This window comes from Pedobacter psychrotolerans (genome assembly GCF_004340665.1).
Lineage (GTDB): Bacteria > Bacteroidota > Bacteroidia > Sphingobacteriales > Sphingobacteriaceae > Pedobacter > Pedobacter psychrotolerans.
On record NZ_SLWO01000002.1, the window covers coordinates 601254 to 716596 of the forward strand.

Annotated in this window: 95 protein-coding genes, 2 tRNA genes and 1 riboswitch (1 of these 98 only partly in view); of the genes, 52 read left to right on the forward strand and 45 right to left on the reverse strand. The window is 37.1% G+C overall.

Translation table 11 applies throughout. The annotated features are described in order from the left end of the window. Nucleotides 1–93: 93 nt before the first annotated feature. Nucleotides 94–747: a hypothetical protein gene (locus EV200_RS06210; protein ID WP_132530204.1), complete on the reverse strand. Its 654-nt coding sequence runs from the start codon at nt 745–747 to the stop codon at nt 94–96. A gap of 95 nt (nt 748–842) precedes the next feature. Between EV200_RS06210 and EV200_RS06215 the strand changes: the two genes are divergently transcribed. The 6 genes from EV200_RS06215 to EV200_RS06240 all read left to right on the forward strand — a co-directional run bounded on the left by EV200_RS06215 (nt 843) and on the right by EV200_RS06240 (nt 4818). Next, on the forward strand, nt 843–1439 hold the full coding sequence (locus tag EV200_RS06215; RefSeq protein WP_132530206.1) for a hypothetical protein: 597 nt from the start codon (nt 843–845) through the stop codon (nt 1437–1439). Nucleotides 1440–1485: 46 nt separating this feature from the next. After that, nucleotides 1486–2853 (forward strand): peptidylprolyl isomerase, encoded by a 1368-nt coding sequence (locus EV200_RS06220; protein ID WP_132530208.1) that lies wholly within the window; start codon nt 1486–1488, stop codon nt 2851–2853. Between the two features lie 5 nt (nt 2854–2858). Then, complete coding sequence (locus EV200_RS06225) at nt 2859–3821, forward strand: AAA family ATPase (protein WP_132530210.1); 963 nt, start codon at nt 2859–2861, stop codon at nt 3819–3821. A 117-nt stretch (nt 3822–3938) separates the two neighbouring features. Further along, nucleotides 3939–4211 carry a hypothetical protein gene (locus tag EV200_RS06230; RefSeq protein WP_132530212.1) on the forward strand — a complete coding sequence of 91 codons (273 nt, stop codon included), beginning with the start codon at nt 3939–3941 and terminating at the stop codon, nt 4209–4211. A 27-nt stretch (nt 4212–4238) separates the two neighbouring features. Then, nucleotides 4239–4478, forward strand: coding sequence for a hypothetical protein (locus EV200_RS06235; RefSeq protein WP_132530214.1), 240 nt, complete (start codon nt 4239–4241; stop codon nt 4476–4478). A 139-nt stretch (nt 4479–4617) separates the two neighbouring features. Next, a complete protein-coding gene (locus EV200_RS06240; protein ID WP_132530216.1) occupies nt 4618–4818 on the forward strand; it encodes a hypothetical protein in 201 nt (66 codons plus the stop codon). A 52-nt stretch (nt 4819–4870) separates the two neighbouring features. Here EV200_RS06240 and EV200_RS06245 read toward each other — a convergent pair whose 3' ends face one another. From EV200_RS06245 to msrA, 5 genes are all read right to left on the reverse strand, one after another. Further along, nucleotides 4871–5755: a glycerophosphodiester phosphodiesterase family protein gene (locus EV200_RS06245; protein ID WP_132530218.1), complete on the reverse strand. Its 885-nt coding sequence runs from the start codon at nt 5753–5755 to the stop codon at nt 4871–4873. A gap of 140 nt (nt 5756–5895) precedes the next feature. Continuing rightward, a complete protein-coding gene (locus EV200_RS06250) occupies nt 5896–6753 on the reverse strand; it encodes a DUF4440 domain-containing protein (protein ID WP_132530220.1) in 858 nt (285 codons plus the stop codon). A gap of 78 nt (nt 6754–6831) precedes the next feature. Continuing rightward, nucleotides 6832–7815 (reverse strand): M28 family peptidase, encoded by a 984-nt coding sequence (locus EV200_RS06255; protein WP_132530222.1) that lies wholly within the window; start codon nt 7813–7815, stop codon nt 6832–6834. 71 nt (nt 7816–7886) lie between these two features. Beyond that, complete coding sequence (cysS, locus tag EV200_RS06260; protein ID WP_132530224.1) at nt 7887–9347, reverse strand: cysteine--tRNA ligase; 1461 nt, start codon at nt 9345–9347, stop codon at nt 7887–7889. A gap of 159 nt (nt 9348–9506) precedes the next feature. Next, the gene (gene msrA, locus EV200_RS06265; RefSeq protein ID WP_132530226.1) at nt 9507–10106 is read right to left on the reverse strand and encodes a peptide-methionine (S)-S-oxide reductase MsrA; all 600 of its coding nucleotides are present in this window, start codon (nt 10104–10106) and stop codon (nt 9507–9509) included. A gap of 279 nt (nt 10107–10385) precedes the next feature. Here msrA and EV200_RS06270 point away from each other — a divergent pair, with 279 nt between their 5' ends. The 5 genes from EV200_RS06270 (at nt 10386) to EV200_RS06290 (ending at nt 15442) form a co-directional block, all read left to right on the forward strand. Beyond that, on the forward strand, nt 10386–11348 hold the full coding sequence (locus EV200_RS06270) for an isopenicillin N synthase family dioxygenase (RefSeq protein ID WP_132530228.1): 963 nt from the start codon (nt 10386–10388) through the stop codon (nt 11346–11348). A 146-nt stretch (nt 11349–11494) separates the two neighbouring features. After that, nucleotides 11495–12088 carry a Crp/Fnr family transcriptional regulator gene (locus EV200_RS06275; protein ID WP_132530230.1) on the forward strand — a complete coding sequence of 198 codons (594 nt, stop codon included), beginning with the start codon at nt 11495–11497 and terminating at the stop codon, nt 12086–12088. A 127-nt stretch (nt 12089–12215) separates the two neighbouring features. Further along, on the forward strand, nt 12216–13661 hold the full coding sequence (locus EV200_RS06280; RefSeq protein ID WP_132530232.1) for a hypothetical protein: 1446 nt from the start codon (nt 12216–12218) through the stop codon (nt 13659–13661). A gap of 18 nt (nt 13662–13679) precedes the next feature. Further along, nucleotides 13680–14159 carry a hypothetical protein gene (locus EV200_RS06285; RefSeq protein ID WP_132530234.1) on the forward strand — a complete coding sequence of 160 codons (480 nt, stop codon included), beginning with the start codon at nt 13680–13682 and terminating at the stop codon, nt 14157–14159. Between the two features lie 677 nt (nt 14160–14836). Then, nucleotides 14837–15442 (forward strand): tetratricopeptide repeat protein, encoded by a 606-nt coding sequence (locus EV200_RS06290; RefSeq protein ID WP_132530236.1) that lies wholly within the window; start codon nt 14837–14839, stop codon nt 15440–15442. A gap of 335 nt (nt 15443–15777) precedes the next feature. Here the strand turns inward: EV200_RS06290 and EV200_RS06295 are convergent, their stop codons facing one another. Further along, on the reverse strand, nt 15778–17595 hold the full coding sequence (locus EV200_RS06295) for a serine hydrolase domain-containing protein (protein WP_132530238.1): 1818 nt from the start codon (nt 17593–17595) through the stop codon (nt 15778–15780). Nucleotides 17596–18237: 642 nt separating this feature from the next. Between EV200_RS06295 and mutL the strand changes: the two genes are divergently transcribed. The 6 genes from mutL (at nt 18238) to EV200_RS06325 (ending at nt 26588) form a co-directional block, all read left to right on the forward strand. Then, a complete protein-coding gene (mutL, locus tag EV200_RS06300) occupies nt 18238–20079 on the forward strand; it encodes a DNA mismatch repair endonuclease MutL (RefSeq protein WP_132530240.1) in 1842 nt (613 codons plus the stop codon). A gap of 169 nt (nt 20080–20248) precedes the next feature. Next, nucleotides 20249–20989, forward strand: coding sequence for a rhomboid family intramembrane serine protease (locus tag EV200_RS06305; protein WP_132530242.1), 741 nt, complete (start codon nt 20249–20251; stop codon nt 20987–20989). Beyond that, nucleotides 20982–21836: a rhomboid family intramembrane serine protease gene (locus EV200_RS06310; protein WP_132530244.1), complete on the forward strand. Its 855-nt coding sequence runs from the start codon at nt 20982–20984 to the stop codon at nt 21834–21836. The genes EV200_RS06305 and EV200_RS06310 overlap by 8 nt, the downstream gene beginning before the upstream one ends. Next, nucleotides 21836–22957 (forward strand): endonuclease/exonuclease/phosphatase family protein, encoded by a 1122-nt coding sequence (locus tag EV200_RS06315; protein WP_132530246.1) that lies wholly within the window; start codon nt 21836–21838, stop codon nt 22955–22957. The genes EV200_RS06310 and EV200_RS06315 overlap by 1 nt, the downstream gene beginning before the upstream one ends. A gap of 93 nt (nt 22958–23050) precedes the next feature. Beyond that, nucleotides 23051–23683: an NAD(P)H-dependent oxidoreductase gene (locus tag EV200_RS06320; protein WP_132530248.1), complete on the forward strand. Its 633-nt coding sequence runs from the start codon at nt 23051–23053 to the stop codon at nt 23681–23683. Nucleotides 23684–23861: 178 nt separating this feature from the next. Further along, the gene (locus EV200_RS06325; RefSeq protein ID WP_229676785.1) at nt 23862–26588 is read left to right on the forward strand and encodes a carboxypeptidase regulatory-like domain-containing protein; all 2727 of its coding nucleotides are present in this window, start codon (nt 23862–23864) and stop codon (nt 26586–26588) included. A gap of 226 nt (nt 26589–26814) precedes the next feature. Here the strand turns inward: EV200_RS06325 and EV200_RS06330 are convergent, their stop codons facing one another. The 6 genes from EV200_RS06330 to EV200_RS06355 all read right to left on the reverse strand — a co-directional run bounded on the left by EV200_RS06330 (nt 26815) and on the right by EV200_RS06355 (nt 37449). Further along, entirely contained in the window at nt 26815–27774 is a 960-nt protein-coding gene (locus EV200_RS06330; protein WP_132530250.1) for a 2-hydroxyacid dehydrogenase, read from the reverse strand. 54 nt (nt 27775–27828) lie between these two features. Continuing rightward, nucleotides 27829–28632, reverse strand: a complete 804-nt coding sequence (locus tag EV200_RS06335; protein WP_132530252.1) for a DUF4249 domain-containing protein — start codon at nt 28630–28632, stop codon at nt 27829–27831. Between the two features lie 3 nt (nt 28633–28635). Next, nucleotides 28636–30963, reverse strand: coding sequence for a TonB-dependent receptor (locus tag EV200_RS06340; protein ID WP_132530254.1), 2328 nt, complete (start codon nt 30961–30963; stop codon nt 28636–28638). A 119-nt stretch (nt 30964–31082) separates the two neighbouring features. Beyond that, nucleotides 31083–31745: a GDSL-type esterase/lipase family protein gene (locus EV200_RS06345; RefSeq protein ID WP_132530256.1), complete on the reverse strand. Its 663-nt coding sequence runs from the start codon at nt 31743–31745 to the stop codon at nt 31083–31085. 1086 nt (nt 31746–32831) lie between these two features. Beyond that, complete coding sequence (locus EV200_RS06350) at nt 32832–34265, reverse strand: SusD/RagB family nutrient-binding outer membrane lipoprotein (RefSeq protein ID WP_132530258.1); 1434 nt, start codon at nt 34263–34265, stop codon at nt 32832–32834. A gap of 10 nt (nt 34266–34275) precedes the next feature. Next, nucleotides 34276–37449, reverse strand: coding sequence for a SusC/RagA family TonB-linked outer membrane protein (locus EV200_RS06355; RefSeq protein ID WP_132530260.1), 3174 nt, complete (start codon nt 37447–37449; stop codon nt 34276–34278). A gap of 350 nt (nt 37450–37799) precedes the next feature. Further along, nucleotides 37800–37905, reverse strand: a riboswitch (SAM riboswitch). A gap of 134 nt (nt 37906–38039) precedes the next feature. Between EV200_RS06355 and EV200_RS06360 the strand changes: the two genes are divergently transcribed. The 3 genes from EV200_RS06360 to EV200_RS06370 all read left to right on the forward strand — a co-directional run bounded on the left by EV200_RS06360 (nt 38040) and on the right by EV200_RS06370 (nt 42812). Beyond that, nucleotides 38040–39302 carry a peroxiredoxin family protein gene (locus tag EV200_RS06360; RefSeq protein ID WP_165877876.1) on the forward strand — a complete coding sequence of 421 codons (1263 nt, stop codon included), beginning with the start codon at nt 38040–38042 and terminating at the stop codon, nt 39300–39302. A gap of 396 nt (nt 39303–39698) precedes the next feature. After that, entirely contained in the window at nt 39699–42233 is a 2535-nt protein-coding gene (locus EV200_RS06365) for an alpha-L-arabinofuranosidase C-terminal domain-containing protein (RefSeq protein ID WP_229676786.1), read from the forward strand. A gap of 354 nt (nt 42234–42587) precedes the next feature. Continuing rightward, complete coding sequence (locus EV200_RS06370) at nt 42588–42812, forward strand: hypothetical protein (RefSeq protein ID WP_132530264.1); 225 nt, start codon at nt 42588–42590, stop codon at nt 42810–42812. A gap of 80 nt (nt 42813–42892) precedes the next feature. On the opposite strand, the gene EV200_RS06375 is transcribed toward EV200_RS06370, so the two are convergent. The 3 genes from EV200_RS06375 to EV200_RS06385 form a co-directional block, all read right to left on the reverse strand. Then, the gene (locus EV200_RS06375) at nt 42893–45346 is read right to left on the reverse strand and encodes an outer membrane beta-barrel family protein (RefSeq protein WP_132530266.1); all 2454 of its coding nucleotides are present in this window, start codon (nt 45344–45346) and stop codon (nt 42893–42895) included. Nucleotides 45347–45453: 107 nt separating this feature from the next. Further along, nucleotides 45454–47208, reverse strand: a complete 1755-nt coding sequence (locus tag EV200_RS06380; protein WP_132530268.1) for a PspC domain-containing protein — start codon at nt 47206–47208, stop codon at nt 45454–45456. Between the two features lie 13 nt (nt 47209–47221). After that, nucleotides 47222–47566, reverse strand: a complete 345-nt coding sequence (locus tag EV200_RS06385) for a PadR family transcriptional regulator (protein WP_029282550.1) — start codon at nt 47564–47566, stop codon at nt 47222–47224. A gap of 645 nt (nt 47567–48211) precedes the next feature. On the opposite strand from EV200_RS06385, the gene EV200_RS06390 reads away from it, so the two are divergent. The 4 genes from EV200_RS06390 (at nt 48212) to EV200_RS21725 (ending at nt 55201) form a co-directional block, all read left to right on the forward strand. Continuing rightward, a complete protein-coding gene (locus EV200_RS06390; protein WP_132530270.1) occupies nt 48212–49660 on the forward strand; it encodes an amino acid permease in 1449 nt (482 codons plus the stop codon). 346 nt (nt 49661–50006) lie between these two features. Further along, a complete protein-coding gene (locus EV200_RS06395) occupies nt 50007–53084 on the forward strand; it encodes a SusC/RagA family TonB-linked outer membrane protein (RefSeq protein ID WP_132530272.1) in 3078 nt (1025 codons plus the stop codon). Between the two features lie 11 nt (nt 53085–53095). Then, nucleotides 53096–54754, forward strand: a complete 1659-nt coding sequence (locus tag EV200_RS06400; RefSeq protein ID WP_132530274.1) for a RagB/SusD family nutrient uptake outer membrane protein — start codon at nt 53096–53098, stop codon at nt 54752–54754. A 282-nt stretch (nt 54755–55036) separates the two neighbouring features. Further along, on the forward strand, nt 55037–55201 hold the full coding sequence (locus EV200_RS21725) for a hypothetical protein (protein ID WP_165877877.1): 165 nt from the start codon (nt 55037–55039) through the stop codon (nt 55199–55201). Between the two features lie 190 nt (nt 55202–55391). On the opposite strand, the gene EV200_RS06405 is transcribed toward EV200_RS21725, so the two are convergent. Then, a complete protein-coding gene (locus EV200_RS06405; protein WP_165877878.1) occupies nt 55392–56018 on the reverse strand; it encodes a class I SAM-dependent methyltransferase in 627 nt (208 codons plus the stop codon). 47 nt (nt 56019–56065) lie between these two features. Next, nucleotides 56066–56977, reverse strand: coding sequence for a UbiA prenyltransferase family protein (locus tag EV200_RS06410; RefSeq protein WP_132530278.1), 912 nt, complete (start codon nt 56975–56977; stop codon nt 56066–56068). Between the two features lie 503 nt (nt 56978–57480). Between EV200_RS06410 and EV200_RS21730 the strand changes: the two genes are divergently transcribed. The 9 genes from EV200_RS21730 to EV200_RS06450 all read left to right on the forward strand — a co-directional run bounded on the left by EV200_RS21730 (nt 57481) and on the right by EV200_RS06450 (nt 65554). Beyond that, on the forward strand, nt 57481–57648 hold the full coding sequence (locus tag EV200_RS21730) for a hypothetical protein (protein WP_165877879.1): 168 nt from the start codon (nt 57481–57483) through the stop codon (nt 57646–57648). A gap of 79 nt (nt 57649–57727) precedes the next feature. After that, the gene (locus tag EV200_RS06415) at nt 57728–58825 is read left to right on the forward strand and encodes an AI-2E family transporter (RefSeq protein WP_132530280.1); all 1098 of its coding nucleotides are present in this window, start codon (nt 57728–57730) and stop codon (nt 58823–58825) included. Between the two features lie 23 nt (nt 58826–58848). After that, on the forward strand, nt 58849–59235 hold the full coding sequence (locus EV200_RS06420; protein WP_132530282.1) for a hypothetical protein: 387 nt from the start codon (nt 58849–58851) through the stop codon (nt 59233–59235). 925 nt (nt 59236–60160) lie between these two features. Continuing rightward, complete coding sequence (locus EV200_RS06425; RefSeq protein WP_132530284.1) at nt 60161–60880, forward strand: SDR family NAD(P)-dependent oxidoreductase; 720 nt, start codon at nt 60161–60163, stop codon at nt 60878–60880. A 9-nt stretch (nt 60881–60889) separates the two neighbouring features. Beyond that, nucleotides 60890–61504: a MarR family winged helix-turn-helix transcriptional regulator gene (locus EV200_RS06430; protein WP_132530286.1), complete on the forward strand. Its 615-nt coding sequence runs from the start codon at nt 60890–60892 to the stop codon at nt 61502–61504. Between the two features lie 78 nt (nt 61505–61582). Beyond that, nucleotides 61583–62419: a phytoene/squalene synthase family protein gene (locus tag EV200_RS06435; RefSeq protein WP_132530288.1), complete on the forward strand. Its 837-nt coding sequence runs from the start codon at nt 61583–61585 to the stop codon at nt 62417–62419. A 52-nt stretch (nt 62420–62471) separates the two neighbouring features. After that, nucleotides 62472–62759: a TIGR03643 family protein gene (locus EV200_RS06440; protein WP_229676787.1), complete on the forward strand. Its 288-nt coding sequence runs from the start codon at nt 62472–62474 to the stop codon at nt 62757–62759. 3 nt (nt 62760–62762) lie between these two features. Next, nucleotides 62763–63908 carry an FAD-binding domain-containing protein gene (locus tag EV200_RS06445; RefSeq protein ID WP_132530290.1) on the forward strand — a complete coding sequence of 382 codons (1146 nt, stop codon included), beginning with the start codon at nt 62763–62765 and terminating at the stop codon, nt 63906–63908. Between the two features lie 98 nt (nt 63909–64006). Further along, complete coding sequence (locus EV200_RS06450) at nt 64007–65554, forward strand: cryptochrome/photolyase family protein (protein WP_132530292.1); 1548 nt, start codon at nt 64007–64009, stop codon at nt 65552–65554. Nucleotides 65555–65650: 96 nt separating this feature from the next. Here EV200_RS06450 and EV200_RS06455 read toward each other — a convergent pair whose 3' ends face one another. Both EV200_RS06455 and EV200_RS06460 read right to left on the reverse strand, forming a co-directional pair. Next, nucleotides 65651–66898: an Ig-like domain-containing protein gene (locus EV200_RS06455; protein ID WP_132530294.1), complete on the reverse strand. Its 1248-nt coding sequence runs from the start codon at nt 66896–66898 to the stop codon at nt 65651–65653. Between the two features lie 183 nt (nt 66899–67081). Continuing rightward, nucleotides 67082–67825: an SDR family oxidoreductase gene (locus EV200_RS06460; RefSeq protein WP_132530296.1), complete on the reverse strand. Its 744-nt coding sequence runs from the start codon at nt 67823–67825 to the stop codon at nt 67082–67084. 102 nt (nt 67826–67927) lie between these two features. On the opposite strand from EV200_RS06460, the gene EV200_RS06465 reads away from it, so the two are divergent. Then, entirely contained in the window at nt 67928–68278 is a 351-nt protein-coding gene (locus tag EV200_RS06465) for a winged helix-turn-helix transcriptional regulator (protein ID WP_132530298.1), read from the forward strand. Nucleotides 68279–68384: 106 nt separating this feature from the next. Here EV200_RS06465 and EV200_RS06470 read toward each other — a convergent pair. Both EV200_RS06470 and EV200_RS06475 read right to left on the reverse strand, forming a co-directional pair. Then, nucleotides 68385–68458, reverse strand: a tRNA-Asn gene (locus EV200_RS06470). Between the two features lie 87 nt (nt 68459–68545). Beyond that, nucleotides 68546–68619: transfer RNA gene (locus tag EV200_RS06475), tRNA-Asn, on the reverse strand. A gap of 145 nt (nt 68620–68764) precedes the next feature. Between EV200_RS06475 and EV200_RS06480 the strand changes: the two genes are divergently transcribed. Continuing rightward, nucleotides 68765–69685, forward strand: coding sequence for a PfkB family carbohydrate kinase (locus EV200_RS06480; RefSeq protein WP_132530300.1), 921 nt, complete (start codon nt 68765–68767; stop codon nt 69683–69685). Between the two features lie 90 nt (nt 69686–69775). Here the strand turns inward: EV200_RS06480 and EV200_RS06485 are convergent, their stop codons facing one another. Genes EV200_RS06485 through EV200_RS06495 form a run of 3 tightly spaced genes read right to left on the reverse strand, consistent with a single transcriptional unit; the run spans nt 69776 to nt 71136 of the window. Next, on the reverse strand, nt 69776–70009 hold the full coding sequence (locus tag EV200_RS06485) for a cytochrome b5 domain-containing protein (protein ID WP_132530302.1): 234 nt from the start codon (nt 70007–70009) through the stop codon (nt 69776–69778). Then, on the reverse strand, nt 70009–70689 hold the full coding sequence (locus EV200_RS06490; RefSeq protein ID WP_132530304.1) for a lycopene cyclase domain-containing protein: 681 nt from the start codon (nt 70687–70689) through the stop codon (nt 70009–70011). Before EV200_RS06490 ends, EV200_RS06485 begins: the two co-directional genes overlap by 1 nt. Then, a complete protein-coding gene (locus EV200_RS06495; RefSeq protein WP_132530306.1) occupies nt 70690–71136 on the reverse strand; it encodes a hypothetical protein in 447 nt (148 codons plus the stop codon). A gap of 955 nt (nt 71137–72091) precedes the next feature. Between EV200_RS06495 and EV200_RS06500 the strand changes: the two genes are divergently transcribed. Together EV200_RS06500 and EV200_RS06505 are read left to right on the forward strand one after the other, a co-directional pair. Further along, nucleotides 72092–72394 (forward strand): GIY-YIG nuclease family protein, encoded by a 303-nt coding sequence (locus EV200_RS06500; protein WP_132530308.1) that lies wholly within the window; start codon nt 72092–72094, stop codon nt 72392–72394. Between the two features lie 564 nt (nt 72395–72958). Beyond that, nucleotides 72959–74440 (forward strand): phytoene desaturase family protein, encoded by a 1482-nt coding sequence (locus EV200_RS06505; protein WP_132530310.1) that lies wholly within the window; start codon nt 72959–72961, stop codon nt 74438–74440. A 397-nt stretch (nt 74441–74837) separates the two neighbouring features. Here the strand turns inward: EV200_RS06505 and EV200_RS06510 are convergent, their stop codons facing one another. From EV200_RS06510 to EV200_RS06520, 3 genes are all read right to left on the reverse strand, one after another. Further along, nucleotides 74838–75368 carry an RNA polymerase sigma factor gene (locus tag EV200_RS06510; RefSeq protein WP_132530312.1) on the reverse strand — a complete coding sequence of 177 codons (531 nt, stop codon included), beginning with the start codon at nt 75366–75368 and terminating at the stop codon, nt 74838–74840. Between the two features lie 126 nt (nt 75369–75494). After that, nucleotides 75495–76511, reverse strand: coding sequence for a UDP-N-acetylmuramate dehydrogenase (murB, locus tag EV200_RS06515; RefSeq protein WP_132530314.1), 1017 nt, complete (start codon nt 76509–76511; stop codon nt 75495–75497). 76 nt (nt 76512–76587) lie between these two features. After that, nucleotides 76588–77064, reverse strand: coding sequence for a sterol desaturase family protein (locus EV200_RS06520; protein ID WP_229676788.1), 477 nt, complete (start codon nt 77062–77064; stop codon nt 76588–76590). A gap of 129 nt (nt 77065–77193) precedes the next feature. Between EV200_RS06520 and EV200_RS06525 the strand changes: the two genes are divergently transcribed. The 5 genes from EV200_RS06525 (at nt 77194) to EV200_RS06545 (ending at nt 84702) form a co-directional block, all read left to right on the forward strand. Then, the gene (locus tag EV200_RS06525; protein ID WP_132530316.1) at nt 77194–77799 is read left to right on the forward strand and encodes a TetR/AcrR family transcriptional regulator; all 606 of its coding nucleotides are present in this window, start codon (nt 77194–77196) and stop codon (nt 77797–77799) included. 198 nt (nt 77800–77997) lie between these two features. Next, a complete protein-coding gene (locus tag EV200_RS06530) occupies nt 77998–79338 on the forward strand; it encodes a TolC family protein (RefSeq protein ID WP_132530318.1) in 1341 nt (446 codons plus the stop codon). Between the two features lie 2 nt (nt 79339–79340). After that, nucleotides 79341–80408: an efflux RND transporter periplasmic adaptor subunit gene (locus EV200_RS06535; protein WP_132530320.1), complete on the forward strand. Its 1068-nt coding sequence runs from the start codon at nt 79341–79343 to the stop codon at nt 80406–80408. Nucleotides 80409–80472: 64 nt separating this feature from the next. Next, on the forward strand, nt 80473–83667 hold the full coding sequence (locus EV200_RS06540; protein ID WP_132530322.1) for an efflux RND transporter permease subunit: 3195 nt from the start codon (nt 80473–80475) through the stop codon (nt 83665–83667). A gap of 138 nt (nt 83668–83805) precedes the next feature. After that, the gene (locus EV200_RS06545; protein ID WP_229676789.1) at nt 83806–84702 is read left to right on the forward strand and encodes a hypothetical protein; all 897 of its coding nucleotides are present in this window, start codon (nt 83806–83808) and stop codon (nt 84700–84702) included. Here the strand turns inward: EV200_RS06545 and EV200_RS06550 are convergent. The 8 genes from EV200_RS06550 to EV200_RS06585 all read right to left on the reverse strand — a co-directional run bounded on the left by EV200_RS06550 (nt 84692) and on the right by EV200_RS06585 (nt 94017). Continuing rightward, complete coding sequence (locus EV200_RS06550; RefSeq protein WP_132530324.1) at nt 84692–85891, reverse strand: MFS transporter; 1200 nt, start codon at nt 85889–85891, stop codon at nt 84692–84694. The genes EV200_RS06545 and EV200_RS06550 overlap by 11 nt on opposite strands. A gap of 144 nt (nt 85892–86035) precedes the next feature. Continuing rightward, entirely contained in the window at nt 86036–87556 is a 1521-nt protein-coding gene (locus EV200_RS06555) for a choice-of-anchor I family protein (RefSeq protein WP_132530326.1), read from the reverse strand. 667 nt (nt 87557–88223) lie between these two features. Continuing rightward, the gene (lpdA, locus tag EV200_RS06560; RefSeq protein WP_132530328.1) at nt 88224–89630 is read right to left on the reverse strand and encodes a dihydrolipoyl dehydrogenase; all 1407 of its coding nucleotides are present in this window, start codon (nt 89628–89630) and stop codon (nt 88224–88226) included. A gap of 321 nt (nt 89631–89951) precedes the next feature. After that, a complete protein-coding gene (locus tag EV200_RS06565; RefSeq protein WP_132530330.1) occupies nt 89952–90308 on the reverse strand; it encodes a bleomycin resistance protein in 357 nt (118 codons plus the stop codon). Nucleotides 90309–90371: 63 nt separating this feature from the next. Beyond that, on the reverse strand, nt 90372–90920 hold the full coding sequence (locus tag EV200_RS06570; protein WP_132530332.1) for a Crp/Fnr family transcriptional regulator: 549 nt from the start codon (nt 90918–90920) through the stop codon (nt 90372–90374). A 7-nt stretch (nt 90921–90927) separates the two neighbouring features. Beyond that, nucleotides 90928–91593 carry an HAD family hydrolase gene (locus EV200_RS06575; protein WP_132530334.1) on the reverse strand — a complete coding sequence of 222 codons (666 nt, stop codon included), beginning with the start codon at nt 91591–91593 and terminating at the stop codon, nt 90928–90930. A gap of 256 nt (nt 91594–91849) precedes the next feature. Continuing rightward, entirely contained in the window at nt 91850–93013 is a 1164-nt protein-coding gene (locus EV200_RS06580) for an esterase-like activity of phytase family protein (protein WP_165877881.1), read from the reverse strand. A 155-nt stretch (nt 93014–93168) separates the two neighbouring features. Continuing rightward, nucleotides 93169–94017, reverse strand: coding sequence for a DUF6515 family protein (locus EV200_RS06585; RefSeq protein ID WP_132530338.1), 849 nt, complete (start codon nt 94015–94017; stop codon nt 93169–93171). 191 nt (nt 94018–94208) lie between these two features. On the opposite strand from EV200_RS06585, the gene EV200_RS06590 reads away from it, so the two are divergent. From EV200_RS06590 to EV200_RS06615, 6 genes are all read left to right on the forward strand, one after another. After that, entirely contained in the window at nt 94209–96077 is a 1869-nt protein-coding gene (locus tag EV200_RS06590) for a CocE/NonD family hydrolase (protein ID WP_132530340.1), read from the forward strand. A 6-nt stretch (nt 96078–96083) separates the two neighbouring features. Continuing rightward, on the forward strand, nt 96084–97949 hold the full coding sequence (locus EV200_RS06595; RefSeq protein ID WP_132530342.1) for a CocE/NonD family hydrolase: 1866 nt from the start codon (nt 96084–96086) through the stop codon (nt 97947–97949). Nucleotides 97950–98339: 390 nt separating this feature from the next. Continuing rightward, nucleotides 98340–98699, forward strand: coding sequence for an endonuclease domain-containing protein (locus EV200_RS06600; RefSeq protein ID WP_132530344.1), 360 nt, complete (start codon nt 98340–98342; stop codon nt 98697–98699). 434 nt (nt 98700–99133) lie between these two features. Continuing rightward, on the forward strand, nt 99134–100786 hold the full coding sequence (locus tag EV200_RS06605) for a M1 family metallopeptidase (protein ID WP_132530345.1): 1653 nt from the start codon (nt 99134–99136) through the stop codon (nt 100784–100786). A 174-nt stretch (nt 100787–100960) separates the two neighbouring features. Then, on the forward strand, nt 100961–101692 hold the full coding sequence (locus EV200_RS06610) for a head GIN domain-containing protein (RefSeq protein ID WP_132530347.1): 732 nt from the start codon (nt 100961–100963) through the stop codon (nt 101690–101692). 119 nt (nt 101693–101811) lie between these two features. Continuing rightward, the gene (locus EV200_RS06615; protein ID WP_132530690.1) at nt 101812–102258 is read left to right on the forward strand and encodes a DUF1572 family protein; all 447 of its coding nucleotides are present in this window, start codon (nt 101812–101814) and stop codon (nt 102256–102258) included. 243 nt (nt 102259–102501) lie between these two features. Here the strand turns inward: EV200_RS06615 and EV200_RS06620 are convergent, their stop codons facing one another. Together EV200_RS06620 and EV200_RS06625 are read right to left on the reverse strand one after the other, a co-directional pair. Next, the gene (locus EV200_RS06620) at nt 102502–103173 is read right to left on the reverse strand and encodes a DUF1345 domain-containing protein (RefSeq protein ID WP_132530349.1); all 672 of its coding nucleotides are present in this window, start codon (nt 103171–103173) and stop codon (nt 102502–102504) included. Beyond that, nucleotides 103170–103958 carry an O-methyltransferase gene (locus tag EV200_RS06625; RefSeq protein ID WP_132530351.1) on the reverse strand — a complete coding sequence of 263 codons (789 nt, stop codon included), beginning with the start codon at nt 103956–103958 and terminating at the stop codon, nt 103170–103172. Before EV200_RS06625 ends, EV200_RS06620 begins: the two co-directional genes overlap by 4 nt. A 42-nt stretch (nt 103959–104000) precedes the next feature. Between EV200_RS06625 and EV200_RS06630 the strand changes: the two genes are divergently transcribed. Beyond that, nucleotides 104001–104876 (forward strand): transglutaminase-like domain-containing protein, encoded by an 876-nt coding sequence (locus EV200_RS06630; protein WP_132530353.1) that lies wholly within the window; start codon nt 104001–104003, stop codon nt 104874–104876. An 11-nt stretch (nt 104877–104887) separates the two neighbouring features. Next, nucleotides 104888–105991 (forward strand): glycoside hydrolase family 18 protein, encoded by a 1104-nt coding sequence (locus tag EV200_RS06635; protein ID WP_132530355.1) that lies wholly within the window; start codon nt 104888–104890, stop codon nt 105989–105991. A 5-nt stretch (nt 105992–105996) separates the two neighbouring features. Here EV200_RS06635 and EV200_RS06640 read toward each other — a convergent pair whose 3' ends face one another. The 4 genes from EV200_RS06640 to EV200_RS06655 all read right to left on the reverse strand — a co-directional run bounded on the left by EV200_RS06640 (nt 105997) and on the right by EV200_RS06655 (nt 110035). Continuing rightward, nucleotides 105997–106545: a hypothetical protein gene (locus tag EV200_RS06640; protein ID WP_132530357.1), complete on the reverse strand. Its 549-nt coding sequence runs from the start codon at nt 106543–106545 to the stop codon at nt 105997–105999. A gap of 93 nt (nt 106546–106638) precedes the next feature. After that, nucleotides 106639–107559 carry an alpha/beta hydrolase gene (locus tag EV200_RS06645; RefSeq protein WP_132530359.1) on the reverse strand — a complete coding sequence of 307 codons (921 nt, stop codon included), beginning with the start codon at nt 107557–107559 and terminating at the stop codon, nt 106639–106641. A 10-nt stretch (nt 107560–107569) separates the two neighbouring features. After that, a protein-coding gene (gene prfB / locus EV200_RS06650; RefSeq protein ID WP_197285544.1) for a peptide chain release factor 2 occupies nt 107570–108644 on the reverse strand; the annotation gives its coding sequence in 2 pieces (ribosomal slippage) (nt 107570–108583 and nt 108585–108644; 1074 coding nt in all). Nucleotides 108645–108730: 86 nt separating this feature from the next. Next, nucleotides 108731–110035 carry an amidohydrolase gene (locus tag EV200_RS06655; RefSeq protein WP_132530361.1) on the reverse strand — a complete coding sequence of 435 codons (1305 nt, stop codon included), beginning with the start codon at nt 110033–110035 and terminating at the stop codon, nt 108731–108733. A gap of 196 nt (nt 110036–110231) precedes the next feature. Here EV200_RS06655 and pgi point away from each other — a divergent pair, with 196 nt between their 5' ends. Then, nucleotides 110232–111878, forward strand: coding sequence for a glucose-6-phosphate isomerase (gene pgi, locus EV200_RS06660; protein WP_132530363.1), 1647 nt, complete (start codon nt 110232–110234; stop codon nt 111876–111878). Nucleotides 111879–112042: 164 nt separating this feature from the next. Then, nucleotides 112043–112576, forward strand: coding sequence for a DUF4251 domain-containing protein (locus EV200_RS06665; protein WP_132530365.1), 534 nt, complete (start codon nt 112043–112045; stop codon nt 112574–112576). A gap of 52 nt (nt 112577–112628) precedes the next feature. Here EV200_RS06665 and EV200_RS06670 read toward each other — a convergent pair whose 3' ends face one another. The 3 genes from EV200_RS06670 to dnaG form a co-directional block, all read right to left on the reverse strand. Beyond that, entirely contained in the window at nt 112629–113714 is a 1086-nt protein-coding gene (locus tag EV200_RS06670) for a glutaminyl-peptide cyclotransferase (RefSeq protein ID WP_132530367.1), read from the reverse strand. Then, nucleotides 113692–114057: a YraN family protein gene (locus EV200_RS06675; RefSeq protein WP_132530369.1), complete on the reverse strand. Its 366-nt coding sequence runs from the start codon at nt 114055–114057 to the stop codon at nt 113692–113694. Before EV200_RS06675 ends, EV200_RS06670 begins: the two co-directional genes overlap by 23 nt. Nucleotides 114058–114142: 85 nt before the next feature. Continuing rightward, nucleotides 114143–115343, reverse strand: the 3' portion of a protein-coding gene (gene dnaG, locus EV200_RS06680; RefSeq protein WP_132530371.1) for a DNA primase. It continues 791 nt past the right edge of the window; the window shows 1201 of its 1992 coding nt (coding positions 792–1992); its start codon lies beyond the right edge, outside the window; it ends in the stop codon at nt 114143–114145.

A 115343-nucleotide genomic window follows, 5' to 3' on the forward strand; every position in this document is an offset into this window, starting at 1 on the left:
TTAGGTTTTGAGAAAGTTGTGCAACTGATGTTACAAAATAATTTAATTAATTTGCTTGTACAATGTATTGATACTTGACCTAACAACTCGATACTATTTAATTTTCTGAAGGTTTCCCCAAAGCAGTTTTTTTGCACTTAAATCGCTATCTAAGAGGTGCAGATTAGGCGCAAAAATAATCCTGGTTGTTTCATGCGTGATAATTTCATTTTGCCATTCATAATTCAATTCCAAATCGGCAATTTCCACACCAAAGGAAAGCATGATTAAAGGTTTAAAAAACTGGTGAAAAGATGCAAAATTAGTGCCCGGATAAGTAGCATAATTGACTAATGCAAAATCAGCAGTTCCTAAATCAACAGCCTTAACAATTTTTCGGAGTAACTCTTTCCCTTGTTCAGTGCTTACATCGTTCGTATGATCATTCACTAAAATCAAAACAGATTTTTTATTTCCGCCCAAAAACTTAAATGATTTTTCTGTCTTAGAGTCTGTAATATTAGGCAGAATCTCGACGTTTTCTTGTATATTTTTTGGTATTTCAATATCCTTAGCTAAAGAAATCCCTGGGTTTATCGAGGGTGTAGCAATATTAGTCTCAGGTTTAATTGCAATAGAAATTTCTTCTAAAACAGGCTCTGCAGCAACATGATGCGATATTTCCACATTTTCATCTTTCACTAAAAATACTTCTTCAGTAAAAAATAATCGTAAAGCATTCGCATTGTTGGTAACCTGGTTTTCCATTCGTATTTTTGTAGGAGAATAATTTCTGTTAAAATTAGTTAAATATCTTATAATCGCCCTGCTTATTGTTACTTTTATCCCTTAAAATTTATAGAGTGCTCCGTGTAAACAAGGCTTATTGCTTATTCGTTTTCAGCTTTATTTCCAGCTATTCGTTTGCTCAGAACGTTGCTGTGATTAATGCTAAACCTGTAAGTGCTAAAGAGTTTCTTTGGGCCTATAAAAAGAGTCACAATGGAAGCATCAGTGCAGGTTATGAAGATTTAGCATCATATCTAAACTTATATATAAATTTTAAACTAAAGGTTTTAGATGCCCGTGAAATGGGATTAGATAAAAATCCGGTTTACCAGGAAGAAATCAAAACTTATGAAACAGCATTAGAGGCTCATAAAAAAAATAGTGGAGTTAATAAAAACTATGACTTATTGCTTAACGAATACCGTGAAGGCGTTTTAATGTTTAATGTTTCTGAACAGAAAATTTGGAGTAAAGTACAGGAAGATGAACAGGGAATTATAGATTTTTATCAGCAAAACAAAAAGGACTATAATGCACCTTTAAGTGAAATTAAAGGTCAGGTAATAGCAGATTACCAACAAAATTTAGAGGAAAACTGGCTCAAGGGCCTCAAACAAAAATATCAGATTAAGGTAAATGAAAACGAGTTAAAAAAACTTGCCAAACCATAAATACTGGTTAATAAATAGTATAATAATCGCAAATATAAATAATAGAATGAAAAAAGTTTTTTTAGTAGCAACCGCATTAATTTGCTTGTTTTTAAATAGTTATGCTCAACCTGGAAAACATAACATTGATAAAGTTGCTGCTGTTGTAGGAAATAACATTATACTGCTTTCTGATTTAAATCAACAATACACACAATATCTTTATCAGGGCAATCCTGCTAATGAAGATATTAAATGTAAGATTTTGCAAAATACTCTTACCCAAAAACTTTTAAAGCAACAGGCAGAAATCGATTCGGTAATGGTGGAAGACGGGCAGGTTGATGATGAAGTAAACAAACGTATGCGTTACAGCATGCAACGTGCAGGTGGACAAGAGCGTTTAGAGCAATTCTTAAATAAATCGGTGCTCCAGTACAAAGATGAGATCAGGCCATCTGTTAAAGATGAATTGATTGCACAAAAAATGCAGGCAAAAATTACTGAGAACATTAATGTTACGCCAATGGAAGTTGAAAAATATTTCAAAACCCTTGGAGATAGTATTCCTGAATTTAATACAGAAGTAGAAGTTGGAGAAATTATTTTAGATCCGAAGCTTACCAAAGCAGAGAAACAAAGGTTCCATGATAAAATTGAAGCGCTTCGTTTAAGGGTAAAAGGTGGTGATGATTTCGGCGTTCTAGCTAAAACTTATTCGGAAGATCCAGGTTCATCAGCAGATGGTGGTGATTTAGGTTTCTTTGACAGAAGTACTATGGCGAAAGAGTTTACAGCTTGGGCATTTAAACTTAAGGCTGGTGAAATGTCGCCTGTTTTTGAAACAGAATTCGGTTTTCACATTTTACAGGTAATTGAACGCCGTGGGGAGCAAGTACATGCACGTCACATATTAGTAAGGCCTGCAACTACACCTGAAAGTTTAACGCGTTTGAAATTACATGCAGATAGTATCTACAACAAAATCTTATCAAAAAAGATAAGTTTCGCAGCTGCTGCAAGTTTATATTCTGATAACAAGGAAACCAAATTTAATGGTGGTATGATGCTTAATGCAGAAAATGTACAGGCAAGAAGTACTTTCATTCCGATTGATAAATTAGATCCATCCGTATTTTTAGTGATTGATACCATGAAAATAGGTGCCATTTCAAAACCGAATCTTTATACCGCTGCTGATGGTAAACAAGCCTACCGTATCTTATACTTGAAGTCTAAAATCCCACCTCATAAAGCAAACCTTGCTCAGGATTTTCCGAAAATCAGAGATGCTGCTCAAAGTGATAAAATTAATCGTACTTTAAGCGAATGGTTTGAAAAACGTCGTGAAAGCACTTACATTAAAATTGACGATGAATTTAATACCTGCAATGAGTTAAAGATTTGGACTAAAACCTCCACAGCCGCAAAATAAAACGAATGCAGTACAAAAACGAAGTAGAAGCTGTTAACGCACTTCACCTGGCTTTTAACAACATTAAAGCTGAAATTGGTAAAGTTGTTGTTGGACAAGATGAAATCATCAAATCTGTTTTAATCGCCATTTTTAGCAACGGACATTGTTTGCTGGTTGGTGTACCCGGATTAGCTAAAACCTTACTCGTTCAAACAGTTGCTGCAGTTCTTGATCTCGATTTTAACCGGATTCAATTCACACCAGACTTAATGCCCAGTGATATTATTGGCGCAGAGATATTAGGAGAAGACAGGCATTTTAAATTTATTAAAGGGCCTGTTTTTTCCAATATTATTTTAGCTGATGAGATTAATAGAACACCCCCTAAAACACAGGCTGCTTTACTGGAAGCCATGCAGGAAAAATCAGTTACCGCTGCCGGACAAACGCATACCTTACCAAAGCCTTTCTTTGTTTTAGCTACACAAAACCCAATTGAACAGGAAGGCACTTATCCCCTGCCGGAAGCACAACTCGATCGTTTTATGTTCAATATTCAGTTGAATTACCCAGCATTTGCAGATGAACTGAACATTGTTCGTAACACCACCAGCAACAAAACCGTTCAGTTGCAAAAAATTATTCACGCGGATGACATTCAATATTTCCAGCAGCTGATCAGAGAAATTCCAGTAACCGATCATGTTTTGGAATACGCGGTAAAACTGGCTTCTAAAACACGTCCAAATAGTGAATTTGCAACGGATGCAGTAAATAAATACATCAGTTGGGGTGCAGGCCCCAGGGCTTCACAATTTCTTGTTTTGGGTGCAAAATGCCATGCTGCTGTAACTGGCAAATATGCACCAGATATTGAAGATGTTCAGGCTGTTGCAGAACCTATTCTTCGCCACAGAATTGTTCGCAATTACCGTGCGGAAGCAGAAGGCTTATCTATAGAAAAGATTATTAAGGATCTTTTGTAGCACCTTTGATTTAACACCATACTTTTTCAATTTCATTTTCTGGCTGGCACTTTTTTATCATTTGTTTATTTTGATATCTTTAAACATAAATTGTTTAAAACCCTAAAAACAAATCAGATGAAAACCAAAGCATTTATCTTTTTTATCCTGTTTCAATTGTTATTGGCAACTGCTTTTGCTCAGAAAAATGCGGGTTTAAATACTTTATTAAATAAAAATGCAGAATTCATACTCCCACAAACAACCGATAAAATTTCTGCAGCTTTACATGCAAAAACCATTATCACAGATAATGTGAATGATGGCGAGCGATATGCAGAATGGATTACTTCATCAGGTTTAGGAGTCTATACCAATCTCGGAGATGAGAAGACGGTTAATGATATCTAGTTCAGTATTCCTGATGATCGATATATCATGATTTCAGGTTTGCCATTTAATCTGGTGCTGAATAAAACGACAATTGATGAGGCTATGGCTAAATTTAAGAAGTATAATGTAAAAAAGTCAAAACTTAGTGATGGCAGCTTCTATTCAAATGGTACAAAACTGCTTTTTAAAAAGGGCTCTCACTATATAACCCTATCCTACAATGATCAGAATCTATTAAAATCTCTATCCATTATGCGCTTCATTCCTGATCCTGCTGCTGGATAATTAATTTTTTCATTTGAGATTAATAGCTGTTAATTATCTGCGCTACAAATCACATTGTAAATCTTTATTTTCTATTTTTGTTGTTATCTTTACACCCACACAATAACAAAGCATCAATTTAAAAATCAAAATATTCGATATGTCAGCTCACGATTCACACGCTCCGGTTCAGGATACAAAAGGAATTTGGACACTACCTTTAGCCGCATGGATTATTGTTTTAATTCTTCTTGTAGCATTCACCAGACCAATTTTCCATCATGCAGAAGAATCAACTTCACATGAGAAAACAGAGAAACCACATTCAAAAGCTGAAGAAGCAGAGACATCTCATCACTAAAATATTACTGGCATAAAAAAAGCGATGACATCATCGCTTTTTTTATGGATTTTTATTTCACCTGATTCATCAGATTTGGGAAGTCAGTAATCACGCCATCAACCCCCAGGCTCATAAAATACTTTAAATCTTTAACCGTATTCACCGTCCACGGAATGATTTTAATACCCATTTCGTGACAGCGATCTACCAGCCCTTTACCAACCAGCACCGAATATGGGCTATAAATGGTTGGATTAAAACCTAATTTTTCAATATAATCCTCAAAAGGTTCCTTCTCATCAATGAGCAAGGAAGTTTTCACTTTAGGATATTTTTCATGTAGATATTGTAATGTTCGCATATCAAAAGATTCGATAATTACCCGTTTGGCAATCTTTTTAGTATTTACTACATCCATAATTAATTCTACAAATTCAGCTGGTTCAGGATGGAATTCATTATCGCCATTTTTGATGGTTTTGGTTTCAATACTATAAACTGGTTTGGCTAAGCGATGTTCTTTAACATAGGCCTCTACAGCATCTATCGTTTTAGAGAGTAATGGTTTATAAGCCTTGAATTTCATTTGTCCTGGAAAACGGGCATGAATCTTACTTCCTACATCAAATTTTTTCACCTGCTCATAATCCATCTGATAAATATTGTAGTTTTTCTGATCCTTAAAGGAAATCGGTTTGCCGTTGGGCAATAATGAAATTTCATTGTTAAAATAGGGCTCCTGAGATAAAACAACTTGTTTATCTTTTGAAATCACAGCATCCATCTCTAATGTCGTTACACCTAAGTCCAGGGCTTTTAACATTCCTTCAATTGTATTTTCGGGCATAATGCCTCTCGCTCCTGCTTTGCCTTGAACATCAAACTTTCTTTTCTGTGCCGATGCTTGAAAGAATAATAAAATAATAGCAGATAGGATGAATAGTTTTTTATGCATAAATTTTGTTTTTAGGGTAAACGTAAAACCCAGTTTTAAGTTGTAATTAATTATTAGATAACAGTCTCAAAGCTTTGCCCGTTAGAAATAAAAAAAGCTTTCCTTTTACAGAAAGCTCGTTCAATTCACATTTTGGGCAACTATCTTTCAGCAGGAACAAATGCTTGTACAATCAGATTCCAACTGGCATCTGCAGCTTTTTCATACACAAAAACGTAATTAAAACTTTCGCGTAAATCTGCCTTATAATCTATGGTAGCCACGCCAAAGGTATAGGCTAAATCACTGCCTATGGCTTTATCTACCCCTATAGTTTTCAGGTTAATTTTACTAATCATTCCGTTGTAAAACGTAACAATTTTACCTTTCCCGGTGATAAGATCATTCCCTGGAAATAATAACCTTGCATCATCTGTTAAGAAGCCTCCAAAGGCCGCAACACCATGTGTTTTTAAAAAGGTATTTAAGGTTTTCTCTGTGGTGAGAATAATATCTTTTCCAGCTTTAATTTCCCTTTCATTTAAAAACTTTGGCGCAACATGGTCCTTCGGTTCAATAAATTTTGCTGCTGTTTGGCCCAATGGCTTGTTGCTTGAGGTTTCCAAATCTATGGCCAGCTTCCATTTGCCATTTTCTGATTTCCAGATGGATAAATATTGACCATATTTTTTCTCTGCACCATCAACTGTATAAGGACCCGTAGTAAAACCTAAATCGCCACTATGAGAAACCTGAGCTAAGTTAGGCTCCCAGGTAACTGATTTTTCGCTATTGGTTTGGGCATTATAATATGTTTTTACATTAACCGGGTTTGGACGAAACACCAAAGCACTTGCTAATGAATGTGCCAGATAGGCATCTTTATCACCATTTTTTGCAACCGATTTTGCGAAATCTTTTTCTGCATTAACCAGAGATTTTGTAGTTCCATCATTTTTTTGCGCGATTGCACTCAGCGCTAAAAGTGATGCGATTGCTGTTGAAAATATTTTTTTCATTATATGTTTAAGTATAGTTGTGCGAATATAAAATTTTATCAGTTTGCTGACTTCAAAAGTAATCAACAATTACACAATTTATTTTTCGCGAAAGATGGTTTCCAACACAGTTTGTCCGGTGGCTTTAAGCGTATTCCTATCAATATTGGCCAGGTTATCCAACTGCGTATGCCAGTTGATGTAGAAGCCACTGTTATCGTTATAATGGATAATATCTATTGAAGGTACACCAGCCTTATTCATCCAGAAATGATCATCAACCAGTTTCCCGCTAGGTAGATTAACAAAATATGAACCGAAGCCAATCTCATTGCCTATCGCCCATACATTATTAACTACATCTGGTGCAGACTGGCGCGAAATTTCATCCTGCGTAAATTGTGCATTACCGCCACCAACCATGTCCAGGTTAATGCCATATCTTGCCTTGTAACCTTTTGCTATTGCATTTTTCGACCAATACTGAGAGCCTAAACACCAGGTTACTTCGTCTGGAGTTTCGTCATTCGCTTTACCGTAATCTTCCAGATCCCAAAGAATAAAATCAACACCTACATTAGGTTGTGTTTTCTGGATTTGGCGAGCCATTTCTAAAATGACTGCCACGCCACTGGCTCCATCGTTCGCAGCATCAAAGGGCTTATTGTGGTTGGATGGATCGGTATCCTGATCAGAAAAAGGACGGGCATCCCAATGTGCGGTAACCAGTATTCTTTCTTTCTTCTCTGGATTGAAACTGGCCTCAATATTTTTCAACTGAAAAGTTTTGCCGTCGTATGTTTTTGTCTTCTCTCCTTTTACTTCAACCGATGCGCCGAAAGATTTCAACCTGGCAACCAAATAATCGGCACATTTTTGATGTGCCGGAGTACCCGGAATACGGGGACCAAAATCTACCTGCGCTTTTGTATACAGGTAAGCGCTATCTGCATTAAACTCCGGAGAAACCAATTTTACAGCTGCACTGTCTGTGGTTTCCTCGTTGTTACTTTTCGATTTATTTTTACATCCTTGCACTCCAAACAGTGCAATTAATGGTATGATTAGAAGTTTTTTATTCATTTGGTAAATTTTATAGCAGGCAATTTAATTAGGAAGACTCAATACTCCCGACTTAAGACTCCAAACTTAACCTATGCCTTACTCCAGGTTGTTCCTTCCTTACTATCTTTCAGTTGAATCCCCAGCTCCTGCAAACCAATTCTGATTTTATCGGAGGTAGCATAATCTTTATTGGCCTTTGCTTCCGTACGGAGATCAATCACCATATCCAATACGCCATTTAAATCATTACTTCCAGCATCTTCATCTTTTAAACCAAGAATATCAAAAACGAAATCGTTGATTAATTGCTTTAACTGTTCCAGCTGATCTGCAGAAATTTTGGCTTTTCCATCATATACTGTGTTGATAATCCTAACGGCTTCAAATAACTCGGCTATCAGAATCGGACTATTAAAATCATCGTTCATTGCGTTGATGCAATTCTCTTTGATCGTTTCGATACTAAAGTTACTTTCATCAGACACTGTTAATTTATCCAACAAACTAATCGCCGCCATTAGTCTTCTGAAGCCTTTTTCAGAAGCATCAAGTGCATCATTTGAAAAATCTAAAGTGCTGCGGTAATGTGCCTGCAACATGAAAAATTTAACCGTCATCGGGCTATAACCTTTTCTTAAAAGCTCGTGGTCTCCGGTAAAGAGTTCCAATGGAAGAAACCCATTTCCGGCAGATTTAGACATCCGCGTACCATTCACCGTAAGCATATTGGTATGCATCCAGTAACGGGCAGGTTGTTTATGACTGCAAGCTTCTGATTGCGCAATTTCATTGGTATGGTGCGTGGCTGCAAGGTCCATCCCACCACCGTGAATATCAAATTCATCGCCGAGATATTTGGCGCTCATGGCTGAACATTCAATGTGCCAGCCTGGAAAACCCAAACCCCATGGAGATTGCCATTGCATTAAGGTTTCTGGCTTTGCTTTAATCCATAAGGCAAAATCTAAACGGCCGCGTTTTTCATCCTGACCACCCAATTCACGGGTGTTATTCAGCATATCTTCCAGGTTCCGGTTGGTAAGAATGGTATAATTATATTCTTTACTGTATTTTTCAACATCAAAATAAACATTTCCGCCAATTTCATAACCATAACCATTGGCAATAATGACCTTAATCATCTCAATTTGCTCAATAATATGGCCGGTTGCTGTAGGTTCGATACTGGGCGGCAAGGTATTAAACATGCGCAGCACATCATGAAAACCTAAGGTGTATTTTTGTACAATTTCCATAGGCTCCAGTTGCTCTAGTTTCGCCCGTTTGGCAAATTTATCATCCCCTTCATCACGATCACCTTCCAGGTGACCTGCATCGGTAATGTTGCGCACATAACGAACCTTAAAACCCAAATATTTAAGGTACCTGAAAATTAAATCGAAAGATATAAAGGTGCGGCAATTGCCTAAATGCACATCGCTGTAAACTGTAGGACCACACACATACATTCCAACATGGTTTGCATTGAGTGGTTGAAAAAGTTCTTTCTTACGTGAAAGCGTATTATAAAGCTGTAAGCCAGTATTCATATTGCAAATGTAATATTTACCAGCGTAAAGTTTGAGGAATGGAAAATTGTTTAGTTAACTGAGTAGTTAATTGACAATTCTTAAATGAAAAGGATAGGTGAAAAGTTCCTAACCCTAATTCACATAATGCCAATCAGGGTTAGGAACTTTAGATAATCGTTATTTTTTCAGTTTCGATTTGAATATTTTTTCCAGTTTTTCAATCTTTGGTTGAATGACCAACCTGCAATAGGCCTCATTGCCATTTTTATTGAAATAATTCTGGTGGTAACTTTCAGCTACATAAAATGGTTTTGCTGCCTCTATAGCCGTAACTACTTTCTTACCGTAAGCGTTTGTTTTATTTAATTCTGCTTTATATTTTTCTGCCAAGGCTTTTTGTTGTGGCGTATGATAGAAAATCACTGATCGGTATTGGGTTCCGCTATCTGCACCCTGACGATTTAAAGTAGTTGGATCATGACTTTTCCAAAAAACCTCCAATAATTCATCATAAGAAATTTCCATCGGGTTATAAGTAATCTGCAAAACCTCCGCATGACCAGTATTACCAGTACAAACTTCTTCATATGTTGGATTAGCCAACTGACCGCCTTCATAGCCTGACTTTACAGCAGTAACACCTTTTAAGCGTTGAAATATAGCTTCTGTGCACCAGAAACAGCCCATTCCAAAAGTTGCCTTTTCTGTTTTTTTCCCTTGAGCATTGGCCTGGTTTAAGGCTAAGACAGATAATAGAATTAAAATTATTTTTTTCATGTGTTTTGTGTGTTTATGCCTAACATTTACTGTGTCATATTTATATTCAAAATCTTCTACATTCTAACATTAGGTTATCTATATTACGAAATAAAAACCATCCTGGTTTGAGTTGAAACAATAATGGATTTTGCATGACAAACCCAACATTTTGTAAATACTAGTGTTTATGTTAATAACTTAAAAAGTTGATAATTAATTTTTTAGTCTCATAATATTTACCTTGAGAACACTTATTAACAATTCTTTTTTAAATTCGTACACATTAAATTTAAAATCATGTCTACACCGTATATTCCCTGTTTGGATTTGGGTTCTTATATCAATGGAACTGAAGAAGAACGTAAAAAATTTTCTGATGAGTTGGGCAGGGCCTTCAACGATTCTGGTTTTGTAACCATTACCAACCATGGTTTGAGCCAGGAATTAATTGATAAGCTTTACGAAAACATCCGTGCTGCTTTTGCATTGCCTTTAGATATTAAAAAGAAATATGAAAAGCCAGAGCTTGCTGGTCAGCGAGGATATACAAGCGCAGGAAAGGAAACGGCAAAAGGTGCTAAAACTCCGGATTTAAAAGAGTTCTGGCAAATCGGACAGGAAGTTATTGATGGTGATCCGGTGAAGGATCAGTATCCCGACAATGAAGTTTTAGAAGAATTGCCGGAATTTAACCAGGTTACGGGTGATATTTATAAAAAACTGGAAGAAAATGGCACACATCTTTTACGTGCAATTGCCACTTACCTTGAATTGCCTGTAAATTATTTTGATCAACATGTTCATAATGGAAACTCCATTTTGAGAGGTATTCACTACTTTCCAATTGAAAATCCAGAAGTTATTCCGGATGATGCTGTTCGTGCAGGTGCACATGAAGACATTAATTTGATTACCTTATTAATCGGTGCAAGTGCTGATGGCTTGGAGGTTTTAACGCGCAGCAATGAGTGGTTGCCAATTAAAGCACACCATACTGATATCGTGGTAAATGTTGGCGACATGCTGCAACGTTTAACCAATAACAAATTGAAATCTACTACCCACAGAGTGGTCAATCCACCTCGTGAATTAATGAAAACATCCCGATTTTCGGTGCCGTTTTTCCTTCACCCTCGCAGTGATATGGATTTAACCAGCTTACCTTCTACTATTGATGCAGCACATCCAAAGGCTTACAGCGACATGACTGCTGGTGAGTATCTGGATGAAAGGCTAAGAGAAATTGGATTGAAGAAATAGTTGGGAGTTGGGAGTCCGGAGTCGGAAGTCCAAAATTAAATAGTATAAAAGCATTAGCCAAAAGCTGATGCTTTTTGTTGTTTTAATAAAGGTTATATTTGATTTCATCTCTATTATAAAATTACATTCCGGCTAAACCAATATTTATGTCTGAACCATCTTTTAAAGAAGATTATCGAAATTTGTTCAATCTTTTTAATGCCATCTATCCATTAAGTGAAGAAATAAAAGTAGCCATCGTAGATAACAGTGACTTAATACACGTTAAGAAGAAAGTAAAATTATTAAGCGTTGGCGAGCTTAGCAACACCCTCTATTTCATTGTAAAAGGTGCTGCCAGGATTTATTATCTTGATAGAGAAGGAAAAGAAACCAATACTTGGTTTTTATTTGAAAATGAGCTTCTCATTTCAATTTACAGTTTTTATACAGGTAAACCAAGTTTTGAATATCTGGAAACACTGGAAGACTGTAACCTCATTGCTGTTAAAAGAGAAAAGCTCGAAGAAATTTATTTAAAGCATATGGAATTCAACTTTTCTGGCAGGAAACTAACAGAATTCTATCACATGCGTAATGAGATCCAGGCCAATGAATTACGCATGCTCAATGCAAAGGAGCGCTATCAAAAGTTAATGGAACGAAATCCTCAGCTTTTCCAGCGTGTTTCATTAGGGCATATTGCTTCTTATTTAGGGATCTCCCAAGAAACCTTAAGCAGAATTAGAAAACTAAAATGATTTTTTGACTTTTATCAAAATTTAAACGACTGTATGGGCGTAGGTTTGTTTAACTAAATCAAAATCTATGCGACTAAAATCTAAATCCAAAAATCCCTGGATATTAAGTATTGTAATATTACTATTGATGATAGTAATCGGCTCTTGTAAGAAAGAAATTTCTAAGAACTTTGATATTTCTCCTCCAAAGACACTATCAAAAGATGCTCCAGATTTAGCCATTAGGCTTGCAGCAATAAAGGAAAAATTTTACACAGATAAATTAGATAAAAAATTAATCCCAAATATCGACCAAAAACTTAGTTGGACGCCAGACTGGGATCATCCGAAGGTGCAAACTGTAAATGATAGTGTATCTTATGTTTTTTACCGATTGATAGGGAAGGTTAAAATAAATGATAAAATACAAGAGGTTACGGAAAAAGGGGCAGCATCTTTTTTAATGGTGAAAGATGAAGGTGAGTTCTTTAAGGCTTTGTATTATTATCCCCAAATGCCTAATGAAAAATCTAAGGTTAAAACAAAAATTAACATGCAAAATTTTTCAGGCAAATTATTACTCAATAACCTACATAATGGAGAAAATTTTTTACTTGATTATGCAAAAGGAAAACTCAGTGCGTCCTATCAAAAAAAACAATTATTAACCTTAAATAAATTAGCAATTAACAATCCTGCAACAAAATCTTACTGGAGCCAGCAATGTAGAACCGAGTATAGGGCTTGCACCTTTGTATCAGACGGATATAGCTATTGTGGGGGTGGAATAGATGTTATATATAGTGAATATTGTAATTGGCCATCAAGCGCTTGTGGAGTTACTTATTCTCTAACAGATTCTGATGAGCGATTAATCTGCGAAGATATTTGGTTTCCAGATCCACCAGAGCCAGTTGATCCAGAGGGAGGTAATGACGGTAGCGATAATGGTACAAATACAATTCCATCAGACCCATATATACCTGGACAAGATCATGAGGCAATAGACCCAAAGAAGTATACTAAATGCTTCGATAATATCCCTGATGTTGGAGCTACCTATAAAGTTATTGTTCAAGTTTTAGAACCAGTTCCAGGAACTTCGCTTAATTACGGATTTGTAAATGGTGTTGGACATACCGCAATAACACTTATCAAACAAGGAAGCAATGGATTTAAGGTAACACAAACTGTAGGTTTTTATCCGACAACTAACCCATTTAGTAGTGCATCAAAAATAGTTAATAATTCTGATCAAACAGACTACACAATCAGAATGGTATTTGACATGGGAAGCAATGCAATGGATTTCAAGAAAATTTTAACAGGTGTAGAAAATCCTCCTTCGCATTATGATTTATTGGAAATGAATTGTACGGCTTTTGTTGTCGGCATATGCTCTTCTGGCGGAATATCTTTGCCTAATGCATCGACAACAGTCGGAGTTGCTGGTGCAGGTGGGGTTACAACAGCAATGACACCTGGAGGATTGGGATATAGCATGAGAAATGCCCATTCACAAGGAGATAACAGGGTTTCTTCTGGCCCAACCTCTGTAAGCAATAATCCTGCTAGTAATGGCCCTTGTAATTAATTGATTAAAATAAGCAAAATGGAATCACATAGTAAAATTGGAATAGAACAATTCAGCAAACCTCTATACATAATAAATGGAATTTGCTTGACAATGAGTATTTGGTTTACATATAAACACTATTTTTATAATGATGGTAAAGGAATTGATGATATATTCTACATGCTTTCAATTTTTACTTTACATAGCTTCTTTGGATTAATTGCTCTTACAAAAGTAGGCGATGGAAAAGTTTATAAAAACTGGTTAATTATAGTAAATGTTTTCATTTTATTATCTGTTATTTTTGTTGAAAAAGAACTTATAAAAGGTGGATTTTATATAGTAATAATTCCCTTTATAGCTTATTGTGTACCACAATTTTTAAAAAACAGGGAAACAATAGTTAACTTCATGAAAGTATCATTTATTTGTGCTTTTATAACTTCGATACTCCCTATTTTCTCATTTATTATGTCAATTATTTCTTTAATAATTAACATAATAAATCCTTCTTAGCAATAATCACTTAACACATAATAAATCAAACGGAAAAGCTGCAAATAGTAAGGGTCCTTGTAATTAAAAGGATATAAAATAGGAAAACGATAAAATTGCTATTACTTTTTATGATTTTTAGCAGCCTGTTTATGGGAATCAAAATAAAACAGTGGGGGTTCTATTTGGATTTGAGTTTTATGAATACCCTTTCAACATTATGGGAAGTGATTCAATAATAAATATCTTTATTTGGATGATCCTGATCTTTTCTCATTTATCAATATTCGCCTTGCCCTTTATAATCAATAAAAGTTATTTCAAAAGAACGCTGATCGTTACTCCGATAATATTTGTCTTTACTTTTTCAATTTTAAATATTGGTTTCCTAGCTCTTTTAATTCCATTTATTATCTTTTGGGGCATTTCTTTGAGCATAGTTAATGATACACATCTCAATTTCAGTTATAAAATCCCCGGTAAGCATAAGTTTGAAGGCATAACTTTATTTAAACAAGCGAAAAATAAAATGGAATTTTTGCTATGCGAAGACCGCGATACAGAGGAACTAGATACAACGATCTATAAGTTAAGTTTAACTTTCTAACACAAGTCTGCTTATAAAATATTGTAGTAAACTATTTTAAAGTAACATATTTAAAATCCTGATACTAAAATGATATATTGGCAAAAAAAAGATGAAAAAGCATTTACTCTACATTTTGTTATTATTGGCTACCTCTCCATTTTGTTTTGCACAAACTAAAAGCGTTAAAGATCTTTATTGGGATTATTCGCAAATACGAATGGAAGACACTCAAAAGTCGCAAGCAATTTCGTTGGCAGAAGAACTCATAAAAAAAGCTCCGGAGCTTAGTAAAACACAACTAGGTAATGTAACTTACCATTTAGGAAGGCTTTATGAAGAAACAGGTAATACTGAAAAAGCCATTCCCTATTACGAACAAGCAATAAAAATAACTCCTGCATATTTTGTTCCTTATAGGGCATTAGGGTTTATTTTATTATCCAAATGCAATGCTATTGGCGCAAAAATGAATGAAGCTGGAAAAGCTAAAGATCTAAAGCTACACAAGGAATTATATGCTAAATACAGGGAAACTGCGCTTCAGGCATTACCTTACCTGGAAAAATCGCAGGCCTGCGATCCTGATGAAGAAACGAAAACCATCATCAACAATCTATACCAAAGTCTGAAGGATACTGCTTCCATTGCTTCACTGGATGAGCGATTAAAAAAAATGGCGACCAATTGCATTAGCCTTTTAGAAGACGAATACTAAACAATATATCAAAAGAGGCTATATCATAAATTCGAAATGTTATCCTGAGGATTAATTAGTTCTAGTCCTGGCCGGACGGGCTTTCTTCTTTGGGCAACCAAAGAAGCAAAGTTGCCGGCTCGCAATTTTTCTATGGAAGTCAGTAGTTAGGCTGGGTCAGTGCCATCCCGAAAAATTGACCATGCCGGTCTAAGAGCAGAACGAAGAAACAGTGGTTTGGCTTTCCTAGGCGGTTATAGCGATTGCCATAACATTTGCTTAAACAAGCTAAACATGAAAAATCTTAATATCATTTAATAATTAGATACTGCCTCTTATAATTTGAAGTTACCTTTTTACTTTTTAGCGTCATCAATCGTCTTATTCACCACATCCTGGATTCTGCCTCTGATTTTAAGATTGGAAAGTCTGTCGCTCACTGTTGGATTTACGCGGTTTGACAAGAAAATATACACCAAACCGCGAGATGGATCTACCCACACACAAGTTCCAGTATAACCAGTATGTCCATAAGTTTGTGGCGAAGCCAGGTTGGAAGGGTAATGCTTTGTAGTATCCGGATCCCAGCGATCAAAACCTAAACCCCGACGACTCACATTTGATTGCTTTGCCGTAAACGTATCTACTGTTTGCGGTTTAAAATATTCCGTTCCACCATAAGTCCCGCGATTCAGCATCATCTGATAGAGGATCGCAAGATCATTCGCACTGGCAAATAACCCAGCATGACCTGAAACACCTCCAGCCAATGCTGCGCCCTGATCGTGAACATAACCCATCAAAAGCGTTTTTCTAAAATATGTATCCTGCTCCGTTGGAATGATCTGGTCTTTACTGAATCTATTTCTTGGCAAGAAACCTGCAGTCTGCATGCCTAGAGGCTTATAAAATTGCTCGTAAGCATACTGGTTTAATGGTTCTTCACTGATGTGCTCTACAATATCTTTCATCACATACATGCTGATATCACTGTATACATATTTGCCACGTGTTCTAATAGGCGAATTGAGCATTTTTGGCCACATAAAATCTTTAAAGAAACCTTTCTTAATGTAATATTGATCAGCCACTTTAGTAGGGTAAGCAGCAGAAGAATCTCTGCTGTAATCGCCGGTTTTTACATAATCATGAAAAGGAATATAAGGAATAAAACCCGCCTGATGCAACATGACTTCTCTTACCTGAATATTGTTCATTGGAGAAGTACGGGCTTTAGCAATATAGGTCCCAATAGTGGTGTCTAATTTCAGTTTTCCTTCTTCAACTAAACGCATTACAGCAGGTGTAGTGGCGGCTATTTTAGTCACTGATGCTAAATCAAAAATATCAGTTACCCGATCTGGCACAGTGGTATCGTAGGTATGCGTTCCGTATGCTTTATTAAAAATCACTTTACCATCTTTGGCTACTAAAACTACCAAACCCGGCGTAGCTTTCTGGCTGATTGCTTCTGCAGCAATGGCATCGATTTCGCTTAAACCATTTGAATTTAATCCGGCATCTTCGGGGACGGTATATTTTAGCCGGGTCTTAGTTGTTACAAATCCAGATCCAACAGTATACCGCGCTGAAAAAGTATTGGTGAGTTTATTCTCTGCTGCAATGCCACCGAAAATATATTGCGGAACTAAGGCTGCAGCATCTGCATTATTTTGTGCAGTAAAAACAATTGGCGATTGCAAGGAATCAAAGGCTTTTAAACCTGGTCCGTTGCCAAAAAAGGCTATAATTACTTTTTTTGTTTTGCTGATGCTATTGATAAAATTAGTATACCTGGCATTGGTCAGGTGCTGATCATCAATAGAAACCAATACCGTGTTATAGTATTTCAGGTCATCTTCAAGATCGTTCAGGTTAACACTATCCTGATAATTCGCTGCAGAGAAGGAAGTTACCTTATCATATTTATTTGCTAAACTATCAAAAACCACGCTGTAAGCAAAACCCAGACTTACAGAGGCAATGTTTTTATGATCCAGCGATTTTAATGGAATAACCGAATCCTGATTATTTAACACCACTATGGTTTTAGCGATACTATTGGCAACGGAGAGTTTTCTTTCGTTATTGGCATGATCTTGTGCGCAAGCCATTAAACAAAGAATATTAAAAAAACTTATCGCAGCCAGAACCACTAATCTATTTCGTTTCATGCGGCTAAAGATAGAAAATTGTAATGATTTGGCTTTTAAAAATCCACTTTGTAGCGGAATAAAATAAGAGCCCCCTATCCGCCTGTCGGCACCTTTCCCCTGAAAGGGAAAGGCCATGAAGAATGCATTTTCGCCGCAATAGCGTCGTCATCTCGACCGAAGCGGAGAGATCTTTGTATCTTGCTAATAAGATAAACTGAGTTTACGACACATTCTTCCTCTGGCTGATTTAGTGCGGCATTAAAAAAGCAAGGTCATTCAGTCATTATGATGTTTTAACCCCTATACGCCTATCGGCACCTTTCCTCTGGAAGGGAAAGGCTATGAAGAAAGCCCTTTCGCACCAATAGCGTAGTCATCTCTGAACGGAGAGATCTTTGTATCTTGCTAATAAGATAAACTGAAATTATACTAAAGTTCAGTTTAACTCCACTCCTTATTTTCAAGGAGGAGCAAGGGGATCGTTTTAATTTCATTTGCTCAGGTTAATAACGCTTTGAAAAGAGATTGCTAATTCACTACAATCATATTTTAATCTATTTGTAGCACCTTTATAACCGTCATTTGCATGTTGAGTTTTAAACAAATCCGTTTCATTAAGCTTATTTTCTATAATTTAGCCCATTCACATTGCCATATTACATGACTGATATTATTCACTTATTGCCTGATGCTGTTGCCAACCAGATTGCTGCCGGAGAAGTTGTTCAAAGGCCAGCTTCGGCGGTAAAAGAATTGCTTGAAAATGCTATTGATGCTGGTGCAGATAAAATACAACTGGTGATTAAGGATGCTGGTAAAGCACTAATACAAATCGTAGATAATGGCTGTGGAATGAGTGTTACAGATGCACGCATGTGCTTTGAACGCCACGCTACCTCGAAAGTAAAAAAGGCAGAAGATTTATTTGCCATTCGCACGATGGGTTTTCGTGGTGAAGCCATGGCTTCCATCGCCGCAATTGCACAGGTGGAAATGAAAACCCGCAGGCATGAAGATGAGATTGGCACTTGCATTTCTATTGAAGGTGCTCAGGTAATAGCCCAGGAACCGGTAGCTACAACTGCAGGAACTCAAATCTCCATCAAAAACCTGTTTTTCAATACGCCTGCCCGAAGAAATTTTTTAAAAAGCAATCCGGTGGAAATGCGTCACATCATTGATGAATTTCAACGTGTAGCATTGGCGCATCCTGGAGTGTTTTTCAGTTTACACCACGATGGAACAGAGATCTTCAACCTTCCAAAAGGAAACCTGAAACAACGGATTGTACATCTTTTTGGAAACAATTACAATGAGCGACTGGTTCCGGTTGAGGAAGAAACTACCATCATTAACTTAAAAGGATATATCGGCAAACCGGCCTTCGCGAAGAAAACCCGGGGAGAACAGTTTTTTTTTGTGAACAACCGTTTTATAAAAGATCCTTATCTGAATCATGCCGTAAGCTCTGCTTTTGAAGATCTTTTACCCGATGACAGTTATCCGCTTTATGTCTTATTTATTGAGATTGATCCGGCAAAAATTGATGTCAACGTTCACCCTACTAAAACAGAAATTAAATACCTGGATGAAAAATCCATTTACGCCATTTTAAAATCGGCGGTAAAGCGTTCCATTGGTCGGTATAATATTGCACCTACATTAGATTTTGATCAGGAAACGGGCTTTAGCAATATGATTACGCACAAGGCTGTGGAAGATATTGTTCCGCCAAGTATCAACTTTAATCCTGATTTTAATCCATTTGCCAGTGATAGCAGCTCCGTTTCAGGCTATGCATCTTCACCAAGAAATTACGATGCAAAACCCAGTGCTAAAAACTGGGGCTCATTATATGAGATTACAGATCAGCCGATTGTAGAACAAACATCCATTTACGCGGAAGATAGTAACGAAATTGAAACGCCAAAAAAGCAATACATGCAATTGCATAATCGCTATATTGTTTCGCAGATTAAATCGGGTTTAATGGTCATTGATCAGCAGATGGCACATGAGCGAATCCTTTACGAACGTTTTCTCATACATCTTGATGATCGCAAAGGCGCTTCGCAACAAAGTTTGTTCCCACAAACCATTACTTTAAACGCCAATGATTTCGAACTGGCTAAAAGTTTACTGGATGATATAAAAAGTTTAGGCTTCGATGTACGTGAATTCGGTAAAAATACGTTGGTGGTAGAGGGTGTTCCTGTTGACCTTGGAAGCAGCAATATTAATGAAACACAACTTTTTGAACAATTAATTGAAGGTTTTAAAAACACTCAGCAGGAATTAAAGTTAAGTAAGCGTGATCGCCTGGCGAGAAGTCTGGCCAAAAACAGTGCAATCAAAGCAGGTACAGCTTTAGAACAAGAGGAAATGAATACGCTGATTGATGAACTTTTTGCCTGCAAAACGCCTAACTTTAGCGTGAGTGGAAAACCCATTATTCAAACGATTACTTTAGCGGAATTGGATAAAAAATTTGAGAAGGGCTAAAACAAGCTAAAAGACTAGAGCTTAAAGCGGAAAGAGTAAAGTTGAAAGACTAAAGCTTAAATAGCAAGGTTAAAAAAATGCTTAATACTTTTAATCTTATATCTGCTTAAATGTAATATATGGTCAGTAATTAAAAACAAAGTGAAAATCAAAACATTATCATAGATAAATGAACAACATACATATTCCACCAGTAGTTAAAAACCTGCTGATTATCAATATATTATTCTTTCTGGCCACTTTATATTTCGATACCAAAGGTATCAGATTGGGCTTTAGTCTAGGAGCTTTCTACTTCGATTCACCATTAGCCAGACCATGGCAACCCATCACCTATATGTTTATGCATGGTGGATGGGCACATATTTTCTTTAATATGTTTGCGCTTTATTCCTTCGGTACACTATTGGAAACGCGTTGGGGAGCCAAGAAATTTTTAATTTTTTATTTAATTACGGGCCTTGGTGCATTGGCACTACAATTAGGCGTACAGGCATTTGAAACTTATCAGTTAACCGGAGCTGTTGTTAATCCAGGAGCAGTTTCAGTTGACTTTGCCACCAGTATGGTTGAGGCCAATATAAAAGGTTTAAATAATCAGCAATTATCAAAACTAATTGATATCTACACCACACCCATGGTTGGCGCATCAGGTGCTATCTTTGGACTTTTAGTTGCCTTTGGTATGCTTTATCCGAATGCAGAACTTATGATTATGTTCATTCCGGTGCCTGTAAAAGCGAAATACATTATCCCATTTTACATTTTAGTAGAATTGTTTTTAGGTGTAGGCCAGTTCGAAGGAGATTCTGTTGCGCATTATGCGCATTTGGGCGGGGCCTTAATCGGCTTTATTCTGGTGAAGATATGGAAAGATAAAAACACCAATTTTTACACTTATTATGAATAATACTTTTAAAGATTTAAAGTTTAAAATATTTCAGTCTGGCAACCCGCTGTTTCTCTATATTGGTTTAAATACCATTATATTTCTGGTTACGGCTATTCTTTCTGTATTTTTATTTCTGGCGAAAAGTGATTTAATGATCAATGAATGGATCAGGGATTACTTTGGTGTTCCGGCAGCAATTTCTGCGCTTCCTACTCGCTTTTATACGGTAATTACCTACATGTTTTTTCATGATGGCTTCCTGCACCTTTTATTTAATATGCTTGGGTTGTTCTGGTTTGGAAATATCTTTATGAATTTCTTAAAAAGCAGACAATTCCATTTTGTTTATCTGGCTGGCGGGATTATTGGAGCACTGATTTATATTGCCGGGTTAAATATTTTCCCAGCCTTCGCTGGCGGCATTATTGGTCAAACTGTTATTGGTTCTTCAGCAGCTGTAATGGCAATCATTGTGGCCACCGCTACACTTGTTCCTAACTACACTATTATGATGATGTTGATCGGTGAAGTAAAAATTAAATGGGTAGCCATTGTTTATTTCTTCATTTCATTCATCGGATTATCATCAGCAAATGCCGGCGGAAATTTAGCACACATCGGCGGTGCAATTTTAGGTTTTGCATTTATTAAAAGCTTACAAAGTGGCCGAGACTGGAGTAAATTATTTGAGCGTAAACCAAAATTACGCGTGGTTAAAAACGACAAACCTCCGGTTAAAAAACCTGCTTTTAAAGATGTATCGCAACAGGAAATTGATGCAATTTTAGATAAAATATCTTCGTCAGGATACGATAAATTAACCGCAACAGAGAGAGAAAAATTATTCAAAGCAAGCAAAGATTAATGTCGACTAAAAAGTATAATTTACTGGATAAACTATTATTTCCGATTGCAATTATTTTGGCTTTAGGATTGATATTGGGAACAGTTGCAGGTAATATGGATCCGCGTGAACATCCTATTATTGCTTTTTTCGGTTTAGCCTATCCTTATTTTTTATTTCTTCATATCATTTTTATTGCCTGGTGGTGCATCAGTAAAAAATGGATTTTTGCACTGGTGAGTGTGGTCGTAATCGCTTATGGCTATAAAACCTTAAGGGCAACCTTTTCCATTAGTGGTGATAAAGGCCCACTCGAAAAGGCCGATAATAGCATTAGAATGATGACCTATAATGTTCATAATTTTAAGCTTTACGGAGGCGAAAATGATGAATCGGTAAAAGAGAAAATACTCCAAGTGGTGAACGATCAAAGTCCGGATATTATCTGTTTCCAAGAGTTTTACACCCGTTACAAAGGCGATTTCGACACGATAGATACCCTCAAAAAAATTCTAAACACAAAACATTTCTTCTTTGTTCCAACCAATAAAAATGAATACGAAGCCATTGGTTTAGCCATTTTTTCAAAATTCCCGATTAAAGCTACGGGTAAAATTCCTTTTGTTGAGGGCTTCCCTGGAAACATGAGTATCTACACTGATTTAGATGTTAAAGGCCAGACCTTAAGGGTATATAATGTGCATTTTCAGTCCATCTCTTTCGAAAAACAGGATTATGAATACCTGGATAAAGTGAAGGAAATGAATACGGAGATTCAGCCATCAAAGCGTATTTTAAGAATGTTAAAAAGTGCCTTTCTTAAAAGAAGCAGTCAGGTAGACGTGATGAAAAAGGAAATGGATAATTGTAAAACACCTTATCTCATTGCAGGAGATTTTAATGATACGCCTGCATCATACGTAGTTACCCAGATTACGGAGAACTTAAATAATGCTTTTATAAAAAAAGGATTGGGCTTCGGTACTACTTATAATGGCAAATTTCCAAATTTTCAGATCGATTATATCGCGACATCAAAAGACCTTGAGGTGTTGAATTATCAAATTGAAAAAGCAAAATTATCAGATCATTTTCCAGTACGGAGCGACTTAAAGCTTATTCAAAAAGCCGAGAAAAAATAGTGTAGCTTTTTCCACGAGATTTATTTTCTTATCATACATCAATAAATCAAAGCTGGTTTAAGCAGATATTTGAATGTAAAATTTAATCATACCATGAGCTTAATCGATGCACTAAACTGGCGTTATGCCGTTAAAAAAATGAATGGTCAGCCTGTAGAACAAGATAAGGTAGATCAAATTATAAAAGCTGCGCAGTTGGCACCAACATCTTCCGGCTTACAACCATTCAAGGTTATTGTAATCACAAACCAGGAATTAAAAGAACAAATTTTACCAATAGCATATAACCAATCGCAAGTGGTAGATGCTTCTCACCTATTGGTTTTTGCCGCTCAGGATAATTACACCGAAGAAGGAATTGATGAAGTATTTGATAGAATGAATACTGAACGTGGTTTACCTTTAGATACAACCGATGCCTATAAAAATCAGTTAAAAGGTACTTTATTATCGAGATCTGCAGAAGAAAATTTTCACCATGCAGCAAAACAAGCTTACCTGGCTTTTGGTATAGCCATTGCAGAGGCCGCCTTATTAAAGGTAGATCATACTCCAATGGAAGGCTTTAATGCCCAACAACTTGATGAATTATTGGGCTTAGATCAAAAACATTTAAAAAGCGTAACTTTATTACCACTAGGTAACAGAGATGAAAATGGCGACTGGCTGGTTAATCTTAAAAAAGTTCGCACCCCTTTAAATGAGTTTGTGATAGAATATAAATAAGAAATTCATATCCCACAGTATTTCGAGCAAGCTGGTTTTGACCAGCTTGTTTTTTTATGCTTAAATTTTAGTGAATTTTCTGAATACATAATGTAAAAAAGTGTTAAAGATGCATACAATTTAGGTGTGCTATTTTTTATTGGATATATTTACAACCTAAGTATTTAATTTCCAATTCATGAAAATTTTTAGACTATCCTTTTTAATCCTCTCTGTTCTCCTTACCATAAATTTTTCTTCATCGGCACAAACTGATACTGTTAGCATTAATACCCTTATTGCCAAAACCAACAAAGCCTTTAATGATTATCCGGCAGAGAAAATTTATCTGCATTTCGATAAACCCTATTATGCCATTGCAGATACAGTTTGGTTTAAAGCTTACGTCACAGAGAACCAAAATCTGCTATCGGGAATTAGTAAGATTGTTTATGTTGATGTAATCAACCAGAAAGACTCTCTCATCCAAACAATAAAACTGCCTATTACTGGCGGTATTGCAAATGGAAATTTCCCGCTGGATCAGGTGAACTACAAACAAGGCAATTATCATGTAAGGGCTTACACCATGTGGATGCTCAACTTTGATAACCCAGCCTATTTTAATAAAACGTTCTACGTAGGTGAGGCTATTGATAAAGAAGTTAAAACCCATGTTACCTATAAAAATACATCAACCGATAAACAGGAAAAAATTGATGCCCGTGTACAGTTTAAAGATGCAAATAATAAGCCTTATGCCAACAGAAACGTCAGCTGGCAGGTAGTTACCAGTTATACAGTTATTGCTAAAGGCAGGGGTACAACTGATGCCAATGGTTATTTAACTATTGCGATGAGCGCCAATCAAAAGGCCGAATATCAATTGAAAAAAGGAGAATTAATCACCAGCATAAATACCACAGATAAAGATGTAGTCAGCAACAGCTTTACCCTCGCAAATGCCATCTTAAGCAAAGATTTTCAATTCTTTCCGGAAGGTGGAAATCTCATTGCCGGACTCGTAAACAAAATTGCTTTCAAAGCCATTAAAAGTGATGGGTTAGGCATTAATGCTAAAGGAACGGTTACCGATAGTGACGGCAAGCAAATCGCTACTTTTAATGCTCAGCATCTTGGAATGGGTAGTTTTGATTTTTTAGCTGAAAAAGGAAAAACCTATAAAGCCAATGTAACTTATGCTGATGGTACAACCGAGACTTATAATCTCCCTGCAGTTAATGAAAAGGGCATTAAAGTTACCGTTGATAATACCGATGCTGAAAACATTCAGGTCAAAATCATTTCTAACGATAGCTTTTTCGAAGAAAATAAAGGCAAAAAGCTCTATCTAGTGGCGCAAAGTAAAGGCGTAATTTGTTATGGTGCTCAAACCGCCTTATCAAATAAAGAATATAGTACCAGTATTTTAAAGTCTAAATTTCCATCTGGTATTGCACAGTTCACCTTATTTACTGAAGCGGGTAAGCCGCTGAGTGAGCGCTTAACTTTTGTTCAGCACAAAAATAATATGGCTGTGACTTTAACCACTGCCGCTCCAGCTTATGGCGTAAAGAAAAAGGTGAAGATTAATGTATCTGCAAAAAAAGACGGAGCACCTGTTGAAGGAAATTTCTCTGTAGCGGTAGTAGACGAAACAAAAGTACCTGCAAATGAGGATGCTTTAAGCACCATCTTAACCGGATTGTTACTGAGTAGTGATATTAAAGGTTATGTAGAAAAACCAAGTTATTATTTTAATACACCTGATGCTAAAAAGAATGCTGATCTGGATGTGCTCTTGCTTACTCAAGGTTACCGCAGTTTTAAATATACAGATGTACTGGCGGGCAACTTACCAAAAATTAGCTTTATTCCTGAACAAGGCATAGAAGTTTCCGGCATTTTGAGAATGAATAATGGTATTCCGGTAAGGAAAGGTCAGTTGTTGCTTACCATTCCTGATAAACGTTTTAACCTGGAAGGTGTAACAGATCCGGTTGGAAACTTCAGATTTAAGAATTTAGTATTGAATGATTCTTCTAAAGTAACCATCACAGCTAAATATAACCCGAATTACAAAGCTATGGCCATCAGCTTAAACGGATCTCCTGTACCAACCCTAACCCGGAATTTTAGCGCAGCAGAAGAAGTTTTAAACATTGACAGTGCCCTTACTACTTATTTAGATAATAGCAGAAAACAGTATTCTTATTTACACACCTTAAAAGACGTTACCATTAAGGCGGCTGTTACACCAAAAGTGAGCCATAAAGACTATCCTGCTTTAACCGGGCTTAGCCAAATGGCTGATCATGAAATAACAGGTGACCGTTTACAAGGTTGTGCTTTATTAATTAATTGTTTGCAGGGTATGCTTGCCGGTGTTACTTATCAGGACAATAACTTTTATGTAACCAGAGACTTTAATGCTGGTAAAAAAATTCCGATGGGGATTTTTATTAATGGAATGAGTGTTGATGTAAACCAGATTAACACTTTAAATCCAAATGAAATCGAATCTATTGAAGTGTTTTTAAGGGATGAATTGGGTTTAGTGAATCGTGCTAATAATGTAAATGGGGTGATTGTATTTAACCAGAAAAAAGCGCCAAAAGGAACAAAAATTTCAAAAGCACAATTGCTGGATCTGCTCCCTAAAAACTACGAAGTAACTTTTTCTCCTCAAGGCTATAACAAAGAGAAACAGTTTTATTCACCCAAATATGATGTTCCGGCAAACATGAACAAAAATGATTTAAGAACAACCATTTACTGGAACCCTAAAATCATTACAGATGCAACCGGAAATTCATCTTTTGAATTTTATAATGCAGATGGGAAGGGTCAGTATAAAGTGATTATTGAAGGAATTGATGCCAATGGAAATTTAGGCAGATCGGTGTTAAGATATACGGTTAAATAAAATTAATAGCTATATAATAGCAGGCTCGAGTGCTTATGCATTCGAGCCTTTTTTATTTATATATAAAGAAGTTTCTCGCCAATTTGTACGCAGATCTAAAACACCTGCTCTATAAAACTTAAATCCATTTACATCCGCGCCTTAAATCATTTTTAATCTGCGGGAAAACCACCCCGCCCTGCGGGCATCCCTCTGAAGGAAGTAAATAGCGATTGTTTAATATCCCTTACCAAATGGGATATGGCAATTTATCACCGTTCAATCCGGCCAGAATATTTTCGGCGATGAGCTTTGCCATTGCATCACGGGTTTCTTCAGTTGCTGATCCAATATGAGGCAAAACTGCAGCATTATCCATATTTAACAGCGGGTTATTTTTATCCATCGGTTCAGGATTGGTTACATCTAAACCTGCACCCCAGATTATTTTTTCTTCTAATGCCTGAATTAAGTCTTTTTCATTGTGAATGCCACCTCTGGCCGTATTGATAAATATTGAAGTCGGTTTCATTTTTTTGAAAACATCTATTGAAAATTTATCCTTGGTTTCATCCGTTAAGGCAGTATGGACACTGATGACATCACTCTGTTCGAGCAGCTCTTCAAAGGAAACATATTTTGCGTCGATCTCTTTTTCTGCATCTTCGTTTCGAGACCGATTGTGGTAAATGACAGGCATCTGAAAAGCGCCTGCACATTTTTTAGCCATCTCCAGTCCGATTTTTCCCAAACCAAAAACACCAAGAGTTTTACCATTTAACTCTATACCCAATTCTGGCGTAGGCTCGTAATTTTGCCAGTTACCATTTATGATTTTCTTATGCAGGTAAAATGCTTTTCTGGAAACGGCCAGCATTAATAAAAAAGCAGCAGAAGCCGTAGCGCCACTCAAAACACCAGGTGTATTTCCAACCGGAATATTTAATTTTTTTGCCTCATCTACATCCACCTGATCAAATCCTACGGAATGAAGCGCAATGACTTTTAAATGTTTAGCAGCATTCAAAAACTTAGCATCAATTTTATTGGGGCCAACACTCACCAATGCATCCTGACCTTTACAAGCCTCAATTAACTCCTCGGCAGTAATTTGTCTATCCTTATCCCACTGGGTAATTTCTATGTTTTTTTCTTTTAGCTGCGCTATACCAACCTGTGCAATGTTACCGCTTATAAATACTTTCATACACTCAAAACAATGAAATTTTAAAGGAGTTTTAATATTACAAAATCAGTATATTTATTTCACTGTTGTACTCAACCTTTGAAAAGTATTCGCGCTAAAATAGCCTAAAGCACCGTTAGAAATATTAGATGTAGGGTTGGAAGGCGTGGTACCTTGATTCGGGCCTCCACCAGACTGCTCGCTTAATGCATACCAATAATTAAAAATATTGGAGTCAATACCCTCCATTTCTATACTGATATTATCGCCACTTTTTAACCCCTCATCGTCATCATCATTTGCTTCATAATACAATTGAATCCGCAGGTTATTGCCATTGGTTAAGCGATCATTGTTCACATAAATCCGATCAGAAAAAAGGCCATTTACATAAAGGTTAAAACGATAAAAATTAGTTTCATTTGCAGGATCAACCAAAAAGGCAGCAGCTGTTTTACGCTCATTTCCGAAAAAGTTATTCGTAATCACACCAATGGAATCCAGCTTAACGAGGTCAGGCATTTTTGAACTGGCCTGGTAATTTTTACCTTCAACGGTTACCTCCATTTTATAGGTAACACCAGAAACACCCTGCATTCTGTTCACATAAACACCGGGTGCCTTCTCAGTAAAAACATAAGTTTTACCAATGTTATCGCTCACCTTCACTGTAGCGCCAGACACTTTGGGGTAAACTCCTATCTCATCATAACCAACTGTTTTACTGATCAAAATCTGCTGTTCAATTAGTCTGTCTGATATTTTTCCCTCAATAACCAACTGAGGTTCGGCATTATTGGTATCAATCTGGATGATTTTTTTACAGGATGACAGACCAATAATGGCCGTTAACAGGTATATTAAATATTTTTTTTTCATGGATTAAAATTTAAAATTCCAGGTTATGGAAGGAATAATTCCAAAAAGAGAAGTTTGCTCTGCAGCTGTTTTACCCGGTTCATTCGGATCGTTAATAAATTCGATTGAATATGGATTTTTTCGGTTCAGGGCATTGTAAACACCAAAATTCCAGCTGGACTGAAATCTTCCTTTACGTTTACCTTCCAGCGTAGCACTTAAATCCAATCGCATATTGTAAGGCATTCTGCCTGCATTTCTTTCCGTATAATAGTATACCGTCTGTCCGCCAACCACATACTTACCTGCTGGAAAAGTAACGGCATTACCGGTGCTGTAGATAAAGCTGGAGGAGAAAGTCCAGCGTTGATTCAGATTATAAATACCAACAACTGATACATCATGCGTACGATCTTGCCTTGCCGGAAAATAGTTTCCATTATTCAATTGCGCAAATTTTCGTTCCGTTCTTGATAAGGTATAACCTACCCAGCCATTTAGCTTTCCGAATTTCTTTTTAAAGAACAACTCCAAACCATATGCCCTGCCTGTACCGTAAAGCAATTCTGATTCTACATTTGAATTGGCCAGCAGTTGCGCCGCATTTTTATAATCAATCTGATTTTGCATCCATTTGTAATACACTTCACCAGACAGTTCATAATTATTTTCATCCAGGTTTTTAAAGTAACCCAAAGCTACCTGATCTGCAATTTCAGGCTTAATGTTGTTGCTGCTCAACACATATTGATCGGTTGGTGAACTGGATGTGGCGTTGGTTAAAATATGAATGTTTTGTGTGTTTCGGTTATATGATGCCTTTACTGAGTTTCGTTCATTGAACAAATAACTCACAGAAAAACGAGGCTCCAGATTGAAGTAATTTTTATAGAATTTCCCATTACTCACTTGATCCGTCTGGTTGATATTTCCTTCAGCATCGTACTCACTAAAATTGCCTGGACCTAATAAAGAGAAAGCAGCCAGGCGTACACCATATAAAAAGTTAAGCTTATCATTTACTGCCCATTCATCTGATACATAGGCCGCACTTTCCAATCCATAACGTTTTTCTTGTGCAAGCGGATTTACCTGTGATTCTTCGCTGGTCGTCGTAATATCGATGGGAGATATACGGTGGTGCGTGGCATTTAAACCAAATCTAAGCGTATGCTGATTACTGAAATATTGAAAATCTTCCTTAAAATTAAAATCACGTACCAATGATGTCGCCTTAAAATTGGTAACATCATTCAGCAACTTTACGGTGTAGTTATAATTGTTGTAAATGAGGGAAGTGTTTGAAAACAAGCGATCGTTAAAAATATGATTCAAACGAATAGTGGTGGTTACATTTCCCCAGTTGTTTTCAAATAAATCTTTAACACCAATGTTATCTTTACCGAAATAACCAGAAATGTAAATGGTATTTTTATCATTGATTTTGTAATTCGCCTTGGCATTAATATCATAAAAGTTCAGCGTACTGCCATTGATGGAAGAATCAGGAGAAGCCCGTAAAAAAAGATCGATATAAGTCCGCCTGAAACTGACCATAAAAGAGCCCCTATCTTTTACAATAGGTCCTTCGGCTTTTAGGCGGGAGGCAATTAAACCAATTCCACCCTGAAACTTAAATTCCTTATTGTTTCCATCATCCATTTTAACATCCAAAACAGATGATAAACGACCGCCATATTGTGCTGGCATTCCGCCTTTGTATAAACTTACGTCTTTAATGGCATCAGCATTAAAGGTAGAAAAGAAACCTAAAAGGTGTGATGAATTGTAAACCACTGCTTCATCCAGGATAATCAGGTTTTGATCGGCAGCACCGCCACGTACATAGAAACCTGTATTTCCTTCTCCGCCCGATTTTACCCCAGGCAATAATTGAATGGTTTTTAAAACATCTTTCTCTCCCAATAAAACCGGAATAGAATTTAAGGATTTCATATCGATCCGTTCCAAACCCATCTGCGCACTTTTTACGTTCTCATTTTTGCGGTTATTGGCATTTACAGTTACTTCAGCCAGATCGTTTGTACTTTTTAACTCCTCATTAAGTTTGGTATCTTTATTCAGGTTAATACTTTTTGTAATCGGTACAAAACCCGTATAGCTGATGGTAACAGTGTACGTTCCTTCGGTTTGGGTTAGTGCAAAATAACCATAATTATTGGTTAGCGTGCCCGCATTAGCCGGTCCGGATATTTTAACCGTAGCACCGATTAAGGTTTCACCAGAGCTTCCATCACGGATGGTACCACTTAGCGTGAATTTGTTTTGAGCGGAAACAGAGAAACTAAATAATAATAAAAGGATAATGGGCAGGTAGAATTTTATCGACATATATACGGGAATCTTTAGAGATAAAGTTTCAAATGTACGAAATACGTAATGATGTCAATGTGATGATTTTGTTAATGTAGGAAAATTCAGTGACATCAAATCACCGGCTTCATCCTAAACTACTTTTTCAATAAATGTGGTTCAACCGCTTTTCTCCAGATGGCATATCCCGCAGCATTCATGTGCAGCATATCCTCAACAAAAAGTTCCGGACGTAAATTGCCTTCTTTCGTTAACATTAAACCGTACACATCTACAAATTTGGTGTTGGCTTCTTTAGATAGAAAAGCTTTGATCAATGCATTAGAAGCTATAGCCTTTTCTTTAAATGCCGCTCTGCTTGGGCTGGGTTTAATGGAAATGTATAATATTGGTGTATTAGGCAAGGTAGCTCTTATTGATTTATACAGCGTGATGGTTCTGTTCAATACAGAATCTGGCGTGGTTTTTTCATTTGGCAAATCATTTTCACCTACATAAAGTACAATTTGGCGTGGATGATAAGGGAAAACAATATCATTCAGATAGAAAGTAATGTCGTTGGTTACCGCGCCACCAATACCACGATTAAGCACATTATATTTAGCAAATACCTGGTTGAGATCATCCCATTTACGAATGGATGAACTGCCTACAAACAATATGGGTTGAACCGGAGCCTTGTACATTTGATCGTATTTTTTAATCGTTTGTACATCATCCCAGAAAGCAGGTTTATTTTGGGCAAAAGCAGCTATGAATAAAAATGGAGAAAGAATCAGCGTAAGAATTATTTTTTTCATGGTGTCAAAATTTCGAATTGCACAAGATAGCAATCGTCTATATGATTTCTAGAAATTTGATGTAACAGATTTAGTAACCTCGGTTTACGCCTGCGCTCGTTTCTAACGAGTGCATTATAGTTCTATGATTGTATCGTCAACAGCTTTTTTTATAATTTGAGATTTACTGATGAGATATTACGGGACCAATACAAATATTGTTTCTATGCCATAAATATGGCCTTCTATTTTCACGCTCGTTAAAAACGAGCGTGAACAAAGTGTTGCGAACACTTAACGCCTGTACTCGTTTCTAACGAGTGCATTATAGTTCTATGATTGTATCGACAACAGCTTTTTGTATAGTTTGATATTTACTGATGAGATATTACGGGACCAATACAAATATTGTTTCTATGCCATAAATATGGCCTTCTATTTTCAAGCTCGTTAAAAACGAGCGTGAACAAAGTGTTGCGAACACTTAACGCCTGCGCTCGTTTCTAACGAGTGCATTATAGTTCTACGATTTTATCGTCAACAGCTTTTCGTATAGTTTGATATTTACTGATGAGATATTACGGACCAATACAAACATTGTTTCTATGCCATACATATGGCCTTCTATTTACACACTCGTTGAAAACGAGCGTGAACAAAGGGTTGCGAACACTTAACGCCTGCACTCGTTTCTAACGAGTGCATTATAATTCTACGATTGTATCCTCAACAGCTTTTTGTATAGTTTGATATTTACTGATGAGATATTACGGCACCGATACAGATATTATTTCTATGCTATAGATATGGCTTAATATTATACGCTCGTTGAAAACGAGCATGAACAAAGTGTTGCGAACACTTAACGCCTGCACTCGTTTCTAACGAGTGCATTATAGTTCTACGATTGTATCGTCAACAGTTTTTTGTATAGTTTGAGATTTACTGATGAGGTATTAAAGCACCGATACAAACATTGTTTCTATACCATAAATATGGCCTTTTAGTCACACACCCTTTGAAAACGAGCGTGAGCAAGATGAGAACACTGCACAAAAAAGCCGCTTTTAACAATTGCTAAAGCGGCTTCGAAGTTTTACAAGAAGATTATTTTACATCAAACCATAATCTGGTGGTTAACAAATCTGCCCCCTGGCTGGCTACTGCATTCCTGTAGCTCTGTCCGTTTAGTGATTGTTCCGTTCCTGGATAGATAAAGCGTACCGGAATTTGTCCATTCAAAACGGTATTTGCCGATGGCGTAAGTTGAGGGTAATCCAATCTGCGTCTTTCTGCCCAGGCCTCCAGACCTTGACCAAAGAGTACAATCCATTTTTGTTCACCGATTGATTTTTTGTAATTCGTTGCATCATATTGAGTGGCTGCCTGTGCTACATAATTGGCGACTAAAGCATCAGAAATCCCAAATTGCTTTAAAGATGCCACAATCCCTTGCTGGTATAAATCTGCTGCATTCTCGGTGGTGAAACCTCTTGCTGCCGCCTCTGCCCGATCGAACAATAATTCTGCATAACTAAAAATTACAGCTGGTGATTGAGGTGTCAGAAAATAAGCGCCCGGTTTGGAGGTTTTAGCAAAACCAATACTGCTGGCTTCAGAATTGGTTAAACCATTAGGCAAACCCACATATTCTTCAGGCGTAGCTGTTTGCGTTTTACTGGCATAAACCGGTAAACGTGGATCGTTCAGACTTAATAATTTATCTACAATGGTTTTGCTAATCCGGTAATCATCCCTGGTATCAAACAGTGCACTCACCGGGTTTTGCTGTGGTGAACTCTGATAAATTAACTGGGCAATATCAGCGTTCTCACTAATATAAGCATCACCGTCATTTTTAATATCGTCTAACACTTCCTTCGCCTTGGCTGGTTCCTGATCTGCTATTCGAAGTGCAATCCGTAACCTTAGCGAATTCGCCAATTTCTTCCATCTGGTAATATTGCCATTGTAAATCACATCTCCGGCAATAGCTTTCCCGAAAGGATCTAAAGTGTTTTTTGCCGTTTTCAAATCTTTCAGTAAGCCGTCATAAACATCCTTTTGTTTATCATAAGCAGGGGTGATAAATTCTTTTATTTTTCCTGCCTGACTGTATGGGATATCGCCATAAGCATCGGTAAGCAATAAAAACGACCATGATCTTAAAGTTAAAGCCACACCTGTGTAATTTGGATTACTGGTTGTATTTCCAATCTCTATAATTTTGTTTAAACCATTAATACTGGTTGAATACAAGGTAGACCAAAGTGTAGTAAAGCTACTGTTGGTATAAATAAACCTATCTTCTTCCGTATACTGTACTTTTGCCCATTGTTGAACAAAGAGTAGGCTGGAGTTCATGTTATTGGTGGTACCCCAGTAGGCATCAGCTGTATTTTTGATGGCAGCAGTTAACAAATAATCCGGCTGTGCATTCTCAGTTACATTTGGGTTAATGTTGACCTCATCCAATTCTTTTTTGCAGGATGTTGCGAAAATAGAAAGTGCAATCAGACTATATATAATATTTTTTTTCATGATGGGAAGATTAAAATTTAATGTTCAGGTTAATTCCGTAAGTACGTGTGGTTGGGTTTGAAAGGCTTTCCAAACCTTGTCCGTTGCCGGTATTAAAAGCAACTTCCGGATCAATATCTTCAACATTGCGGTGAAGGATGGCCAGATTTCTACCCACCAACGCAACCGATACACCTTGCAAGTTCAGTGACTTAATCCATTTTACAGGTAAATTATAGCTTAATTTTATTTCACGAAGTTTCACATAAGACGCATCAAAAATATTTGCCTCATCTATGGTTCGGAATGATTTATAATAGGTTTGTGCCGAAAGAATTTTTTCATTCCGCTTGCCATCAGCAGTTACCCCATCAAAGATCATCCCATCATCGTAAACGGTTGCACCTGCCGGCGCATTGGTACCACTGGCTAGCCTAACCGCTCCGTTTGCCTTTAAATTTTCGGGGTAGTAATAAGAAATTCCGCCAAATTCTGCGCCTCTTCCAGGCAATGTAGAGGCTAAAACACCTGTATAAGTACCTGTAGAATAAGTACCATTATAAATAGAACCACCAAAACTGGCATCAATCAATACACCTAAACTAAAGCCTTTATAGCTAAAAGTATTTGAAATTCCGCCAATCCAATCTGGTGTATACTTTCCTAAAACTCTTTTGGTAGGATCAGTTTGTGGTGCACCTGTAGCATTTACTACAATGTTGCCATTGCCATCTCTTAAAAAGGCATTGCCAAAGAGTGTTCCATAAGGCTGGCCAACTGTGGCAATTACTTGTGCTGAATTGGTGGCTATTACATAATTTTGCAGTAAACCTTCCTGATCCAATTCAACCACCTTGCTTCTATTTGCCGCATAGTTTACATCAATATCCCAGGTAAATTGTTTTTTCACCGGTGTAATACCCAGCTGAACTTCAATACCTTTATTATTAATTTCTCCGGCATTTATATTTTTCGATCTGAAACCTGTACTCGGACTCACATCAACATTTAAAATTTGATTGTAACTGTTCGTATTATATAAACTCACATCAAAACGAAGTCGTTTGTTAAAAAAGACTGCCTCAGCACCCAATTCTGATGAAGTAGTGGTTTCTGATTTTAAATTCGGGTCGAAATCTGTTCCAGATGGGCTGAGTTGTGGGCTTGCTCCAAAAGGCGCAGAGAATGTGTATGTATTGGTTAAACGATAAGGTGATGTATCCTTACCCACTTTAGACCAGCCACCACGTATTTTTGCATAATCCAGTATGGCACTTTTTATATCAAAAGCTTCGGTAAGCACCAAACTTCCATTAAAAGATGGATAAAAGTAGGAGCGGTTTTGAGCGGGCAAGGTAGAAGACCAATCATTTCGGGCTGTAATATTGGCAAACAGGTAATTTCTAAAACCAACCTGACCTGATGCGTAACCACTGTAAGATTTTAATTTACTGTAATTATTAGATGATGTTAAAGGATCTCTGGAATTGTTTAACGTATATAAGCCAGCAACAGCCAAACGTGGCGCACTTTGATCGTTCTGTTCGATATAACTGGAGCGGATATTACCACCCAGCAACACATCTAAACTAAAATCATCGTTTAATTGCTTTGAATAATTTAAAGTAGCATCGGTATTATTTTCATTCACCGTAAAGGCACTCTCAGTATACGATCCAAATGGTGTTCCATTAGTGCCGTAGGCAATTTTAATTTTCCGGCGATCATTGTAATAATCTGTTCCCGTCCGGAAGTTAAAGTTCAAGCCATCAATAATTTTATAGTTCAAACCAATACTTCCAATTAATCTGTTTCTATCTTGAGACACGGTATTTTCATATGCTACCCAATAAGGATTGCTGTAATAACTATTGTTCCAGTTGAAGGTATTGCCATTTTCATCCAGGTAATTTTTCAATTGATTGATATCAACCTGTCTGCCAAACCAGGCAAACTGCAACATGGTACTGGTTGATCTTGATCCGCCGGTTCCAGGCAAATTGTCAGCGCCAAGTTTGCTATAATTGGCATTGGCCGTAATGGTTAGTTTAGGTGTTAAACGTAAAGTAGTATTTAAAGTAAATGAGTTTTTACCCTGACCAGAATTGGGTACGATACCTACCTGCTTGAGATTATTATAAGACAATCGATAATCAAATTTCTCACCAGCATCTTCAATTGAAATGCCATTAGTTAGTGAGTAACAGGTTTGAAAGAAATCCCTTACATTATCAGGATGGGCTACAAATGGAACCGCTACGCCTTTTGAAAAGAATTGCGGAATTAACCTTCCATCCATTCTTGGGCCCCAGCTTTCATCCACACCATCGTTTACGCCCGCACCTTTACCATCCACATAGCTAAATTTCCCTTCCGATCCTTGTCCGAATACATCCTGATATTTCGGCAGGGTTAATATACTTTCCAATACTGCATTAGAATTAAAAGATATCCCTAATCCTTTTTTCGATTTTCCTGATTTGGTTTTAATGATAATTACACCCGCTGCAGCTCTGGATCCATATAAAGCCGCTGCATTCGGACCTTTTAACACACTGATGGATTCAATGTCGTTAGGATTAATATCCGATATGGCATTTGCATAATCTCTTGCACCGGCTGAATTGAGCTGCGAATTATCTACCGGAATACCATCAACTACAAAAAGTGGCTGATTATTTCCGGCGATAGAAGTTTCGCCCCTGATCACCACCCGGGAAGAACCCATATCGCCTTGGCTATTGGTTACCCTTACCCCGGCAACTTTACCGGCAAGTGCGTTTACCAGATTGGTTTCCCTTGCTTCCGTTAAACTCTCGCCTTTTAATTCCTGAATGGCATAGCCCAATGATTTTTTCTGTTTGGAGATCCCTAATGCGGTTACCACCACTTCATCTAATGAGTTTTCCCCATCACTTAAAGTAACATTTAATGCGTTTGAACTTTCGGTAACCAACACCTCTTTGGTTGCGAAACCGATATAAGAGAAAACCAGTGTACCTGTTCCACTAACTGAAATAGTAAATGCACCATTATTATTGGTTGTTACGGCTTGTTTTGTCCCCTTAACAAATACAGAAACGCCCGGCAGCGTTTCGCCCGAAGCGCTTTTAACCGTACCGGAGATATTAATATTTTGGGCATGCACGAGTGAGGAAAGCAAAAGCAAGCATACTATTGCCAATAGCTTAATTTTTTTGAACATAATAGGATTGATTAATGATGAGTTAGCAGGATGGATGTAAAAAATCAGGGCAAAGTAATTCCACTTCGCTATCAGGCGATTTTTTTACAAACGTGAATATTTATTGATTTTAATTATTGATTTGGTATTTATAGCCTCATACAGCAACAAATACCCTTGCGCATTCGAAGGTGTAAAAAGGTTTTTAAATGACCTGAGTGAATAGATTGTTTTTTGTTAGTTTTTTCCATCAAATTGTTTTTAACTATATAACCCTTACTTACCATTTCTGGCGAAGCTGATCTACAAAAAAAGCACGCCCGTAAAATCAGGAGTGCTCTCATATATATATTAATACTTTGCATTCAACTGACTTAACTTACCCAAATTACTTTGGGATGGAATTAGCACCATATCCAATTCAGGCTGGTTGCTAAGGTTTCACAGGGCCATTCCCTCCACCTTTCTTGATAAGCATTTTAAAATAACTGCGGCAAAGATAATATAAAAATCATAATGACTACAAATTCTATAGATTTTATTGAAAATATTTTTTCCATGCTTTTATGATGCTTACATTTGTCTCATTATCAATAGAGCTTAAATATCCCATGAATATAAAATCATTACTATTTCTGTTACCAGCCTTTATGCTGCCGCAGATTTTACAAGCACAAACACAGAAAAAACAATCAGCTACTGCCCATAAATTAACCACATCATTTGTTCCGAATGGCAAATGGCGGGGCGTATTTGAAATTAAACCTGGTATTGAAGTTCCCTTTAATTTTGAAATTACAAAAAGCGATGCTAAGCCTCATTTGATCTTTTTGAATGGTGAAGAACGCTTTGATGGTGGCATTGTTAAACAAACTGCAGACTCCATTTTAGTTGCTTTGGATCAGTTTGATAATGAGCTTGCCTTTAAAATTGCAGGTGATTCGCTGGTAGGAACACTTAGGAAACAAGATGGGTCCGGTAAACCTTTGGCGGTAAATGCAAGCAGAGGTAATCCATATCGTTTCAAACCAAATGGAAAAAATGCTGCCGCAGATTTTTCTGGCAAATATGATGTCACTTTCAAATCTTCTACAGGAAAAGATGAAAATGCAGTCGGACTGTTTAAACAAAATGGCAATAAATTAACCGGAACATTTTTAAGGGTAACGGGTGATTCGCGTTATCTGGAAGGGATAGTGGAAGGCAATGATTTTTATTTATCCAGCTTTATCGGCTCCAGTCCATCTTATTACAAAGGAAGTTTTTCAACGGATGGATCAATAACAGGAGAAACAGTTAGTGCAAGAGGAAATACCCCCTTCACAGGAAAACAAAATCAAAATGCAGCCTTACCAGATGCCTATAAATTAACTTTCTTAAAGGATGGTTACAAGACACTTGATTTCTCCTTTCCGGATGTAAACGGGAAAAAAGTATCGCTTAGTGATGAAAAATTTAAAAATAAGGTGGTCATTCTTACCATTACAGGTACCTGGTGCCCAAATTGTGTTGATGAAGCTTCCTTTATTGCACCCTGGTATAAGGAAAACCGTAATCGTGGCATAGAAGTAATTGGCATTCATTATGAAAGACAACTGGATTCAGCCTATGTACGGAAAGCTTTAACCCGATTCAGAGATAAATTTGATATTCAATATGACCAGGTTATTGCAGGCACGCCAGATAAAAAAATAGTGGCTGAATCTTTACCTGCGCTAAATAATTTCGTCTCCTTCCCAACCACTATCATCATTAATAAAAAAGGTGAAGTAGCGCAAATTCATACTGGCTACAGCGGACCGGCAACCGGAAAATATTATACTGATTTTGTAAAGGAGTTTAATACTGAAATTGATGCACTGCTAAAAGAATAGTTTTATTGATTAAATTATAGCGTTGCGTTTAATTTTTATAAATGTACAAAACCAGCGTTCGATTATTATTTACGTTTTTACATCATGCAGGGCGGAGAAGCCCCCTATCCGCCTATCGGCACCTTTCCCCTGGAAGGGAAAGGGCGTTACCAAGAGTTTTATTGAGGTAGGGTGTAAAACTGCTTGAACACTCAACTTCATTCGCTCGCAATCTAGTCTGAACCACAACCAAAACAGGTTAACGAAATAAATACAAAATAATAATCGTCAAACTAACGATTATTATTTATTTTGGTCTTCGCATTTTAACCAAATAACTGCAGACCAATGAAGTTTCACCTTAGATTCCAATTTTTATTTGCTATAATTTTTTCTGCTGCAGCTTGTTTATTGCTGATGTCAACCGATTTAATGGCAAAGGAAAATAAATTAACAGATGAGCCAGATTCTGCTTATCTCTTTTCTTATAATGCGAATGGCTTGCGCTTCGCCTGGAGTCGTGATCAAACCAACTGGACATCAATTGGTAAAGGATACCTGTTTTTAAAAAGCGATTATGGTAGGTGGGGAAGTGAAAAAAAGATGATTTCACCTTATGTGATCAGGGGCCGGAATGGTGAATGGGTTTGTGCATGGAGTTTAAATGATCAAACCAATCAGTTTGCAATAGCCACTTCAAAAAACTTAATTAACTGGGGCCCTCAGCATTATCCATACGTTGCGATGGGAAAGAATGTACTTAAGCCTGTTGTGAATTTTGATCAACTGAAAGATGAATATACCATTACTTATGCGGATGTAGAAGGCAAACATTTCCAAACCAAAACAAAGGATTTCATTACTTATGAAAAAGCTGTTGAAGTACCACTATCTGCATTTAATGATAGCAATAAAACAGCAAATATTTCAGGTAGTACCATTGGGCAATCTCATCGCGTGGCCTGGTCAGTAATAAAAGACCTTCAACAGGCCTATGATTTACAGCAATATAAAGCCAAACAAAACAGTGAAACCACAAAAGATGATGCACAAAGATTCGCTGGATTAAAACCTGTTGATGCTAAAATCACCATTGATTCAAAAGGTGCAAAAGCAATCAGTAACATGCTTACCGGTATCTTTTTTGAAGATATCAATTATGCTGCAGACGGAGGCCTTTATGCGGAATTGATCCAGAACAGAGGTTTTGAGTATAATCCCAGTGATAAATCTTTCAATGATAAAAATTGGAACAGCAGTTTTGCGTGGAAGTTAAAAGGTGAACAGACAATTTTCACAGTAGATTCAATTGCCCCCATTCATCAAAACAATCCGCATTATGCAGTTTTAGATGTTAAAGTTGCTGGCGCCGCATTAACTAATACAGGTTTTGATGGGATAGCTGTTAAAAAAGGAGATGCTTATCTTTTTTCTGCTTTCAGCAAGCAATTGGCTGGGCTTACTTCTGATTTTGAAGTGCGTTTGGTCAGCAATACAAAAGGTATTCTAGCTAAACTTACTTTAAAAAATACCACTTCCTGGAAAAAAGTGAGTGCTACTTTCTATCCATCAGCAGATGCAACAGATGCCAGACTAGAAATCATTCCACTGGCTACGGGAAAATTTGCTTTTGACATGGTTTCCTTATTCCCTCAGAAAACATTTAAAGGGCATAAAAATGGCTTAAGAGCTGATCTTGCGACATTAATTGCCGATATCCACCCTAAATTCGTTCGCTTTCCTGGCGGATGTTTAGCCCATGGAGATGGCATTCAGAATATTTACAAATGGAAAAACACGATCGGTGCTTTAGAAACACGGAAACCAGACCGCAACCTTTGGGGCTATCATCAAACCATGGGATTAGGCTATTTTGAATACTTCCAGTTTTGCGAAGACATTGGTGCGGCCCCTGTTCCGGTAATTGCCGCAGCAGTACCTTGCCAAAATTCAGGCACAGGTGGTGGCGGTCAGCAAGGCGGGATCCCGATGGAAGAGATGGACCAGTATATTCAGGATATTGTAGATTTGGTAGAATATGCCAATGGCGGTGTGAATACCACATGGGGCAAAAAAAGAGCTGAAGCAGGTCACCCGAAACCCTTTAATTTAAAATATATCGGGATTGGAAATGAAGATCAGATTACCCAGGTATTTAAAGAACGCTTTACGATGATTTATCAGGCACTGCGAAAAAAACATCCTGAAATTACCATTATTGGTACGGCAGGTCCATTTTTTGAAGGTACAGATTATGAGGAAGGCTGGAAAATTGCCACAGATTTAAAAGTCCCGATTATTGATGAACACTATTATCAGTCGCCCGGATGGTTTATCAACAACCAAAATTTTTACGATCAGTATGATAGGTTGAAATCAAAAGTTTATTTAGGTGAATATGCTGCAAGTTTACCCGGAGGAAATAAAACCAACCTGGAAACGGCTTTGGCTGAAGCTTTATATTTAACCTCACTGGAGAGGAATGGAGATATAGTCAGCATGGCTTCTTACGCACCGCTGATTGCAAAAGAAGGACATACGCAATGGAATCCGGATTTAATTTATTTCAACAACAGCGAAGTTAAACCAACCACAGGTTATTTTGTGCAACAACTTTATGGTAGCCATGCCGGTGATCAGTATCTTCCTGGAGAAATAAAATTATCAAATGATCAGGATCAGGTGAGTAAACGAATTGCTTTTTCGGTTGTGAAAAATACCAAAACCAACGAACTTTTCGTCAAGTTGGTTAACCTGTTGCCTGTTGAAGTGAATACTACGCTAGATCTGGGCGGTCAGTTTAAGAGCGATAATATGGTTTTAAAAACAGAGATTTCTGGTAATCCATCAGAGCGACTGATCAAACCAGTCACTTCAAACGTAAATGTAAATGATGTATTAAAACTTCCGGCTTATTCTTTTACCGTGTTGAAGATTAAGCTGAGGGAATAAAATTTAGCGACTTAATTCCTTTTGAATCATCCTTTTGAACCCACGAAGAGTCGTCCTCCTGAACTTGATTCAGGAACTTATCAAAATAGTTGCTGAAATAAATTCAGCATGACGATTCGCTTAGTATAGCTCTTCAAAAAATTCGTCATTGCGAAGCAGATTCTTCATCTGATGAAGCAATCTCTATCAAAGCAATCTTCAAAATAGATTGCTTCCCTGAAAGGTCGGGGCAGGCTGTCGTGCCTCCTCGCAAGGACCATCCTGTTTGGGGATTGTCTTCCTGAACTCACGAAAGGATCGTCCTCCTGAACTTGATTCAGGATCTTACCAAATAGTTGCTGAAATAAATTCAGCATGACGATTTGCTTAGTAAAAGCTCTTCAAAAAATTCGTCATTGCGAAGCAGATTCTTCATCTGCTGAAGCAATCTCTATCAAAGAAATCTTCAAAATAGATTGCTTCCCCGAAAGGTCGGGGCAGGCTGTCGTGCCTTCTCGCAAGGACGATCCTGCTTGGGATTGTCTTCCTGAACTTGATTCAGGAACTTACCAAATAGTTGCTGAAATAAATTCAGCATGACGATTCGTTTAGTGAATCCTCCTTTTTAATGACTAATGCCCTGGACTTACGACTCCAGACTGAAGACTCACAACTCCAAACTACCCCCCTGCTCTATTTTTAATATCATCGGTAGCAGTATTTCTGGATCTTGCAGACTTCACATTTTGATTGCCAAAGTTATAGCTGATGTTAAAAGAAGCTCTTCTATTGATATAATTATTCTGAGCTCTTAAATTAACATTCTGATAGTCTAAAGTACCTTTCCAGTAATTGGTGGCAAAAATATCATCAATATTTAATTTAAACTTTAGGTTTTTATTCAGGAAGCTTTTCTGCACACCCGTATTTAATGCATATTGATAAATGATGGTTTTTTCCAGCCCCCTCACTCTTGGAGAATTTAGCCAGAAATTGGTTTCGATGGTCCAGTTATGAGCCAGTGTTATAGAACTGGTGATATTGAAATTATAAGATACTTTGCTTAGTACAAAAGGTGCACCTTCTAAGTTGTTATCATTAAATTTATTATAAAAGAGATTAAAATTGTTTTGCAAATTCCACCATTTGGTAACTGCCAAAGGGAAATATAAACCCGCAGAATAGTATTCACCACTTCCAATATTACCTTGACCAACGGTAACAATTCTGGTGCTGTCATTTTGCGCCGTTTTACTATCTAATATTAAATCTTTAATTTTTGAATATCCCAGAGAAAAAGATAGCCCACTTTTATAACTGTAGCTAACTTCGAAATTATTAGTAAACTGCGGTTTTAAATATGGATTTCCTTGTTGTATGGTATAAGGATCCATATAAAAATTAAAAGGATTTAATTGCTGGTAATTGGGTCTATCAATCCGTCTGCCATAGGTGTAACGCAGATTACTACTCTCCGAAATTTTCTGATTAACGAAAACTGTTGGAAACAAAGACAGGTATTTTTGATCTGACACCGTATTATTGGTGATTAAAGCTCCGGTGGCATTTGTATATTCAGCCCTTAATCCAGCCTGAATTTGGAATTTTCCTAAATCTTTAGACACGTTTGCATAGGCTGCATTAACATTTTCTTTATAAATAAAATGGTTGCTCTGGCCTGCAATATTCTGCCACTCATTATTTAAGAAAGTAGAAGATAAAAAATTATTGTTGGTTTTAACAAAGCTACTTTTCAAGCCAGTTTCTAATTTGGCTGTTTTCGAAATTGGCCATGTAAAATCCGCTTTGGCGGCAAAGATATCAATATTGGTTTTGCTATCGTTTTTGATAATGGTTTGATTATAAACGGCTCCAGCTTCATTAAAGAAATTTGTATTAAAATTTTCAAGTCCGGTGTAATCGAAGCCTGAATAGTCGGCATCAAAATTTAAACTGGCACCTTCTTTTTTAAATTCATGTTTAATGTTAAAATTTGCACTATAATTTTTATTGGGCGTATTGGCATCCGAATTTAAAATAAGCGAATTATTGCTTACTGCCCCAGACTGAACTTCATTGATAAAAGTCTGAGAAAAATTATCCAGTTTGCGGGTACTCGTATTGCCATCCAGCATTACGCCAATAGTTGTTTTTTCACTGACATAATAATCAGCACCCAGTTTAGCTGCTAATCTGGAACCAGTATATATTTTTTGAAAATTTTGATTGAAGGCACTTTGCAAGCCACCAGAATTTGTAGTTCTCTCTAAAAACAGGTTAGAGAAGTTGTTATTTTTTGATGCATTGGCATTGCTGTAAAAGTTCCATTTTTCGTTCCTATTGTTGATGTTAAAATTCAGATCAGAACCGTAAATATTTTTTGGCAAGTTTGCCATGATGGCATTGCGATAAGTTGATGAAACACTTCCGTTGGTACCAAAGGCTTTATTCTTTTTTAATTTAATATTAATGATTCCTGCGTTTCCTGCAGCATCATATTTGGATGACGGATTGGTAATAATTTCTATGGTGGAAATTTGACTGCTATTTAAACTCCCCAAATAAACGGCTAAATCTGCTCCCGATAGAAAATTATTCTTTCCATCAATCATCACCATTACACCCGATTTATTATTTAATAAAATCTGATCGTTTTGCTTATCAACCTGTACGCCTGGTGCCTTCTCCAGAAGTTCCAATGCTGTACTTCCTGATGAAACAATACTGTTTTCTATATTCAGCACTGTTTTATCTATCTGATGTTCAATAAACGGTTTCTTAACTGATACACTAACGTCATTCAACTGCTTAGTTAAACTTTGAAGGGTTATAGCAGGCATGTTTAGATTACCATTCAATAAGAACTTATCGGTTTTCTTTGTTTTATACCCAACAATAGAAACCGATAGGATATAAGTTCCCTCTTTTAACTGCTTAATTTCATAAGCACCATCCAGATTCGTTGTCACTGTTTTCACCAAACTGGTATCAGGAAAATTTAAAAGTCTGACGATTGCAAATGGCACTGTAACAGCCTTTTCATCTATAACTTTTCCTGTTATTTGAGGTGAATTTTGGGCAAAGGAAACCCCGCACACCATCAGGCATGTCATTAACGTAAATAATATTTTCATGGTTTTTTTAACTTTTATTAAAACTGTAGTGTAGCGGAGATATTTTATTTATTCATATGTTCATTTAAAAAATCTCCGCTTTGGCGGGAATAACAATCAGGTACGTTTTAACGATATTTACGATCTTCAGGATTAATGCCCAATTCTTCTTTCAATTCCCTGATTCTATTTAGGATAGAATCCTGCTTAAGTGTATCAACAGGTCTATTTTTTTGCGAAAGTTCTAAATCATGCAGTTCATCTTCAAGTTTTTGCTTATTTATCGCTTCTTCCTTTAACTGAGCGATGCATTTCAAGCCATCCTCTGTCATGATCCAAGAAGTGTAATCATTTTTGTCGCCTTCCTTTTCGCCACAATCCCAGGTTCCATAATTATTTACATACCTGTATGAATCTTCTTTTAAGATCACTTTTGTACCAACTGGAATTTCAAGTTGTAAGCGAACTTCCTGGTTTCTCCAAATGGTTCCCTTTCGGAGCTGAAAACGTGGATTAAAAACTATTGTCGAATCTTTTAGGCTGTATTTATAATCTATATTCTGTGCGTTTTGTAAGGCACTTTGAAAAGTTTTACCCTGAGATTCATATTTTTGTATCAGGCGTGTAGCATTTGTAGCACCTCTTTCAATATCAATACGGATATTATTTGGCATCACGAAAGGTCCGTTTTCAAAATCATCAGTCACAATTTGCCTATTTTCATTGGCCTCAATATGATAAGTAATACTGTCTGCTTTGCTAAAATATTTACTTCTGTCAATATCAATAATATAAGTTTTAAAAGTCTTCAAATCAGCAGTCTGCGTTAATTCTGCATGTTGTTTAAATTCAGAAGAAATTTTTGCGGCCTGGTAACCAGCAGTAGCCACACCACCTAACCAAATGATCAGTAGCGCAAAAGAAAGTGTTTTGTTAATGGCTTGCTTATTAAAGGCAACACGGATGGAGAATAATACAAGTGCTAAAATCGGAATAAATAATACGAGAAAAGCACTGAACAAAATCACACCTCTGTTGCCATCATTAATGATTGAAAAAGGGAAAGAATCATAAATGCTCGAATCCCAAAAGCCTTGAAAAGCGGCGGTGGTAATAATGAGCATCAGTAATAAAAATGCCCCAAATACAATGATGAAACCAGCTATTACCTTAAATAATATTTTCCCTGATCCAGATATAAACCTACCGATCCATTCAAAAAACTCACCAATTACCATTCCGAAGCGGGCAAATAAGGGTTGAGCATGTCTGTTCACTTCACCTAAACGATCTTTAACAGCTTGCAATTCTTCATCCAAATTCTTTTGAAAACCTTGCAAGTTTGCTGGTTCGCCTTTCATTTCCATCTTTTCCAAGCGGGATTTTGCTTTAGGCATGATGATCCAGAGTATAGCGTAAACCAGAATTCCGAATCCACCTAGAAACGCCATTAGCAACACCGCCACCCTAATCCATTTGGCGTCGGTATTTAAAAAATGAGCAATTCCTGAACAAACGCCGGCCACTACCCTATCATCCATATCCCGGTATAATTTCTTTTCGGCATACTGGTGTTGGTAAGCAGATTGTAATACAGGCTCCTCTTCATTTTCCTCAACAGTATCAAAATCTTTAACGCGTCCCATTTGGGCAACCACATGCTGAACATCGACTGTATCAACCACTTGTTTCTTCTGCTCTTCCAACTGCTCCGTTAATAATTCTGCAATGCGATTTTCGATGTCAGTCACAATCTCCAAATCATCTGCATGATTGGCAAAATATTGCTTGACTTCATTAAGATAAGTCTTTAAAATATCGTAGGCGCTTTCTTCGATGTGAATGATCGTATTTCCTATATTGATGATGATGGTCTTTTCCATTTCCTTTTTTGCGTTATGAGGTTGTTGAATTGGCGCCGCTTTGTGATATGCCTACAGCATAAGCAAGCTCTTGCCAGGTTTGATCTAATTTTGATAAAATTTCCCGACCAACATCTGTTAAGGTATAATATTTTCGGGGCGGACCTGAGGTAGATTCTACCCAGTTGTAGCTTAATAAACCATTGTTTTTAAGCCTGGTTAATAATGGATAAAGTGTTCCCTCTACCACCAGCAATTTTGCCGAGCGTAATTCAGCAATAATATCTGAAGCATAAATCTCGCCCCGGGAGATGATTGATAAAACACAGTATTCCAGAATTCCTTTCCGCATTTGCGTTTGCGTATTTTCTGCTATCATAATACAAAGATATATGTTTTATATTGTACTATGCAATACATAGTACTAAAATAAATCGAAATAAAATATCAAAACAATGATAATCAGATATTTAATTTTTATTTTAAATTATGAACTTAGATAATTAAGTGTTCTTTCTGTGGGATTTATGAAGTTTTGTAACCCTTAAAATCAACGAATCAGCCAACTTACGAAGTCTCAAAGGACAGAAGAGCAGCAGGACTTCGACAGTTTAAATAGGCATCTAAACTTATGGTTAGACTGACGAAGTTCTCCTTCCCCACAAGTCAACAAAACTTCGTAAGTCAGATCAGCCAACTTGCGAAGTCTCGAAGGCCATAAGCGCAGCAGGACTTCGCCAGTTTAAGTAGGCATCCAATCTTATGTTTAGACTGACGAAGTTCCCCTTCCTCACAAGCCAACAAAACTTCGTAAGTCAGATCAGCCAACTTGCGAAGTCTTAAAGGCCAGAAGCGTAGTAGGACTTCGCAAGTTTAAATAGGCATCTAAATTTACTACAAGACTGACGAAGTTCCCCAACACTCAATCCTACCGAAACTTCGTAAGTCGGTTAATTGAAAACAAATGCCTACAACTACGATAGAATTAATATATTTTGATAATTTTGCAACCTTAACTTGTTTCATGAAAAAATCAATTGCCAGCATTGTTGCTGAAGCAAACCAAAGTGGCGAAGGAACGCTCAAAAGAACTTTAGGTCCTGTTAACCTGATCTTAATCGGTGTTGGTTTAACACTGGGAGCAGGCCTGTTCTCTATTACAGGATTGGCTGCAGCCAATCACTCTGGTCCGGCAGTAACCCTTTCATTTATAATTGCCGCTTTAGGATGTGGATTTGCTGCACTTTGTTATGCAGAATTTGCTTCCATGATTCCGGTTGCGGGTAGTGCATATACTTACTCGTATGCCACAATGGGCGAACTTTTTGCCTGGATCATTGGCTGGGATTTGGTTTTGGAATATTCTGTGGGCTGTGCCACGGTAGCCATTAGTTGGTCTCAATATTTAACTAAATTTTTAGGAAGCCTTGGGCTTTTTCTTCCTCCGCAACTTACCCTCTCTCCTTTCGAAACAGCAAAACTGGCTGATGGCTCCACGGTTAACGGGATCATTAATATTCCTGCGGCACTGGTAGTTGTTTTAATGACTGCGATTTTGATTCGTGGAACCAAAGGATCGGCAATTGTAAATGGCATTATCGTATTTTTAAAAGTAGGTGTAGTTTTAGTCTTCATTGCTTTGGGTTGGCAATATATTGATCCAGCGAATTATCATCCCTATATCCCTGAAAACACAGGCACTTTCGGACAGTTCGGCTGGAGCGGTGTGCTACGTGGTGCAGGTTTAGTTTTCTTTGTGTTTATAGGTTTCGATGCTGTTGCGGCATCTGCTCAGGAAACAAAAAATCCTGGGCGGGATTTACCAATCGGAATCATTGGCTCGCTGGTGGTTTGCACCGTACTTTTTGGTTTATTTGGCCATGTAATGACTGGTTTAGCCAATTACAAAGAGTTTGCAAATAGTGGTGCTCCTGTTGCAATTGCCATTGAAAAAACACCTTATGCATGGTTGAGTCAAGCCATTATATTAGCCATTTTAATTGGTTATACATCGGTAATTTTAATAGACTTAATGGCGCAATCAAGAATGTTTTATTCCATTAGTAAAGATGGTTTACTTCCGAAAATGTTTTCTGATGTACATACGAAATTCAAAACACCTTGGAAATCAAATATCATTCTGTGTATTTTTATTGCACTATTTGCCGCGTTTGTACCCATGAACGTTGTTGGGGAAATGACTAGTATCGGAACCTTGTTGGCCTTTTTGATGGTTTGCGTAGGCATCCTGATTTTGAGAAAAACCAATCCAGAAGCTAAACGACCGTTTCGGGTTCCTTTTGTTCCATTAATTCCTATTCTTGGAATTTTAACTTGTGTTGCCATGATGGTGTTTCTTCCGTTGGAAACCTGGATAAGGCTGGCCGTTTGGTTGGTTATCGGATTGGCAATCTATTTCTGGTATGGCAAAAAGAACAGTAAACTTAATATTCATCCTGAAGAAAAAGTATAATGATTGAATCAAAAACTAATCGTTATATGAACGATAATTACTAAAATTGGTATTATTACCTTGCATCTTTTTAATCCAGTTGAATAAATCATTACAATACTTTCTCTGAGCATCAAGACAAAAAACACATTTATAAATACACATCGTCTTCCTTTTAAACTACAATTACAAATCTATTACTCACACAATTGATTAGCACTTAGCAGACATATTTTACGGGAACGATTGCATAGTTTTGAGTCGTATTATAGTTACGAATTGAATTTGGTTGGCTAAATTGTAAGCCAAATAACCAAATATAGTAGTCACACCAAAATGACTATTTTCAACTCTTAACCAACTAATCATGAAAAAAACATTACTTTTTTTCGTCATTTCTCTATTGTGCAGCACCATTTTGATGGCCCAAAGCCAAAAAATTTCAGGTAAGGTAGTAGATGAAAAAGGCGAAACCTTAATCGGTGTATCCGTCAAAGTCAAAGGAGCAGCCATTGGCGGTTCCACAGATGTAAATGGTAACTTTTCCTTCGATGCACCGCCTAACGCCACATTGGTATTCTCATTCGTAGGTTACAATAACAAAGAAATTATACTGGCCGGACAAAAGACACTTTCTGTCACTTTAACCGAAGCTGCAGGTCAGTTAAACGAACTGGTAGTGGTAGGTTACGGCACACAAAAGAAATCACAGGTAGCCACTGCGGTTGGTAGTGTTCAAGGAGATGCCATTGCAGAACGGGGAACGGTAAGCGCTTTACAGGCTGTTCAAGGTCAGGTTGCAGGAGTAGATATTTCTGCAGGCTCAGGCCGTGCCGGAGCAAATTTTAACGTGCAGATCAGGGGGCAGAATTCTCTTGCAGGTGGCCAGCCACTTTTTGTTGTCGACGGCGTAATTGTTTCAGATATCAATTTTCTTAATCCGCAGGATATTGCCAAAATGGACGTACTTAAAGATGCGGCATCAACAGCTATTTATGGTTCAAGAGGCTCAAATGGTGTGGTTTTAGTCACCACAAAAAATGGCGCAACAAATAAAAGTAGTGGCGCAACCATTTCTTATGATGGTTATGTAGGTATCCGTAAAGTAGCCAGAATGCCTGATTTTATGACGGGAGAAGAATGGTGGGAATTCCGCCAAAATACCTTCATCTCACCAGAACTCATTGCTGGTAGAACTTTTACCAATACCATTGGAAGTTTAGATAATCCAACTGTACTGCAAACCGTAGCCAACCATGATTATACCGACTGGAAAAGCCTGGTGCTACAAGATGGTATTCAGGCCAACCACTGGGTAACGGCATCAGGCCGGAGCAGCAACAATGATATTCAATATTTAATTGGCGCAGGGTATCAGAATGAAAAAGGAAACTTTTTACAAGACAATTTAAGTCGATACAACTTTAAAGTAAATGTTGATGGCAAGATTAATAAAAACTTTTCTGCCGGAATGAGCATCAACTTCTCGTTTACGGACACCGAACGCGGAAGCGATGACGCGGTGAGAAACGGTTTCAATATGGCACCTATTTTTAAGCCTTACGATGCAAATGGAAACTTGGTATTCAGACCTGGTCAGATTCCTGTTCCCGGATCTACCGTTGTTTCCAGCTTTACCAGTACTGTAAACCCTCTTCTGGAAATCTCCAATTCGGAGAACAATACCCGAAGACATTTCGGTGTGGGTAATATTTATTTACAATATGCGCCTGCGAGCTGGATTGACGTTCGATCAACCTTTTCTCCGAGCGTAAACTTTGTAAGAAATGGCAGGTATTGGGGCTCATTAACAGGTGTTGGCGATGGCTTACTTCCTGATGCGCAAAGGGTAAACCAGCAAACTCAATCTTACATTTTTGACAATGTGGTAAACATCCGTAAAAAAATAAAGGAGCACAGTTTTGCTTTTACAGGCTTATATAGCATGCAAAAAGATAGATTTGAAAGCGACACGACAAAAGTTAATGACCTGCCTTACAACTCATCTTTCTATAATTTAGGCGCATCAAACAACCGGCAGTTATCTTCCAGTAATTTCAACCAGTTTTCCATTCTTTCCTTTTTAGCAAGAGTAAATTATTCCTTCAGAGATAAGTATTTTGTAACACTCGCTAACCGATGGGATGGTTCATCTAAACTGGCTGAAGGCAATAAATGGTCATCCTTTCCATCTGCTGCAATCGCCTGGCAAATATCAAGGGAATCTTTTATGCAAAACGCATCATTTGTGTCTGATTTGAAACTGCGTTTTAGTGCAGGCGTTGCAGGAAATAACAACAACATCAGGCCATATGAAACACAGATGAACTTGAGTGCACCAACCTATTATGATTTTGGTGGAACACCTGCCTTGGGTTATTCGCCAAGCAGATTACCCAATTCCTCGTTAACCTGGGAACGTACACGTGAATTTGATTTAGGTGTTGATTTTGGCTTCCTGAAAAACAGAATTTCTGGCTCCATCGATTTGTATGATAAATTATCTGAAGGTTTATTGCTTAACCGGGATTTACCACTCGAAACCGGGTATTCATCTATCAAAGATAATATTGGTTCTGTAAGCAATAAGGGGATAGAGGTTTCCTTTAGAACCATTAACATTTCTGCTAAAGATTTTACCTGGTCAACTTCGTTTACTTTTGCCAGAAACAAAAATGCGATTATAGATTTGCTCAATAAAAAACAAGATTTAGTAGGTAATTCATGGTTTATTGGCCAACCGATCAATGTTAATTATTTATATGTCTTCGACGGAATATGGCAGGAAAGTGACCGTGCATTGGCGCTGACTTATGGTCAACTGCCGGGTCAAGCCAGAGTGAAGGATTTAAATAATGATGGCAAAATCAGCAGCACAAACGACAGGCAAATTATAGGTCAGAAAGATCCAAAATGGACGGGTGGTTTTTCTACACAGTTTACCTATAAAGCTTTTGATTTATCAGCTTCGCTCTTCGCTAGACAAGGTATGCAGGTTTACAGTGCTTTCCACAGCATTTTTACCCGTTACAATGACCGCGGAACCAATAAACTTTATAACGATTATTACATGCCTGCCAATGCTGTAACGCAGGGAAGAAGCTCAAATACCTACCCTCAGCCAAACAACATCGGTCCTTATTGGGATGGTATTACTGGTGTTGGTTATTATAAAGATATTTCATTTGTTAAAATACAGAACATTTCACTGGGTTACACCCTCCCGGCCAAGATAATAGAGAAATTAAAGATTAAGAGTTTACGCGTATACGCTAATGTTTTAAATCCATTTGTGTGGACAAATTATGATGGATTTGATCCGGAAAGCGCAAGTGGAATTGATTCTTCCGTTACCACAGAACAAACCAATACCACTGTTGGAAACATTAACAATACTGGCCCGAGCACCGTTACTTATCAAATTGGCGTTAACCTGAAATTTTAAATCAAGGTATCATGAAAAAACAAATCATACTGTCACTTTTAATTCTTGCCAGCTCGTTTACGGGTTGCAAAAAAATTTTAGAAGAAGAAAATAAATCGAATATCGTATCCAATGAATATTATGCAACCGCGGAAGGATATGAAAAATTAATTAACGCAACCTATGCCACCCTACGCAAAGTCTATAGTTCACCATATGTGTTTTGCGCAGGAACGGATATGTATGTAGAAGGCAGAGATGCACAGCCCGTTGGCATTAGTGAATATCAAAACTTAAACCCCGATAATGCAGAGGTAACGGCATTTTACACCAACACCTATTCTTCAATTCAGTTATGTAACACCGCACTTTATTTCAATAGCAATACAGCAGCCAGTGCCAATTTAGCCATTAGAAAAGGTGAAGTAAAATTTATTCGGGCATACTATTATTTCCTGCTGGTACAATCTTTCGGCGGAGTGAGTTTAGTAACTGATCGCTTTGATACACCAATTGAACAGTTTAAAAGAAACACCGCACAAGAGACTTATGATTTTATCATTAAGGAAATGAATGAAGCACTTGATTTAGTACCTGAAACCACTACAGATTTTGGGCGTGTAACCAAAAGAGCTGTTCGACATTATCTGGCAAAAGTATATTTAACCCGGGGATATGAAGCATTTGGATCTGCACAGGATTTTAGTACAGCGGCAACTTTTGCTGATGCCGCAATTGCCGGAAGGACGTTAACCACTTCTTTTGAAAATTTATTTTTTCCAGGCAATGAAAAAGATCAGGAAATAATCTTTTCAGTTCAGTTTGATGCGACTTCATTACCTACGGCTACGACTGGCGGAAATACTCAGGCTGCATTTTTCGGACCCTACCAAGGCGGATCGGGAGGTGCACAAGGCTACCCTTACCGGGCATTCGTACTAGTACCCACATTGTACACCTTCAATACTTTCACCGAAAATGATGCACGTTTTGATGCCACATTCATGATTAATCTCTATCAGCGCTATTATGATTATTACGATAAAAGCGCAGAAAGAGCAAACTTAAACATCAGGTTTTATTATAAACCCAAATGGGATACCACTACTGATGCAGCCTGGCGTGCAGCAGATCCCACACGCAGAGCAACCACTACGATTATACCTTATTCTAATGCATGGCAGGCTTCAAGAAGTACTGTGTTAGACAATGCTACACCTTCTGTTAAAAAGTTTGATGATCCAAAATCTCAGTTTGGATCAGCCACCAGCACACGTGATCTGTTTTTGGCTAGGTTAGGTGAAACCTATCTGGTTGCTGCTGAAGCTTACTTTAAGGCTGGAAATCTGGCATTGGCTACTGATCGGATAAATGAGGTTAGAAGAAGAGCCGCTAAAACGGGCAAAACTGCTGAAATGGCCATCACCGCTGCCAGCGTAAATATCGATTTCATTTTAGATGAACGCGCCAGAGAAATGGTTGGTGAGTACGAAAGGTGGTTCGATTTAAAGAGAACAGGTACGCTGGTAGAAAGAACCAGACTATACAACAGGGATATTAAAACAAACTGGTTTGATAAAGGCATTAATCCATTTTCAGGCGTTGGCGGTCAGTTAAAATTACTTAGGCCAATTCCAAGTAGGGCTATTGATCTTAATGGCGGACCTTTTGCACAAAATCCGGGTTATTAAGCCTTAATGATGAGAATAAACATTAATCTGAGCTTGTTTCAGGTTAATGTTTGTTCATATCATAATTAAATACAACTGGTTCTCATACAACTGAATATAAAACTACAATTGCATCATATGCTATACACTTGTATGTACTCGAAATTCACAAATATGATACAATAACCTTAATACAAGTGACTTAGTTAACAAAAAAACTTAAGTTATCAACAATTACACCTATTAAGATGTTTTTGGCTTAGGGTTTGCCTTAAATGATATACCTATTAAAAAACATTTCCAATGATTATTAAATTAGACACCTCCCTTTTCAGGATAGCAAGACCGAAAGCAGAAACGGTTAGAAAAGTCGCAACACCTTTAACCAGAGCACAATGGATAACAGCAGATCGAATTGTAATGGCTGCAATGTTTATGGCTGTGATTATAGGCGCTATTTTATTCTAAGTATTGATGATTTTGCTAAATCTTCTAAAGTCATTTTTTTTCACTGTAATGCATGATCATATTATAGTTGGTTTATTCACTAATCGTAACCAGATCAACACAGTAAAATTTCCAGCTGCATAAATTCCATTTGCAATAGTTTTGATCCCTTATCTTTAAGTAACAAATACCTCTTCCACAAAATTGAAGCTTATTTTTGATAGACAGTTGCAGAAATAAAACCTTTGTAATAAAGTTGCCGTTCCATAGTTTTATATTTTTTTTGTGTAAAATATGGATGCATATCAATGAGTTGATTGGCCTCCACAATACCAATTAATTTAAAAAACAAATACATCGATTTTAATATCATAGCTTTCCACCATTTCCCTTTATTGGCACTTATCGAAAAATCTACAAAAAGCCATAGCCCGTTTACCTTCAGGTGTTGGTGCAAATCATTAAAAACTGCTTCTGCCCTATGTCTGGAGAAATTATCAAATAAAAAGGGTGTTAAGATCACATCAAATGTTTGTTCTGTTTTAAAATCTTCAATTCCAAGAGGAATAAAATCAACTTTGTTATTTTTAAAATTTCTTGCCTTTGAAAGCTTTATCATTTTTTCAGAAATCTCTACATAAGTGATTCTTAAACCCGATGAATAAACCTTCGCAATCTCTTCTAAAATCCAGCCCGTGCCACCACCTACAATCAATAGAGATGAATTTTCTGGAATAGATTGTAATTGATCGATCTGTGCCTTCACTTGTGATTTAAAAAAAATCAGCCGGCTTAGGAAATCGTAATGGTTGGCTATTTTATCGTAATTGTTGATCAAGATAATATTGAATTAAAGATTTTTGCCTTAATACTTTTCTTTTTTAGCTATTGAACAAACTGCATTCCTAAAATTCCACATAATGCTTTGAAAAAGATCAATCCATCAATTACCATGAGGTAGTACAGTATATTTTTTCTCCTGTGCATGGAATAAGCAATATAAATAGTTAAGACGAATGGTAAAACATTACAAAAAACTTGTGGCAAACCAAACCCTTTATATTCCGCAAAGATTCCTAAGGAAATAAGTCCGATGATGAGTAAAGGGATTAAAATACTGAAAATTGTTTTGCGCAATCCATAGCGTACAACGAATGTACGTAGATGACGGTTTGCATCAGTTGGATAATCTTTAATGTCGAAAATAATGGCATTAACTGTGCAAAACATCCAGTTTTTAATAAAGAGCCACGTCCATAAAACGGAATCGTGATAACCAATTCCAGTTTCAATCTTAAGCATAATTAAAGGCAGTACATTGGCACAGCAAGCCCAAACGAAACCAATTACAAAGGCTTTTAACCATCCAGTGTTTCGGAGGTTAAATTTGAGGAATGATCTGGGCAACAATCCATAATACAATGCCCCGGCAATGATGATGATGGTGATTGCCAGCCAGTACAAAGCTGGAAGATGCAATATCTGTTGGAAATTCTGATACACGAGATTAAGCGCCAGAAACACACAAAACACAAACAGTAAAATCTGACTCCAGCCAATCACTTTTTTGTGCTCGAAATACCACTGTGTTCTAGGATTGGTGGCTGAGGGCTGATTCGAAACTTTGTTATAGGCGTAAGTATAATAAATGGTGGGGGCCAAAAATAGTAGCAAATAATAATTTAAGGAATTGAAAGGTAGCCGAAGTTGATAGGTTGCCTCGAGCGTTAAAGCCACGGCTAAAATACCAACGAAGTAGTTGCCGAAGAAAACAAACCGAACAATTTTATTTAACATTAAAATGCATTATTTTCAATCGCCAATTTCGGATATAAAATTGAATAAATATTCAGGTAATTAAGATTTGATAAAATAAAATACTGTTTGAAAATATGCTTTGCTTCTTGGTTGTTTAAAGAAAAAAGCCTACAATATAGAAGGTAGGGTCATTCGGTTGAAAATGGTTCAGACATTAATCGGTTACAGATGCTTCGTACCTCAGCATGACAAAGGGTACTTAAAGCGATCGCTGTAGCCGACAAGGAGGCACCGGAAGGGAATGCTAAATCTCAAAAACCAAAAAAGCCTCATTAAAACTAAGTCTTAGCAAACCTCCAGGCCTTGGAAACTTCGTAAGTTGGGCAATTATAAAGTATTTCTTAATCACTACCACACTCCTTTTTTGAATAAAAAGTTAATTTTATCTGCATTTAGCAGTTAATAATCATTTTTATAGATGATGTAACATTTATAGTGAAACAAAACATATCTGTTCATGTTAGTATCAAAAATTAAATAACATGAATAAAAAAATTACAAAACTAACAATGGTGATAGCTTTAGTAGGTTTATCATCACAATTGTTTGCAAAAGAATCAACTTCAACTCTATCTGGTAAATTTGGCAAACAATTACCAAGAACCTGGAGTGTTAGTGCTCAAACTAATTTTAAGATCACCAATAAATAAATGCAGTTAATATATCTTAACTGCATTCATTTTATCAGATGACTTGGCGAAAGTAAAACCACCTCTAAAATAGCTCAATATGAAAAAAGAATTCCCATTTTACATTAAGGCGCCAGTAATTATGCTTGGCCTGGTTATCGCTGTGTTTATCCTCAGCGTGCTTCGGGATATTCTGGTTCCACTGGCTTTCGCAACGCTGATTGCCATATTATTAAATCCCTTATCCGTAAGGCTGGAAAGAAAATTACCCAAAATCCTCTCTATAATGATTTCCATGATCATCGCATTACTGGTTGTAGTCGGAATCGCTTATTTCTTGTCGTCACAAATTGCCCACTTCTTCGATAATGTTGATGCCATGAAGCAAAAGTTTACAGAACTGCTTTACAACACACAGGCTTGGCTGGAAAAAACTTTTGGCATTGGCTCTAAAAAGCAAGTGCAGATGATTAAAGAGGCAGCCAACAACAGTAAAGCTGTTATCGGTCAAACTCTAAGCGGTGCATTGGGCATATTAAGCGTAGTTTTTTTAATTCCGGTGTATACCTTCCTCATCATGCTTTATAAAACTTTGATCCTCAATTTTTTCTATGAGGTTTTCTCTACAGAGAATCAACAAAAAGTTGGTGAAATTCTTGCGGAAACCAAAGCAGCCATTCAGAGTTATATCGTTGGCTTGTTAATAGAAACCGGAATTGTTGCGGTGATGAATTCTTGTGCATTATTGATCCTGGGCGTACCAAACGCCATTCTAATCGGTGTGATTGGAGCAATCTTAAACCTGCTTCCATATATAGGTGGAATCATTGCCATAGCCTTGCCTGTATTAATGGCGACCATATCTTTTGATGGATATACGACTCAATTGCTGATCATTGCAGCCTATGCACTCATCCAATTCATTGATAATAATTTACTGGTTCCAAAAATTGTTTCATCAAAGGTACAGATCAATGCATTGGTATCCATCGTTATTGTGCTTATGGGTGCAGCCGTATGGGGCGTGCCAGGCATGTTCTTGTCGATTCCTTTTATAGCGGTACTTAAAATTATATTCGACAGAATTGATGAACTAAAACCATGGGGAAAATTACTAGGGGATAATATTCCTACCGAACACCTGGGGCAGCTAAAAAGGCTAAGAAGAGGAAAAACCCAAGTAGTAAAAAATACTTAAGATAAATTAAAGACTAAAATAACATGACAGCTGGAAAAAAAATTATATCAATTGTAGTCGCAATCGCTTTATTAGTTATCGGAGCATTAATCTATTACAATTATTTCTTTGTATTTGGAGAAGGCGTTAAAGCCGGTGAATTAAACTATATAGTTAAAAAAGGATATGTGTTTAAATCATACGAAGGGAAACTCATTCAAAGTGGCATCAAATCCAGGCAGACCGGAACACTCCAAAATAATGAATTTGAATTTTCTGTCGGAGATAAACAAATTGCAGAGCGGATGATGGGCAACAGTGGCAAGTTTTATGAACTGCATTATAAAGAATATAAAGGCAGCTTACCCTGGCGAGGCTATAGCCGCTACGTTGTAGACAGTATTTATTCTGTAAAAGATCTGCCACAGTAGCAATGCCTCATGTATAAAATCAATCCGAACCAACCTTATGTTAGTTCGGATTTTTTTTGCGTTAGTCCAGAAATTTTTCTCAGACACTTATAACTATGGTTTTATAATCCATCTTAATGATCAAAAATTAAGTTTGTTTACGGTATCTTTTTTTGCTTAGGATTAGAGGATTAAAAATCCTCAGTAAAATAAGTCAGGATTAAAAATCCTGACCAACGTATTTATACTCTTAGACGCTCCAACCGAGCAAATAAAAATCCAGATAAACGTATTTGTGTTAGTCCGAAAATTTTTTTCGGACTTTTATAACTATGGATTTATAATCCATCTTAACGATCAACAATTAAGTTCGTTACAATATCTTTTTTTGCTTAAGCCCTAAAAAGATTAGAGGATTAAAAATCCTGACCAACATATTTATACTCTTAAACGCTCCAACCGAGCAAATAAAAATCCAGATAAACGTACTTGTGTTAGTCCGGAAATTTTTTTCGGACTTTTATAACTATGGATTTATAATCCCTTTTAACGATCAACAATTAAGTTTGTTTATTTTTTCGTTGAAGCCTTAAAAAATTGAAGATTAAAAATCCAGATAAACGTACTTGTGTTAGTCCGGAAATTTTTTCCGGACTTTTATAACTATGGATTTATAATCCATCTTAATGATCAACAATTAAGTTTGTTTACAATATCTTTTTTCCTTAAGATTAGAGGATTAAAATTCTGACCAACTTACCTTCCCATCACTGACCAATACAGTTAAATTCTCTTCTCACTGTTAAAATTATTCATTTGACCAAATTTTAAAAAAAAGGAAATACTTCCACCTATTCAAGATCAAAATTTAGTACATTTATAAACATTATAATTGAAAAATTGTATATTAATATATCATATACAATATTAATATAATCACCACTAAATGAGGTTTCAGCATAAAAACATTTTGGTCATAGGAGGCAGTTCAGGTATAGGTCTAGATCTGATTAAATTATTAACCAGTGAAGGCGCTACTATTTACGCCGCCTCTAGAAGTCGCTCAGAAGAATGGCCTGCAACCTTAAACTACCAGGAAATGGATGTGATGCAAGGGGTGGAATTATTAGCTTCATTCGTGCCTGACGAGCTGCACGGCTTGGTATATTGCGTTGGAAATATTAACCTTAAACCATTTAACAGAATTTCAGAGCGTGATTTGGTTGATGATTTCAGGTTAAATGTTGTCGGCGCAGCCTTGTCTATACAACAGGCACTAAAGTCCTTAAAAAATGTTCCTTCAGCTTCCATTGTGCTACTGAGTTCTGTCGCAGCTAAAACAGGCATGGGTTTTCATTCCAGTATCGCTGCTTCTAAAGCCGCGGTAGAAGGGCTTGCACTGTCATTAGCAGCCGAACTAAGCAGTAGTCAAATTCGGGTGAATGTTGTTTCTCCTTCCTTAACCAATACACCATTAGCAGCCAAATTACTCAACACGCCCGAAAAAATGGAGGCATCGGCAAAAAGACATCCGATTGGAAAATTCGGAGAACCAAAAGATATTAGCGCCGCAATTGCATTTTTGCTTTCAGAAGACAGCAGCTGGATCACGGGCCAAATTATTCCAGTTGATGGAGGCATAAGCAATTTGAAAACCAATTTTTAACAAAACCTAATGATGTACAACCTGATTAATGAATTGGTAACCTTGGTTAAAACATATGAAGGCAGTGGAGCAAATCAGGCAGAAGATCTTCATGCTTTCCGCAAATGGTTAAATAGCCACTTCGAAGATGATCAGTCATCATCAACAGCGGATCCAGATTGGACAGGTAAAGACAATGGACGATCTGCAGATAGCGTAATCAACACTTCACTGGTGCATTTATACAGATATGCCAAGATCCACGCCAAAGCTGCAATTACCGATAGCGCATTCTCTACGCCTGACGAATTTATTTACCTGATTAGCTTGGTTTCTGGTGGAAGCATGAGTAAAACGGAACTGATTAAACAAAATATACACGATAAGCCAGCAGGATCACTGATCATTAAAAGACTGCTTGATAAAGGATTAATTGAACAGCAATCTTCAGATCTTGATAAGCGAAGTAGAATGGTACAAGTTACCCCTAAAGGCAGTGATCATTTGAAACAAAGTATGGATAAGATCAGACTTGCTTCAGCTCAAGTAACAGCGCCGCTTTCTTCAAAAGAGAAAAAGGATCTGATTACTTTATTACTCAAACTGGAAAACTTTCATCAAGCACAACTGGTAGAAAAGATTTAACATTTATGGTCATGATTCATTTGAACGCCACTTTTTACGATTATTTAATTTTTGCTTCAGCCCATCCATTTAGAAAAAATGAAAACCATCTTTGATAAAGTATCTGCAGAATGCAGTAAAATAGTAACCAAAAATTATAGCACCAGTTTTTCATTGGGCATTCAGTTTCTTGGCGAAAAGCTTCGGAACCCTATTTATGCCATATATGGTTTTGTGAGGCTAGCCGATGAAATTGTAGACAGTTTTCACGATTACGATAAGGTAACGCTACTCACTAAATTTAAGAGAGACTGTTACGAAGCCATCAACGATCGAATCAGCCTGAATCCTGTACTAAATGCTTTCCAGGAAGTGGTAAACACCTATGAAATAGACGTTGAGCTGATTGACCTTTTCCTACAAAGCATGGAAATGGATCTTCAAAAGGAAGTTTACACGCCTGAAAAATATGAGCAATATATCCTGGGTTCCGCACAAGTGGTAGGCCTGATGTGCCTTCATGTTTTTACAGAGGGAAATAAAACAACCTATGAGCGCCTAAAGGAATCAGCCATGAAACTTGGCTCTGCCTTTCAAAAGGTAAATTTCTTAAGAGATGTAAATGCCGATTTTTATGTATTAAGCCGAACCTATTTTCCCAATGTGGATTTATCCGTATTCACTACATCAGAAAAAACCATTATCGAGAAGGAAATTAGTGCCGAATTTGATGCTGCCCTAAATGGTATCAGGCAATTACCTGCTTCATCAAGAAAAGGTGTATATCTGGCTTACATTTATTACAGAAGGCTTTTTGATAAAATCAGGAAGAAAACAGCCACACAGATTATGGCCGAGCGGGTCAGGATTTCCAATGTTCAGAAATTTACGTTGATGTTTGGCTCTGTACTAAGAAGCAGATACAATCGGATATAACTAAGAGTGTGCAAACACAACTGAAATGTAAAATTAACTTAAAAACGAATTGATGATGATCGATACCAATACATTTTCCCTTACAGAGATAGATAGGATTATTGAGATGGCTTGGGAAGACCGGACCACCTTCGATGCCATTGAGGAACAGTTCGGACTGAAGCATCAGGAAGTGATTGCTTTCATGAGAAAACAAATGAAGGCCAGTAGTTTTAAAATGTGGAGGAAAAGAATGGGAAACAGATCAACCAAACATGCCGCATTAAGAAGCCAAAATATCAGCCGTTTTAAATGCGACCGTCAAAGAAACATCAGCCATAATAAGATCAGCAAAAGATAGCATATGGCATTGCCCCTTTTCACTACAGATTACACCTTGATTCTAAAAAAAATTAAGGAAATAGATCCTTTGCAATATGCAAAAACGAGAAATTTCATTAATGGATCAGTGAGTTATCTTTCTCCATATATTTCAAGGGGAGTAATCAGCCTGAAACAAGTACAGCAGGAAGTGATCAACAAAGGCTTTGGATTGGAAATTACTCAAAAATTTTTGCAGGAATTGGCCTGGCGTGAATACTACCAACGCCTTTGGCAAGCTAAAAAAGATTTAATCTGGGAAGATCTGAAACAACCGCAACCCGATTTTTCACATCATGAGCTAATGGCTTCAATGATAAATGCTGAAACGGGCATCAATGCAATTGATCAGCAAATTAAAAACTTATATCATTCAGGCTACATGCACAACCATGTTAGAATGTACGTGGCTTCCATAGTATGTAATATCGGTAAAACCCATTGGCTACAGCCTTCAAAATGGTTATATTATCATTTATTAGATGGAGATATTGCCAGTAATACAGCCAGCTGGCAGTGGGTATCCGGTGCTTTTGCGTCAAAAAAATATTATTGCAATCAAGAAAACATCAATAAATACACTGGCAGCGATCAGCTTAATACATTTTTAGACAAACCTTACGAAGAGTTGCCAACATTGCCAATTCCCGATGAACTAAAGGAACGTGTAATTTTACAGCTTAAAACTCCTTTGCCCGAAACACCACTTCCAACTATTGATTTGAATAAGCCAACCCTAATTTACAATAGCTATAATCTTGATCCTATTTGGAGATCAGATCAAAATGTAAATCGGGTATTGTTATTAGAACCTTCTCATTTCTCGAAATATCCGGTCAGTGAGAAGGTAGTGAGCTTTGTTATAGAACTTTCAAAAAACATCCCGGGAATTCAAATCTATACTGGCGAAATTTCAGATTTAACATCGTTGTACAGAAATAGTCAGCAATCTTTAGAAGAATCCTTTATTTCAAAGACGCATCCTGCGTTTGGCCATTATCCGGGTGTTAAAGACAGTTACGACTGGATGTTTCCTGAAGTGACGGGTGAATATCCTTCTTTCTTTAAATACTGGAAAAAATGTAAGCCTTACCTTGACCAAATGATGGGAGAAAGCCAATCACTTTAATCATTATCAGAGAAACCAGCGATACACCAGCGACGTATATCATAGTTAACAGATCCTAAATTAAGCTCTATTTAATATTCAGTGATCATCCCGTAATCATGAAGAAAAAATACCAAACCCTCCGGCTCATTCTTGGCGATCAACTTAACCTAAAACATTCATGGTTTTTAAAGGCTGATCCATCTATTCTTCATGTCATGATGGAAGTAAAAACCGAGACTGACTATGTTTGGCACCATATTCAAAAGGCCTGTGCTTTTTTTGCAGCGATGGAAGATTTTGCTGAAACCATCAACAGCAAAGGATTTGATACGCTTTACCTCCACCTTGATCATCCTGACAACAAACAAAGTTTTTCAGAAAACCTTAGTGAGTTAATTAAAAAGCATGGTATTGAAGCATTTCATTACCAGCTTCCAGATGAGTACAGGCTGGATCAGCAGATGAATGATTTTTGTCGCAGCCTTGATATTCCCTCGCATAGTTTCGATAGTGAACATTTCTATACTGGCAGAACTGAACTGGCAGATTTTTTTTCGGGGAAGAAAGAACTGATTATGGAAAGTTTTTATCGGGCCATGCGGGTAAAACACCAGATTTTAATTAATAATGATCATGATCCGGAAGCAGGGAAATGGAATTTTGATGTAGAAAACCGAAAAAAACTACCGAAGAACCACAAACCTAATCCTCCTTTACTATTCGACAATGATGTAAGAAAACCCTACGATCGGATCACTAAAGCAAAGGTAAAAACCATTGGCCATATCGAACCGCAATATTTACAATGGCCAATAAACAGAAAACAATCACTTCAACTTCTTCATTATTTCTGCGAAAATTGCCTGCCGCTATTTGGTACCTTTCAGGATGCGATGCATACAGATGAGTGGTCGCTTTATCATTCCCGCCTATCATTTAGCATGAATACGAAGTTAATTTCGCCCACGGAAGTTGTGAATACAGCTTTAGCTACCTGGGAAAAAGATAAAAAATTGATTGCCTTGAATCAGATTGAGGGCTTCATCAGGCAGATTTTAGGCTGGCGAGAATACATGAGGGGTATTTATTGGATGAAGATGCCTGAATTTGAAACACTCAATTACTTTAATTACAACAAAAAACTCCCGTCATGGTATTGGACAGGTGAAACCAAAATGAACTGTTTAAAGCATTCCATTTCTCAATCTTTGGATCATGCTTATGCCCATCATATTCAACGCTTAATGATCACCGGAAATTTTGCACTTCTGGCTGGCATCAATCCAGATGATGTGGATTTTTGGTATTTAAGCATTTATATCGATGCCATACAATGGGTAGAAATCACCAATACCCGGGGCATGAGTCAATATGCTGATGGTGGAATCATAGGGTCGAAACCTTACACCGCATCGGCGAACTATATCCACAAAATGAGTAATTACTGTGAAAGTTGTAAATATGACCGAAATGATAAAGTAGGAGAAAATGCCTGCCCCTTTAACAGTTTGTACTGGGATTTCCACGACCGCCACAGAGAAAAACTTCAGCATAACCACCGCCTTTCAATGGTGTATCGCCTTTGGGATAAAATGAAACCTGAACTTAAATCAGCAGTTTTACAGCGGGCAAATGACTGTTTGGAAAATCTGGATAATTTATAGAAACATTAGTATGTTTTGTAAAAACGATGCAAAGACAACATATCATTTAATTTACTATATGATATTACCAAGGCAATAAATTAGCACCTATAAAAATCATTCATTTCCAGTCTTAAAATCGATGAGGTATGGCTTTATCCTGGCGCCGTTCAAATCCCTAAATCCTTCTCCTATTACAAGCTGATATCGTTTGTTAGGTTTCAGCTCCACTTCAAATTCTGCAGATTTGCCATCTTCCGAGAATCCAATAACTTTTTTTATACGCATGGAACTATCCTGACCTAACGGACCTTGTTCAAAGCTTCTATAGCGCTTGTCCATCGGTTTTGAAAACTTAACTGTAATTTTGTAATTCAACGAATCAATTTCGTGCTCTGATTTTGTAACGATTCCATTAATAACTGAAGGACGATTTTTTTCATAAGCACGCTTTAAACTCTTTACTTTTTTATCAAAATATCCAGATTGATCTACATAGTTGTATAAAGCTTCCATATTATTATAATCAAGTTCGATCATCTCTTTAATTGCCTTGGTTTTATCAATTGTATTTAAATGATACCGCTGGGCAATGGCATATCCAACATAATAGCCAAGATCCCTGACACCAAATTGGTTTTCCGCATTACTGTATAGCCAAAATCCATTTCCTGTATTAAACATTTGTGTAGCAAAATCCTGCTTCACCGTAACCGGATTTGATTTACCAAAGGCAAGTGCAGGAAGAGTTGAATGGGTTGACATCGCTTGCTCGGAAATAAATTCAGCTACCCCTTCCAGAACACATTGTGCTAAAAGATTATCTCCCATACTTGTTTTTTGCTGGGTATGTACATACTCATGGATGTTGGTGAATACTAAATTATCCAGATGCTCATCGTCCATTGCAATCTCACTTCCAATAAGGACCATATTACCCAATGTTGTTCCACCGCTCCTAAATGCACCAATGGTAAAATAAATTTCTGCTGGTTTTAATGCCGGGTAAAGCTGCTTCAATATCGAAATCTTGCTGGCTATAGCAGTTGCATAATCATTAACCCTTAGAGTATTCTTACGTATGGAATTGAAATATGCTTGTTTTTGACTGATGGCATCAATATAGGATTTGGCCGTATAACTTCTGGCCTGCATCATCGCTTTTAGTCCGGGCGTACCTTTCTGAATAAATAAATTATTTAGGTAAGCATACTGCGCTACAGTATCTTTTGTCGCAATGATCTTATCGTAAGCTACCCAGAAATGATCAATATCAGCAGTAACCAAACTAACATTTTGTTGCGCCCTTACCTTTTGGTTAATGGAAATAAAAAAAATGACTGCAAAAAGGATATTTCTATTCATATAACCAATAGACACTTGAAAAATAATAGTGTGACATTAATGATTTTTTTAATGCTTAATTTTCAGCTTTTTACCTCATTAAACAAAGACTTAATGATAAAATACTCATCAATTACTCAAAAACAGAATAAGCGGCAAATGCCGCTTATTCTGTTTTAACTATTTCAAAATGATATTGCCAATTTACTTTAATGCATAGTTAAGGTAACCGCCATCAGCTATAATTTCTGTTCCGGTAATAAAGCTTGCAGCATCAGACGCCAGGAACAATACTGTTTTTGCAATTTCATCTGGATTACCCAGCCTTTGCAAAGCTGTAGCAGCAGCTAAAAAATCTTTTGCTTCTGACGGTACAGCATTTTCTAAACCTGGTGTTGCTACAGGTCCCGGGCTAACAATGTTGACACGAATTTTTCTTCCTGCCAGTTCATTTGCAGCAATCTGGGCAATTTTATTCAGTGCTCCTTTAGTCGCAGAATATACGCTTGCACCCAAATTTGCAGCTGTTGCTACTGTTGAAGAGGTAAACAATACCGAGGCTCCGTCTGACAGGTGAGGAAGTAAATTTTGCAAGGTGAAAAAATGTCCTTTTACGTTGGTATTGAATTGTGCATCAAAATTTGCCTCGCTAACTTTTTCTATAGGTTCAAATGTTGCAATACCTGCATTCAGAAAAAGAACATCTACTTTGCTTCCACTTTCGGCAATTGTTTTTTCCAAGATAGAAATATCAGGAAGTTTCGATGTGTCGCATAACACAGTGTTCAATTTAGGGTTATTTATTTCTGCGGATGCCTTTTGAAGATTTTCGGTATTTCTACCTGTTATCCAAACGTTGGCACCTGCGGCAATAAATGCTTTTGCTGTTGCAAATCCGATTCCAGTAGTTCCTCCTGTTATAACGACGTTTTTATTTGTAAAGTCCATGATTATCTTTAATTGTTTAAGCTGTAAAGGTATCATGAATCAATTTATTTCAGTTACTTTGTAACCGAAAGTAACAGTAACTTTCGAGTAACTAAGTAACTTATGATTGAAGATCACTGTCAATTAGGACACAAAAAAGAGATCATGGCTGTCCATGATGCAATGGATGTACTGAATGGGAAATGGAAAATATCCATCATCTCATCCATTTGCTATTATAACAAAAGAAGATTTTCTGATATTTTGAATGATGTACAAGGCATATCAAACAAAATGCTAAGTAAGGAATTAAAGGAGTTGGAAATCAATAAATTGATAAAGCGAACAGTATTAGAAACTCAGCCTATATCGGTTCAATATCAATTAACAGAATATGGCATGACTTTGAAAACCATTATTAATGATCTGACAGAATGGGGATTAGCGCACCGAAAAGTAATTGTTGGCAAATAAATTTGATCCTGCTTTCGGTGAAAAAGTTCAAGTCGTTCAAATTCCCTATGCTTTAGAAAATAAAAAGCCCCACTCGGACGGAGTGGGGCTAGCTGATAAGAATCAGCTCCCTCTGCTGGGCTCGAACCAGCGACCCTCTGATTAACAGTCAGATGCTCTAACCAGCTGAGCTAAGAAGGAATTTATTCTGGTTGGTATTATATGTTTTGCTAAAATCATTTAGCAAGTTTGTCATAAAAAATCCCCACATCACTGTGAGGATTTTTGCTCCCTCTGCTGGGCTCGAACCAGCGACCCTCTGATTAACAGTCAGATGCTCTAACCAGCTGAGCTAAGAAGGAGTGCCGGTTGTTTCCCAAATCGAAGTTTTCAATACTTTTCAGCTTGCAAACCCTTGTTCGTTTTGGGAATGCAATATTAGGGCTTTTAAATTATTTATGCAATATTTGCAGTGAAAAATTTTTAAAAAAATTCAAATTAAAATATATGAGCCTGATAATCATAGGTACTGTAGCGTTCGATGCTATTGAAACTCCATTCGGAAAAACAGATAAAATTGTTGGTGGCGCTGCAACATACGCTAGTTTAGCTGCATCTTACTTCTATAATCAAGCAAAAATTGTTGCTGTAGTAGGTGATGATTTTCAAAAAGCAGATATAGATACCTTCACTAAACATGGAATAGATACCGAAGGCTTGCAGATTAAGGCTGGCGAAAAATCATTTTTCTGGTCAGGCAAATACCATAATGATATGAATAGCCGCGATACCCTAATTACAGAATTAAATGTGTTGGAAAATTTTGATCCGATCATTCCGGAAAGCTACCAGGACTGCGAATTCTTGATGTTAGGTAACCTAACCCCACAAGTACAGCAAACCGTGATTAAACGCCTTAAAAATCGCCCTAAGTTGATTGTAATGGACACCATGAACTTCTGGATGGATATTATGATGGATGATTTACTAGAAACCATTAAAATGGTGGATGTTTTAACCATCAATGATGCAGAAGCACGTCAACTTTCAGGCGAATATTCATTGGTTAAAGCCGCTAAAAAAATCCTGACGATGGGACCTAAGTATTTAATCATTAAAAAAGGTGAACATGGTGCTTTGTTATTTCATGAAGATCAGATTTTCTCTGCACCAGCATTGCCTCTGGCAGAAGTTTTCGATCCAACTGGAGCAGGCGATACTTTCGCAGGCGGATTTATTGGCTATATGGCTAAAGTAGGTACCATCAATTTTAATAACATGAAAAATGCCATTATTTATGGATCAGCACTTGCATCATTCTGTGTAGAAAAATTTGGAACAGAAAGGTTATTAAATTTAACAGACAAAGAGGTTGCGGATAGAATCCAGGAGTTTGTAAGCTTAAGCGCCTTCACTATTGAAGCTTAACCAATTTAAATAGCAATTGGAAAATTCCAATTGTAAGTGATTGCCGCAGATTTGCAGATATTGATGATCTGTACATTTGCGGCATTCTTGTTATATCATCTTAGCAACCGGAGTAAACTTCTCAAAAACGGCTTCGGTATGAGGCGCATCCTGCAGCTCATCAGTTAGATCCTGCCCTGCCCAATGCTCATAGTGCTTGCCGTTACGCCATAAGCGACTATCGGTCATATCATATATAAAACCTTTGTAAGCCACCCAAATCTGAGGTTTATCCTGTCCGTTTCGCAAAGCCAATTGCTGTTTGGTATATACAGGCAATTCCATTATTTAATCGCTCTGCTTTTAAACCATTCATATAAATAAATGTTCATTAGCAACAAGCTCATTAAATAGAAATGATCTTCAAAAGGAATAGTACCCACTCTGAAACTCAGGTTTTCCTTATTATTATAGATCACCACAGGTATTGCCGTCAAAAATCCATTCACGATATAAAATGGAATCAAAGCCACTAAATAAGCTCTGTAAAACCTAAACATAAAGCGAAGCTTACTATTAACATATTCCACATAGGCCAGCACTACAAACAGAAAACCAAAATTAATGACCGTATACCAATAGCGATAACCAAAGAAAAGAATAGCGATACATAAGCCAAGAAACAGATTGCTTAGCGCAAGACTATATTTCTGCAGTCCATTTTTCGGGAAGTATACATTTAAGCACTCATAGATAAAAACACAGGCATAAGGAATTGTTAAGAAAAAAAGAATCTCTTCTAGCGGTAACCCCCAAAGATTAATCCCTGTAATGTAATCTGGATTGAAAGACCACACGTTTAATTTCACAAAGAGTAAATCCCAGATCAAGAAAACAATGCCGGTAATTAATATTGCCGGAACAATAAATTTCCACTTACTAAAAAAATGAACTTTCTTATCAAAAGACAATACCAGAGGGAAGAAAATTACAGCAATATTGATGAGTAAATAAATGTAGTTCATTTAAACGAATTTTTTTAAGACTTTAACTTCTTCTGGCGTACAACGTTTACTTTCGATCATGAACTTAGCCACATTTTTAATAAGCGCCTGATCAGCATTACCAAAATTATCATGCTGATAGTGCTTAACAATTTGTTTGCGATCAAGGTTTAAATTTTTACTAAAACCCAGAAAGGACGGCGTGAAGTGTTCAATAGAAAAGCGCATGAAACGAATTTCCAAGTTTTCTTTATCCATATTAACAGCCTGTTGCATAGCTTTCTGCGATGCCTTTACATATTTTATCTTACTGTATGGATTCCAGGCATGTTTTGCTTTTAACGCTTCCAGTGTTCCAAGATAAGCAGTTGTTAAAGCCGTTTTGCCACTCAACTTATTTAATTTAACAAATAAGGAATCAGTTAATTTAGGATCTTCAACTGCCTTTACCAAATCGTTCTTAAGCACCGAAAGTTCTTTTGAAGATAACTGCGCATAACAGAAATTTACACTAAGAAGGAGTAGAAGAGATAATCGAAGTTTAAACATGGTTAATTGCAAATGTAATAAAAGGAAAGCAAATACATTGATTGATCAACATGCTTTGTTAGCACGCAGCAGATGAAACCTAATTCCTAAAAAAACTGATAGGCAGATGGAAATCAAATACAGCACCTTGTAGGTAGGGATTCTTCGCATTCTTTGTCATTCAGAGCGCCAGCGAAGAATCTGCACCCCATGAAACACTGACTTTCAATAAAACATAGAACAGATAGCCAGAGCCAGAGGGAGAAATTAATCAGCTGTGCCGTGTAGCTTAGGGATTCTTCGCTACGCTCTGAATGACAGACATGAAAGACCCAGCGGGAAATTGTCATTCAGAGCGCTAGCGAAGAATCTGTACCCCAATGAAACATTGACTTTTAATAAAACACAGAACAGATAGCCAGAGGGAGAAATTAATCAGCTGAGCCCTGTAGCTTGAAAATTCCTCGCTACGCTCTGAATGATAGATATGAAAACCTAGCGGGAAATTGTCATTTCAGAGCGACAGCGAAGAATCTGTACCCTATGAAACACTGACTATTAACAAAACAAATAACCATTAGGCAGAATGTTAATTAAACTGCTCAGCCCTGTAACTCAGGGATTCTTCGCTACGCTCTGAATGTCAGACATGAAAGACCCAGCGGAAATTGTCATTCAGAGCGCTAGCGAAGAATCTGCAACCCATGAAACACTGACTATTAACAAAACAAACAACCATTAGGCAGAATGTTAATCAAACAGCTGTGCCCTTTAGCTTGAAAATTCTTCGCTACGCTCTGAATGACAGACACGGGCAGGCCAGCAATAATTTTAACAAACCATTAGAAGAACATTTGCCACATGAACAAATCATTTAAAATAATTAATTTTATTAATGAACCACAACTACTTTGTTTACATACTCACCAACAAAAACAAAACTGTAATCTATACTGGTGTCACAAACGATTTGTACACCAGACTGAAACAACATATAGAAAACATTAATAACAGATACGCTTTCACAAAGAAATACAATTGCCACTTCCTTATATTTTTCGAACGTTACCAATATATTCAACATGCCATTGAAAGAGAGAAGGAAATTAAAGGATGGTCAAGGGCAAAAAAAAATGCTTTAATTGCATTAGAAAACCCAGACTGGAAGTTTCTAAATGAAGAAATCTTTTCAGAGTAGGATGACACTTGATCAAGATACACTTTGTCATTCAGAGCGACAGCGAAGAATCTGCAACCTATGAAACACTGACTTTTAACAAAACAAACAACCATTAGGCAGAAGGTTAATTAAACTGCTACGCCATGTAACTCAGGGATTCTTCGCTACGCTCTGAATGACAGATATGAAAGACCCAGCGGAAATTGTCATTCAGAGCGCCAGCGAAGAATCTGTAGCCCATGAAACACTGACTTTTAATAAAACACACAACCATTAAGCAGAATGTTAATCAAACTACTGTGCATGTAGGTTAGGGATTCTTCGCTACGCTCTGAATGACAGACCAACGAACAATTGTCATTCAGAGCGCCAGCGAAGAATCTGTACCCCAATGAAACACTGACATTTAATAAAACAAATAACCATTCAGCAGAAGATTAATTAAACTGCTGTGCCCTGTAGCTTGGATTCCTTCCTACGCTCTGAATGACAGGCAGTATTTACTAGCCTTCACAAATAAAAGAATTACATCTATATCATTATTATCCAAACAAAATCCCATAAAATCCTTTTATTTACATTATGTATAAAAAACCACAGATTGTAGTTATTGGCGCTGGTTTCGCGGGGCTTTCTGCCGCAGCTTTACTAGCAAAAAATGGCTGCGAGGTTACTGTAATCGAAAAGAATGAGATGGCTGGTGGCAGGGCCAGAATCTGGGAAAAGGATGGCTTTACATTTGATATGGGTCCAAGCTGGTATTGGATGCCAGATGTTTTTGAAAACTTCTATCAATTATTTAATAAAACAACCTCCGATTTTTACGAGCTCAAAAGACTGGATCCCTCCTACCGAATTTATTTCAACAAAGAAGATACCTTAAATGTACCGGCTACAACAGAAAAACTGTATGCACTTTTTGAAGAATTAGAACCTGGAAGCAGCAAAAGCCTTGACATATTTCTTCAGCAGGCGAAATACAAATATGATGTCGGCATGAATGAATATGTATTTAAACCGTCGCATAGCGTGATGGAATATTTTGATCCACGATTAGCCGTAAGTGGTATTAAATTACAGTTACTCGGCAATATGCGCAGGCATGTTTACAAACTTTTTAAAAACGAAAAACTAAGAAAGCTGCTGGAATTTCCGGTGCTGTTTCTTGGCGCAACGCCTCAAAACACACCTGCTCTTTATAGCCTGATGAATTATGCTGACCTTATTATGGGCACATGGTATCCGATTGGTGGAATGCATAAAATCGTTTCAGCCATGCAAACCATTGCCGAACAACAAGGTGTTAAGTTTTTATTTAACACTACTGTATCTAAAATTGAAGTAAAAGATAAGATAGCGAAAACAATCAAAACCGATAAAGGCAATTTTAATGTAGATTATGTAGTCGGAAACGCTGATTATCATCATATAGAGCAACATTTACTGGATAAACCTTATCGAAATTATGACGAAAAATATTGGGAAAGCAGAACCATGGCCCCTTCAAGTCTCCTCTTTTATATCGCTTTAAATAAGAAACTAAAAAATATTCTCCACCATAATTTATTTTTCGATCAAAATTTTGATCAGCATGCAGAAGAAATATATACTGATCCGAAGTGGCCATCTAAACCCTTATTCTATGCTTGCTGCCCTTCTGTAACTGACGATAGCGTTGCTCCAGAAAGCTGTGAAAATCTTTTCTTCCTGATTCCTGTAGCACCTGGTCTGGAAGATAGTGAAATCAAAAGAGCAGAATACTTTGAAATTCTGGCTGATAGATTCAGAGACCTAACAGGCAATGAGATCCGCGATGCTATTATTTTTAAAAGAAGTTACGCTATGAATGATTTCGTAAGTGATTACAATGCATTCAAAGGAAATGCATATGGCTTAGCAAACACTTTGAAACAGACCGCTTTCCTAAAACCAAAGATGAAAAGCAAAGTAACAAACATGTTATACACCGGACAATTAACGATTCCAGGCCCTGGAGTGCCACCTGCCATCATATCCGGACAAGTGGTAGCAAAAGAAATAATAAAAAAGTTAAAAAAAGCTTGACAAATTTAAAATTTCCCTTATCTTTATATCCACAAAACAAAAACACTGCAAATAACCTTTTAAACGCAATATTTTTCAAGGTTTGCATTTGTTTCGAAACGAAAGAGAAGGCGAATTGTTGAAAGTAAACATAAGAATCAACTAACCAAATATATGATAAGCAAATAAGGCCTGGTTTTTCCGGGCCTTTTGCTTTTAGCGAAAAAATCGTTATATTTTCTTCTCTTCTGATTATCATGTGTATTTAATGATACCACACTTTTAGCGTTAGTGCTATCGAGAGAATTAATGTATTGATACCATAATATCGCAAAGAACAATACAATAACAAAACCCAAAAAAGAGCAAAAAAAAAGTCCCGATTAACTCGAGACTTTAGTTTATAACTAGATGTAATTTAAGCCATTTCTGCAATGGCGATATCTTTAGAATATGTTTTCAAATATTTTTTCAGAATTCCCCTCGCTACGTGAATACGCGTTTTAACTGTTCCGATTGGAATTTCTAACATATCAGCAATTTCATGATATTTATATCCTTCAAAGTAACGAATGAATGGAACATAATATTCTTCAGGCAATTGTGAAAGTGCTTTATCAATATCACCCAATACAAACTTACTTTCCGCTTGATTTTTAGTCGCACTATAAGAAAGATTTGCTGAAGAGATATCTTCGCTTTGAGTAATTAAAGTATTTGTCTTCACCAAGCGACGATAGTTATTGATGAAAGTATTTTTCATAATGGTAAACAACCAACCCTTTAAATTTGTTCCTTCTTTAAACTTGTTATAATAAGTGATTGCTTTTAGCATCGTATCCTGAACAAGATCATTCGCATCTTCCGCATCTTTAGTAAAATTCAAAGCGTAAGATCTAAGTGAAACAGAGTGATGGTTAACCAGATGGTTGAATTCAAATTTTGTCATGATATTTAGCTTTAGGAGATTAAAACAAATGAATTGATGTTCATTTGCTGATATACAATCAAACTTAATACCAAAAATTATTGTTGTTGCTTTAATATCCTAAAACAACAAAAAAGTACATTTTCGTCACAGAATATTTACTTCGCGTTCAAGAGTGACTCCAAAAGTGGACTTTACACTGTCTATAATCTGTTCAGAAAATTGATACACTTCCGTGCCAGACGCATGCCCATGGTTAACTAAAACTAAAGCCTGATTTTTCCAGGTACCTGTTTCACCAACTCTTTTGCCTTTCCAACCACATTGCTCAATTAACCAACCCGCAGCGAGTTTAATTCTACCATCTGCCGTAGGATAATGCACCACATCAGGGTGTTGAGCCACAACATCGGCAAATTCATGTTTTTCTATGATGGGATTTTTGAAAAAACTTCCGGCATTGCCAATTGTAGAAGGATCTGGCAACTTACTTACCCGAATGTGGGCTACAGCAGCAGAAACATCTGCTATACCTGGGCTTTCAATACCACGATTCTGCAGCTCGGCCTCAATTGCGCCATAACTGGTATTTAGCTGAGCCTGCGATGATAAGCGAAAAGTAACTTTGGTAATAATATACTGTCCTTTAAATGCACCTTTAAAAATGCTTTCTCGATAACCAAACTGGCAATCTTCAAAATTAAAAGTTTTAATCTGACCGGTTTTAATTTCAAAAGCAGCACAGTTTTCAAATATATCTTTAAGTTCTACACCGTATGCACCTATATTTTGAATAGGCGATGCTCCAACAGTTCCTGGAATTAAACTCAGGTTTTCTACACCAGCAAAATTATTGACCACACAATAGTTTACAAAATCATTCCAAACTTCTCCAGATCCTGCTGTTACCAACACCTGATTTCCTTCGATTCTGGATTCAATTCCTTTGATGCTCATTTTCACCACTAAGCCATCAAAATCCTGCGTAAACAAAATATTGCTCCCCCCACCAACGATTAACCGTTTTTGATTACTGAAAAGTGGATTTTGAAACAATTCATTCAAATCGTTTTCTGTTTCTATTTCAGCAAAATAGTGTGCGTTAACATCAATAGCAAATGAGTTATAAGGCTTTAATGAAACGTTTTCTAAAATCTGAGGCATGGTATTGTGGTGTTAGGCTGCAAAAGTAAAATAAAAATTAACTATGTTAGAAGTGCCTTCGATAATAATAAAAGACCTACTTCACTAAGCTTTTTTTAACAAATAGCAATCCAAATGCCTTCCCCTTTTCTTTGCGTTGATTTTTATGGTGAATTTTATGCGCCTTTCTAACCATTTGCAGATAAGTATTATTGCTTTTAAAAGTTTTAAATCTTCTATGCACAAACCAATCGTGAATCACGAAATAAATGATGCCATATAAAGTAATACCGAAGCCAATAAAAAAGCGATAACCAAAATGCTTTCGATCGAGATACATTAGATATAAAGAAAGTGCAGCAAAAAGTAAGGCGAATAAATCATTCCACTCCAAAAAAGAATGCGATTTTTCATGATGACTTTTATGCAAGAACCACAACGGTCCATGAAATAAGTACTTATGGATAAACCAGGACAGACATTCCATCACAATGAGTGTACACAATGTGATTGAAATCCCAAATATAACATGCATCATTCTTAAGTTATTGGTTTGTAAATATATATAAATCATTTAAAACGCAAATTGATTGTCATTCATATGTCAGTTGTCGAACGTTATGATGGTCTGCTGATTAAGAAATGAAAATTTAAATCTAACTTTGACTAAAATATAAAAAAAGTCAGAAAGTAAAAAAGTAAAATGATTGTAGCTGATAAAAAAAGAGAACAAATTATTGACGGAGCGATCAAACGTTTCAGCCATTTTGGTATAGGTAAAACCACCATGAATGATATTGCTGAAGATCTTTCCGTATCTAAACCCTCTCTTTATTATTATTTTCCAGATAAGAAAAGTTTGATAGTTGGTGTAATAGAAAAGGTATTTACAGACTATTTTGACTTGTTAAAAAAGAAATGCAATCCAGAAGCCTCTTTAGAAACTGTTTTATTTCAAACGATCGAGATTAGAAATACCTTTTTCATGAAATATTTTATGTTAAGAATCTCAGAAGGACTGCCTGATATTTTTAATGATGACTCCATGAAGAAGAAACTGACAGCACTTAAAGATTCGGAAAAAGTTTTTTATGCAGAGATTTTTGAAAGGGCACAACAGAAGGGTGAGATTAAACATGAGAATATGTCGCACGTAGCAGAGCTCTATCTGGAAAGTTTGATGGGTTTAACCAACATGTGCATTATGGAGCTGGGTAAAGATTTACTTCCTGATAAAAAAGCTGTGAATAAAATGAAACAGAAACAGAAAGATCTCTCTTTAATTTTCGCCAAAGGATTAGGTTGCTAGAGAATAAGCGGAAAGACCAAAGCTAAAAGACTAAAGCGGAAAATTAAAAGACTAAAGCTAAAAGACAAAACTGAAAAGCTAAAAGTCAAAACCTTAAGTTAAACTAAGGATAAATTGAGCAAATAAAAATAATTGGTTTTATTATACCAACAGAAAAATAGTAACAGATAGGAACCCTAAAACAAAAAACAATACATTATGCTTAGAGTAAAAATGGTAAAATTGATGCTCGTCCTGATGATCGGCATGGCTTTACCGCAGTTGGTATCTGCTCAGCAGCAGATTACCCTTAAAGAAGCGCTAACCTATGCGCTCCAGAACAATACCAATATTCGTAAATCGAAATTGGATATTGAAAGTGGCAGATACAAGGTTCAGGAAGTAAGGGCACAGGCTTTACCACAAATTACAGGTAATGCAGGCATAACCTACAACCCCATTATCGGCCAGTTGGTTGCAAATTTTGGTGGTCAAACACAAGCGATTAAATTAGGGCAGAACTGGAATTCTTCTGCTGGTGTACAATTTTCGCAACAGTTATTTAACCAACAGGTTTTTACCGGCTTGCAAGCTGCAAGATCAAGTGAGGAATATTATAACCTGACTTCTCAATTAACAGAAGAGCAGATTATAGAACTGGTAGCCAACAACTATTATCAGGTATTGGTAAACAGAGAGCAACTCAGTGTGATTGATACCAATATCAAAAATGTTAAAGTGGTAGAAAAAATTGTGTCCAATCAATATCAAAATGGTTTAGCCAGAAAAATTGATGTAGATCGGATCAATGTTAACCTCACCAACTTAACTACCCAAAGAGAGCAAACAGTAAATGCCATTACTCAATTAGAAAATCAATTAAAATTTTCAATGGGTATGCCTGTTACAACTCCTATTGAGTTACCAAAAGCAGAGTTGACAAACGTATCTCAATTACCGGAATTTGCAGAAACTATTGATTTTGGCAACCGTACTGAAGTAAAATTATTAGATACACAAGATAAACTTTTATCTCTTCAGCGGAAGGCTTATGTAGCTGAATACTACCCTAGCCTATCATTAACTGGAAATTATACTTATTCAAGCCAGAGCGATGGTTTTGATTTCCTTTCTTCAAATGCAGCAGCGATTGGCTACGGTGCATCAGCGATTGGTTTAACCTTAAAGGTTCCTATTTTTAATGGTTTTCTAACCCGTTCAAAAGTCCGTCAGGCAGATGTGGAAATCAGAAAAGCAAAAGAAGATAGAAAAGAATCTACGAATTCACTAAATTTAGCTTACGAGAATGCAAAGATTCAACTTCGTAATAACTTAAACACGATTCTTTCTCAACGTAAAAATGCCGAACTGGCACAAGAAATTTATAAAAGCACACAGAACAATTACAATAATGGCTTAGCGACTTTAACTGATTTGCTGGATACGGAAAACTCCCTCACTCAGGCACAAAACAGCTATAACCAGGCACTGCTAAACTATAAAGTTGCCGAAATTCAATTAATCAAATCAAACGGAAATATTAAATCGCTAGTACAATAGAAATGAAAAGAATAATTACCATAATTGTCATTATTGTTGTTGCCCTGGGTGCAATAGCCTATGTTTTAACCAACAATAAGAAAAAGAACGAGGCCAAAACGGCCTACATTGCCGAAGGTGGTGGTGCAGTTGCCGTACGTGTGGCCACTGTAGAGAAAAAAGTTGTTGATGTAGATTTTGTGGCGAACGGAAACTTCGCACCGAAACAAGAATTGAACTTCTTATCAGAAAATGCTGGTCGTGTAACCAGAATTTATGTAGATGAAGGTGATAAAGTAACTAAAGGCCAGCCATTAGCACGCCTGGATGCAGAAATCATTAATACAGACAGAGAAACTGCTGAAGCTACTTATCAAAATGCAGTTAGAGATGAAGCCAGATACCAAAGCTCATTTCAAACCGGAGGTGTAACCCAACAACAATTAGATCAGGCTAAGCTGTCTACCAGAAATGCAAAATTACGTCTGCAGGCTTCACAAAGAAAGTTAAGTGATGCAAATATTAAATCTCCAATTAATGGTATCGTAAACAAAAGATACATTGAAGTTGGTGCATTCGTAACTGCACAAGGTACACAGTTATTTGAACTGGTTGATGTTTCTAAACTGAAGCTTAAAGTAAATGTAAACGAATCTCAGGTAGCGAATATCAAAATTGGCGATCAGATCAGTATAAAATCAACCATTTTCCCTAATGAAAAATTTTCTGGCAGAATTACTTTTATTGCACCTAAAGCTGATGCAACTTTAAATTTCCCTATCGAAATTGAAGTAACCAACAATACTAAAAACAGTTTAAGAGCGGGTATGTACGGCACTGCTGTATTTAACTTCCCTAAACAAGCACCAAGTATCCTGATCCCACGTACTTCTTTTGTAGGTAGTGTAAGCAGCAATCAAGTATTTGTTTATGATAAATCTAACAACAAAGCTAAGGTACGTAAGGTAGTTTCAGGACGTATTTTAGGCGATAATGTGGAAATTATTGAAGGCTTAAATGAAGGTGAAGCCGTAATTACCAGTGGCCAGATTAACTTAGCTGAAGGTACTGCTGTAAGCATTGTTAAATAAGCTGAAAGTCTAAAGTCATTAGTCAGAAAACGCGGTGGCCAAACCACCAGCATAAAAAATAAAAATGAAAATAACAGACATTTCTATAAAGAGGCCCTCGCTGGTAATTGTGGTTTTTACCGCACTTACGCTTCTGGGGCTATTGAGTTACTTTTCGTTGGGTTATGAATTATTACCAAAATTCTCAAACAACGTAGTATCCATCTCAACCATTTATCCAGGCGCTTCTCCTGCCGAGGTAGAAAATACCGTAACTAAGAAAATTGAGGATGCGGTATCATCCTTAGAGAACATTAAAAAGATCAATGCCGTATCATTCGAAAGTTTATCAACAGTAACCATTACCTTAACGGATGCGGCCAATGTTGATCTTTCCTTAAATGATGCGCAAAGAAAGATCAATGCGATTCTTTCGGATTTACCAGATGATGTAAAAACACCTTCATTAAGTAAATTCTCGTTGGATGATTTACCGGTAATTACCATGACTGCATCTGCAAATATGGATGATGTGAGTTTCTATGATTTAATAGATCAGCGAATTTCACCAGTAATCTCAAGGGTAAAAGGTATTGCACAGGTTAACCTTGTTGGTGGTTCTGAACGTGAAATTCAGGTTTCTTTAGATGCCAATAAATTACAAGGCTACAATCTGGCTGTTCCTCAGGTTCAGCAGATGATTTTAAGTTCTAACCTTGATTTCCCTACAGGAAGCGTTAAAACTGAAAATCAGGATGTCTTAATCCGTTTATCTGGTAAATACAGAAGCATTGAAGAACTTCGAAATTTAGTATTAACCACTTCCAAAGGTGGCACTCAAATTCGTTTAGGCGATGTAGCTGATGTACAGGATTCACAAAAAGAAACTGAAAAATTAGCACGGATCAACCGCAAGGCCTCCATCGCTATCCAGATTATTAAACAAAGTGATGCCAATGCCGTAGAAGTAAGTGAAGGCGTACACGCCATAATTGAGAAACTTAAAACCGAATATGCAGCGAACAAGCTTGATATTAAAATTGTAAATGATAGTTCCATTTTCACACTGGAATCTGCTGATGCCGTTATTCACGATTTAATCCTGGCCGTTGTTCTGGTAGCCTTTGTAATGCTATTCTTCCTGCACAGTTTGCGTAATGCATTAATCGTAATGGTTTCTATCCCGGCATCATTAATTGCTACGTTTATCGGGATTAGTTTATTTGGCTTTACCTTAAACTTAATGTCTCTGCTTGGTCTATCCCTCGTGGTAGGTATCCTGGTGGATGATGCCATCGTGGTTTTGGAAAACATTCAACGCCACATGGAAATGGGCAAGAATAAGGTACGTGCAGCGTCAGATGCAACTCGCGAAATCGGTTTTACCGTAGTATCCATTACCATGGTTATTGTGGTGGTATTCTTTCCGATTGCTGTAAGTTCAGGGCTGGTATCTAACATTTTACGCCAGTTCTGTGTGGTGGTTATCATAGCAACATTGTTATCATTGGTCGCATCATTTACCATTGTACCGCTACTTTTCTCTCGTTATGGAAAGTTAGAACACATTGAAGGTAAAAACATATTTGGTCGCTTTATTTTATGGTTTGAGAAACAACTTAAAAAATTCACCATCTGGATTACCAGCGTTTTAACATGGTCATTAAATCATAAAAGAAGAACCATTGCCGCTGTAGTGGTATTGTTTGTTGCCGCTATGTGGTTAGCTGCTGCAGGTTTCATCGGATCGGAATTTTTCCCTAAATCAGATAAGGGTGAATTTTTGGTGCAGATTGAACTACCAAAGGATGCGCCATTAGAACAGACTAACTTTTTTACCCAAAGAGCAGAAGCTTTCTTAAGCAAACAGCCGGAAATTACTCAGTTGATTACAACCGTTGGTCAGGCCAGTGGTGATATGGGTGGAACACAGGCTACAGCATACAAATCTGAAATAAACGTAAAGTTGGTTGAACGTGATAAACGCGAAGGAATGTCTTCTGATGTATTTGCTACCAAAATGAGTCGTGCATTAGCAAAAGAGTTAGTTGGAGCGAAAGTAAAAACAGTGCCGATTAGTATTTTGGGTATTGCAGAAAATGCACCTATTAGTTTAGTGGTAATGGGCTCCAATTTAGATAGTGCATTAAAATATGCAGAGGGTGCTCAAAATGTGCTTAAAACTATTCCAGGAGCAACAGAGATTAAATTATCAGTAGAAAAAGGTACACCTGAAATTAATGTTCAGGTAGATCGTGATAAAATGTCGGCTGTTGGTTTAACCTTATCTACTGTAGGTTCTACCATGCAAACTGCTTTTGCCGGTAATACTGACGGTAAATATAGAAAAGGAGAATATGAATACGATATCAACATTCAATATCAGGATTTTAACAGAAAAAATATTGATGATGTACGTAATCTTATCTTCGTAAACGATCAAGGTGCGCAGATTAAATTATCGCAGTTTGCAAACATTACAGAAGGCTCGGGTCCTAGCCAGTTAGAGCGTTTCAATAAATCTACTTCAGTATCTGTTCAGGCACAATCTATTGGTAGGCCAACAGGAACAATCGTGGCAGATTTTAAATCGAAATTACTGGAAATGCAAAATAATGGTAAGTTAAAAGCTCCGGTTGGCGTAAGTTATACATGGGGTGGAGATGAAGAAAACCAGGCAGAAGGCTTTGGTACTTTAGGTATTGCATTACTAGCCTCCATCATTTTAGTTTACTTAATTATGGTAGCCTTGTACGATAGTTTTGTTTATCCTTTTGTGGTAATGTTCTCGCTACCATTGGCCTTGATTGGTGCATTCTTAGCGTTGGCCCTAACCAATAATTCAATTGGTATTTTCACCATTTTAGGATTTATCATGTTAATGGGTTTGGTGGCGAAAAATGCGATTATCCTGGTCGATTTTACCAACCAGATGAAAGCTGAAGGCAAATCAACTATTGAAGCGCTGATTTTAGCTAACCACGCACGTTTACGTCCAATTTTGATGACCACAATCGCCATGATTTTTGGTATGCTTCCTATCGCGCTGGCAAGTGGCGCAGGTGCAGAATGGAAAAATGGTTTGGCTTGGGTTATTGTTGGGGGTTTAACCAGTTCGTTATTCTTAACGCTGATTGTAGTGCCCGTAGTTTATCTAATTTTTGATATCATTTTAGAAAAACTTGGTTTTAACAAAAAAGGAAAATCTATTGATGAGCTAATGGTTGAACCATATGATCACAAAGATGTATTGGAATACGATATAGATGCTAAACATTAAAAATAAAGATTAACAATTAATTAAGGTCGCCTTCCCAAAGGCGGCCTTTTTTATGCGCTTATACAAGATCTGGAATGGCTATTCTAACTTACAAAACTTTAGCACAAATGATTATTCCAGATATAAAATCCAGTATAAATGATTCTGTATCAAACAAAATATTATTCAACATTGTATATTAGTGATATGTTTAAAATTGTCCTATCCCTCATTTTAATCAGCGCTTCGCTTTTAGTTAAAGCCCAACATCCACCTGTTTTTGATGCGATGACCAGCGACTCTTCTTTTATTAAAGTATCCGATCTTGATATTTCACTGGTAAAATACAGTTACAAACCCAATGGCGTAAAATTTTTAGTGGTCCATGATAATGAAGACACTGGCGTAAAGGCAGGTTTTGATTATATCCGCTGGTATGGCGGAGAATTGATTGATAGTCAATATGGTGGCGTTAGAGATTATACCTTCACTTATATGGACGATCCTTATCGCATAGATCCGAATGCCATTTATACTGAAACTGGTGTAAAAACCCGTCTAAAAAAAGATGCATATAGTTCTAATGAGGTAGAAAAACTTATTCTAAATGCAGGGAAGCAAATTGTAGACTTCTATAATCCAAAGGCGACAGGTTATTTTTTAACCTTACACAACAATGCAGATGGTGGCTTTGGAATCTCATCTTACCTCCCTGGCTACGATTTATCCAGCACAGCAGATTCTGTTTTCATCAACTTTGAAATGGATGGGGATGACCTCTTATATGTAACTGAACCCAGATTATTTACGAGTTTAAAGAAGGCAAACGTAAATGTGATTTTACAATCTAAATTTGCCGAAAATGATGGATCATTATCAGTTTATGCCATGATCAATCACATTCCTTATATTAATGTAGAAGTTCAGCACGGGCACTTAGAAGAAAATTTAAGATTGATAGAAATTGCCGTTGCTACACTTAAAGAACATGGTTTAATTAAAAAGGATTACCTGCCTGTACAAAAAGATACCTTAGGGAAAGCCACTACTCAATAGCCTTCATTTTGGTAACCAAAAAGCTTACCAGTAGGCCGAAGATACCAATCACAGCATAAGAATATTGAAGGCTGGATAGTGCAGAAATATAACCAATTAAAGGCGGCCCCATTAAAAAACCAAAATAACTTACACTGGAAACCATCGCAATGGCAATTCCGGGCGCTACTTTCCCATTTTTACCGGCCACACTGTAAACTGTAGGTACGATACTAGAAACACCTATACCAACTAACATAAAGCCAATAGTTGCCGTTACCACATATGGTAGAAATACAGAAATGAACATTCCTGTTGAGATAATTAAACCACTGATTTGAATGGTTTTTTTCCTACCGAGCTTCGCTATAATTCTATCACCAATAAAACGGCCTGTAGCCATCATAATCATAAATGATGCATAACCCAGAATAACCAGTGAGGTTGGTGCTTTCACAATTTCTTTAAAATAAACACCACTCCAATCAAACATGGCCCCCTCGGTTGCCATACTGCAAAACCCAATAATACCCAGCTGCAAAAGAGAACCTTCTGGCATGGTAAACAATTTCGGTTTTCGCTCTGTTTGTGCACCTTTACCAGGTACAAGATGTTTATGATTTAAAAACACATTAATCCAGATAAGGAAAGTAATGATCCAAAAATGGTAGTAAGGAATTAGATGCAGATTTACCATTAATAAACCCACCAAGGCACCAGTAAAACCTGCAATGCTCCATGCACCATGAAAGGAAGTCATAATTGGTCGGCCGAAAAGTTTTTCTGCCTCAGAACCTTGTGTATTTACGGCAATATTGCACATATTACCAACAACACCAAACATAAAAAGGAACACCGCTAAATGCCATGGTGCGGTAGCCAAACCTAAATTACCTAATGCCAGTACGTATAAAGGTGCCGTGATGGTTAATATTTTCTTACTCCCATACCTAGTAACCAATCTACCAGAAATGGGCATGGTAACTAACTGACCTAATGGCAAGGCGAGTAAAATACTTCCTAGTTGACCATCAGATAAATTCAGGGAATGCTTAATATCCGGAATACGGCTTGCCCAGGATGCGAAGGCAATTCCCTGACCAAAGTAAAAAAGTGAAACGGCTAATCGAATTCTATTTGGAGAGCTTTTGGCTAATACAGGCTGATCATCTGTTTGAATATTTTCCTGACTTGCTTTAATTTCTTCCAAATTACTAATTTTTATATGAACGGGTAATACTACTGCAAAGTTCCTTAAATCAATTGAAAAAGTAAAGAAATATTATCATATAGATATCAATTAAACCAAAAAACCCACCAAATGGCGGGTTTTTAATAGACAAGATGGATGTGATTATATCTTATTCGGCTGATAGAACTTAACCATTCCATCACCTTCACTGGCTACAACCAGCATGCTTCTACCATTCGGACTATCTTTTGGTTTTACGAATAACACTCCCTCTGGCGCATCGCCAGTGGCAAATAATTGCACAAATACTGGAGATGTTGGTGTAGTAATATCATAAACCGCAATCAAATCTACTCTTTCCATCCCAATAAAAGCAAGTGTTTTCCCATTCACAACAGCAACAGTCACACCCTCAACTTCTACCCCTTTATTATCAGAACGTTCATCATCATATTTACCTGCATCAATTACATGTTGCTCTAAATCTTTACCAATATTGGCAACTAACGCACCAGTACTGGCATTCAAAATGCTCAAACTTCTTCCGCCAGTGGCATAAAGCTCATCATAATCTCCATCGCCGTCGGTATCACCAAAAGCTTTGGTTACAGTTAGCCTTCCTAAATTTGCATCTAGCTGAAGTGTTGCCGCCGTTGGAAATTTAGTTGGATCAAGCTTTAAACTTTTAACTCTTGCTTCTTCGTCATATCCTTTCCAGGCCCTGGTATCACCTTCATTAGCCAAAGCCAGATAAGAAGTTCCACCAGTAGTGAAATAGGAAATGGCATCAGGAAGATAGAATGCCTTGATTGGCCAGGTTCCTAAAGCGATCTTACTATCTTTATCACTTACATCGAAAGCATTTTCAGCTAAACTAATATCTCTGGTTCCTAACGGATTGATTTTGGTGATGGTTCCAGAAACGATATCTATTTCAGCTACGCCGTTATTCTCCTGAAGGGTTACATAGGCTTTTTTTGAATCGCTACTTACGGCGATATATTCAGGTTCGATATCCTGAGCAAAACTTGCATTGGGTCCGTAGATTCTAAAACCACCAGCCACCAAGGTTGCTTTCTGTGATTCGAAAGCGGCGAAATCTAATGTTTTAACAGAATAATTATCTTTAATATTGATGATGGAAATGGTTCCCTTTGGATCAACTTTATAATCATCACTAGGCTCACCTTCGTTTGCAGAAAGGATATAATTTCCATCCGGACTAAACGTAACCATGTCTGGCATGGCACCAACAGTAATTTTTTTAACTTCAGATAAGTCTGTTGTTTTTAAAACCACTACATCGCCATTGCCTTGTTTATCAGCACCATCTAATGCAATGGCCAATAAACCATTATTCACGACAACACTATTGATCCCTGCATTACTATTAAAACTAATGGTTTTTAATTTTGTAACCGTTGGATAATTGGTTAGATCTACCACTTCTACCTTCGCACCACCTTCATTACTTACTACAAACAATTTTTTGGTTGATGGATCATAAGCTGAAATTTCTGCCGATGTTTCTCCACCTAAATCAATAGAAGCAGTTTCCTTAAAGCTGGCTATATCTTCGGCAACGATCGGTTCTTCTATATCTATTGGTTCTGAAGTTTTTTTACAGGCAGTGATTGCCATCGTAGCCATTAACAGGGCTACGAAGAGTTTTTTACAATTCATGATTTATTTTATCTGATCTGCAAAAATAATGGCGAATCAAACGCAAATAAATCATTGTATGTTATCATATTATTAAATTAAACACATAAAAAACCTGCGAGGTTTGGAAAGTTTTATCAAAAAGATGCTGAAATAAATTCAGCATGACGAGCCTGCTAACACGAAGTTTAACCTATCGGTTGGTGTCTCACCTCAGTTGTTCGGAAGATGAATAGTAGTTTACTTTATACAACTATGAGGGAAACTCCCTTCTTAATTTAGGAGGGGCAGGGGTGGTTAACCATTCAGTAGCAGTTTTCAATTGACAAATCATATCTTCCGAACACTTATGGTGTCTCACTAACCGAAAACTTCGCAGTTTGCCCTGCGCTCGTTTCTAACGAGTGCATAATAGTTTTACGATTGTATCGTAAATGCTTAAAAACATAAAGCATTGATTAACAACATATAACCTTAAATACAGTTTCATATTTACATGCTTGTAAGAAACGACCATGGACGTAAATCAAGCTGAAAGAGAAATCTGAAAGACTAAAGTAAAATGGAAAAAATGTTAAACCAAAAAAAAGCCGATAATTTCTTATCGGCTTTTGTAATATTTCCTTAATTTAATTTATTTAAAGTCTTATCAAAAAGATGCTGAAATAAATTCAGCATGACGAGCATATTAAATATGAATTGCTCTATTTTCAGTAGCTGCTAATGCAGCCTCTTTCAACGCTTCTGTATAAGTAGGGTGAGCATGGCAAGTACGGGCAATATCTTCAGCTGATGCACGGAATTCCATCGCAATCACAGCCTCAGCAATCATATCCGCAGCACGTGGACCAATCATATGTACACCTAAAACTTCATCAGTAGAAGCGTCAGCCAAAACTTTAATAAAACCATCAGTATCCATGCTTGCTTTTGCACGTCCGCTGGCTTTGAATGGGAATGAGCCTGCTTTATATTTTGTTCCTTTTTCTTTTAATTGCTCTTCTGTTAAACCAACAGAGGCAACTTCAGGCCAGGTATAAACCACACCTGGAATTAAATTATAGTTGATGTGTGGTTTTTGTCCGGCGATAGTTTCAGCAACATAAGTTCCTTCATCTTCAGCCTTGTGCGCCAGCATTGGTCCGGTAATTACATCGCCAATGGCATATACACCTTTAACCGAGGTTTCTAAATGTTCGTTTACCGGAACTTTTTTACCTCTTTCTTCTATCGTGATGCCAATTTTATCTAAACCTAAACCTTCAGTATAAGCTGTGCGGCCAACAGCAACGATACAGTAATCAGCATCAAGTGAGATGGTTTCACCTTTTGGAGTTTCAGCAGTAACTGTTACGGTTTCACCATTGTTGGTTGCGCCTGTAACTTTATGTCCCATATAAAACTCCATGCCCAGGTTTTTCTTTAAAACACGTTGAAGTTCTTTACCCAAACTGGCATCCATAGTGGCAATGATGGAAGGCAAAAATTCTACAACAGAAACTTTCGTCCCTAAACGTGCGTAAACCGAACCCAACTCTAAACCAATTACTCCGCCACCAATCACAACCATCGATTTTGGAACTTCTTTAATATTTAAAGCTTCAGTTGAGGTAATGATTCGTTTTTTATCAATCGGTAAAAATGGCAACACCGTTGGTTTTGAACCAGTAGCAATAATCACGTTTTTAGCAGATAATGTTTCAGTAGAACCATCAGCCTTCGTAATTAAAATGGTATTTTTATCTACGAATGATCCCACTCCTTCAAAAGAATCAATTTTATTCTTTTTAAACAAATAGGTAATACCAGCAGTATTTTGTGCAACCACATCATCTTTACGGGCAATCATCTGAGGCATATCAACCTGTAAATCTTTCAGGTTGATCCCGTGGGTAGTAAATGTATGTGCAGCATTATGAAAATGCTCTGATGAATCTAATAGTGCTTTAGATGGGATACAACCTACATTTAAGCAAGTACCTCCAAAAGTTTTATATTTTTCAATAACTGCAGTTTTTAAACCTAACTGAGCACAACGGATTGCGCCAACATAACCGCCCGGCCCTGAACCGATAACAACGACATCGTATTGCATAATTTCTTTAGAATTTTGATTGTTCAAATGTAGGCAAAAAAGGCGGAAAGGTGAAGGATCAAGCACTTAAACGCAAAACCCGGAAGCAAAATTTTACATTGAAAACGTATTGTAAACGGCCATCTCCTGTTTAATTTCTTAGATCATCAGAAAAGAGATAAACATTAACCAACAAAACAGGATTCGATTTAAAACGAACCTGTTTTGCAATTTAATTTCTTAATGATCACGATGCAAAATGAACATATATGAATCCGGTATAACAATGCAGTAGATAGTTATTGATTGCCGCTTATTGTATTTGCAATATGCCATATTCCTCTACATGCCCTGCCCAAAAGTGAGTAGGTTATGGTCTGGATCGAGCATTGAAAATTCCCTCTGCCCCCATGGCTTGGTATGCAAACTTCCATTCGGATGAATACTTTGTTGAGTATCCAGCATCGTTTGATAAAGCAGATCGATATCATCGGTGCGAATATAAACCTGACCGTAATTTCCTTTAGGGTCTAGTGCTTCAAACAGGAAAAAATGGATTTGAATGTGGTCTTTCTGCACCATCAAGTAATGGTTAAAGTCTTGGCTTCCTACATCCTTGAAACCTAATTTATTTACGTAAAAGTCTCTCGTGATTCCTTTATCACGCATGGGCAGTTTTGGGTTAATTTCTGTAAGCATATTTTTTTTATTTCAAAAATGAGTGTTTCCAAAGAAAAACACACTTGATTCAAATCAGGAAATTCAGTTCTTTGCCCTTACCCTACTCAATGTTTCAGGCGCCACCTTAAGGTAAGAGGCTATCATTTTAACCGGGAAAACCTGCACCATGAGTGGTTTGGCTTTTTTTATATAATTATACTTCTGCAGCGGATTTAATGCGTGGTCAAAAAGATAAGTCCTGTGACTGGCCTGATCAAAAATCCGCCCCAAAAACAGAAAAGATGGTGATTCAGCGATCAGACTGTGCAAATTATTTAAGCTCAATTCTACAATTTCAGCATCTTCAAATACTTTGATCGTTGTTTCTGAAGGCTTTTGCTCTATCAGACTGGAGTGATTATACATCCATTCGTTTTGCAGGTGCAGATCGATAATGGTTTCTGTTCCATCATTAAAACGGAATTGAAAAAAAGATCCTGATAAAATAAAATAGAAAGATTGACAAATCTCATCCTGCTGCAGCAGAACATCGTTTTTTTTAAGGGTTCTATAAACAGAATACGCTTCAAAAAGAAGAAGATCATGGTGTGAAAACAGCCCGACACTTTTTAAAATTTCCGCAGTCGACATCCCGATGTTAGATTAATTCCTGTTGCAGCATAAATTCTTTAACATTGGCGAAGCTTAGAAATAACTCATCTGCTATTTTCAGTTTTTGGTGCCCCCTAACATTATTTTGAATGGCATAACAGGTGATTCCGGCAGCCATTGCTGATTTAACACCATTCACCGTATCTTCAAAAACAATACATTCTTCCTTTTCAAGGCCTAACCTTTCTACACAGACATTATAACTTTCCGGATCTGGCTTGCTTTTGCTAACATCGCTTCTGGTCACAAATAAACTGAAATACTTCGCCAGTCCATTCCGTTCAAAAACGGCCTCCACATCTACCCTTGGACTGGCCGTTACCACTGCGAGCTTAAATCCTTTTTCGTAAACATACTGAACAAATTCGAGCGCAAAAGGCATAAGGGCAATATCCTTCGATTTAAAACCTTCATAAGTGAGCTGCTCTCGCCTGGCGATAAAGTCTGCTAAATCTGTATCAATTTTATACCGTTCTATTAAGGTTTTTGCATTTTGAGGCAATGGAATCCCAGCGTAATTGGTTAGCCAGTCTTTAAGTTCTAGTGTTACTCCATAAGGATGTAAAAACTCATTCCAGCAATCAAAATGAAACTTTTCAGAATCGATTAATGTCCCATCCAAATCAAACAACAACGCTTTTATTTTACTCATTTTGTTTTTATTAACTATTATTTCTTATCATGAAGAAGTTATAATATAGGGGTCGCCTTTGCGAGGAGGAACGACGAAGCAATCTTTCATTTCAGCGTCCTACTATAAAGATTGCTTCATCCAACAAAAAATTGGCTTCGCAATGACGATTTCTCACAAGCTATTATCAACTACAATGTTTTCTCAAAACTGACCACTCGAGGGTGAATACACCGATGGTTAGATTTCATTGTTTACTTCTATTCCTTACTTTGGATTACGGCATCACTTCAAACAGAAAAAACTGCTGGATTTGTGCCTTACCAAAGTTATTGTCTACACAAAAAATCATGCTATCGTGCCCATTTGGTAATTTCGGCCCAAAAGTTACCCCTTCAATATTATCGATATGCATATTTAACGTATCAAAATCAAAAAGCAATTTCTTTGTTAAAGGTTTTGGTGGAGATTTTACAAAGGATGGATTATAGATCACATTTTCTGCCCGATTTAAATCAACCAGATAAAGCTTAACAAAAGAATGATCGTCTCGCCCTTTCGCCCAGGCCCGTTCCATCACCATCAGCGTATGATCGTTTACGGCTAAAATTTCTGAGATGCCGTTAATATTCCAATCGCTTGCTGTTGTGGGCTGGATGGGCAACGCATCCAGGTTATATGCATATTGGGCCGTATTTTTTTTGCTCTTCACATTAAATTTAAGTATTCGGGTTAAGGCTTTATCATATCCAAAATGAGATTGTTCCCCGTCCTGATAAAGAGGCTCTTCTAAACTGGCATACAAGGTTTTAAAATGATCGGCGTAGGTTAAGCCTTCAAAAAAAGCATTTTTTCTTACGCCATAATCCTGCTTGCTGAAGTGAAAGCCAGAAGGCAGAGGCACAGTATCCAAAAATTTTCCTGAGGTAGAAATGAAAGTGAGTGCAGGCTGAACCATAGTGGTGTCAGTTTTACGAAACAATCTTTCTCCTTCATTACTCCAAACTAAATTATTTTTCAAAGGATTATAACGAACGGATTCTCCATCGGCTTTAATGTTGGTGCCATATTGATATTTGGGGTATCTCGAGCCATCTTCCCGAAGATTGAAGGTAACATCAGTAAATTTGATGGTGTCTATTTTATCGCTTTGGATATCAATCTTGGCCGTGTAAATCCTAGCCGGACTAAACTGTGAAGGATCATCACTGATGATGTAATACTGGCTGTTTTTGGCATCGTAATCTATTCCTGATAAACCACCAACAATGGTGTTTTTGAAAGTATCATTAAGCGGCAAAATGTATTCACTCAGAAATTTGATAGATGAAATCGATTTATTTTTTTGATCACCTGGTAAAATTCTATTTGCCGTACAGGAAGATAGCCCAGCAATAATAGAGAGGTATAAAATAAAAAATCTTAGGGATAGTGTTTTCAAACCAGAATAAGTTATGCGTAAAAGTATAGAAAAGGAGTTAATTAATTTAATCAGCAATACAATTATGAATCACCTTTTACTATTGAGACATTAATAATGGTTAAAACAAAGCCGCTTCAATTCAGATTGAAGCGGCTTTGTAAAATGTATCTTCCTTAAAACAACTTACCAATTACGCGGTAAGTAATGTGATTGCCATCTACTACCTCTTCGTAGTAAATATCATCAGGAGAAACAAAATATTTTTCATTTTTAATGGTTACTTCCCGGCAACCTTCAGGGAGCTGATCAATAATATCACCAATTTGGTGCGAATCAACAGTACCATTTGGCGTGTTCAAAACACCATCTTTACTAGCTACGACATAAACCGTTTTGCCATCAGCATTTTGTGACTGTGTGTAATAAACCCCTTTATACTCATAATAATCAACACCATTAATGGTCACCATTTTCGCGTCTTCAGGTAAGTTCGGAACTTCTGCACCCACTGGTGGAACAACCACTTCATATTGATTATTATTTTGCTGATAAAATAATCCACCAGAATAATAAAACTGATCTGCCCCGAAGTAAAACGGATAATAGCCATAAGGCAAAACACCTATTCTAAAACCTATAAATGGCCTGTAGTAATTATAATAGCTAAAATAAGGGCGATAATACGGTCTGCCGTAGGCATAGTGATAGCCAAAACCTGGTCTATAGCCCCGAAATCCTACACCACCTCTATAAACCGTTCTGTTGTATACATAGGTAGAGCGATTTGATCTGAAGCTACTATTATTTGTACGTGGTGAAAGTGAACCTCTGCCCGGCATAGCAGATTGCCTTGAAAATGATCCACCACCTCTTGAGCCAGAGAACGAACCCGATCTGCCGCCGCCATGAAAGCCACCACCGCCCCTTCCTGACCTTTGCGCAGAAACATTTTCAGCGTTTACTAATGCCATCATCGCTGCTACAGCGAAGACAACAAAACCTCTATTTAATAACCTTTTCATCTTATGTTGATTCAATTATTTATATGACGATGAAACCAAGCAAAAGATTATCTCCATATTTATTTTAACTAAATTTTGATAAAGTAATGACGAACCCTCTATTTTCAATATTAACAAACTATTTACGGGATGTTTTTTCTAATCAATTTCTAATCTTCTATATTTAAATTTTATTCCTAAAAGACACTTAAATGAACTTTTCCAGATTTTTATGCCTCTTATTTTTCCTGTTTATTTCTAATGAATTACTCGCCCAGCAAAGCGATTCTGCATACGTTAGAGAAAACTACACCAAAATAGAGCGACAAATCCCCATGCGGGATGGAGTTAAACTTTTTACTTCCATCTATATCCCTAAAAATCAAACCAAAAAATACCCCTTTTTAATTAATAGAACACCCTATACAGTAGCGCCTTATGGAGCAAATCAATATAAACTAAGTTTGGGTAATTTCCCGGCCATGATGCGTGAAGGATTTATCTTTGTATATCAGGATGTTCGTGGGCGCTGGATGAGCGAAGGAACTTTTGCCGATATCCGTCCGCAAGCCACCAAAAAAGGAAAAAAAGATATTGATGAAAGCACCGATACTTACGATACCATCGACTGGTTGCTGAAAAATGTGAAAGGCAATAACGGCAATGCGGGAATTTATGGAATTTCTTACCCAGGGTTCTATTCCACAGCTGCATTACCCAATTCACATCCAGCCCTAAAAGCCGTATCACCACAGGCACCAGTAACCGATTGGTTTATGGGCGATGATTTCCACCACCGTGGAACTTTGTTTTTAATGGATGCTTTCAGCTTTATGAGTGGTTTCGGAGTGCCACGGCCACAGCCCATTACGCCAGATAAAGGCCCGAAAGGATTTAAATTCCCCATTCAGGATAATTACCGCTTCTATCTGGAAGCAGGCTCAGTTAAAAGCCTGAAGGAGAAGTATTTTGCTGATAGCATCGTTTTCTGGAATGACCTCTTCAAACACCCCAACCTGGACACCTTCTGGAAAGCCCGATTAATTACCCCTCATTTAACCAATGTAAAACCCGCCGTAATGGTGGTTGGCGGTTTCTTTGATGCGGAAGATGCCTATGGAACTTTCGCGACTTATAAAGCAATTGAAAAACAGAATCCTGGAGCTAATAATATTCTGGTTGCAGGCCCCTGGTACCATGGCGGCTGGGTGCGCGGTGATGGTTCTTTTTTAGGAAATATCCAATTTGGCAAAACCACCAGTATTGATTATCAGCAACAATATGAGTTGCCTTTCTTCAAACACTATTTAAAAGGTGAAGGCAACTTTAACCCAGCTGAAGCCAACATTTTTGTAACAGGCTCTAATGAATGGAAAAAGTTTTCCAGCTGGCCGCCAAAAGATATAGAAGATAAAAACCTGTACTTACAACCTAACGGGAAACTGAGTTTTGAAAAAGTAGGCAGAACCGATAGCTGGGATGAATATGTAAGTGATCCGAATCACCCGGTACCTTATCAAGATGGGATTCAGGCGCAACGCACCAGAGAATACATGATCGACGATCAACGTTTTGCAGCCCGCAGACCTGATGTTAAAACTTATCAAACCGATGCACTTACGGAAGACATCACCATTACCGGCCCTGTTCTGGCCAACCTGGTGGTTTCTACTACCGGAACTGATGCTGATTATGTAGTAAAATTGATTGATGTTTATCCGGAAGATACGCCAAACCCAACACCAAACCCTAAAAATTTAATTATGGGTGGATATGAAATGCTGGTTCGCGGGGAAATTATGCGTGGAAAATACCGCAATAGTTTTGAAAAGCCTGAACCTTTCAAGCCAGGTGAAATCACCAAAGTAAATTATCCCCTGCCTGATGTGGCACACACCTTTAAAAAGGGGCATAAAATCATGCTTCAGATTCAAAACTCTTGGTTTCCATTGGCAGATCGTAATCCACAGAAATTCATGGATATTTATCAGGCTGAACCAGCTGATTTTCAGAAGGCCACACACAAAATTTATCATGATGTACACAATAGTTCATTTATTACCGTTTCAGTATTAAAATAACACAAAATGAAATATTTTAAGCTATTTATATTGCTCCTTTCGGCATCCACTACGTTTGCACAGGGCGATGCGAACTATGCCAAAACCCATTACACAAAGAAAGAAGTGTATATACCCATGCGGGATGGCACTAAACTCTTCACCGCAATCTATACCCCGAAAGATGCCGCAGCAGGCAAAAAGTATCCGATGATTATGCAGCGTACCTGTTATAGCGTTGCGCCATATGGCGAAGACCAAATTCCGGCCCGTTTAGGTCCATCTGATTTGATGATGAAAGATGGCTATATTGTGGTGATGCAGGATGTGCGTGGCCGTTGGAAAAGTGAAGGTACCTGGACCAATATGACTCCCGTAATTGATGATAAAAAAACGAAAAAAGATGTGGATGAAGGATCTGACACTTACGATACCATTGACTGGCTGGTTAAAAATGTAGCTAACAATAATGGCAAAGTGGGTCAGTGGGGAATCTCCTATCCCGGCTTTTATACTGCCGCCGGAATTTTAAGCAATCACCCGGCATTAAAAGCATCTTCTCCGCAAGCACCAATCTCCGATTTCTTTTTCGACGATTTTCACCACAACGGCGCATTCTTGCAAAGCTATTTTTCTACTTTTCCTTTGTTTGGTGTTCAGAAAAAAGATACCACTTCCAAACCTTGGTACAATAATCAAATGATCAATCCAAAAACCAAAGATGGTTATCAGTTTGCCTTAGATTTGGGCCCTTTAACCAATGCCGATAAATATTATAAAGACAATTTTTTCTGGCAGGAAACTGTAAACCATCCAAATTATGATGAGTTCTGGCAGAAACGGGGTTTACTGAAACATTACAGCACCATTAAACCAGCAGTAATGGTAGTTGGTGGCTGGTATGATGCAGAAGATTTATCGGGGCCACTCAATATTTATAAAAGCATTGAAAAGAAAAATCCGAATGCCTACAACACCATTGTGATGGGACCATTTGGCCATGGCCGATGGAGCCGCGAAACAGGCCATACCATGCACAGCAATGTTTATTTTGGAGATAGCATTGCTACCTTCTATCAAAAGGAAATTGAATTGAAATTCTTCAACCACTTTTTAAAAGGAAATGGCGATAAAAATGCTGGTTTGCCTGAAGCTTATATGTTTGATACAGGCAAAAAAGAATGGGAAACCTTTACAAAATGGCCAGCTGAAAAAGCCACCAAACAAAAATTATATTTGGGTGCAGATGGCAAATTAAGCATGACAGCTCCAGCCAAAACAGGATCCATAGACTACATCAGCGATCCGGCCAAACCAGTTCCTTACACTGAAGATTTAACCACCACGCTAGGTTTCACACCTCATAATTACATGAGTGAAGATCAACGTTTTGCCGGCCGCAGACCCGATGTACTTGTTTATCAAACGGATGTTTTAGAAAATGACATCACGCTTGGCGGAGAAATTATGTCGCATTTAAAAATTGCCACCACCGGAACGGATGCAGATTTTATTGTAAAACTGATTGATGTTTACCCTGCTGACGAGCCGAATAATCCATACATGCCCAATAAAAATATCATTTTAAGTAATTACTGGCAAATGGTTCGTTCAGAGATTATGCCTGCCCGTTTCCGCAATAGTTTCGAAAAGCCGGAAGCCTTAGTCGCCAACCAGAAAACGGAAGTAAATTTCCGTTTGCAGGACGTGTTGCATACTTTTAAGAAAGGCCACCGATTGATGATTCAAGTGCAGAGTACAGCTTTTCCATTGTTCGCACGCAACCCGCAAAAGTTTGTAGAAAATCCTTATAAAGCTACAGAAGCTGATTATATTAAAGCTACGCAAACGGTTTTCAATGATAGTTTTGTGGAAGTTGATGTGATAAAATGATCAGATTGAATTAACCACCCCCAGCCAAAGATGATGCGATTAGTGATTGATTAAATTAGCAAAAACCACCCCCAGCCCCTCCTTGAAAATAAGGAGGGGAGTACCGTTCTAAAGCCTAGCCATGAGCCGGAATAAAACAACAAATGGTTAAATAAAAAACTTTAACAAAAGCACAACATAAAGTAAAAGCACAATCCAACTCCCCTCCTATTTTAGGAGGGGCCGGGGGTGGTAAGCAAGGAGCTAATGCCGTTCCAAAGCCTAGCCATGAGCCGAAATAAAACAACAAATGGTTAAATAAAAAACTTTAACAAAAGCACAATATAAAGTAAAAGCACAGCCCAACTCCCCTCCTGTTTTAGGAGGGGCCGGGGGTGGTAAAATAAAAATATGGCGGTTCATAATGCAAACCATCTGAAGGAAATAAGAAAGGACTTAAGAAATAACTTAACGCCAGCTGAAGCGACGCTTTGGAAATATTTACAGCATTCAAAACTAGATGGAAGAAAGTTTAGAAGGCAACATAGTGTTAAAAATTATATCCTTGATTTTTATTGTCCTTCAGAAAAATTAGGAATAGAATTAGATGGAGAATCTCATAATGGTTATGCTGCTGAAGAGTATGATAGAGAAAGAACAGAAAATTTAAATAAACTTGGCATAACCATTATCAGATTTGAAAATAAGGATGTTTTTCAGGAAGAAAATATTCTTGAAGCCATTAGGAAACATTTTAAAACTGATGATTGATCAATTAAATAAAAAAACCACCCCCAACCCCTCCTTGAAAATAAGGAGGGGAGTGCCGTTCCAAAGCCTAGTCATAAACCGAAATAGATAGCACCAGTTAAGAATGAAACTTTAATAAAAGCACAATATAAAGTATAAAGCACTATCCAATTCCCCTCCTAATTTAGGAGGGGCGGGGGTGGTTAACATAAATAATTTATTGAGCCCAGGGGTTGTTGCAATTACATCATTTAACTTTGTGGCATAATAAATAACGACCACCAACCCCTCCTTGAAAATAAGGATGGGAGTGACGTTCCAAAGCTTAACAAATAGCCGAAATAAAACAACAAATGGTTAAAGCCAACTTTAACAAAAGCACAATATAAAGTAAAAGCACTGCCCAACTCCCCTACTAATTTAGGAGGGGCCGGGGGTGGTTAACATAAAAACAAATGAAAAAACTATTAATCCTATTTGCCTTAGCACTTTGCGTAGGTAAGTCAAATGCCCAGATGCTCGGGAAAAACCAGGTAAACGATCGTGCAGATACACTTCGTGGAACGCTAACCCCTTTACGTACCTGCTATGATATCAATTACTACCATTTGGATGTTAAAATCGACATTGATCAGAAATCTGTTGGCGGAAGTAATGAATTTGCTTTTACAGCCACTCAGGATTTTACAAAACTGCAATTCGATCTTTTCTCCAATTTAAAGGTTGAAAAAGTACGCTACAAGGGAATGGAATTACCCTTTACCCGTGAATACAATGCCGTTTTTGTAACCTTTCCAAAAGCCATTAAGAAAGGAAGTAAAGATCAATTTACCGTATTTTATTCTGGAAATCCAGTAGTAGCTAAAAATGCCCCCTGGGATGGAGGTTTTATTTTCAAGAAGGATTCTGCTGGAAACCCTTTTGTTTCAGTAGCCTGCCAAGGACTTGGAGCCAGTGTGTGGTGGCCAAATAAAGACCATCAAAGTGATGAAGTAGACAGTATGCTCATCAGCATCAGCGTTCCTAAAACATTACAGGAAATATCCAATGGCAGATTAAGAAGTACCGTTGATCAGCCGGATGGCTACAAACAATATAACTGGTTTGTAAGTAACCCGATCAATAATTATGATGTTACTTTTTACATCGGTAAATATGCCCATTGGCAAGACAGCTACGCCGGTGAAAATGGAAATTTAAGTATTGATTATTGGGCTTTACAAGTAGATAGCGCCAAAGCCCGTCCGCATTGGGATGCAGATGTTAAACCCATGCTCAAATGTTTTGAGTATTGGTTTGGTCCTTACCCTTGGTATAAAGATGGTTATAAATTGGTTCAGGCACCGCATCTGGGTATGGAACACCAAAGTGCCGTGGCTTATGGAAATCAGTTTAAAAAAGGCTATCTGGGTAGAGACTTAAGCGGAACCGGTCATGGTTTAAAATGGGATTTCATCACCATCCATGAAAGTGGTCACGAATGGTTTGGAAATAATATCACCTCAAAAGATATTGCCGACATGTGGATTCATGAAGGCTTCACCAACTATTCAGAAACCTTATTTACAGAATGTACGGATAGCAAAAAATCTGGCGAAGAGTATGTAATAGGAATCAGAAGAGGGATTGAAAATGACACTCCTATAATTGGCCCTTATGGCGTAAATAAAGAGGGATCAAGCGACATGTACCCTAAAGGTGCTAACCTGATTCATACCATCCGCCAGTTAATCAACAATGACGAAAAGTTCAGACAAATTTTAAGGGGCTTGAATAAAACCTTCTATCATAAAACAGTAACTACTGCTGAGATTGAAAATTACATTGCTAAGCAAAGTGGATTGAAACTCGATAAGGTTTTTGATCAATATCTTCGTCACTCCGCCATCCCGGTTTTGGCCTATAAAATTAATGCAGGTGTGCTATCTTATCGTTGGATAACTGATGTAAAAAACTTCGACATGCCTATAAAGGTGACTTTAAAAGCAGATGAATATACTTTGATCAAACCAACAAATGATTGGAAAACCATCAAAGTTGATCCAAGTATAACAGCAGATAATTTTAAGAGCGATCCTCAATTTTACATCAAAACTAAAAAGGAGTAATTGAAAAATAACTAATCAATACCTGAAAAATTCAAAAAACCCGTTGTAATTACAATGGGTTTTTCTTTAAAAATCCGATCCCCTATGCAACTTTTTTATATTTCTACCGTCTTATAACAAAAGCGTATTCATATTTTTTGTGAGCGACATTTAATAAACTAAAGATTCATATCTATGAAAAAATTATTCACCATTTTCTTTGCAACACTTACTTTAACAGCAAGTATAAATGCAATTGCAAAAGATCCGATCAATATAACATCATCCAAACACAGTGATGATGACAGAGAGGTAAAAAACTTTAATGGCATTGCCGCAGCAGGGCCTATCAATGTAGTAATTACATTAGGCAGTAAAGAAAGTTGCCGCTTAGAAGGCGATACTGAAGCTATTGCATCGATTATTACTGAAGTAAAAGGAAATATATTAATTATCCGTCCAAAAAATAGCGTAACCAGCTGGTCAAAGAAATATGAAGGAAAACAGATTACTGCTTATGTTTCTGCTCACGAAATCGCTAGCCTAACCATGAGTGGTTCTGGAAACATGGTGGTTAATGGCAAAATCAGCACTGGTGATTTAACTACTACTTTAAGTGGATCAGGAAGTATTAAAGCAAGTGCAGATGTAGACAATTACAATGGCGTCATTAGTGGTTCGGGTTCTTTAAATATCACTGGCAGTACAGATCGTGCTAAAATTGTGATTAGCAGCTCAGGTTCGTTTGAAGGAAAAAGTTTTTCATCACATACGTTATCCACTACAATAAGTGGCTCAGGAACAGTGAACATCAAAACTGATCAATCCATCAAGGCTGTTATCAGCGGATCAGGCAGTGTAAATTATTCAGGTAATGCAACTGTTGATAAAACCATCATCGGATCTGGAAGAGTAAGAAAAATATAACTAAAAATATTTGAAAAGAAAACGCTTGTAAGAAATTACAGGCGTTTTTAGTTTAATGTGATTAAGGACTTTATTATATATTGCCTAACAATCTGATTACCGCTTACAAATTATTAATGATGCTAATAGAAACGTTAAAACTACTCTTCGAAAGAGATCTCAATAAACTTACTCAGGAGATCGAATTATATCGAAATGAATCCAATATCTGGATGACAAGTAAGGATATTTCCAATTCAGCCGGGAATTTATGCTTACACCTCATGGGTAATCTTAACACCTATATAGGTGCAACTATTGGTGGTACAAGTTATATTAGAAATCGTGAATTAGAATTTAGTCTTAAAAATATCACTGGAAAAGATCTATTAGCTTCGATAGCAGAAACTAAAAAAGTGGTTGATCAATCTCTCGATAAAATAACAGAAGCTCAGCTTAATGCAGAATACCCACTACTTGTATTCAAGGAAAAAACATCAACCATGTTCTTTCTGGTTCATTTAACTACACATTTAAGCTACCACCTCGGACAAATTAACTACCACAGAAGGTTATTTGATTTCTGATTGAATTTATAGACCTGAATTCGATAACTATTTGATTTTAACACCCCAGTCTGCGACCAATCCTATGAAATAGGGGTATTACCTTTTTTACGCCCTTTCCTTTTCAGGGGAAAGGTGCCGATAGGCAGATAAGGGTTTAATAGCGATAACCTCTGAATAGTATTTTAAGGTATATTATTAATCTCAGGTTGATAGAAATATTTTCAGAGAAGATCTTGATCTAATGGGCAGGTAAGGAAAGATTTACTTCCCTAATCCTGCCAATGCATTTATAGTTAACGCCACAATTACCGTGTTAAACACGAATGCAATTAAACTGTGAAGCAGCGAAAGTCTGCGGATGGTTCTGGATGAAATTTCCACATCAGAAACCTGAAAAGTCATCCCGAGTACAAAAGAAAAATAAGCAAAATCAATGAAATCCGGCGCTTCGTTCCCTGGGAAATCCAATCCTGAGCCTTTTTTCGCATCATCAGTCCGATCCATATTTTCATAATAAAGATGGGCATAACGCATACTAAAGGTGGTATGTACCAGAAACCATGATAAAAACATTCCAGAAATCGCAATGACCAGATCAAATGGCTTAATATCCTGATCTATTAATAATAAAACCACTGCAAGCAGACCTGCAAAGGTAGAAACGACTACAATAGCGAAAATCTCTCCTCTGGTTTCATCCTGCTTAACCGCTTTTAAATGGGTTTCGGCAACAGAAGTATTAAAAAACATATACCAATGCAGGCTGATCAAAACCAGGCAAAAGATATCCCAGCCAAACATAATGTGTGTTAAAGTTCCGAATTGAAGCGGCACAGCACCAAAATAGCCAATGATGCCAGCAAGAAGACTGATCAGCAATATATATAAAGCAGATAACTTTTGAATGCCCTTTAATTTCGGTTCGATTTTCACTGTTTAAATTTTAATTTAAAATGTTCTTTTGCCTGACCTTTTTTAAAATAAACCAAACCGATCCAGAATAAATCTATGGTAACGGTAACATCCGGATGGCTTTTAATTTCTTCCCAGGCCTCTTTCATGCCTTGGCTCCAATAAATATCATCAAAAATAAGTAAAGAGTTTTCAGTTACTTTTGGCAAGCACCACTTGAAATAATTTAGTGTCGCGTCTTTTCTATGATTGCCGTCGATGTAAACAAAATCCAGACTTGGTTGCTTAGCCATAATGTCTGGCAAAATTAAATCGAAGTTTCCTACATGAAGTTCGATATTTTGCAGATCAAGATCATTAAAATTTTGCTTGGCCACTTCAGCTGTTTGCGGACAACCTTCAATGGTAATGACTTCAGCTTCCGGGCAAGCTTTTGATAAATAAGAAGTGGTGATACCTAAACAAGTTCCCAGTTCAATGGCTGTTTTAGGTTGGGTATCTTTTGCCAAACGATAAATCAACTTGGCTAAACGTGGACTCTTTAATGCGTTCTTCGCAATCTCACTGATTTTCTTCGTACGATTTTTATTCAGATGAGATCCGGCACCTAAGTCTGTAACGGTGATAATGGATTCGTCAGAAAAAAGTTTTTTTCTTTGCGCTTCGATTGTTTTGTATTCAGATTTGTCAGTAAAATCGTAAATTACCTCATCCGCAAGCTTGTACACAAATGGCGAGTGTGTTCCGTGTCTGGTTTTAGCGGTTAATTGGTGTTTAAGATAATCGGTGATAAATTGAAATAGCATATTGCAAAAGTAATTAATCGCCGCATACAGGTTATATGTTTTATGGAAAATATCACAGAGATAAGTGCTTTAGTTAAATTACTTGATGATCCTGATGAAGAAGTTTATCAACATGTGGAACAAAAACTGCTCGAATATGGTGGCGAGGTAATCCATTACCTGGAAAATGCCTGGGAGCAGTCTTTTGATGCGCTCTTACAAGAACGCATTGAAAATATTGTTCACCAGATTCAATTTAGTACGGTGAAAGAAGATTTAAACTTATGGTACTTAAGTGGTGCGTTTGATTTGCTTCAAGGTGCCATGATTATCAACCGCTACCAATACCCCGATCTGGATGAGCAAAAAATCATCATTCAGATGGAAGAAATTAAACGCGATATCTGGCTGGGATTACAGTACGAAATGAGCTCCGTAGAAAAGGTTAAACTCATCAACCATGTATTATATCAGCAATATGGCTTTGGTGGCAATACGAAAAACCACCATGATCCTCAAAACTCTTATTTAAACCAGGTTTTAGAAAGTAAAAAGGGCAATCAGATTTCGCTGGCTATTATCTACTCTACCCTGGCACAGAAATTGGATTTACCAGTGTATGGTATCAATTTACCCCAACACTTTATTTTAGGCTATATTGATGACAGCAAACAGGAAGGAACAGATTATAGTGTTTTATTCTACATTAATGCATTTAATCGTGGTAATATTTTTGGCAAGCATGATGTAGACCAATTTCTCCGTCAGCTAAATTTAGAGCCACTCCCCGAATATTATAAACCTTGCAGCAATACAGATATCATTCGCAGGGTGATCAGAAATCTGATTTCTGCTTATGAAAATGCAGGTGCGACGGAAAAAGTAGCAGAATTAAACGAATTACAAGAGATTCTTAAAGAAGAGCCCAATACACATTAAAATTTCCCAGGATGCAGATTAAACCACATTTTTTTAACTTTCTTGCTTTTGCCGCTATATTTTTGAGCACTCATCTTTTTGCTCAAAAACCATTTAAACCTAATGTAATTGCCTATTACACGGGCAATGGAACAGTGATCGATAGCTTTCCAATTGAAAAGATTAGTCATCTGATTTACAGTTTTGGCCACTTAAAAGGTGATAGCCTTCATATCAGTTCTGCCAAAGATTCAGCACTCATTACCAGAATGGTAAGCCTAAAAAAGAGAAATCCCAATTTAAAAGTGATGATTGCCATGGGCGGATGGAGTGCCTGTGCAGATTGCTCTGAAGTTTTTAGCCGGGCAGAAGGCAGAAAAACTTTTGCCCAAACAACAAAGTCATTATTAGATTATTTCAAAGCAGATGGAATTGATATCGACTGGGAATATCCCGCGGTTGAAGGCTATCCAGGGCATCAATACATGCAGGCCGACAAACAAAATTTTACCTTGCTGATTAAAGCCCTAAGAGATGAATTGGGTAAAAAAGCTGAAATCAGCTTTGCGGCAGGAGGAAGTAAAAACTGTTTGGATTCATGCTTTGAATGGAAGAAAGTAATGCCTTTGGTTGATCGTGTTAATTTAATGAGTTATGATCTGGTAGGCGGCTATGCTAAAACCAGTGGTCACCATACACCACTTTATTCTACTCCACAGCAACAGTCATCCGCAGATTATGCCATTAGAGAAATGCTTAAATATGGTGTTCCACCTGGTAAAATTGCCTTAGGTGCAGCATTTTATGGGAGAATATTTGAGAATACAACAGATGCTAATCATGGTTTGTATCAGCCTACTAAATTTCTGGATGGCGTTTCTTCCAGGGATTATAAAACCTTTTTCAGTAAGGAAAGTGGCTATCAATACTATTGGGATGATATAGCTAAAGCTCCATATTATTACAATGCAGCCACTAAACGTTTAGTAACATTTGATGATGAAAAATCTATTGTACTTAAAACCAAATATGTAATAGACCGAAAATTAAATGGCATTATGTTCTGGGAGTTGAACGATGATCCTTATATTGGTGGCTTACTTCAGGCGATTCATGAAGCGTTGACCCATCAATAATAAATCTAATTGCTGAATTTTAAATTAAATTTCCCCTCTGTAATTCTAACAATTGCACCATTTGTTCCTTTTACCTGACCACTAAATGATCCCTTGATTACACCACCATTAGTGTATGACACATCAGAATAAAAAAAATAAATACCTTCACTATCATTTATAGTTGAATATAAAGCGTTTGATGCATTTGTATATTCTACATATGAAAATGGATAGGTATAATCGCTATTCCCGGTATTTAAACCAGGTGAAAACCCAATAAATGACTCATTACTAAAGAATTTAAGTCTTGGTGATGTACCATTAGCCATAGTACCTAAGATGGTTAATGATCTAGGTGATGAACTTGTATTTCTTATTGCTGAAACTTCCTTTTCAGTTATAGCAACACCATCTGCCTTAAAAGTAATGTAATACTCGGAGGTAGCCGCACCATTCCCACTTCCAGGATTGGTGTTCGGGCCTGAACCGTCCCAATCAATTTCTTTCTTACAGCTTGCAATAGAAATAATGGCAACGAATGCGACCATTATAAATTTAATTCGGTTATTCATCTTCACAGATTAAGAGCGTAAATTACTGGCGACAAATATATTAAAAATAAAGCAATCCGATACCCCTCCTCAAAAACACACGTTAAAAAGAACTTAGTGATTCATTTTCTGCGTTTTCAGCCAGGCTGCCATCAGGTTAAACCAATCCACATCTGAAGTTTTATTGATTAAGCCAAAGCCATGACCTCCTTTTTCATAAAGGTAAACTTCGGAAGATACACCATTGGCTTTCAAAGCATCACGCATTAAAATGCTATTGGCATAAGGAACTGCATTATCATCTTTTGCATGAACGAAAAACACCGGTGGTGATTTTTGATTTACATTTTTATTGGCCGAGAAATAATGCTTCAAGCTATCTGTAGGGTTATCGCCTAGTAAGTTTTTCATTGTACCCGTATGAACAGATTCTTCAAAGCTAATCACCGGATAAACCAGCAGAGCAAAATTTGGCCGGAGATCTATTTTTTCCGGATCAGCAATTTTTAAATCATTATAGTGAGTAACCAATGTGGAAGCAAAATGCCCTCCTGCTGAGAATCCCATAATGCCAATTTTATTCTTTTTAATGCCATATTTTTTGGCATTTATCTTTACCAGATAAATGGCTTGTTGCGCATCCTGTAATGGGCCATAAGTTTTATCCACCATAATCTGATCACTGGGCAAACGGTATTTCAACACAAAAGCGGTAATGCCAATCGCATTAAATCGTTTAGCTACATCAATACCTTCATGACTAAAAGCCAAAGCACCATAACCACCACCCGGGCAAATAATTACGGCTGTACCTGTAGCTATATTTTTAGGTGCTTCGAAAACTGTAAGTGTGGGCACAGAAACTTTGGTAATACTTAAAGTACCATTCGCACGCGTTTCGGTATTTTCTATATAATCTGATGGAGTTGGTTTCGCACCAGGAATATTTCCTGCGTAAAGGGGAATAACTTCCTGGGCTTTTGAAAAAATAGCAACCATAAGCAACACTGTGGTGAAAATTGATGTTTTAACCATTTTATTGATGTTAGAATTCCATTAAATAAGCTTTTAAAAAGTCGTTAATATCGCCATTTAAAACGGCATCAGGATTTGAAGTTTGATAGTTTGTACGGTGATCTTTAACCCGTCTGTCATCTAACACATAACTTCTGATTTGCGAACCCCACTCAATCTTTTTCTTCGATCCTTCTACAGCTGCAATCGCTTCATTGCGTTTACGCTCCTCCACCTCATATAACTGTGATTTTAATAAACGAATAGCATTTTCTTTGTTTTGCAACTGCGATCTTGATTCCTGATTTTTAATAATAATGCCTGAAGGTTTATGATATAAACGAACAGCTGTTTCTACTTTGTTTACATTTTGTCCACCTGCACCACCTGCCCTAAAGGTTTCAAATTCAATATCAGCCGGATTAATGTCGATCTGAATCGTATCATCTACCAAAGGATAAACGTATACCGAAGCAAAAGAAGTGTGCCTCCGGGCATTTGAATCGAAAGGTGAAATCCTCACCAAACGATGTACACCATTTTCGCCTTTCAGGTATCCGTAAGAAAAATCGCCGTCGAATTGAAGCGTTACCGATTTAATTCCTGCAATCTCCCCTTCCTGACTATCCTGTTCCGTAATTTTATATCCATTTTTCTCACCCCACATGATGTACATCCGCATGAGCATATAAGCCCAATCGCAACTTTCCGTTCCACCAGCACCAGCCGTAATTTGCATGACCGCAGAAAGCTGATCTTCCTTATTGCGCAACATGTTTTTCAGTTCCAGTTCTTCAACAGCCTTGGTACTGGCTTCAAACTGTTCTTTCATCTCTGCTTCCGAAGCATCGCCAGCCTGGAAAAACTCCAGCATCACCGCAGCATCTTCTACAGCGTTATGGGTATCATTGAAACCATCTGTCCATTTTTTCTTAGAACTGATTTCAGCAAGAATTTTTTCTGCTTTTTTTGGATCATCCCAGAAATCGGGTGCCATGGTTAATTTTTCTTCTTCGCGAATGGCGTAAAGGAGCTCATCAACGTCAAAGATGCCTCCTCAGGGACGTTACTCTGTCCCTTAAATCCTGCAAGTTTTCTTTTGTCATACGGGCAAATATATAAAATCGAACTGAGCATAGCGCATGGCGAAAGGGCTAAAACACTAAAACAACGTTGAAAAAAGTATTTTTATCTACTTCTTCATCACCATATAATCAAGCGTTAAGTTAGAAAGCAATTTAACACCCAATACAAAACCACTTTCATCCAGGTAAAAGTCTGGCGTATGATGTGATGGCGCTTTCAAAGGATCTTTACCTTTAGGCATTCCACCTAAAAACACAAACAAGCCCGGAATTTTTTCCTGGAAGAAAGAAAAATCTTCTGCTCCAGTAACGGGCGGCCTTAACAATACATGATCTTTTCCAGCTGTCATCTGCATGCTGGAAAGCATTTTTTCTGTGAGTGCCACGTTATTGAAGGTAACCGGATAATGGTTACTGTAAGGTATCTTTACATCAGCAGTTGCACCATTAGCTTCTGCTGTTTTAGTCGCAATAGTTTTAATCCGTTCAATAAACATCGCTTCATCTTCCTTACTGAAATTACGCACAGTGCCTAGCATCTCTAACTTTTCTGGAATGATATTAGAACGAACCCCGCCATTAATGGCGCCAATAGTTACCACGCCTGGATTTTCAGTTACATTTAGGTTTCGGCTTACAATAGTTTGAAGGTTGTTGATAATCTGAGCTGAAGTCACGATCGGATCAATGCTGCTCCATGGGTATGCACCATGTGCCTGACGACCTGTAACCGTAATTTTCATATCGTTTACCGCGGCCATTGTTCCACCCGGGCGGTAAGTGACATTTCCAACTTCAGTTTGAGAGTTGATGTGCAAGCCAAAAATCACATCAACTTTTGGATTTTCCAAAACACCTTCCTTAATCATTAATGCTGCTCCGCCTTCTTCACCGGCAGGTACGCCTTCTTCAGCAGGTTGAAAAATAAACTTCACTGTTCCGGGAATATCTTTTTTCATTGCACTGAGCACTTCTGCAACCCCCATGAGTATCGCCACATGGCTATCATGACCGCAGGCATGCATCACACCAACTTCCTGCCCGTTATATTGTGTTTTAACTTTTGAAGCAAACGTAACATCAACCCTTTCGATTACAGGTAAACCATCCATATCAGCCCGTAAAGCAACAACTGGCCCGGGTTTACCACCCTTTAAAACACCAACTACGCCTGTTTTAGCAACTCCCGTTGTAACCTGAATGCCTAAAGATTTTAAGTATTGAGCAATAATTCCCGCAGTACGAACTTCCTGATTGCCCAGTTCTGGGTGCTCATGAAAATCTCTTCTCCAGGTAATTAACTTTTGTTCAATAGCATCAGCTTTTTTAGAAACTTCTTCCCTTAAAGGTGATTTTTGAGCAAATAAGCTAAGGGAAATGAAAGATAAGCCAGCGAGGTAGATGTATTTCATGAAAAGGGATTGAAGTTTAGTTTAAGATAACCTAAGCTATGCATTTCTAACCAAAATTGCAATAATGAATACCTTAATGACCTGAACTTATTTGCAAATGATGATGATGAATTAAATTAAAAATCATAATGATTTTTGAACATTAAAAAGACCATTTTAAATTTTTGCTTTATTACTTTTACAAAAAACAAAGATTATGTTACCGAAAATAAATTTTACAGAAACAGCGGCATATAAGTATTTAGCCGATCACTTTATTGATATTAACCAGAAAAGCATTAAAGATCTTTTTGCTGAAGATGCAGATCGTTTCAACAAGTTTTCTGTTTTTTTTGAAGATATTTTATTAGACTATAGCAAAAACCGCATTAGCGATGAAACATTAGCATTGTTGATGCAACTGGCCCGTGAGTGCAAACTGGATGAAGCCATAAAATCGATGTATGCAGGTGATAAAATCAATGAAACTGAAGATCGTTCGGTTCTTCATATCGCCTTGCGGAATTTGAGCAACACACCTATCCTGGTAGATGGTAAAGATGTGATGCCCGATGTAAATGCGGTATTGGCTAAAATGGAAAAGTTTAGCAACAGCATCATTAGTGGTGAATGGAAAGGCTATACGGGCAAAGCGATTACAGATGTGGTAAACATTGGTATTGGTGGATCAGATTTAGGCCCGGTAATGGTGACTGAAGCTTTAAAACACTATAAAAATCATTTAAATATACATTTCGTTTCCAATATTGATGGAACACATATTGCCGAAACCTTATCAGGATTAGATGCTGAAACCACCTTGTTTTTAGTGGCTTCAAAAACTTTTACTACCCAGGAAACCATGACTAACGCACATTCTGCCCGTTCATGGTTCTTAGAAAAAGGTGGACAGGAAAGTGATATTGCCAAACATTTTGCTGCATTATCAACCAATGCAAAAGATGTATCTGCTTTCGGTATAGACACTGAAAATATGTTTGAATTTTGGGATTGGGTTGGCGGTCGTTACTCTTTATGGAGCGCTATTGGTTTATCCATTTCATTAAGTATTGGTTTTGACAACTTTAAAGAACTGCTTGCTGGTGCACATGCCACTGACAATCACTTTAAAACAGCAGAATTTGAAAATAACTTGCCCGTAATTTTAGGTTTACTTGGTGTTTGGTACATCAATTTCTACAATGCAGAAACACAGGTAATTTTACCATACGATCAATACATGCACCGTTTTGCAGCTTATTTCCAACAAGGAGATATGGAAAGTAATGGTAAACATGTAGATAGAAATGGCAATGAAGTAGATTATGAAACCGGACCAATTATTTGGGGTGAGCCGGGTACAAATGGTCAACATGCTTTTTACCAATTGATTCACCAGGGTACAAGAATTATCCCTGCCGATTTCATCGCTCCTGCACAGAGTTTAAATCCATTGGGAGATCATCATCCGATTTTACTTTCTAACTTCTTTGCCCAAACCGAAGCTTTAATGAATGGTAAAACAGAAGAAGAGGTTACCGCCGAACTAAAAAAAGATGGCAAATCAGCCGATGAAATTGCTAAAATTGCACCTTTTAAAGTTTTTGAAGGCAATCGCCCAACCAACTCTATCCTATTGAAAAAAGTAACACCTTATACCTTGGGTAGCTTAGTGGCGATGTACGAACATAAAATATTTGTTCAGGGCGTGATCTGGAATATTTTTAGTTTCGACCAATGGGGAGTTGAACTTGGAAAACAATTGGCTAAGAAAATTCTTCCTGAGTTGGATGGAAATGAATCAGTTTCCAGTCATGATAGCTCAACCAACGGCTTAATCAATCAATACAAAGCCTGGAGATAATAGAATTCCTTTACGGAAGAAGTCAATTTATTTTATAAAGCCATCGCATTACAAAATACGATGGCTTTTTTTATGGTGCAAATTAGATTATAATCATGCCTGAGGTTATGGAATCTTTGAAACTCATACATCTTTAAATTGTTATATCATTAAGAAACAGCAATATGAAACATTTAAAATGGGTATTCAGTATGGCTTTAGTTGCAAGTACTTTACAACTTTTAGCCCAAACAAATAAAGAGACTACGGTAAAAATATTAAACGAAAAAAATTACACATTCGTAGCCAATTCAGCCATGCCCATGGCCAACATGGATATTTCCAGAATTTTATCCAGTATGCCCGGTAATCAGGGTGGTGGAACAATAAATTTAACAGGTAGTCAGTACGATTTAAAGGTAACGAAAGATAGCGTTGTTGCTTATTTACCATATTATGGACGCTCATTTAGTGCACCGATGAATCCGAGTGAAGGTGGCATTAAGTTTACCTCAAAAGATTTCAGCTATAAAGAATCAAAAAACAAAAAGGGTGCATACACCATTCAGATTAACACTAAGGATGTTACACGGGAGAATTTCAGACTTACTTTAAATGTAACCGAAAAGGGCTATGCAAGCCTGATTGCCAGCGGTAATAATAAACAGCCCATAAATTTTAATGGCTATTTAAGTGAATCAAAGAAAAAAGATAAATAATAAAAAAGCCAGATTTAACGCTGGCTTTTTTATTGAATATTGCACCAAATATTTATTGCTTTGATATTTTAATTTCGAAAATGTGCGGCCATTTCTTGCCTGTTACATAAAGCTTTTTGGTAGCATGGTCGTAAGCAATTCCGTTCAGCACGTTATTTGCTTTTTCATCATCAGTTTTGAAATAATCATCTGCCAGTAAGCCGCTGAGATTGATTTTGCCTTCAACAGCACCTGTTTCCGGATTAATGATTAAGATATGATTTGTTGTATATACATTGGCATAAATTTTTCCATCAATGTATTCCAATTCGTTTAATTGTTGGATCGCTCCTTTATTGTCAAAAACATCAATCTCGCCAATAGTTTTATAAGTGTTTTTATCTAAAAAGAATATGGTATTGGAACCATCCGTTTTTAAGATCTTTTGCCCATCAAAGTTTAATCCCCAACCTTCTTGTGTGCCTTCATTATACGTAAATTCAGATAATTTCTTAAAAGTCTTTTTATCATATACGAATCCGGTTTTTTCACGGTAGGTTAACTGAACGATTTTATCACCAACCACTGTCATTCCTTCTCCAAAAAACTGTTTATCAAGATCAGCCTTCAATACGATTTTACCCGTAGCCGGATCTACTTTGCGTAAGCTGGAATGGCCATAATCGCCAGCACTTTCATAGAAAAACCCATCATGGTACTCTAAACCTTCTACGTATGAGGAAGTATCATGAGGCAGGGTTTTGATTATTTTATAGCTATACTCTACCGGAGCCTGAGCAGCAAGTATATTAACATTGGATGTTAAATCTTCTGATTTTCCGTCTCCGTAAATTCTAGCCGTAATTAAATGATTGCCCAATTTTAAACCAGCAGTTTTCATTTTAATGGCCATTGTATCGGTTTTGGCTTCAACTTTAGTGCTATCCATCAGGTAAATTACAGAATCTATCTTTCCTTCTTTACCAAAAAGGGCTTTAACCTCAAAATCATTCCCTGATGCAACATTAAGTCCCATCATTGGTGAAATTAAGGACCGATAAGTTTTCGGAGCATCATTTTTACAAGAACCTAAAAAGGCAACGATGATTCCAAAAAGTATAAATGTGCTGATTTGTTTAGTCTTCAGGCCAAAAAGCATCTTCAATATGGTTTAATGTGTAAATATTATTTTTTGTAAAGGTAATGGCAATAATATCAAAACGAATATCATTTTGATGATTCATCATTTCTATATAAGCTGCGGATGCCAATTCCATCTGCTTTTGTTTGGCTTTGTGTACAAAATCTTCTGGTTGACCAAATGCTACTGAAGTTCGGGTTTTAACCTCTACAAAAACCATGATTCTATTTTTATAAGCTATTAAATCTATTTCAGCCTTTCCATGTGTCCAGTTTTCATCCAGAATCTCATAACCATTCGCCTCCAGATAATCTTTGGCAATTGTTTCACCCTGTTTGCCTAAATTGTTGTGAACAGCCATGTATTTGTGTTACGGGTTATAAGTTAAAAATTATAGGGTAACGTCTATTTAACTAATGATCAGTGTTTATCAAAATTGATTTATACTACTTAATAATCGTAATTCCCAGATAATCTGTAATCAATTTTTGAACACGTTTAGCATTGGTATGCTTTATCATTAATTCTTCTTGCTCTTCAATTTTTTCTTTAGTCTTAAGTTCTAAAGTGATTGAGTTTATTATGTAATCAATTTTTCTAAGCTTCAAATGATATATTCCTCCAAGAATTGTTTTCTTTAAATTATTAGCTTCCAAAGGAGTATAAATTTTATGCTTATCTTCCCAATTAGGACTTAAAATATATTGGCTCGTTGATACATTAATAGCTAATTCAGATATCTCTCTATCTTTATTCTGAATGATATCTCTTTCACTAGGCAATTTCCCCATTTCTGCGCTTTCCCAATAATACTTAATTATTCTATCATGAATAGCTTTTTTAAAAATGACATCAGTTAAGTTTTGAAGTATAAAAGATCCGATATAAAGATCTTCATTTTGATCCCAATTAACCAATACGTTCCCAAAAGCTAATATTAGTCTCAAAATTTCTCTTTCTTGAGGCTCATCATCATTAGACTCTGCTAATTTATCGGCTAAATCTAAAGTCCCGGCATTGTCGTCCCACAAATCATCAGGTGGCCCAAGCGGTTCCGGTGCACCTGAGGAATAAGATTGCGGTTGACTACTTTGTGCATTTGCCCGCTGGTTACTTTCAAAATTCTTTTTAACCTTACCAGAGCGGATTTTGTTCAGCTCTGAAAGCAAAACGCTTTCTTCAATTTCAAGTAAATTGCTACTCTCTCTAATGAAAACAGAGGCTTTAATCTGATCTGGAATTTTAGCAATACTTTCTACAATGTCTCGAATAATGCCAGCCCGTTTAATCGGGTCGTCACCAGCGTCCTTCAGTAAAACATTTGCCTTGTAAAGGATAAAATCCTTCCGGTTATTTTCCAGGTAAGTTTTAAAGGCACCCGCACCTACATGATGCATGTAAGAATCGGGATCGTGCCCATCAGGGAAGGAAACAATTTTAACATTGAGTCCTTCTTCCAAAATCATATCCAGACCACGGAGTGAGGCCTTTATTCCAGCTGCATCACCATCAAATAGAATGGTAATATTTTGTGTAAAGCGACCAATTAACTTGATCTGTTCTACCGTTAATGAAGTACCTGAAGAGGCCACTACATTTTCTATTCCAGCTTGGTGAACGGAGAGTACATCGGCATAGCCTTCTGCC

Coding starts and splice junctions, on each gene's coding strand:
- EV200_RS06210 (WP_132530204.1), bottom strand. CDS start 747: ATGGAAAACCAGGTTACCAACAATGCGAATGCTTTACGATTATTTTTT.
- EV200_RS06220 (WP_132530208.1), top strand. CDS start 1,486: ATGAAAAAAGTTTTTTTAGTAGCAACCGCATTAATTTGCTTGTTTTTA.
- EV200_RS06225 (WP_132530210.1), top strand. CDS start 2,859: ATGCAGTACAAAAACGAAGTAGAAGCTGTTAACGCACTTCACCTGGCT.
- EV200_RS06230 (WP_132530212.1), top strand. CDS start 3,939: ATGAAAACCAAAGCATTTATCTTTTTTATCCTGTTTCAATTGTTATTG.
- EV200_RS06235 (WP_132530214.1), top strand. CDS start 4,239: ATGATTTCAGGTTTGCCATTTAATCTGGTGCTGAATAAAACGACAATT.
- EV200_RS06240 (WP_132530216.1), top strand. CDS start 4,618: ATGTCAGCTCACGATTCACACGCTCCGGTTCAGGATACAAAAGGAATT.
- EV200_RS06245 (WP_132530218.1), bottom strand. CDS start 5,755: ATGCATAAAAAACTATTCATCCTATCTGCTATTATTTTATTATTCTTT.
- EV200_RS06250 (WP_132530220.1), bottom strand. CDS start 6,753: ATGAAAAAAATATTTTCAACAGCAATCGCATCACTTTTAGCGCTGAGT.
- EV200_RS06255 (WP_132530222.1), bottom strand. CDS start 7,815: ATGAATAAAAAACTTCTAATCATACCATTAATTGCACTGTTTGGAGTG.
- cysS (WP_132530224.1), bottom strand. CDS start 9,347: ATGAATACTGGCTTACAGCTTTATAATACGCTTTCACGTAAGAAAGAA.
- msrA (WP_132530226.1), bottom strand. CDS start 10,106: ATGAAAAAAATAATTTTAATTCTATTATCTGTCTTAGCCTTAAACCAG.
- EV200_RS06270 (WP_132530228.1), top strand. CDS start 10,386: ATGTCTACACCGTATATTCCCTGTTTGGATTTGGGTTCTTATATCAAT.
- EV200_RS06275 (WP_132530230.1), top strand. CDS start 11,495: ATGTCTGAACCATCTTTTAAAGAAGATTATCGAAATTTGTTCAATCTT.
- EV200_RS06280 (WP_132530232.1), top strand. CDS start 12,216: ATGATAGTAATCGGCTCTTGTAAGAAAGAAATTTCTAAGAACTTTGAT.
- EV200_RS06285 (WP_132530234.1), top strand. CDS start 13,680: ATGGAATCACATAGTAAAATTGGAATAGAACAATTCAGCAAACCTCTA.
- EV200_RS06290 (WP_132530236.1), top strand. CDS start 14,837: ATGAAAAAGCATTTACTCTACATTTTGTTATTATTGGCTACCTCTCCA.
- EV200_RS06295 (WP_132530238.1), bottom strand. CDS start 17,595: ATGAAACGAAATAGATTAGTGGTTCTGGCTGCGATAAGTTTTTTTAAT.
- mutL (WP_132530240.1), top strand. CDS start 18,238: ATGACTGATATTATTCACTTATTGCCTGATGCTGTTGCCAACCAGATT.
- EV200_RS06305 (WP_132530242.1), top strand. CDS start 20,249: ATGAACAACATACATATTCCACCAGTAGTTAAAAACCTGCTGATTATC.
- EV200_RS06310 (WP_132530244.1), top strand. CDS start 20,982: ATGAATAATACTTTTAAAGATTTAAAGTTTAAAATATTTCAGTCTGGC.
- EV200_RS06315 (WP_132530246.1), top strand. CDS start 21,836: ATGTCGACTAAAAAGTATAATTTACTGGATAAACTATTATTTCCGATT.
- EV200_RS06320 (WP_132530248.1), top strand. CDS start 23,051: ATGAGCTTAATCGATGCACTAAACTGGCGTTATGCCGTTAAAAAAATG.
- EV200_RS06325 (WP_229676785.1), top strand. CDS start 23,862: ATGAAAATTTTTAGACTATCCTTTTTAATCCTCTCTGTTCTCCTTACC.
- EV200_RS06330 (WP_132530250.1), bottom strand. CDS start 27,774: ATGAAAGTATTTATAAGCGGTAACATTGCACAGGTTGGTATAGCGCAG.
- EV200_RS06335 (WP_132530252.1), bottom strand. CDS start 28,632: ATGAAAAAAAAATATTTAATATACCTGTTAACGGCCATTATTGGTCTG.
- EV200_RS06340 (WP_132530254.1), bottom strand. CDS start 30,963: ATGTCGATAAAATTCTACCTGCCCATTATCCTTTTATTATTATTTAGT.
- EV200_RS06345 (WP_132530256.1), bottom strand. CDS start 31,745: ATGAAAAAAATAATTCTTACGCTGATTCTTTCTCCATTTTTATTCATA.
- EV200_RS06350 (WP_132530258.1), bottom strand. CDS start 34,265: ATGAAAAAAAATATTATATATAGTCTGATTGCACTTTCTATTTTCGCA.
- EV200_RS06355 (WP_132530260.1), bottom strand. CDS start 37,449: ATGTTCAAAAAAATTAAGCTATTGGCAATAGTATGCTTGCTTTTGCTT.
- EV200_RS06360 (WP_165877876.1), top strand. CDS start 38,040: ATGAATATAAAATCATTACTATTTCTGTTACCAGCCTTTATGCTGCCG.
- EV200_RS06365 (WP_229676786.1), top strand. CDS start 39,699: ATGTCAACCGATTTAATGGCAAAGGAAAATAAATTAACAGATGAGCCA.
- EV200_RS06370 (WP_132530264.1), top strand. CDS start 42,588: ATGACGATTTGCTTAGTAAAAGCTCTTCAAAAAATTCGTCATTGCGAA.
- EV200_RS06375 (WP_132530266.1), bottom strand. CDS start 45,346: ATGAAAATATTATTTACGTTAATGACATGCCTGATGGTGTGCGGGGTT.
- EV200_RS06380 (WP_132530268.1), bottom strand. CDS start 47,208: ATGGAAAAGACCATCATCATCAATATAGGAAATACGATCATTCACATC.
- EV200_RS06385 (WP_029282550.1), bottom strand. CDS start 47,566: ATGATAGCAGAAAATACGCAAACGCAAATGCGGAAAGGAATTCTGGAA.
- EV200_RS06390 (WP_132530270.1), top strand. CDS start 48,212: ATGAAAAAATCAATTGCCAGCATTGTTGCTGAAGCAAACCAAAGTGGC.
- EV200_RS06395 (WP_132530272.1), top strand. CDS start 50,007: ATGAAAAAAACATTACTTTTTTTCGTCATTTCTCTATTGTGCAGCACC.
- EV200_RS06400 (WP_132530274.1), top strand. CDS start 53,096: ATGAAAAAACAAATCATACTGTCACTTTTAATTCTTGCCAGCTCGTTT.
- EV200_RS21725 (WP_165877877.1), top strand. CDS start 55,037: ATGATTATTAAATTAGACACCTCCCTTTTCAGGATAGCAAGACCGAAA.
- EV200_RS06410 (WP_132530278.1), bottom strand. CDS start 56,977: ATGTTAAATAAAATTGTTCGGTTTGTTTTCTTCGGCAACTACTTCGTT.
- EV200_RS21730 (WP_165877879.1), top strand. CDS start 57,481: ATGAATAAAAAAATTACAAAACTAACAATGGTGATAGCTTTAGTAGGT.
- EV200_RS06415 (WP_132530280.1), top strand. CDS start 57,728: ATGAAAAAAGAATTCCCATTTTACATTAAGGCGCCAGTAATTATGCTT.
- EV200_RS06420 (WP_132530282.1), top strand. CDS start 58,849: ATGACAGCTGGAAAAAAAATTATATCAATTGTAGTCGCAATCGCTTTA.
- EV200_RS06425 (WP_132530284.1), top strand. CDS start 60,161: ATGAGGTTTCAGCATAAAAACATTTTGGTCATAGGAGGCAGTTCAGGT.
- EV200_RS06430 (WP_132530286.1), top strand. CDS start 60,890: ATGATGTACAACCTGATTAATGAATTGGTAACCTTGGTTAAAACATAT.
- EV200_RS06435 (WP_132530288.1), top strand. CDS start 61,583: ATGAAAACCATCTTTGATAAAGTATCTGCAGAATGCAGTAAAATAGTA.
- EV200_RS06440 (WP_229676787.1), top strand. CDS start 62,472: ATGATGATCGATACCAATACATTTTCCCTTACAGAGATAGATAGGATT.
- EV200_RS06445 (WP_132530290.1), top strand. CDS start 62,763: ATGGCATTGCCCCTTTTCACTACAGATTACACCTTGATTCTAAAAAAA.
- EV200_RS06450 (WP_132530292.1), top strand. CDS start 64,007: ATGAAGAAAAAATACCAAACCCTCCGGCTCATTCTTGGCGATCAACTT.
- EV200_RS06455 (WP_132530294.1), bottom strand. CDS start 66,898: ATGAATAGAAATATCCTTTTTGCAGTCATTTTTTTTATTTCCATTAAC.
- EV200_RS06460 (WP_132530296.1), bottom strand. CDS start 67,825: ATGGACTTTACAAATAAAAACGTCGTTATAACAGGAGGAACTACTGGA.
- EV200_RS06465 (WP_132530298.1), top strand. CDS start 67,928: ATGATTGAAGATCACTGTCAATTAGGACACAAAAAAGAGATCATGGCT.
- EV200_RS06480 (WP_132530300.1), top strand. CDS start 68,765: ATGAGCCTGATAATCATAGGTACTGTAGCGTTCGATGCTATTGAAACT.
- EV200_RS06485 (WP_132530302.1), bottom strand. CDS start 70,009: ATGGAATTGCCTGTATATACCAAACAGCAATTGGCTTTGCGAAACGGA.
- EV200_RS06490 (WP_132530304.1), bottom strand. CDS start 70,689: ATGAACTACATTTATTTACTCATCAATATTGCTGTAATTTTCTTCCCT.
- EV200_RS06500 (WP_132530308.1), top strand. CDS start 72,092: ATGAACCACAACTACTTTGTTTACATACTCACCAACAAAAACAAAACT.
- EV200_RS06505 (WP_132530310.1), top strand. CDS start 72,959: ATGTATAAAAAACCACAGATTGTAGTTATTGGCGCTGGTTTCGCGGGG.
- EV200_RS06510 (WP_132530312.1), bottom strand. CDS start 75,368: ATGACAAAATTTGAATTCAACCATCTGGTTAACCATCACTCTGTTTCA.
- murB (WP_132530314.1), bottom strand. CDS start 76,511: ATGCCTCAGATTTTAGAAAACGTTTCATTAAAGCCTTATAACTCATTT.
- EV200_RS06520 (WP_229676788.1), bottom strand. CDS start 77,064: ATGATTTATATATATTTACAAACCAATAACTTAAGAATGATGCATGTT.
- EV200_RS06525 (WP_132530316.1), top strand. CDS start 77,194: ATGATTGTAGCTGATAAAAAAAGAGAACAAATTATTGACGGAGCGATC.
- EV200_RS06530 (WP_132530318.1), top strand. CDS start 77,998: ATGCTTAGAGTAAAAATGGTAAAATTGATGCTCGTCCTGATGATCGGC.
- EV200_RS06535 (WP_132530320.1), top strand. CDS start 79,341: ATGAAAAGAATAATTACCATAATTGTCATTATTGTTGTTGCCCTGGGT.
- EV200_RS06540 (WP_132530322.1), top strand. CDS start 80,473: ATGAAAATAACAGACATTTCTATAAAGAGGCCCTCGCTGGTAATTGTG.
- EV200_RS06545 (WP_229676789.1), top strand. CDS start 83,806: ATGATTCTGTATCAAACAAAATATTATTCAACATTGTATATTAGTGAT.
- EV200_RS06555 (WP_132530326.1), bottom strand. CDS start 87,556: ATGAATTGTAAAAAACTCTTCGTAGCCCTGTTAATGGCTACGATGGCA.
- lpdA (WP_132530328.1), bottom strand. CDS start 89,630: ATGCAATACGATGTCGTTGTTATCGGTTCAGGGCCGGGCGGTTATGTT.
- EV200_RS06565 (WP_132530330.1), bottom strand. CDS start 90,308: ATGCTTACAGAAATTAACCCAAAACTGCCCATGCGTGATAAAGGAATC.
- EV200_RS06570 (WP_132530332.1), bottom strand. CDS start 90,920: ATGTCGACTGCGGAAATTTTAAAAAGTGTCGGGCTGTTTTCACACCAT.
- EV200_RS06575 (WP_132530334.1), bottom strand. CDS start 91,593: ATGAGTAAAATAAAAGCGTTGTTGTTTGATTTGGATGGGACATTAATC.
- EV200_RS06585 (WP_132530338.1), bottom strand. CDS start 94,017: ATGAAAAGGTTATTAAATAGAGGTTTTGTTGTCTTCGCTGTAGCAGCG.
- EV200_RS06590 (WP_132530340.1), top strand. CDS start 94,209: ATGAACTTTTCCAGATTTTTATGCCTCTTATTTTTCCTGTTTATTTCT.
- EV200_RS06595 (WP_132530342.1), top strand. CDS start 96,084: ATGAAATATTTTAAGCTATTTATATTGCTCCTTTCGGCATCCACTACG.
- EV200_RS06600 (WP_132530344.1), top strand. CDS start 98,340: ATGGCGGTTCATAATGCAAACCATCTGAAGGAAATAAGAAAGGACTTA.
- EV200_RS06605 (WP_132530345.1), top strand. CDS start 99,134: ATGAAAAAACTATTAATCCTATTTGCCTTAGCACTTTGCGTAGGTAAG.
- EV200_RS06610 (WP_132530347.1), top strand. CDS start 100,961: ATGAAAAAATTATTCACCATTTTCTTTGCAACACTTACTTTAACAGCA.
- EV200_RS06615 (WP_132530690.1), top strand. CDS start 101,812: ATGCTAATAGAAACGTTAAAACTACTCTTCGAAAGAGATCTCAATAAA.
- EV200_RS06625 (WP_132530351.1), bottom strand. CDS start 103,958: ATGCTATTTCAATTTATCACCGATTATCTTAAACACCAATTAACCGCT.
- EV200_RS06630 (WP_132530353.1), top strand. CDS start 104,001: ATGGAAAATATCACAGAGATAAGTGCTTTAGTTAAATTACTTGATGAT.
- EV200_RS06635 (WP_132530355.1), top strand. CDS start 104,888: ATGCAGATTAAACCACATTTTTTTAACTTTCTTGCTTTTGCCGCTATA.
- EV200_RS06640 (WP_132530357.1), bottom strand. CDS start 106,545: ATGAATAACCGAATTAAATTTATAATGGTCGCATTCGTTGCCATTATT.
- EV200_RS06645 (WP_132530359.1), bottom strand. CDS start 107,559: ATGGTTAAAACATCAATTTTCACCACAGTGTTGCTTATGGTTGCTATT.
- EV200_RS06655 (WP_132530361.1), bottom strand. CDS start 110,035: ATGAAATACATCTACCTCGCTGGCTTATCTTTCATTTCCCTTAGCTTA.
- pgi (WP_132530363.1), top strand. CDS start 110,232: ATGTTACCGAAAATAAATTTTACAGAAACAGCGGCATATAAGTATTTA.
- EV200_RS06665 (WP_132530365.1), top strand. CDS start 112,043: ATGAAACATTTAAAATGGGTATTCAGTATGGCTTTAGTTGCAAGTACT.
- EV200_RS06670 (WP_132530367.1), bottom strand. CDS start 113,714: ATGCTTTTTGGCCTGAAGACTAAACAAATCAGCACATTTATACTTTTT.
- EV200_RS06675 (WP_132530369.1), bottom strand. CDS start 114,057: ATGGCTGTTCACAACAATTTAGGCAAACAGGGTGAAACAATTGCCAAA.